The 115343-nt window shown below is 62.9% G+C and carries 96 protein-coding genes and 2 pseudogenes (1 of these 98 running past the window's edge); 45 read left to right on the forward strand and 53 right to left on the reverse strand.

Annotated features, from left to right (window positions below):
- Positions 1–358 precede the first annotated feature (358 nt).
- The 3 genes from KZ498_RS20380 to KZ498_RS20390 all read left to right on the forward strand — a co-directional run bounded on the left by KZ498_RS20380 (position 359) and on the right by KZ498_RS20390 (position 2874).
- Positions 359–1567, forward strand: a complete 1209-nt coding sequence (locus KZ498_RS20380; RefSeq protein ID WP_312621197.1) for a tyrosine-type recombinase/integrase — start codon at positions 359–361, stop codon at positions 1565–1567.
- Positions 1568–1654: 87 nt separating this feature from the next.
- Positions 1655–2500, forward strand: coding sequence for a ParA family protein (locus KZ498_RS20385; protein ID WP_312621198.1), 846 nt, complete (start codon positions 1655–1657; stop codon positions 2498–2500).
- Entirely contained in the window at positions 2497–2874 is a 378-nt protein-coding gene (locus KZ498_RS20390; RefSeq protein ID WP_312621199.1) for a hypothetical protein, read from the forward strand. Before KZ498_RS20385 ends, KZ498_RS20390 begins: the two co-directional genes overlap by 4 nt.
- 486 nt (positions 2875–3360) lie before the next feature.
- Here KZ498_RS20390 and KZ498_RS20395 read toward each other — a convergent pair whose 3' ends face one another.
- Both KZ498_RS20395 and KZ498_RS20400 read right to left on the reverse strand, forming a co-directional pair.
- Complete coding sequence (locus KZ498_RS20395) at positions 3361–4431, reverse strand: NAD(P)-binding protein (protein WP_312621201.1); 1071 nt, start codon at positions 4429–4431, stop codon at positions 3361–3363.
- A 104-nt stretch (positions 4432–4535) separates the two neighbouring features.
- The gene (locus tag KZ498_RS20400; RefSeq protein ID WP_312621203.1) at positions 4536–4940 is read right to left on the reverse strand and encodes a DUF4864 domain-containing protein; all 405 of its coding nucleotides are present in this window, start codon (positions 4938–4940) and stop codon (positions 4536–4538) included.
- A gap of 136 nt (positions 4941–5076) precedes the next feature.
- On the opposite strand from KZ498_RS20400, the gene KZ498_RS20405 reads away from it, so the two are divergent.
- Positions 5077–5637, forward strand: coding sequence for a PAS domain-containing protein (locus KZ498_RS20405; protein ID WP_312621205.1), 561 nt, complete (start codon positions 5077–5079; stop codon positions 5635–5637).
- Between the two features lie 298 nt (positions 5638–5935).
- Here the strand turns inward: KZ498_RS20405 and KZ498_RS20410 are convergent, their stop codons facing one another.
- Genes KZ498_RS20410 through KZ498_RS20420 form a run of 3 tightly spaced genes read right to left on the reverse strand, consistent with a single transcriptional unit; the run spans position 5936 to position 9681 of the window.
- Complete coding sequence (locus tag KZ498_RS20410; protein ID WP_312621207.1) at positions 5936–7561, reverse strand: hydantoinase B/oxoprolinase family protein; 1626 nt, start codon at positions 7559–7561, stop codon at positions 5936–5938.
- Positions 7558–9552, reverse strand: coding sequence for a hydantoinase/oxoprolinase family protein (locus tag KZ498_RS20415; RefSeq protein ID WP_312621209.1), 1995 nt, complete (start codon positions 9550–9552; stop codon positions 7558–7560). The genes KZ498_RS20410 and KZ498_RS20415 overlap by 4 nt, the downstream gene beginning before the upstream one ends.
- A complete protein-coding gene (locus KZ498_RS20420; protein ID WP_312621211.1) occupies positions 9553–9681 on the reverse strand; it encodes a hypothetical protein in 129 nt (42 codons plus the stop codon).
- Between the two features lie 87 nt (positions 9682–9768).
- Between KZ498_RS20420 and KZ498_RS20425 the strand changes: the two genes are divergently transcribed.
- Positions 9769–10878 (forward strand): guanosine monophosphate reductase, encoded by a 1110-nt coding sequence (locus KZ498_RS20425; protein ID WP_312621212.1) that lies wholly within the window; start codon positions 9769–9771, stop codon positions 10876–10878.
- A gap of 279 nt (positions 10879–11157) precedes the next feature.
- Here KZ498_RS20425 and KZ498_RS20430 read toward each other — a convergent pair whose 3' ends face one another.
- From KZ498_RS20430 to KZ498_RS20440, 3 genes are all read right to left on the reverse strand, one after another.
- The gene (locus KZ498_RS20430; protein WP_312621213.1) at positions 11158–11541 is read right to left on the reverse strand and encodes an SHOCT domain-containing protein; all 384 of its coding nucleotides are present in this window, start codon (positions 11539–11541) and stop codon (positions 11158–11160) included.
- A 189-nt stretch (positions 11542–11730) separates the two neighbouring features.
- On the reverse strand, positions 11731–13797 hold the full coding sequence (gene fdhF, locus KZ498_RS20435) for a formate dehydrogenase subunit alpha (protein ID WP_312621214.1): 2067 nt from the start codon (positions 13795–13797) through the stop codon (positions 11731–11733).
- A gap of 198 nt (positions 13798–13995) precedes the next feature.
- A complete protein-coding gene (locus tag KZ498_RS20440) occupies positions 13996–14391 on the reverse strand; it encodes a hypothetical protein (protein ID WP_312621215.1) in 396 nt (131 codons plus the stop codon).
- A 469-nt stretch (positions 14392–14860) separates the two neighbouring features.
- Between KZ498_RS20440 and KZ498_RS20445 the strand changes: the two genes are divergently transcribed.
- Both KZ498_RS20445 and KZ498_RS20450 read left to right on the forward strand, forming a co-directional pair.
- A complete protein-coding gene (locus KZ498_RS20445) occupies positions 14861–15070 on the forward strand; it encodes a hypothetical protein (protein WP_312621216.1) in 210 nt (69 codons plus the stop codon).
- A 365-nt stretch (positions 15071–15435) separates the two neighbouring features.
- Entirely contained in the window at positions 15436–15660 is a 225-nt protein-coding gene (locus KZ498_RS20450) for a DUF2892 domain-containing protein (protein WP_312621217.1), read from the forward strand.
- Positions 15661–16033: 373 nt separating this feature from the next.
- Here the strand turns inward: KZ498_RS20450 and xseB are convergent, their stop codons facing one another.
- Positions 16034–16210: an exodeoxyribonuclease VII small subunit gene (xseB, locus tag KZ498_RS20455; RefSeq protein ID WP_312621218.1), complete on the reverse strand. Its 177-nt coding sequence runs from the start codon at positions 16208–16210 to the stop codon at positions 16034–16036.
- The gene (xseA, locus tag KZ498_RS20460; RefSeq protein ID WP_312621220.1) at positions 16207–17418 is read right to left on the reverse strand and encodes an exodeoxyribonuclease VII large subunit; all 1212 of its coding nucleotides are present in this window, start codon (positions 17416–17418) and stop codon (positions 16207–16209) included. Before xseA ends, xseB begins: the two co-directional genes overlap by 4 nt.
- A gap of 276 nt (positions 17419–17694) precedes the next feature.
- Between xseA and KZ498_RS20465 the strand changes: the two genes are divergently transcribed.
- On the forward strand, positions 17695–18087 hold the full coding sequence (locus KZ498_RS20465; protein ID WP_312621221.1) for a MauE/DoxX family redox-associated membrane protein: 393 nt from the start codon (positions 17695–17697) through the stop codon (positions 18085–18087).
- Between the two features lie 51 nt (positions 18088–18138).
- Here KZ498_RS20465 and KZ498_RS20470 read toward each other — a convergent pair whose 3' ends face one another.
- On the reverse strand, positions 18139–18591 hold the full coding sequence (locus KZ498_RS20470; protein WP_312621222.1) for a hypothetical protein: 453 nt from the start codon (positions 18589–18591) through the stop codon (positions 18139–18141).
- A 61-nt stretch (positions 18592–18652) separates the two neighbouring features.
- Here KZ498_RS20470 and KZ498_RS20475 point away from each other — a divergent pair, with 61 nt between their 5' ends.
- Positions 18653–19552, forward strand: a complete 900-nt coding sequence (locus KZ498_RS20475; RefSeq protein WP_312621223.1) for an ROK family protein — start codon at positions 18653–18655, stop codon at positions 19550–19552.
- A gap of 228 nt (positions 19553–19780) precedes the next feature.
- On the opposite strand, the gene KZ498_RS20480 is transcribed toward KZ498_RS20475, so the two are convergent.
- The 3 genes from KZ498_RS20480 to KZ498_RS20490 all read right to left on the reverse strand — a co-directional run bounded on the left by KZ498_RS20480 (position 19781) and on the right by KZ498_RS20490 (position 21062).
- The gene (locus tag KZ498_RS20480; protein ID WP_312621224.1) at positions 19781–19978 is read right to left on the reverse strand and encodes a hypothetical protein; all 198 of its coding nucleotides are present in this window, start codon (positions 19976–19978) and stop codon (positions 19781–19783) included.
- 209 nt (positions 19979–20187) lie between these two features.
- Positions 20188–20808, reverse strand: coding sequence for a histidine phosphatase family protein (locus KZ498_RS20485; protein WP_312621225.1), 621 nt, complete (start codon positions 20806–20808; stop codon positions 20188–20190).
- Between the two features lie 116 nt (positions 20809–20924).
- Positions 20925–21062: a rubrerythrin-like domain-containing protein gene (locus KZ498_RS20490; RefSeq protein ID WP_312621226.1), complete on the reverse strand. Its 138-nt coding sequence runs from the start codon at positions 21060–21062 to the stop codon at positions 20925–20927.
- A 606-nt stretch (positions 21063–21668) separates the two neighbouring features.
- Here KZ498_RS20490 and KZ498_RS20495 point away from each other — a divergent pair.
- From KZ498_RS20495 to KZ498_RS20535, 9 genes are all read left to right on the forward strand, one after another.
- The gene (locus KZ498_RS20495) at positions 21669–22703 is read left to right on the forward strand and encodes an orc1/cdc6 family replication initiation protein (protein WP_312621227.1); all 1035 of its coding nucleotides are present in this window, start codon (positions 21669–21671) and stop codon (positions 22701–22703) included.
- 159 nt (positions 22704–22862) lie between these two features.
- Positions 22863–24032, forward strand: coding sequence for a thiolase C-terminal domain-containing protein (locus KZ498_RS20500; protein WP_312621228.1), 1170 nt, complete (start codon positions 22863–22865; stop codon positions 24030–24032).
- Positions 24029–24460 (forward strand): Zn-ribbon domain-containing OB-fold protein, encoded by a 432-nt coding sequence (locus tag KZ498_RS20505; RefSeq protein ID WP_312621230.1) that lies wholly within the window; start codon positions 24029–24031, stop codon positions 24458–24460. Before KZ498_RS20500 ends, KZ498_RS20505 begins: the two co-directional genes overlap by 4 nt.
- A gap of 928 nt (positions 24461–25388) precedes the next feature.
- A complete protein-coding gene (locus KZ498_RS20510) occupies positions 25389–26120 on the forward strand; it encodes a PAC2 family protein (protein ID WP_312621231.1) in 732 nt (243 codons plus the stop codon).
- Between the two features lie 690 nt (positions 26121–26810).
- Positions 26811–28757 carry an SLC13 family permease gene (locus KZ498_RS20515; RefSeq protein WP_312621233.1) on the forward strand — a complete coding sequence of 649 codons (1947 nt, stop codon included), beginning with the start codon at positions 26811–26813 and terminating at the stop codon, positions 28755–28757.
- A 180-nt stretch (positions 28758–28937) separates the two neighbouring features.
- Positions 28938–29207: a hypothetical protein gene (locus KZ498_RS20520; RefSeq protein ID WP_312621234.1), complete on the forward strand. Its 270-nt coding sequence runs from the start codon at positions 28938–28940 to the stop codon at positions 29205–29207.
- A gap of 285 nt (positions 29208–29492) precedes the next feature.
- The gene (locus KZ498_RS20525; RefSeq protein WP_312621236.1) at positions 29493–30674 is read left to right on the forward strand and encodes an MFS transporter; all 1182 of its coding nucleotides are present in this window, start codon (positions 29493–29495) and stop codon (positions 30672–30674) included.
- 1145 nt (positions 30675–31819) lie between these two features.
- A complete protein-coding gene (locus KZ498_RS20530) occupies positions 31820–32317 on the forward strand; it encodes a gamma carbonic anhydrase family protein (protein WP_312621237.1) in 498 nt (165 codons plus the stop codon).
- A gap of 61 nt (positions 32318–32378) precedes the next feature.
- Positions 32379–34376, forward strand: coding sequence for an AMP-binding protein (locus KZ498_RS20535; RefSeq protein WP_312621239.1), 1998 nt, complete (start codon positions 32379–32381; stop codon positions 34374–34376).
- A gap of 149 nt (positions 34377–34525) precedes the next feature.
- Here the strand turns inward: KZ498_RS20535 and KZ498_RS20540 are convergent, their stop codons facing one another.
- From KZ498_RS20540 to KZ498_RS20555, 4 genes are all read right to left on the reverse strand, one after another.
- Positions 34526–34951 carry a universal stress protein gene (locus KZ498_RS20540; protein ID WP_312621241.1) on the reverse strand — a complete coding sequence of 142 codons (426 nt, stop codon included), beginning with the start codon at positions 34949–34951 and terminating at the stop codon, positions 34526–34528.
- A 6-nt stretch (positions 34952–34957) separates the two neighbouring features.
- The gene (locus KZ498_RS20545; RefSeq protein ID WP_312621243.1) at positions 34958–35383 is read right to left on the reverse strand and encodes an iron-sulfur cluster assembly protein; all 426 of its coding nucleotides are present in this window, start codon (positions 35381–35383) and stop codon (positions 34958–34960) included.
- Positions 35380–36489 carry an amidohydrolase family protein gene (locus tag KZ498_RS20550; RefSeq protein WP_312621245.1) on the reverse strand — a complete coding sequence of 370 codons (1110 nt, stop codon included), beginning with the start codon at positions 36487–36489 and terminating at the stop codon, positions 35380–35382. The genes KZ498_RS20545 and KZ498_RS20550 overlap by 4 nt, the downstream gene beginning before the upstream one ends.
- 192 nt (positions 36490–36681) lie before the next feature.
- Complete coding sequence (locus KZ498_RS20555; RefSeq protein WP_312621247.1) at positions 36682–38136, reverse strand: aldehyde dehydrogenase family protein; 1455 nt, start codon at positions 38134–38136, stop codon at positions 36682–36684.
- Between the two features lie 146 nt (positions 38137–38282).
- On the opposite strand from KZ498_RS20555, the gene KZ498_RS20560 reads away from it, so the two are divergent.
- Positions 38283–39038, forward strand: a complete 756-nt coding sequence (locus tag KZ498_RS20560) for an SDR family oxidoreductase (protein ID WP_312621248.1) — start codon at positions 38283–38285, stop codon at positions 39036–39038.
- 145 nt (positions 39039–39183) lie between these two features.
- Here the strand turns inward: KZ498_RS20560 and KZ498_RS20565 are convergent, their stop codons facing one another.
- The 4 genes from KZ498_RS20565 to KZ498_RS20580 form a co-directional block, all read right to left on the reverse strand.
- Positions 39184–40086: an ABC transporter permease gene (locus KZ498_RS20565; RefSeq protein WP_396276153.1), complete on the reverse strand. Its 903-nt coding sequence runs from the start codon at positions 40084–40086 to the stop codon at positions 39184–39186.
- A gap of 92 nt (positions 40087–40178) precedes the next feature.
- Positions 40179–41750, reverse strand: coding sequence for a sugar ABC transporter ATP-binding protein (locus tag KZ498_RS20570; protein WP_312621251.1), 1572 nt, complete (start codon positions 41748–41750; stop codon positions 40179–40181).
- A gap of 13 nt (positions 41751–41763) precedes the next feature.
- Positions 41764–43038 (reverse strand): sugar ABC transporter substrate-binding protein, encoded by a 1275-nt coding sequence (locus tag KZ498_RS20575; protein ID WP_312621253.1) that lies wholly within the window; start codon positions 43036–43038, stop codon positions 41764–41766.
- A gap of 224 nt (positions 43039–43262) precedes the next feature.
- Positions 43263–44039 carry an SDR family oxidoreductase gene (locus KZ498_RS20580; protein ID WP_312621254.1) on the reverse strand — a complete coding sequence of 259 codons (777 nt, stop codon included), beginning with the start codon at positions 44037–44039 and terminating at the stop codon, positions 43263–43265.
- A 219-nt stretch (positions 44040–44258) separates the two neighbouring features.
- Here KZ498_RS20580 and KZ498_RS20585 point away from each other — a divergent pair, with 219 nt between their 5' ends.
- Positions 44259–45113 carry a 3-keto-5-aminohexanoate cleavage protein gene (locus tag KZ498_RS20585; RefSeq protein WP_312621256.1) on the forward strand — a complete coding sequence of 285 codons (855 nt, stop codon included), beginning with the start codon at positions 44259–44261 and terminating at the stop codon, positions 45111–45113.
- 427 nt (positions 45114–45540) lie between these two features.
- Complete coding sequence (locus tag KZ498_RS20590) at positions 45541–46308, forward strand: IclR family transcriptional regulator (RefSeq protein ID WP_312621257.1); 768 nt, start codon at positions 45541–45543, stop codon at positions 46306–46308.
- Between the two features lie 612 nt (positions 46309–46920).
- Here KZ498_RS20590 and KZ498_RS20595 read toward each other — a convergent pair.
- Positions 46921–47220, reverse strand: a complete 300-nt coding sequence (locus KZ498_RS20595; RefSeq protein ID WP_312621258.1) for a DUF4242 domain-containing protein — start codon at positions 47218–47220, stop codon at positions 46921–46923.
- 200 nt (positions 47221–47420) lie between these two features.
- A complete protein-coding gene (locus tag KZ498_RS20600) occupies positions 47421–48101 on the reverse strand; it encodes a helix-turn-helix domain-containing protein (protein ID WP_312621259.1) in 681 nt (226 codons plus the stop codon).
- Between the two features lie 244 nt (positions 48102–48345).
- Here KZ498_RS20600 and KZ498_RS20605 point away from each other — a divergent pair, with 244 nt between their 5' ends.
- The 5 genes from KZ498_RS20605 (at position 48346) to KZ498_RS20625 (ending at position 55779) form a co-directional block, all read left to right on the forward strand.
- Positions 48346–50409 (forward strand): hydantoinase/oxoprolinase family protein, encoded by a 2064-nt coding sequence (locus KZ498_RS20605; RefSeq protein ID WP_312621260.1) that lies wholly within the window; start codon positions 48346–48348, stop codon positions 50407–50409.
- Positions 50406–52259: a hydantoinase B/oxoprolinase family protein gene (locus tag KZ498_RS20610; protein ID WP_312621262.1), complete on the forward strand. Its 1854-nt coding sequence runs from the start codon at positions 50406–50408 to the stop codon at positions 52257–52259. Before KZ498_RS20605 ends, KZ498_RS20610 begins: the two co-directional genes overlap by 4 nt.
- Positions 52260–52303: 44 nt before the next feature.
- Positions 52304–52963, forward strand: a complete 660-nt coding sequence (locus KZ498_RS20615; RefSeq protein WP_312621263.1) for an isochorismatase family protein — start codon at positions 52304–52306, stop codon at positions 52961–52963.
- Positions 52964–53059: 96 nt separating this feature from the next.
- Positions 53060–54007, forward strand: coding sequence for an isocitrate lyase/PEP mutase family protein (locus KZ498_RS20620; RefSeq protein WP_312621264.1), 948 nt, complete (start codon positions 53060–53062; stop codon positions 54005–54007).
- Positions 54008–54135: 128 nt separating this feature from the next.
- Positions 54136–55779, forward strand: coding sequence for an ATP-binding protein (locus KZ498_RS20625; protein WP_312621265.1), 1644 nt, complete (start codon positions 54136–54138; stop codon positions 55777–55779).
- Between the two features lie 18 nt (positions 55780–55797).
- On the opposite strand, the gene KZ498_RS20630 is transcribed toward KZ498_RS20625, so the two are convergent.
- Positions 55798–57099, reverse strand: a complete 1302-nt coding sequence (locus tag KZ498_RS20630) for a PQQ-binding-like beta-propeller repeat protein (protein WP_312621266.1) — start codon at positions 57097–57099, stop codon at positions 55798–55800.
- A 385-nt stretch (positions 57100–57484) separates the two neighbouring features.
- On the opposite strand from KZ498_RS20630, the gene gghA reads away from it, so the two are divergent.
- Positions 57485–59875 carry a glucosylglycerol hydrolase gene (gene gghA / locus KZ498_RS20635; protein WP_312621268.1) on the forward strand — a complete coding sequence of 797 codons (2391 nt, stop codon included), beginning with the start codon at positions 57485–57487 and terminating at the stop codon, positions 59873–59875.
- 90 nt (positions 59876–59965) lie between these two features.
- On the opposite strand, the gene KZ498_RS20640 is transcribed toward gghA, so the two are convergent.
- The 5 genes and pseudogenes from KZ498_RS20640 to KZ498_RS20660 form a co-directional block, all read right to left on the reverse strand.
- Complete coding sequence (locus KZ498_RS20640; protein ID WP_312621270.1) at positions 59966–62146, reverse strand: heavy metal translocating P-type ATPase; 2181 nt, start codon at positions 62144–62146, stop codon at positions 59966–59968.
- Positions 62147–62271: 125 nt separating this feature from the next.
- Positions 62272–62700: a universal stress protein gene (locus tag KZ498_RS20645; protein WP_312621272.1), complete on the reverse strand. Its 429-nt coding sequence runs from the start codon at positions 62698–62700 to the stop codon at positions 62272–62274.
- Between the two features lie 367 nt (positions 62701–63067).
- The gene (locus tag KZ498_RS20650) at positions 63068–63805 is read right to left on the reverse strand and encodes a DUF4396 domain-containing protein (RefSeq protein WP_312621273.1); all 738 of its coding nucleotides are present in this window, start codon (positions 63803–63805) and stop codon (positions 63068–63070) included.
- 348 nt (positions 63806–64153) lie between these two features.
- Positions 64154–64393, reverse strand: a pseudogene (locus KZ498_RS20655) (IS5/IS1182 family transposase); the annotation flags it as partial.
- A 264-nt stretch (positions 64394–64657) separates the two neighbouring features.
- Positions 64658–68473, reverse strand: a complete 3816-nt coding sequence (locus KZ498_RS20660; RefSeq protein ID WP_312621275.1) for a PAS domain S-box protein — start codon at positions 68471–68473, stop codon at positions 64658–64660.
- Between the two features lie 242 nt (positions 68474–68715).
- On the opposite strand from KZ498_RS20660, the gene KZ498_RS20665 reads away from it, so the two are divergent.
- Complete coding sequence (locus tag KZ498_RS20665; protein ID WP_312621276.1) at positions 68716–69030, forward strand: hypothetical protein; 315 nt, start codon at positions 68716–68718, stop codon at positions 69028–69030.
- A 577-nt stretch (positions 69031–69607) separates the two neighbouring features.
- On the opposite strand, the gene KZ498_RS20670 is transcribed toward KZ498_RS20665, so the two are convergent.
- Positions 69608–70378: an SDR family oxidoreductase gene (locus KZ498_RS20670; protein WP_312621277.1), complete on the reverse strand. Its 771-nt coding sequence runs from the start codon at positions 70376–70378 to the stop codon at positions 69608–69610.
- Positions 70379–70856: 478 nt separating this feature from the next.
- On the opposite strand from KZ498_RS20670, the gene KZ498_RS20675 reads away from it, so the two are divergent.
- Positions 70857–75311: a PAS domain S-box protein gene (locus KZ498_RS20675; RefSeq protein ID WP_312621278.1), complete on the forward strand. Its 4455-nt coding sequence runs from the start codon at positions 70857–70859 to the stop codon at positions 75309–75311.
- Positions 75312–75421: 110 nt separating this feature from the next.
- Here KZ498_RS20675 and KZ498_RS20680 read toward each other — a convergent pair whose 3' ends face one another.
- A complete protein-coding gene (locus KZ498_RS20680) occupies positions 75422–75856 on the reverse strand; it encodes a winged helix-turn-helix domain-containing protein (RefSeq protein ID WP_312621279.1) in 435 nt (144 codons plus the stop codon).
- Between the two features lie 279 nt (positions 75857–76135).
- On the opposite strand from KZ498_RS20680, the gene KZ498_RS20685 reads away from it, so the two are divergent.
- On the forward strand, positions 76136–77329 hold the full coding sequence (locus KZ498_RS20685) for a hypothetical protein (protein WP_312621280.1): 1194 nt from the start codon (positions 76136–76138) through the stop codon (positions 77327–77329).
- 179 nt (positions 77330–77508) lie between these two features.
- Here KZ498_RS20685 and KZ498_RS20690 read toward each other — a convergent pair whose 3' ends face one another.
- On the reverse strand, positions 77509–78003 hold the full coding sequence (locus tag KZ498_RS20690; RefSeq protein ID WP_312621281.1) for a DUF3592 domain-containing protein: 495 nt from the start codon (positions 78001–78003) through the stop codon (positions 77509–77511).
- Between the two features lie 940 nt (positions 78004–78943).
- On the opposite strand from KZ498_RS20690, the gene KZ498_RS20695 reads away from it, so the two are divergent.
- Both KZ498_RS20695 and KZ498_RS20700 read left to right on the forward strand, forming a co-directional pair.
- The gene (locus KZ498_RS20695; protein ID WP_312621283.1) at positions 78944–79165 is read left to right on the forward strand and encodes a hypothetical protein; all 222 of its coding nucleotides are present in this window, start codon (positions 78944–78946) and stop codon (positions 79163–79165) included.
- 595 nt (positions 79166–79760) lie between these two features.
- Positions 79761–80627, forward strand: a complete 867-nt coding sequence (locus KZ498_RS20700) for a CPBP family intramembrane glutamic endopeptidase (protein ID WP_312621284.1) — start codon at positions 79761–79763, stop codon at positions 80625–80627.
- 183 nt (positions 80628–80810) lie between these two features.
- Here KZ498_RS20700 and KZ498_RS20705 read toward each other — a convergent pair whose 3' ends face one another.
- The gene (locus tag KZ498_RS20705) at positions 80811–81917 is read right to left on the reverse strand and encodes a polymer-forming cytoskeletal protein (RefSeq protein ID WP_312621285.1); all 1107 of its coding nucleotides are present in this window, start codon (positions 81915–81917) and stop codon (positions 80811–80813) included.
- Positions 81918–82082: 165 nt separating this feature from the next.
- Entirely contained in the window at positions 82083–84071 is a 1989-nt protein-coding gene (locus tag KZ498_RS20710; RefSeq protein ID WP_312621286.1) for a serine hydrolase, read from the reverse strand.
- A gap of 110 nt (positions 84072–84181) precedes the next feature.
- On the opposite strand from KZ498_RS20710, the gene KZ498_RS20715 reads away from it, so the two are divergent.
- Complete coding sequence (locus KZ498_RS20715; RefSeq protein WP_312621287.1) at positions 84182–85027, forward strand: DUF6920 family protein; 846 nt, start codon at positions 84182–84184, stop codon at positions 85025–85027.
- Positions 85028–85257: 230 nt separating this feature from the next.
- Here KZ498_RS20715 and KZ498_RS20720 read toward each other — a convergent pair whose 3' ends face one another.
- On the reverse strand, positions 85258–86670 hold the full coding sequence (locus KZ498_RS20720) for a sodium-dependent transporter (RefSeq protein WP_312621289.1): 1413 nt from the start codon (positions 86668–86670) through the stop codon (positions 85258–85260).
- A gap of 303 nt (positions 86671–86973) precedes the next feature.
- On the opposite strand from KZ498_RS20720, the gene KZ498_RS20725 reads away from it, so the two are divergent.
- From KZ498_RS20725 to KZ498_RS20750, 6 genes are all read left to right on the forward strand, one after another.
- Positions 86974–88431: a sodium-dependent transporter gene (locus KZ498_RS20725; protein WP_312621290.1), complete on the forward strand. Its 1458-nt coding sequence runs from the start codon at positions 86974–86976 to the stop codon at positions 88429–88431.
- Between the two features lies 1 nt (position 88432).
- Positions 88433–88756, forward strand: a complete 324-nt coding sequence (locus KZ498_RS20730; protein ID WP_312621292.1) for a hypothetical protein — start codon at positions 88433–88435, stop codon at positions 88754–88756.
- Positions 88753–89784, forward strand: a complete 1032-nt coding sequence (locus tag KZ498_RS20735) for a proline racemase family protein (RefSeq protein WP_312621294.1) — start codon at positions 88753–88755, stop codon at positions 89782–89784. Before KZ498_RS20730 ends, KZ498_RS20735 begins: the two co-directional genes overlap by 4 nt.
- A 243-nt stretch (positions 89785–90027) precedes the next feature.
- Positions 90028–91941: a NosD domain-containing protein gene (locus KZ498_RS20740; RefSeq protein WP_312621296.1), complete on the forward strand. Its 1914-nt coding sequence runs from the start codon at positions 90028–90030 to the stop codon at positions 91939–91941.
- Positions 91938–92663 (forward strand): ABC transporter ATP-binding protein, encoded by a 726-nt coding sequence (locus KZ498_RS20745; RefSeq protein ID WP_312621298.1) that lies wholly within the window; start codon positions 91938–91940, stop codon positions 92661–92663. Before KZ498_RS20740 ends, KZ498_RS20745 begins: the two co-directional genes overlap by 4 nt.
- Positions 92660–93472, forward strand: a complete 813-nt coding sequence (locus KZ498_RS20750; RefSeq protein ID WP_312621300.1) for an ABC transporter permease subunit — start codon at positions 92660–92662, stop codon at positions 93470–93472. Before KZ498_RS20745 ends, KZ498_RS20750 begins: the two co-directional genes overlap by 4 nt.
- 2 nt (positions 93473–93474) lie before the next feature.
- Here KZ498_RS20750 and KZ498_RS20755 read toward each other — a convergent pair whose 3' ends face one another.
- From KZ498_RS20755 to KZ498_RS20775, 5 genes are all read right to left on the reverse strand, one after another.
- Positions 93475–94002 (reverse strand): helix-turn-helix domain-containing protein, encoded by a 528-nt coding sequence (locus tag KZ498_RS20755; protein WP_312621301.1) that lies wholly within the window; start codon positions 94000–94002, stop codon positions 93475–93477.
- Between the two features lie 70 nt (positions 94003–94072).
- On the reverse strand, positions 94073–94633 hold the full coding sequence (locus tag KZ498_RS20760) for a nitrous oxide reductase accessory protein NosL (protein WP_312621303.1): 561 nt from the start codon (positions 94631–94633) through the stop codon (positions 94073–94075).
- A 58-nt stretch (positions 94634–94691) separates the two neighbouring features.
- Positions 94692–94967 carry a hypothetical protein gene (locus KZ498_RS20765; protein WP_312621343.1) on the reverse strand — a complete coding sequence of 92 codons (276 nt, stop codon included), beginning with the start codon at positions 94965–94967 and terminating at the stop codon, positions 94692–94694.
- 187 nt (positions 94968–95154) lie between these two features.
- Complete coding sequence (locus KZ498_RS20770) at positions 95155–95577, reverse strand: universal stress protein (protein WP_312621305.1); 423 nt, start codon at positions 95575–95577, stop codon at positions 95155–95157.
- A 177-nt stretch (positions 95578–95754) separates the two neighbouring features.
- Complete coding sequence (locus KZ498_RS20775) at positions 95755–96234, reverse strand: pyridoxamine 5'-phosphate oxidase family protein (RefSeq protein ID WP_312621306.1); 480 nt, start codon at positions 96232–96234, stop codon at positions 95755–95757.
- Positions 96235–96452: 218 nt separating this feature from the next.
- On the opposite strand from KZ498_RS20775, the gene KZ498_RS20780 reads away from it, so the two are divergent.
- From KZ498_RS20780 to KZ498_RS20790, 3 genes are all read left to right on the forward strand, one after another.
- Positions 96453–96902 (forward strand): DUF2267 domain-containing protein, encoded by a 450-nt coding sequence (locus KZ498_RS20780; protein ID WP_312621307.1) that lies wholly within the window; start codon positions 96453–96455, stop codon positions 96900–96902.
- Positions 96903–97148: 246 nt separating this feature from the next.
- Complete coding sequence (locus KZ498_RS20785) at positions 97149–98051, forward strand: universal stress protein (RefSeq protein ID WP_312621308.1); 903 nt, start codon at positions 97149–97151, stop codon at positions 98049–98051.
- Between the two features lie 125 nt (positions 98052–98176).
- Positions 98177–98611, forward strand: a complete 435-nt coding sequence (locus KZ498_RS20790) for a pyridoxamine 5'-phosphate oxidase family protein (RefSeq protein WP_312621309.1) — start codon at positions 98177–98179, stop codon at positions 98609–98611.
- A 539-nt stretch (positions 98612–99150) separates the two neighbouring features.
- Here KZ498_RS20790 and KZ498_RS20795 read toward each other — a convergent pair.
- Entirely contained in the window at positions 99151–101115 is a 1965-nt protein-coding gene (locus KZ498_RS20795) for a hypothetical protein (protein WP_312621311.1), read from the reverse strand.
- 222 nt (positions 101116–101337) lie between these two features.
- Positions 101338–102153: pseudogene (locus KZ498_RS24775) on the reverse strand (DUF4157 domain-containing protein); the annotation flags it as partial.
- A 575-nt stretch (positions 102154–102728) separates the two neighbouring features.
- Between KZ498_RS24775 and KZ498_RS20805 the strand changes: the two are divergent.
- On the forward strand, positions 102729–105314 hold the full coding sequence (locus KZ498_RS20805) for a calcium-translocating P-type ATPase, PMCA-type (RefSeq protein WP_312621315.1): 2586 nt from the start codon (positions 102729–102731) through the stop codon (positions 105312–105314).
- Positions 105315–105460: 146 nt separating this feature from the next.
- On the forward strand, positions 105461–105640 hold the full coding sequence (locus KZ498_RS20810; RefSeq protein WP_312621316.1) for a hypothetical protein: 180 nt from the start codon (positions 105461–105463) through the stop codon (positions 105638–105640).
- Positions 105641–105816: 176 nt separating this feature from the next.
- Here the strand turns inward: KZ498_RS20810 and KZ498_RS20815 are convergent, their stop codons facing one another.
- The 10 genes from KZ498_RS20815 to KZ498_RS20860 form a co-directional block, all read right to left on the reverse strand.
- Entirely contained in the window at positions 105817–107241 is a 1425-nt protein-coding gene (locus KZ498_RS20815) for an FAD-dependent oxidoreductase (protein WP_312621318.1), read from the reverse strand.
- A 97-nt stretch (positions 107242–107338) separates the two neighbouring features.
- On the reverse strand, positions 107339–108100 hold the full coding sequence (locus KZ498_RS20820) for an ABC transporter ATP-binding protein (protein WP_312621345.1): 762 nt from the start codon (positions 108098–108100) through the stop codon (positions 107339–107341).
- The gene (locus tag KZ498_RS20825; protein WP_312621319.1) at positions 108097–108900 is read right to left on the reverse strand and encodes an ABC transporter permease; all 804 of its coding nucleotides are present in this window, start codon (positions 108898–108900) and stop codon (positions 108097–108099) included. The genes KZ498_RS20820 and KZ498_RS20825 overlap by 4 nt, the downstream gene beginning before the upstream one ends.
- A gap of 24 nt (positions 108901–108924) precedes the next feature.
- Positions 108925–109935, reverse strand: coding sequence for an ABC transporter substrate-binding protein (locus KZ498_RS20830; protein WP_312621320.1), 1011 nt, complete (start codon positions 109933–109935; stop codon positions 108925–108927).
- A 170-nt stretch (positions 109936–110105) separates the two neighbouring features.
- Positions 110106–110891 (reverse strand): sulfite exporter TauE/SafE family protein, encoded by a 786-nt coding sequence (locus KZ498_RS20835; protein ID WP_312621321.1) that lies wholly within the window; start codon positions 110889–110891, stop codon positions 110106–110108.
- 146 nt (positions 110892–111037) lie between these two features.
- Complete coding sequence (locus tag KZ498_RS20840) at positions 111038–111394, reverse strand: DsrE family protein (RefSeq protein WP_312621322.1); 357 nt, start codon at positions 111392–111394, stop codon at positions 111038–111040.
- Between the two features lie 147 nt (positions 111395–111541).
- A complete protein-coding gene (locus tag KZ498_RS20845) occupies positions 111542–111847 on the reverse strand; it encodes a putative quinol monooxygenase (RefSeq protein ID WP_312621323.1) in 306 nt (101 codons plus the stop codon).
- An 86-nt stretch (positions 111848–111933) separates the two neighbouring features.
- Entirely contained in the window at positions 111934–113361 is a 1428-nt protein-coding gene (locus KZ498_RS20850) for a dihydrolipoyl dehydrogenase (protein WP_312621325.1), read from the reverse strand.
- Between the two features lie 100 nt (positions 113362–113461).
- On the reverse strand, positions 113462–113959 hold the full coding sequence (locus tag KZ498_RS20855) for a redoxin domain-containing protein (protein WP_312621327.1): 498 nt from the start codon (positions 113957–113959) through the stop codon (positions 113462–113464).
- A 41-nt stretch (positions 113960–114000) separates the two neighbouring features.
- The gene (locus KZ498_RS20860; RefSeq protein WP_312621328.1) at positions 114001–114747 is read right to left on the reverse strand and encodes a DUF547 domain-containing protein; all 747 of its coding nucleotides are present in this window, start codon (positions 114745–114747) and stop codon (positions 114001–114003) included.
- 159 nt (positions 114748–114906) lie between these two features.
- Here KZ498_RS20860 and KZ498_RS20865 point away from each other — a divergent pair, with 159 nt between their 5' ends.
- Positions 114907–115343: the start of a radical SAM protein gene (locus KZ498_RS20865; protein ID WP_312621330.1), read on the forward strand. Its footprint extends 1060 nt past the window's final position; only the first 437 of its 1497 coding nucleotides appear in the window; it begins with the start codon at positions 114907–114909; its stop codon lies off the right edge, out of view.

Consider the following 115343-nt stretch of genomic DNA (forward strand, 5'->3'; position numbering starts at 1 on the left):
GAGTGGGTGGAGAGTAGTCCGATTTCTTAGTACGCATCCAGATTGAACAGTTATTTGAGCCAAGATTCCCCCTGAATCTCATTTCGTATGCATTGAGACTGCCAGTCTCAGCTATTGGTCCTCGAGAGTTTGATATAGCGATATATGATTTATCCGCGCTGACGCCTGTTTCCCAGTAAGTTGTCTTGTTGTGGGTTTCCGAATGAGAAAACAACACAAGACAAGCTATTAGTAATGCGATGGAAATACGCTACACACGGAATTCCCGTGATTCAGATGCATCAACAAATACAGTCTGTCGGTTACTGCCGTCAATTCGAGCAAAATCAATACGATGACTGAAATCCGCTACTCAACAATGGACCTCACGGACTGCGAGGCGTTCTATCGTGAAACCATTGTACCGGAGATGGAGGATGATGACCTAAACCCAGCCTCCGAAACACCAACATACGCGTGGTTGAACGGCCAGTTCCCGGGGTTCGTCAAACACCTTCAGCGCCGTCTTGACCTATCTCCGGGGCAGTTCTACGACGAGATCGGGGTACCGGAAGCCGGGGGATCGGCGAGTCCCTTCGATTTCCTCGCTGACGACACACAGCGGGCAATCGAAGACTACCTCGCTGAGCTGGATACCCGTCGTGGGCGTGCTGACGCGACAATCGACACACGGCGGTCGATTCTGCGGCGCTACGCGAAAGTATATACCAATATCCACGATACGAAAGACCTGCTCGCAGCGCTGGGAAACCCCGATGAACGCGTAGCGGAGATGGATCGGGTCGCTGCGACGTTCGACGCATTGGATCAACTGAACGAGGCGCTGACGACGCTTGCGTCACGGAGAAAGTACGTCCAGGACACGCGGCAGTTCTACAAGCATCTGGTGATGTTCGGAGACGCTGCATACAACCCGCTGGCCGACCTTGAAATCAGGTTCGGGTGGGATGAGACGCCGTCCTGGGACAACAAAGCACTCGATAGAAGTGCCGTCAAGCGCCTCTATGCGGCGGCGACTGACCTGCGGGACCGTCTTATCGTGGTCGCCTGCTGTGGTTGGGGGCTTCGGCCGAGTGAAGTTGCATCGCTTCATATCCGGCAACTCCATCTCGAACCGGATGATGATTCACACCCGTACATAGAGTTCGGCGACGGCGAGCGGAAGAACGGTCCCGGGACCGTGGCCCTGCTAGCGGGCTTGGAGACGACAGAAGCCCGTCTCGAGGCGCTTTCTCACCATGACTGGAACGGCTATCTCTTCCCCTCTCAGGCCGCTGCTGGCCATCTGAGTGCCGAATCGGTTCGCCGTCGGTTCAAATCTGTGGCCGAAACCGCGGATGTCACCGTCGATGACGCCGTGCCAACGCCGAAGACAGGGCGCCGGTTCTGGTATACGACGTATGGCGCAGCTGTCAGGCGGGTCGCCGAACGATTCGAAGACGTTGCAGCAGAGCAGGGCTCGGCGTCTGCACAAGTCGTTCTCGACAACTATCTCTCAGAATCCGAAGCCCGCTCTCACCGCCGGGCGGAGATGCGCGAGACGCTCGTTGGACTGTTTGCCGAGTAACCCTGTCTCTCTCGAAAAATTGTGGCTATACTATATAGCTATACCGTCTGACTAATCTTTATATCTGTGAAGTGTATCCGGTACGGTATGCTGACCTATACCGTGTACAGCGAGGCCGGCGGTGTCGGCAAGACGACGATGGCGGCGAACCTCGCCGTTGCCGACGCCCGTGCTGGTCACGACGTACTGGCTATCGATATGGACCCACAGGAGGGAAGCCTATCGTTCTTGTTTGACGTCGCTGACCACCGAACGGACTCAGAGGCCGATAGCTTGGTTCGACACCTCGTCGAACGGCCACGCGGGCCCTTCGCCGACCTCATCGAGACGTCCGAAGGCGTCGATATCCTCCCTGCACACAACTCTCTGGAAGTGCTCTCGAAGCACCTGCGGCGCCGTGAGGAGGAAGCAGCGGACTTCGGTGAGAACTGGAACCCGAACGTACAGCTCCTTCGGGTGCTGAAAGAGGCGGGCGTTCCGACTGAGTACGACACTGTCATCATCGACCCGCCGGCGACCGCGGACGTGAAACTGTACAACGCATTGCACGCGACGCGGAACCTCGTCATCCCGTTCGAACCGAGCGGGAAGGGCCAACAGTCCGTCGAGGGACTGGCAGACCTCGTTACCGGCCTCGAGGAGACGCTGGATATCAATGTCGGCGTATTGGCTGCGGTACCGAACCGGTTCAAAGGGACAAACGATCAAGAAGAGATGCTCAAACGGCTTCAGGCGGAGTCGTACGACATTCCGGTAGTGTTCCGTGAGCGAACGTCGTTGCTTGAGGGGTGCTGGCGCAAACAGTGTTCCGCGTTCAAATACATCGAAGAGCACCGGAGTCGGGAACGTGACTACGAACTCGAAACGCTGGAGCAGTTCGAAGATTTGGCCACGAATCTCCGCCGGACTCGCGAACAGGAGGCTACAGCATGAAATCCGGCTCCGGCGACGATCCGTTTGCAGAGACCGACACAGAGCCAGACCCGAACGACCAGAAGGATGAGGCCATCGATGTCGAGACCGAACGCACTGCTGAAGAACGCACAACCCAACCTGACATTCCGTACAAATTCCGCCGTGACTCTGTCAAGCAGGACCGCAAGCAACGCCCGATTTTCATTCGGCCCGAGGTTGAGGAACGGGAATCAACGTTCCTTCGTAATCTAGAGGACGACGTCGGTGAGGACGTCTACAAGACCGACGCGCTGGAAGCCGCTCTCGTCGTTGCCATGGACAACCCAGACCTGGTCGCTGAGAAGCTTCGCGAGTGGGGATACGACTGGGAACAGTCTACAACTCCCCGCTAAGCCTCTTTACCGGTACACCCTGCTCACGTCTGGGTATCTCTCCGCGATCTGTTCGCGATTTCATCCTGTTGGCCGGGCTCTTGGGTCCGCTACGGGTCTCGAAGAACTGGGGTTAGTAGCTGTGCAAATCGACTACCTCTCTTGACTGGTTTGTCTGACTGCCTATGCGAACTATACGGTCTAACTAACCTGCTTAGCTATACTGAATAACTATACCGTATGCTTACTTTAGATGGGTATACCGAATAGTCGGTCCTGATAGCTTGGAAGCTCAGTTACTCAATCTCGATGGACAACCAGACGACTGCAGGCAATGTATCGGGCGCCTGTTGACTGTTCGTGTCTCTATCGAAGACAGTAGCGGACGAACCAGTGGCGACACGTTGGTCCCCACCATGGTGCTGTTCGGCAATCTCTCAAAACCGGAACTGGCGGTTCCCGTACTAGGTATGCCTCCGTCCAGAAAGACAAACTCGAATAGGGCCGCTAAATAAATTTCCGGACAGCGCTCACGATGTCTCCCGGCTGCTGCGGTTCGAAGCTCTCCTGATACTCGATGTCTGACTTTGCCAGACTCGCTATCCCCTCCAATCCAATGCTGGCATGGATAGGGGATGCCGCTCCGGTGACAACTTTCGTCCAGAAGTTCTGACAGACCAATCTGCGTTTATACGACTCCTGCTGAACGAACGCTCTCACAGCGGTCCGGCCGGACTGTGCTGCATGCACCATTCCAAAGCCCGTCAGTCGGTTCGCCAACCCGATGGCATCGCCCGCGATATGTACCGTACAGTCGTTTAATTCGTACGTACAGTGCGAGAGGCTTCGCAATCCGTTCGAGACGTCGGTTCCGCTGTAGAGTGTCTCACGTGCCGGAGGCTCAATATCCAGTTCCGTCAGCAACCTTCGCATATCCGCGTAGAGTTTCTCGGGTGATTTCTGCTCCCTGCAGCCGAGTCCGACAGTCGCCTCCGCCGGGGACTGGGGGACGATCCACAGGAAGTAGTTCTCGTAGGCCAGGGCCCTCGGTTCCGGGTACAGGTGAGAGAAGTCGGCCTCTATCCGCCCGCTCAGCGTCGGGCACGCCACGTCATACGATAGGTCGGTAAACCGGCGTGAAATCGGGAACTGCCCGGTGGCATCCACGAGGAGGTCCGACTCCTCAGCTAGTCTCCGGAACTCCCCCTGGTCGACCGTCGCGTCCTCGACGATTTCTGTCCGTTCGAGCGTCCCCACCCAGTGTTTCTCTAACTCCCCTCTGTTCAGTATCACGCCGTCGGGAACGTTTATCGCGGTCTTTCCATCGTGTCCGACAAAGATACCAGTAGTCGCTTCCCGAACGTATCCAGGAACGTCTCGTTCCAGGGGCAACTGGGAGTAGTCCCAGACCATCTCCCCCCAGGCACCTCTCCGCTCGCCGCTGTATGAGCCCTTATCGAAGAGTCGAACGTCGGCAGTGACCTCTTCGGCCAGTTGCGCTGCTGCTAACCCGGCGAACCCCCCTCCAACGATAGCAATCCTCATATGGACTCCTCTGGCGGTAACTATTTCAAACATACTTTGTTGTCCCCAACCACCATCGCGTAGTCCCCGAGGACGTCAGTCGCCTATCGAGGGCGGCTCATACCGTGTGGAGTGCTGACTCCGAGCCGTTGGATCGTTCAGACCAGGAGAACACGGTCGGTTTGCCAGCACCCCCGGAACTCGCCAACGGACTGGACCGACAGACCGAACTCGTACGTGGCCGTCCGCCCGTCCGGTCCTGTGACCGTCACCCGTTGTTCAGCGTAGTTCTCGTCTCGCTCGACAGGGCCTCGCACAGCCTCCTCGAAGTCAACCAACGGGCGGTATTGGGGCGACTGAACCATGGCTACGAACCGGTCGAGGGGGCCGGTTGAGCGACGATTCGCCGGGGAGGCGAAATTGTACGCCGTCATGATGCCCGCGTTCTCGTAGGGGTCGTCGTTCGCTTGCAGTGCAGTGAGCTGACGGGTAATAGCCTCGTTCGGGCCGTCCGTCTCGCTTGGCGTCGGGAGGTCGGCCACCGGGTACTCGCGTTCGGACATTTGTATTGAGACCTCACCACCGCGCACGCGTAATAGGGCGTTCTCTGAGTATGAATATCCCGGCTGAACACCGCCCGCAAGACCGGACACCGACGGGAGTTTGTGTTGCCGGCGACTACGACTGCCGACTGCGAGCATGGCCACGCTCAGGGACGCTCTCATCGAACTCATGCTGCTTGACGAAGAGGGGTTTCGCCGACGGCTCCCGGACCTCGCCAGAACACATCAGCTCCGGAGTGTCGACCCGCAACCAGCCGAGGAGTCGCCTGCGGACGTTCTTCGGGATATCGATGGGGTCGAGCCCGCCTCTCTGACTCAGTTTGAGCGGGGATATGTAGCCAGGATGGCGCGGCTCGGGACGATGCCCCTGGGCCTGACGCTCACCGGCCCGGCGTACCAGGACAACCCGCTCCGATATGCGACGCGGACGTTCCGAGAGATGACGGGGTACTCGCTGTCGGCGCTTCGTGGCGAGAACCTCAGGCTCCTGCAAGGACCGGCAACCGATTCCGATGCGATCGCGACGCTACGGGAAGGTATCGATATCTGGGAGCAGCGGACCGTCGAACTGTGGAACTACCGAGCGGACGGCACACGCTTCAGAAACAGAGTGACGATAGTGCCACTCACCGGCGCGGACGGCTCCAGCACGAACTGGCTCGGTGTGCAGAGCGCTATCACCACGGCAGATGACTGAACGGCGGTGACTCCTGTCGGGGCGGAACCGCAAACAGGACTGCCCGACAGATGTCTCATATCCTCCGATATACGGGAGCCGACTGGTTCCGGGGAATCTGGCTGCGTGTCCTGTGGCGATCCCTCGAACTCCACTCCTGTCTGTGCTGGCAGTGGTACCCGTGACGTTTCGGCCTAAACTAGTACCGGTGCGGTCCCAGCAAAACCGGAGCCACAATCCGAGCCACGGCGGCCCTATCGCCCGAACAGTCGGGGGATTCTCCGTGTGATTGCCGAGAAACAGACCGCACAGGGACAGGTCACTGGTCGTCTACCTTCCCCTCGCGCCGGTCACGCTCCCTCGCTGCCGGGTCCCGCTGTGCCGGGTCGCCGTGGCCGCCGCCGCCGGGCGTTCGGATGCAGACGGTCGTCCCGGCTTCGACGTCGACGGACGTCTTCGCAGGGACCGGCTCACCGTCGACCAGGTTCTCCCCCGTCGCGCCGTCAGCACCGCCAGCGATTCCGGCGGGGGCCGTCCGCCGCCGCTCCGTTAGCAGGGATACGGTCGCGTCAGTCTCGACGGTGACGGTTCGCTCTATGCCGAGCCCGCCGCGGTAGCGGCCATCGCCGCCGCTCGACGGGCGTAGCGCGTACCGCTCGACACGGAGCGGGTACGCCGTCTCCATCGCCTCGACTGGCGTGTTGAGCGTGTTCGTCATGCCGACCTGCACGCCGTCCATCCCGTCTTTCCCGGGCCGGGCGCCGAAGCCGCCGCCGATTGTCTCGTAGTAAGTGAACTCGCCGGTCCGGTCCCCGATGATGAGGTTGTTCATCGTTCCCTGTCCGCCGGCCGGAACCACGTCGGGGACTGCTGTGGCGAGTGCCGCCAGCGTGACGTCCATGACGCGCTGGCTCGTCTCGACGTTGCCGCCGACGACCGCGGCCGGCGGTCTCGGATTGAGCACCGACCCTTCGGGTGCGGAGACGGACACCGGTTCGTAACAGCCGTGGTTCGGCGGGATATCCGGGTCGGTGATCGCTCGGACGACGAAGTAGACCGCGCTCTTCGCGACCGAGAGCGGCGCGTTCAGGTTGCCCGCAACCTGGTCGGCGGTCCCGGCGAAGTCGACAGCAATAGCGGTCCCGTCGACGGTGACGGCCACCTGGATCGGGATGTCGGCATCGGTCACGCCGTCGCCTTCGAGGATATCCCGTGCCCGGTAGGTCCCGTCCGGAAGGGAATCGAGTTCGGCCTCGACCCGCTCGCGGGAGTAGTCAATGACGGCATCGAACGCTTCGAGCAGGGTCGAACCGTGTTCTTCGAGGAGTTCACCGATCCGCTCCTCGGCCCGCGCGTTCGCGGCGCGCTGGGCCCGGAGGTCCGCCTCGCGCTCGTCCGGCGTGCGGACGTTTGCACGGATGAGGTCCTGGACCGCCTCGTTTGGGGCGCCGCCGTCGACGAGACGAACTGCCGGGAGTCTGAGTCCCTCCTCGTAGATCTCCCGTGCGCCCGGCGGCATGCTCCCCGGCGACCGCCCGCCCACGTCGGCGTGATGGGCCCGCGAGACTGCGTAGCCGAGCACCTCGTCGTCGGGGGCGATCGTCGAGACGAGCGTGATATCGGGGAGGTGTGTCCCCCCTTCGAAGGGGTCGTTGAGAATGAAGACGTCGCCCGGTTTCGGGTCCGCCCGGAGGACACTGTCCACCGCGTCGGGCATCGCGCCGAGGTGCACCGGGATGTGTTCCGCCTGTGCGACCATCCGACCCGACGCGTCGAAAAGCGCCGTCGAACAGTCCCGCCGCTCCTTTATGTTCGGGGAGTACGCCCCGCGGATAAGCACGTGCCCCATCTCGGTTGCGACGCTCTCCAGTTGGTTTCTGAGGATTTCCAGCGTGACAGGGTCGATATCCTGTCCCTCGCTCGGCGTCGTAGCTCCGTCGCTCATCTGTCGCTCACCTCTGTTGCCAGCGTCCCGTCATCCCGTACCAGTACGTTCCATGCCGGTGGGACGACAATCGTGCTCTCGGCACCCTCGACGATTACTGGCCCCTCGATTCCGTCCCCCGGTGGCAGCTGCGCTCGCTCGTAGACCGGAGTGTCGCGGACGTCGTCGCCGAAGGCCGCCTCGCGGCTTCCCCTATCTGGGTCACCACTGGTATGGTACTCGACCGACGGCGCGTTCCGTTCGACTGTCGTCGTCACGCGGCAGTTCACCAGTTCGACCGACTCCTCGGCCCGATAGCCGTAGGCTGACTCGTGGGCGGTCGCGAACCGCTCGCGGGCGTCCGCGGTGTCGAACGGCCGGTCGACGGTCACGGTGAGTTCGAAGCTCTGGCCGGCGTACCGGAGGTCTGCGAGGTAACGGACGGTCGCCGCCTCGCGGTCGCTGACCTCGGCCAGCAGGTCTTCGGCCAGCCCCTCGTATATTGCGTCGACGTCGGCGGGTTCGACGGCGGCGAGCGAGCGCTGATACGTCCGCACCGCGTCGCGCTTCTCGTCGGCCGCGAGCAGGCCGTACGCCGACAGCACGCCCGAGGCCCGCGGAATCACCACCCGGTCGATGTCGAGGCCGTCCGCGACCTGTATCGCGTGCATCGGCCCGGCACCCCCGAACGCGGCGAGCCCGAACGTCCGCGGGTCGTAGCCCCGCTCGACAGTCACAGAGCGGATTGCCCTGGTCATGTTCGCGTTCGCAACGCGGTAGACGCCGCGAGCCGCGTCCAGCGGGCCGTCTAACCCTGCTTCCTCGGCCAGGTCCGCGAGCGCGTCGTACGCCGCGTCCTCGTCGAGTGACAGTTCGCCACCCAGGCTGGTACTCGCGCCGATGTACCCCAACACGAGGTTCGCGTCGGTGACGGTCGGCTCGGTCCCGCCCTGCCCGTAGCAGGCGGGGCCGGGGGTGGCTCCGGCCGAGCGCGGTCCGATTCGGAGTGCGCCCCCGGCGTCGACCCAGGCGATGGACCCGCCGCCTGCGCCGACTGTCTCGACGTCGACCATCGGCGTCTTGATCGGCCGCTCGTTGATGACGCCCTCTGTCGTCCGTTCGACTGTCCCGTCTCGGACGAGGCTCACGTCACTGGACGTCCCGCCCATATCGAACGTGACCAGTCCGTCCCGTTCGTCGCCCGCCATCGCGCTTGCCCCCACGACGCCGGCGGCAGGACCCGAGAGGACGGTCGTCACGGCGTTGCGCCTGACGGTATCGGCGTCGGTAATCCCCCCGTTGGCCTGCATGATCCGGGGCTGGGGGACCCCCAGTTCCCGTGCCCGCTCGGTGAGGCGACTGATGTAGTACTCGATCACCGGTCGGACATACGCGTCGACGACGGTGGTCGACGTCCGCTCGTACTCGCGGAACTCGGCGAGTACTTCGTGGGACGCCGACACGGGAACGTCGAGTTCAGCCCGCAGTATGTCCGCGACGCGCGATTCGTTCTCGGGGTGTGCGTAGGCGTGCAACAGCGAGACGGCCACTGCCTCGGCGTCCGTCTCGCGTAGCTGCTCGGCGACCGACCGCACCTCGTCCCCGTCGACGGGGCGTTCGATACCGTCGGTGGTGGTCCGTTCGGACACTTCGAAGCGTCGGCGTCTGGGAACCAGCGGGGTCGGCTTTTCGGCGCCCAGGTCGTACAGCGACGGGCGGTCCTGGCGGCCGATCTCCAGGACGTCTCGGAACCCCTCGGTCGTGACGAGTGCGGTCTCTGCACCGTCCGCTTCGAGGAGCGCGTTGACCGAGACGGTCATGGCGTGCGAGAACTCGCTTACCGTCTCCGGATCGAATTCGGCCTCCGCACACGCCTTCCTGATTCCGGCGATCACGCCCTCGCTCTGGTCCTCTGTAGTCGGGACTTTCGCGGTCACGAGTTCGCCATCGAGTGACAGCGCCACGTCGGTGAAGGTCCCGCCGACGTCGACGCCGATCCGTCGGTCGTCCATCTACGGCACCTCCGACCTGCCGGGAAACCCTGACCGACCGAGCCACTCGAAGGCGAGCGTCACGGTGGCGCCGACTGCGTTCGCTGTCGACCCGGTCCCGTCATCGCCGGGGTAGTCCCGTTGGTTCATCGCGTGTACCGGGAGTATCGCGACGGCGGGCAATAAACTCTGTAATTCGAGGTACTTTTGTGGCAGGGGCAACTCCGTTAGTGGGGTATGAACGAGTTACGCACTGGTCTGAGTTACGGGGACGTTCTCCTCGTCCCGAACCGGTCACCGGTCGACAGTCGCAGCGACATCGACCTCTCGACGCCCCTCACGCCGACCGTGGAACTGGACACGCCGCTCGTCTCGGCCGCGATGGACACCGTCACCGAGGCGGAACTGGCACTCGAACTCGCGCGCTCGGGCGGGTTCGGCGTGCTCCACCGGTTCCTTACCCACGAAGAACAGGCCCAGCAGGTCAAGCAGGTGAAAGCGGCGGACGAACAGGTCGGCGCAGCGGTCGGTATCAACGAGGATTACGTCGCCCGGAGCGCTGCCGTGGTTGCGGCCGGCGTCGATGTACTCGTCGTCGACGTAGCCCACGGCCACCTCGACCGGGCGCTAGAGGCCGTCGAAACCCTCGCAGAGGAGTTCCCCGACACCGACCTCGTCGCCGGTAACGTCGCGACGCCTGCGGGCGTCGAAGACCTCGCGGCTGCCGGGGCCGACTGCGTCAAGGTCGGCATCGGGCCCGGTTCTCACTGTACCACACGGAAGGTCGCGGGTGCCGGCGTCCCCCAGTTGACCGCCGTCGATGACTGTGCCACGGCCGCCGAGGACCTGGACGTCACTATCTGTGCCGACGGCGGGATTCGCACGTCCGGCGATGCGGTGAAGGCCCTCATGGCCGGGGCGGACACCGTGATGCTCGGGAGCCTCTTTGCCGGCACGGAGGAGGCCCCCGGTGCGGTCGTCGAAGTCGACGGGACGCGGTACAAGCGGTCACGAGGGATGGCGACCACCGCCGCGGCCGAGGACCGCGATGACAAACAGAACAACGTCAGCGCCGACGAAGGCGTCGAGGCGCTGACCCCGTACAAAGGCCCGGTCGCTGCCGTGGCCGAAGAGTTCTGCGCCGGCGTTCGCTCCGGGCTCTCCTACTGCGGCGGGCACACCATCCCCGCGGCCCGCGAGAAGGCGGAGTTCATCCGTGTCGCCCGGAGTGCAAAAGAACGCGAGGGGTTCCACGCCGACCACGACTGGGAGGGCGTCAACGTCGAGAGCGAAGTCACACAGGTCGGCGACGGCGGCAGCGGGGCGACGGTCGACGGCGACGACTGAACGGAGTATCAGCCTCTCGAGTGCGTGTCCAAATACCAGTAACTCACCGGCCAGCGGTCGGTGCGGGACTGTTCGACTCGGAACCGAACTGACACCGGACCCGTCGCCCGCGGGAAAGGGCGGTCGGATACCGGATTCGTGGGGAACCCGACCAGACAGCGTCCCGTTCCAACGAGTTCGTCGTAGCGCCCACCGTCGGGTATCGGTCGAGCCAGGTCGGAAGCGACGATTGGGCCCGTATGACTATACTCCGATGGCCGAGACACGCCACAGGTCGTGCTACTGTGACTCCGTGTCGCGTTCGAGTGTCGCTCGCCGCTTTTCGTATTCGTCGTCTGTCAGCTCTCCGCGGGCGTAGGCGAGCTGGAGTTCCTCGAGCGCCTTGTCCGAGCCGCTCTCAGTGTCAACTACGGCCCTGTAGACGAGATACCCCCCACCGACGAGGGCTGCAAGGAACAGGAGCTGCATCACGAGTCCGGCGAAGACCATCCAGCCCGACATCGTCCCGCCGCCCCACATTCCATTGCCCCACATTCCGCCGCCCATCATCGACCCGAATCCCATCACTCCAAAGCCCATGAAGACCATCGGCAAGATGACGAATGCACCGATAATTACGAGGAGAATCGTGACCAGTCGTGTGTCGTCCGAATTTTGAACCATGTGTGTTCACTCCGTGGGTCCGCCTCTGGTATCCTCTACGTGATGATAGTTCAATGCGATTTCGCCTTCGAATCCTATGGGAGCACCCCCTCATATTTCACATTCACAGCTGAAGGCGGCTCCAAAGCGTGGTATGTTAAGAACCATCGTATCTCGCGGTGTGCTGTTGAAACCCCCAATGAGGCGGTGTTACTCCTGGTCGGGGGCGGTCGGCTTCCGCACCTGCACTGCCGAGTGCTTGTACTCGGGAATCTCGGCGACCGGGTCGAGGGCATCGCCGGTGAGGGCGTTTGCGAGCGGGTCCAGATAGTGGAACGTACAGAACACGACCCCGGGGCGAATCGACGCCGTCACGGCCGCCGACACCGTCACGCGTCCGCGGTCGTTCTCGACAACGACGGTGTCGCCGTCCTCGATACCGCGAGCGGCGGCATCGTCCGGATGTATCTCGAGGACGTCCTCGCCGCGCATCCGCATGAGCCTCTCCGACCGGCGAGTGAGTGCCCCGCTGTTGAAGTGCTCGATTGTGCGTCCCGTCGTGAGAACGAGTTGCTCCCCGGAGACGGCATCGGCCGGGGGCGTCGGCGAGACCGGGAGCAGCGGGGCTGTCTGGTCCCCGGAAGCGAACGTCTCCGTGTGGAGAACGTCGGTGCCGGAGTCGGCGTCCGCCGGGAACGGCCACCGCTGGTATCCATCGTCGATACCGTCGTAACTCATGCCGGCGTACAGTGGGTTGACCCGCGTCAGCTCCTCGAACACCGCTTCCGGTCCGTCGTAGTCGAACGCGTCCGACTGGTCGACTAGCCGCTGACCGAGGGCCGTGAGGATATCGAGGTCCCGGCGGGCGTTCCCGGGCAGGTCGGCGTTCGGTCGCATCCGCATCACCCGCCGGTCCGTGTTGGTCACCGTCCCCGCCTTCTCCGCCCAGCTGCTGCCCGGAAGCACCACGTTGGCGTGGGCGGTGGTCGCCGTCTCGAAGAGGTCGATGACGACACAGAAGTCCAGCTTGTCGAAGCCGGCCCTGACGGAGTTGACGTTGGGCTCGGTGACAGCGGGGTTCTCACCGAACACGACAGCCGCCCGGACCTCGTCACCAAACTGGTGTGTTGCGGTCGTCTCCGTCAGCCCGGGCTCGCTCGGCGGCTCGACGCCCCACTCGTCTGCGATACGCTGTCGGGCATCCGGGTCCGCCACGGGTTGATACCCCGGAAGTACGTTGGGAAGCGCGCCGACGTCGCCGGCACCCTGAACGTTGTTCTGACCGCGAAGCGGGTTCACGCCGGTGCCCGGGCGACCGACGTTACCGGTCAGCAGCGCGAGGTTCAACAGCGCGTGGACGTTGTCGGTTCCGGACGTGTGCTGGCTCATCCCCATCCCCGTGACGATCGCCGCCCTGTCGGCCTCGGCGTACGCTCTGGACGCCTCCCGGACGGTGTCCGGGTCGACACCGGCCGCTTCGGCACCCGAGGCGACGTCGGCGTCGTCGAGATGCGCCGTCAACTCCGCAGCACCGGTCGTTCGCTCCTCGAGGAACGACTCGTCGACGAGTCCCTCTTCGAGGACGACCTTCGCCATCGAATTGAGGAGCTGGATATCGTATCCGGGCCGGACGTCGAGATGGATGTCTGCTGCGTCGGTCGTGTCAGTCTCGCGGGGGTCGATATGGATGAGCGTGGCTCCGTTGCGGACCGCCGGCAGGAAGTACGAGCGGAAAATGACGGGGTGCTGTTCGGCCGGATTCGCCCCGGTGACGAGCAGACAGTCGGTCTCGGTGAGGTCCTCAAGCGTGTTCGTCATCGCCCCGGCGCCGAAGCGCTCGCTCATCGCGGCCACCGTCGACGAGTGACAGAGGCGAGCGCAGTTGTCGACGTTGTTGGTGCCCAGCATCCGGGCGAGCTTCTGGAAGACGTAGTTCTCCTCGTTCGTACAGTTCGAAGAGGCGAAGAACTCGACGGCGTCTGGACCGTGCTTGTCGATGATTCCCGTGAGCTCATCAGCCACGCGAGACAGGGCGCTCTCCCAGGACGCAGTGGCGAAGCGACCGCTCTCACGGACGAGCGGCTCCGTCAGTCGGTCCTCGTGTGCTACTACGTCGAACGCGGCCACGCCCTTCGGACAGACCTCCCCCTTCGTGTTCACCGGGCCCGCCGTGCCGGTCGCTTTGTCGTTGCCCGCGTACTCTATCGTACAGCCGACCCCACAGTACGGGCAGACTGTCGGCTCGGCCCGGGGGTTCCGGTCCTGGTTGTCGCTCATATTCCGCTTGAGTGAACGGAACGCAGATACAAGTAGCCAAGCGGTAAAACGTAGGCGGCTTTATGAGTGGTCCGCTGGAAGATGACCACGAACTGGAGGCGACAGCGTCGATAGCAGGACTCCCGGAGCAGCGTACGCGCTCTCTGATTCACAATCCGTTTCGTTCGGTCACTCTGACGTTGCCCGAATCGACCGTTTTCAGTCACAGTGGCCCAGGTTCTCGAAGTAATCGGACACGAGGCTGCGCTGAGGACTGCTTTCCGGTATGTCAGTGTACTGCCGTGCATTGCAGGGGCGGTCACTGATGCGCAGTTGGTTGTACGACCGACCGGTGCGTAACGCCGTCGCCTGTTCAACGACCGACGCGGGACCTGTTATCCGGTCCAGACGCCAGCGCTCGGCGTTGCCCATCGAACAGAGGCACGCCGTCGAACGGGCTTGATGTGTCTCGATGAAACGGTCGATCAGTTCGTCGATGTCGGTTTCATACCGGATCTCGGAGACGAAATCCCGAATATACGCTACGTCGTGTATCGATGGGACAGTCCGTTTCGGTTCCCGACTGGCCCGTTCGGACTGGCATTCAGCTATCACATTACAGTACCGACTGAAACGACGGACACACCGGCCGAACTGAGTCATGCAATCGGGTGTGCAGTGATCTGCGATGGTTACTGTAGTTGCGACCACAGATGTGGCTGGCCTGGTTGTCAGAGGACAAGACAAAGTACAGGCTGCCACGGCACGAACGTCCGTGTATGAGTAATCCCTCCGCCGATGACTCACTCCCGTGGTTTGTCAAAGTCGTCATCGCCATCACACTGCTGATACTGTTGTTCATACTCGTGATTGATCTACTGACGTTCGCTGCGGCTTGGTAGCCACATAACCAGTACCAGGCCTGTCGAGGTGGGAGTACGATGGCCTCGGTCGTGGTTCTGTCGGCTTGCAAGCGGTGGACTGTGTCGCTACAGAGTCACCAATATATATTCTAGTACCACAGCCGGAGATACCGGAATCAGCATGAGTTTACAGTCGAACCAGAGCCAGCACGTAAGGAGAGATGTCCCGGTCACGCCCGAGTGGCTTCCGTCACGATACGGGAACTCGCCGAGCAGGACTCGTGCTCGTCGTGGTGACTGCCGTCGTGAACGTCCGTGGCGTCGTCGCCGTCCAGAACGGCAGGTTCGGAACCGTCGCCCGACAGCTGGGGGCCATCGTCTTCGCTTTCGGCGTCACGCTGGTCCGATACTGGGACCATGCCGGTCGGTAGCCCGAGTTACCCGCAAGTGGCCCCAGGCTGGTCGCTCCGGACGTGGCGTCGTGGCACGCGACGGTCCTGGAGGCTCAGCTGCACCGACAGAATTGCCCACACGGGTTTCTCTCTCCCGCTCCAGCGCAGTTCGGCCCGGAAAGCACCCGGGGGGTCCGCCGACACCCGGACTCATAGAGACGGCACTGTGTCCTCGCTTCCGATGCCGACTGCTATCCACGTAAGCGGCGGCACCGGGAGCGGCCAGTAGGGGTGTGGCAAGCATCCCGGCATCGGTCGCTCGTCGGCACCACAAGTCGAGAGCGGGTGTCTTGTTTGTATTGCACAATAGAAAGAATATTATCCCTGTAGCACCAACTACCGGTATGGAACAAAACGTCGGTGCTACGGACAAGCGCGTCAGAATCGGGCTCGGTGCCATCGCTGGACTCGTCTCGATTGGAGTGCTTGCGGGCGCACTCCCGCTCCCGCTACTGGCCGCTCCCGTTCTGGGACTCGGGGCAGTGATACTACTCGTGACGGGCCTGACGGGGTTCTGTGGCCTGTACTCGGTGCTCGGTATGGATACCTGTCCGGTCGACACTCGGTGACGCTCCGCCGATACCTTCGCCGCCGTAGACGACAGGCGGGCTCACCCGCCACGGAGCAGATTTCTGAGAACGTGAAACAGCTGTCTGGTGCAGACTGTCGCGATGCCGCGTGGCTTCTGGACCGCCCGCGTAGTGACACCGATGCGTGCGCCCCTGTTCGCTGCTTTCAGAAGGACGACGAGTCCCCGTTCCAGTGCGGTAGCGGCGCCGTCGGTTCATCGGCCAAACGAGACTGTGTCTCTATCACGTTCAGGGAGAACGCGTGACGGCATCACGTAGTTGCAGTTGTCACAGGACAATCCGCAGCCAGACGGACGGGTTTTGTTTACGAAACTGATCGGTGACTGTCCTCTAGAAGCCACGAGAGCGCAGACTACCGGTCGATAACCTCGCCATCCCCGACAGCCAGTTCGGATTCGAGTTCGGCGATCAGTTCCGTCCCCTCGGCGAGGAGTTCGTTCGCACGTTCAAGCGAGACGTCACCGTTTTCGAGTCGTTCGATGATCTGTTCGAGTCGGTCGGTCTTGTCGGCGATTGTCTCGTCTCTCATAGTGGTAGCAGGATGTACAGGAGAAGCGCCACAACAAGCAGGCCCAGGGCGGCCAGGACGATTAACAGCCGTCGGCGCTGGCGGCGATGGGCTGTGGCCGCCTGTCGTCGTTTCCGCTGCTGGTCGTACTGGGTCCGTGCTTGCTCTAGCCGGTTCTCAACGTCGGTCAGCTCGTCGCGAACGTGCGTGTCGTATGCGCGGTCCAGCGCGGCTTCGAACGCGGACAGGTCCGACTCGACTGCCCGTCTGTAGGTCCGGGTAAGTCGGTCGTCCATCGTGGCCAGCGTCGTCTCGACGGTGTCCGTGTAGGCAGTGCCCAGACGCCCCTCGAGCGTCTCCAGTTCCGCCTCCAGCGTTGCCTTCTCCGGGACGATCTGTCCCACCTCCGTCGGGGTCATTACCCGTCTGTCGGCCACTTCGTCGGCCAGCGTCCGGTCGTTCTCGTGGCCGACGCCGACCACGACTGGGGTCTCGGTTCTGTGGATGACACGACAGAGCGGCGTCTCGTTGAACACGCGGAGATGCTTGTCGGACCCACCACCGCGAGTGAGGACGATGACGTCGACCAGCGGGTCGGCATCGAGTTCGCTGAGCGCGCCCATTATCGACATCATCGCATCGTCGCCCTGAACGTTCGTGTTCTGGACGACGATGTCGACGTCGGGGTACCGCTCGTGAATGCTGGTGACCGCATCCATCCGGGCATCGCTTGTCGCACTGGTGGCGATTCCGATTCGTTCGGGAAAGTCCGAAGGCGCCTGTTTGTGCTCCGGGTCGAGCAATCCGTCCGCGGCCAGCAGCTGTCGGTTCTGCTCGTATATCTGCTGGTAGGTACCCTCGCCGACCTCGACAATATCTTCGACGATGACGGAGACGTTGCCACCCTCTTCGTAGTACGACAGCGAGCCGTTGACAGCTATCTGCATGCCGTCCTCGATTGTGGTGTCGATGCTCGACCGTTTGTATCCAAAGAGCACGCAGTGAATCGTCGAACCGCCGTGGACCAGGTCGAGGTGGACGTGGCCGTTCGAGGACACACTACAGTCGGAGACGTCACCCACGACGTAGTCGAACTCGAGCCGGTCTGCGCTCTCGACGACTGTGCCGATATCCTCGTTCAGTGTCTCGACGTAGGTGACTCGCTCTGTTTTGAGTGCTTCCTGGAGTGTCTCAAGCGACGCCTGCGTCGGCCCCGGCTCCGAACCCATTCGACTCTCCTGTAGTGCGGTTGTGTACTTAAGCCATGGTGGTGCGATGGGGTTTCTCGAGGCCGAATCTCACTGATGTCCTCACCCGCTCGGACGGTGAGACAACTGCAGGAGAACGTCGCGGTCGAGTCAAACGAGAGCGTCGCTGGCGTGTTCCATGCGCGAGGTTGGACCGACTGGAGAAAGCGCCTGTGCCGACGACCGTGACGAGTCTGTCCCCCACACCGGGGTACATATCCAAACTTGCTTTCCGCTGGTCGCCGTACCCGGTGACAGATGCGTGTTGGTTTGACGCGGTTCAAACGGCCGTTGCGCTACCTGATGGCGCTCCTCTATGTCGTCGCGGGGAGCTTTCACTTCGTCGTGCCGGATCTGTACGTCCAGATTGTACCGCCGGTCCTGCCGGCGCCGCTTGCGCTGGTGTATCTGTCCGGCGTCGCGGAAATCGCTGTCGGGCTCGGCCTGCTGGTGCCACGGACGCGCTCGTACGCCGCGTGGGCGACAATCGCGTTGCTCGTCGCGATCTTTCCCGCGAACGTCTACATGGCCGTCTCCATGGTCACCATCGAGGGTGCGCCCGGTGGCGGCGACCCCTCTGTGCTGGCCCGCTGGGCCCGGTTGCCCCTCCAGGGCGTGTTGATTCTCTGGGCGTACTGGTACACCGATTGATACTGTCGGCCGTACCTGATGCAGGACAGTCCCAACCCCGGGTAGGCCACACTACGACAGGATGTCGAACTCCGCTGTCAACTGTTGCTGCGTGTCCAGCCCTCTGTGAAAACGGTTGATTATCTCGGACTGGTGCCTGGGACATGCGAGCACAGCGACGGCCCCATCCTGGACCTGAATCACCGGCTGCCGTGGGTTGTGCAGTGCGAGGTGACAACTGGGGCAGCCAACGCCGCCAGCAGGCCTGTGGTTCAGGATTTCGGCGGTCGCTGTGGTCGTGTACCCACAGACGGACCTGAACTGTGTCAGATGAGCAGTACAGCCGACAACAGGCACTGTTAGCTGATCGAGAAGCAGGAACGACGGCATCCCATCGGGAGACCGCAGCGCAGACCGACACGCGTCACATCGAATCGGCGGATATCCCTCGTGTTCGTCTGTCGGTTGCTGCGGGGATTCTCCGGGGTTCATAGTAAGCAGGGTACCTGTGAACTGGTCTCCCACACGGGTAAGTGATGTGTCTACGATAATATATTTTTATTAAAGACCCAGGTTTAGGTGACCTATGGGGTCTGTACTCGCTATCGATATCGGGGGGACATCAATCAGAGGTGTCAAAGCCGATGCATCCGGTCTCCAGGGTGAGCCGTGGGCATTCTCCACTGAGACAGTCGAATCTGCGCAAGCCCTTGTCGACCGAATCGGCGACAGGTACACCGATATTGACGCGATCGGTGTCGCCGCTGCTGCTGTGATCGACCGCGAGACCAACGAACTGCTGAACGTTGCGAACTGGGCCGGGTGGGACCTGAGCCCGCTTGCCGACGCGTTTTCGGCGCCGCTTGCCGTCGAAAACGACGCGGATGCGAGTGCGCTCGGACTGCAAACGTATGGCGATGTGGCTCCGGACGCTGACCTCGCATACCTGACGCTCAGTACCGGTATCGGCGCCGGGATCCTCCGCAATGGCGAACTCATCCCAGGCGCCGAGGCCGGCTTCGTCAATGTGAACTGGGACGGCAAGATCCAGCACTCGGGCGTCAACGACCCCTGGGAGGGGTACGCGTCCGGGTCACTGTTCCCCGACCGTGTCAGGGAGTGGCTCGCGGAGGACGACAGAGACACGCAACTCACCGGGCACGAAGATGCCAGGGAGTTTTTCGACGCCGTCCACGAGGGTGATCTCGTCGCCCGCGACTACTACACCCGGCTCAAACGAATCAACGCCGCCGGAATCGGGACGATCACCGACCTCTTCTCGACCGACCGCGTGAAGATCGGCGGCGGCGTTGCTCTCAACAATCCGGAGCTGATCGACTACCAGAACGACCCGTACGCTCTCGAAGCGGTCGACCTCGACGCGTACTGTATGACAGCGACGCCAGAGATCGAACTGACCTCGTTCGGTGTCAATCTCGAACTGTATGGCGCTGCCGCCGCTGCGATCAACCGCTTCCAACTGTAGCTCCCGTACACAGACAGGGCTGTGAATAGTTATGCGACCGGCAATCGAGTGGTTGCCCCCTTCAGCGATCAGAACCGAGACGGTGGCGATCCCGTGCGCAAATCACTCCGAGGCGGGGCGAAACTGGACGTCTATCTGATCGGCAGGCCTCCTTCTGGGACCTCGTTCCGATAGAGTAGTGCCGTGAGACGGGCCTCATAACTGTGACTCGCTGGCCTATCGCATCCACTACTCCCAACTACTGGGGGCGATACCGAGTCGCACTACGATGGGCCGATACGCGAAGACGACGACAACGATAAGCACTAGTTCGAGCCAGAAAGCGACCTCTCCTACGACTGCCTGTGCGACTTCGAGGACGAAAAACACCAGCAGCAACATCGCGATATAATGCGGAGCGAGTTCCAGCAGTTGATCTTTGTCCATGCACCCTATACGACGAGCACCCTCTCAAACCCTTCCCTCTACGCTGTCAGGGGTAGCCACGCTCGAACCCGTCCGGAACGCCGGAGAACCGACCACCGAGTCAGGCGGCCCCTCGCTACGATTAGTGCTCTCAGCAGTCGGTCGTGGCGCACGAGACTATCTCACAGCGAAGGTGGCCGTCCGGCGTGACCCGGCCCGGCGCGGACGAGTCACTGCTCGAGGTGTGTGGTCTCTCCGGAGAACTCGAGGCGCCACCCTTCGCCGTCGCGTTCGAGACGTGTGAGCCCACAGAGCGGTGCATCAGCCCGGGCAGTCGAGCCAGCGAGTCCGCGAACGACCCCACCGATCGTGAGTCCGTGGCCGACGAACAACACCGTCCCATCCGTCCGCTCCGTGAGGTGTCGGGTGGTCTCGCCGACGCGTGCCATCGCTTCGTCGTGACTCTCCGGATATTCGGGGACGAGATACGGGGCGTGGTCGAGGCGAAGGGGTCCAAACTGCTCCGCTAACTGTTCGGACGGGAGCGTATCGGGCTCGCTGTCGAACCATTCGGGATTCCGATGTTCGCCAATCCCGGGTTCCAGCACGAATTCGGTACCGGTCTCTCGACAGATCTCGTCGGCAGTCTCGACGGCTCGGAGAAACGGTGAGGCGTACACGCCATCGATCGTAGTTCCGGACTCCGCGAACCGCCGCCCGACTCGCCACGCTGCCCACCGCCCGAGGTCAGTAAGCGGCGGATCGTGGACACGCTGGGCATTGGACTCCCAGTTCGGGTCAACGCTATCCTGCCTTTGGCCGTGCCGGACAGCCAGTACGACGTCTGCCATGGTATCAACAAGTGGTTCTGAATATATTGAGTATCTGAGCAGCGGTTCGCGGATGTGCTGTACACCATTGCGTAGGACCAGAGGCGGCACCCAGACCACGGGCGAACGACCAGTGACTACGGGATAACGACGTCTTTCATCCGCCCTCCACAGCGGCGACACGTGAGCTCCCGGCTCGGTGCCGTCGTCCGATAGCCACAGTCGGTACATTTGAACTCCTTCTGTTCTTTCGCCAGCGGATCTCGCCCGGGCATGTGGTATATTCAATATGTCTGCAGTAATAATACTTTTCAGCTATCACATTCTCGACCGGTTTACACGGTGAACACATCGTATTAGCGCGAGCAGAAAGATATACCGAGAATAAACAGGCCAAAACCAAATGTACATGCAAAACCGGCCCGACGGTCGGGCTCGGAACCCCTCTGTGAGACCATCGTCGACGCGAGTCAGGTATCGGCTGTCATCGAGCGTGCCCGGTTCGATGACAGCCCCGTCACCACACAGGTATAGCCTTTCGCGACTGTCTTCTTCGAACGGGACGGGACAGAGGTCGGTCCTGCGGTGGTCGACGCGAGCGAACGCCCCCGGCGATTCGAGACACACCGATGCGATTCCGCCGGTGACGCTTACAGACTGAGAACGCACCGGGACAGACGACAACCACGTCGGACGGTACGTGCGACATCCGTGAACCGTGATATTTCAGGGAATTTCCGGGACCAGGTCCAGCTATTACGTCCCTACTGGGTCACATAACGACTGTAGACGCGATATCGGCCACACGGTGACCACGCCTTTCCGGAAACGACCCGGCCACGTTTTTATTACGTGGCTCGGAACTACCTGTACAGTAAGGTATGATACGTGATGCTCGCGTGCTACGTGCCGGGTTCGTCCCGCGGGAAGTCGAGCATCGCGACGCGGAGGTCAACCACCTCTCCAGCGTCCTCGAACCGATCACGAACGGCGAGCCCGCCGACACCGCCATCGTCACGGGGCCCAGCGGCGCGGGGAAGACGTGCATCTCGCAGTTCGTCACGGAGCGCCTGCGCGAAGAGGTCATCGACGTCAAAACGACCTACGTCAACTGCTGGCGTAACTACACCCGATTCCGCACACTCTACCAGATTCTCGACGACCTCGGAAAGACAATCGACATTCACCGCCAGTCGACGCCCCACGACGAACTGATCGACCGCCTGCAGCAGTACGGCGGGCCCCGGACCGTCGTGATACTCGACGAGGTCGACCAGCTCGAAGATCCGAGCGTCATCTACGACCTGCATAGCCTGCCGCAGTTCGCGATTATCTGCATCGCGAACAAAGAGGAAGAGCTGTTCAGCCGCGTCGACGACCGCCTCGTGAGCCGGTTGCGCTCCAGCGAGCACGTCCGGATGGACAGGTACCACGACGAGCAACTCTACGACATCCTCTCCGCCCGCGTGAAATGGGGCCTCGACGAAGACGCCATCACCGACGAGCAGCTCTATCGGATCGCCGACGCGGCCGCCGGTGACGCCCGTCTGGCGATCGGCATCCTCCGGACGGCGGCGAGCAAGGCCGGCCGCGAGGACCGGAAACGGATCACCGACGACATGCTCCTGGACGCCGCTGACGACGCCCGGGCCCAGATTAAGCAGAAGAGCCTCGACTCACTCACGCCACACCAGCTTGTTGTGTACGGTATCGTGCGCGACCACGGGCCGCTCGGGCCGAGCGAGATCCACGAGCGCTATGTGGCGGAGGTCGACGAGCCACGGACGAAACGGACGGTCAGAACCTATCTCTCGAAGATGGCGCAGTACAACCTCCTCGAGGCGGCGGGCACGAGCCGGGACCGGGAGTACTCGCTCGTCGATCCGACGGCTGCGTCGCCGACGTGGCAGGGGTGACCCCGAGTACCGGTCTGGAACTTCGACAGCGCTTGCGATGCTGTACTTCGTGGGTCTCTGACTCGACATCGCAGCTTTGCGTGGGTCTCTGACTCGACATCTCAGCTATCGTGAGAATGAGAATAACTAACTAGGTCCGTTGCGACCGGGTAGGTACGGATGCCAGAGCCAGTCATCGCGTCGGTCGGCGCCTCGCCGCTCGGTCGCACGGACCTCCCGGGCCGCGACCTGTTCTCGGTCGCCCTCGCGGAGGCGTTCGACGAACTGCCCGACCCCGCCGACCTCGTCGAGGCGGTGTACGTCGGCAACCAGTCGGAGAGCTACGAACACCAGATCATGCACGGGACGCTTCTGGCCGAGTGGGCCGGGCTCCGTCACGTCCCCGCCGAGCGGGTCGAAGGGTGTGCCGCCGCGGGCGCGCTCGCCCTGCGGCACGCCGTCAAGGACGTCCGCAACGGCGAACACGACGCCGTGCTCGCCTGTGGCGTCGAGAAGATGACGGCCGGGGGCACCAGCGGCGCGACGGACGCGCTGTCGGCGGCGTTCGACCGTGCCATCGAGCAACGCTCCGGCGTCACCGCACCCAGCCAGTACGCGCTGCTCGGCCAGCGCTACCTCCACGAGACGGAGGCTACGGAGCGCGACCTTGCCGAAATCGCAGTGAAGAACCACGCCAACGCCGCTCACAACCCTCGAGCGCAGTTTCCCAAGGAGATCGACGTCGAAACAGTCCTGGAATCTGACCCCGTCGCCCCACCGCTGAAGCTCTTCGACTGTGCGCCGGTCGGAGACGGCGCCGCGGCCGTCCTCGTGACGACCGCCGAGCTGGCGGCCGACCTCGACCGGCCGCAGGTCCGTGTCGCGGGCAGCGGGGCCTCCGCGAACAACATCGCAGTCGCCGAGCGGGACATGACCGACATCGCGGGCGCTCGCGTCGCCGCCGAGACGGCCTACGAGGAAGCGGGTATCGACGCCGCGGCCGTCGACCTCGCGGAGGTCCACGACGCCTTCACCGTCTGTGAGGCGTTGCTCGCGGAGGCCGTCGGCTTCGCCCCCAAGGGAACGGGCTATCAGAGCTACCAGGCGCCGGCGGAGCGGGCTGACGGCTGGACGGACGTACAGTTGAGCCCGAGCGGCGGTCTGAAGGCCCGCGGTCACCCCATCGGCGCGACCGGGCTCTTGCAGGCGCTCGAAGCCTACGAACAGCTCACGGGGGCCGCAGGGGACCGCGCGGTCGAGGGGGCCGAGACGGCCCTGTTGCTCAACGAAGGGGGCGTCGGGGACGCCGTCACCGTCAGCCACGTGCTCACGACGGCGGAGGCACAATGACTGACAGTCCACTCGATACGACCGACCCGCGGACGCTGCCGGGCTTTTTCGACGCCCTCGCTGACGGCGACCTCCTGGGCGGGGTCTGTGCGGACTGTGGACAGGTCCTGTTGCCGCCGCGGCCGGCCTGCTACGCCTGTGGCAGCCGCGACGTCGACGTCGAACCGCAGTCCCCCGAGGGCCGGATCTTCTCGTACACGGCGGTCCACACACCGCCGCCGGCGTTCGCGGCGGACGCGCCCTACACGGTCGCCGTCGTGGAACTCGCGGACGGTGGCCGCCTGCTCGGGCGCGTGGCCGCCGACTACGCCGACGTGGCCATCGGTGACCCGGTCGAACTCACGGTGCGGGAGCCGACTGCCCCAGAGCAGGAGGTCGCGCTCGATTACGAGACCGACTGGCCGGTCCACGTCTTCGAGCCGCGGTGAGCCCACGCCGTCGCCGGTGGCTGATGGGGGCCTAATTGCCGGAACGGTACTGGAACCGGTTCCCCGCGTCGCGGAGGCGCCGTCGATGCACGGGCCGGGGCCGCAGGGTAGCCGAGCGACGTCACTGATTGACGGTGACTGCGCGTATCACACCGACTGATTCTGCAGGCTCGTTTGCGACCGGTCGCGGTGAGTGATTCGCGCGGTGTGCTCGGCGCGACACCTGAAATATGTCATCCAGCGCGGGTTTCAATTGGATTGTTCCCGGAAACAGGCGAGCGACCGCGGACACCCGAGTCTACGTCCGTTCTCTCACCAGCCTCATCTGCTCTCTGAAACACGGACCCACAACGCCGCGGCTTATCATGACCGTGGGCACCTGGTCAAGTGTGCCCGAGCACTCTACACCGACAGCGGACCGACCTCCTTCGTCCCCGCACAGCGCATATCAGCGCGGATTTCCGGCGAAAGTCGGTCCCGACACACACCACCGTTTCCGGAGCTACACACCACTGTTTCCACTGTAATCTAACTAGCCCTCTTCACCCGTTGCAGTCCACGCTCGACGTGATTACTACGGAAACGGTGGTGTGCACAGCCGGATGGTTCTCCGCTCCGAGCGTCAGTGATCTGAACGAGAGACGCACAGAGTGCCCTGTATTGGGTGAAACCAAAAGCTGCGGAAACAGTGGTGTGTTGCCTTTGGCATGGTCTGCATCGGATACCCGGTGTGGACCTGTCCGGATCGGTTAACAGATACTATCGGCAGGGGTGAGCTCGTGGAGAGCGGATAGAAACGGGGGTGCGCCCCCGAATCATCCACCGTGTCCAGAGAGGGCTCGATTACAGGGTATCCGAACGGTCGAACTGATCTGGGATAGCGGCTGCCGGGACCGAAGCTTTTCTTGCTGGATACTGTCTGTTCTGTATGCCAGACGAAATCAGCCTGACCATCGAGGCCGACGAGCCACCGTCAGAGACCGTTATCGCCGCCTTCTCTTATCCCGGAATGGGTGGAATGATCGCCTGTAACTACCTTATCGAAGAGTTGGATCTCGAGCAGACGGGGCACATCCAGACAGACGGGCTACCAGCCCTCGCGCCGTTCAGGAACGGGCGTCCGTACCACCCTACCCGACTCCATTCACGACCCGACCTCGACGTGACAGTCCTGACCAGTGAACTCCCCGTTCCGCTCCATGCGACTGAGGTCTTCGGGCGTGAACTGCTCGACTGGATTCTGGACCGGGATATCGACGAGATAGCGATACTGCTCGGTGTTTCCGGCCTCCGAAACGTGGAGCGAAGCGACGGGATATATTACGTCGCGTCACCCGACTACATCGAGCGGCGGTTACAGACAGCGGAGTTTGCGCCACTTGCAGGTGGGTTCTTTGACGGTATTACGGCGAGTCTCGTTTCGCGGGCTATCGATACACCGCTTCGAGCAGGCGTGTTAGTCACGCCGACGCGGACACAACGGATTGATCCTGAGGCATCACTGCGACTGGTAGACGCCGTGAACCAGCTGTACGGATTAGGCACGGAGACGGAGCGACTTCGACGGTTCGCGACCGAAATCCGCGACCACTACGAACAGTTGATGCAACGAGTGCACCAGCAGGACCAGGCCCGCGAGTGGGATCAGGGCTATATGTGAAAGCGGGAGAACTATGGCGAGATGAGTTCGGCCCTCTCTCGTCTCGTTTCCACGATTCTATGCTTGCTTCGGGACTCGTCTCTACAGCAGTCGTCGACATCCACAGCGACTCGGAATCCTGAGCAGGGGGTGGGTCAGTACCGCCAGTGGCACGTTCGGGCGGACTACGGACCGCCGTGGAAGCGACTATCGACGCACTGTGAGTGAAAATCACAAATATTTTCATTACCAGCTGTACACCGTTTAGTTGGGTTCTGGTCCCCGCTGCACCTCCCTCTCGAGCCCATCAGGTTCATCGATTGGCCCGGGTCCAGAACCCGTCGTCGTGGATGACGACTTCGAACGGTGCATGGCACGCCGGTTCTCTCACCCCATCATTCGGCTGCCCACCGTTCTTTTCCTGCCCTAAACGGGGGAGTTGTGTTTTCCGGCGCCGGTCGCAGGCACCCAGTTCTGCATCGCGGTTCCCAGTGAGAGCGGAGGCCATCGAGGCGTGCGTGCACCGGCTTGTCAACATGTGGAACACTCCCACAAGGGGCGAACCCACACCTGCCAGGTTTGGGTATGCGTGTTGCTTTTAGCGGAAATTCTATCTGATTAGTTGAATAACCCTCAGAGAAGGGTGAAACGATGAGTTCTCTGTTCGTTCAATTTTATTGGAGCAATGGTTTCCCTCTACAGCAACTCCCCGTGCAGCTTCCGGTCTCGTTCGACGTGGTCGTCGTACTGGCTATCATCTCCATCGTATTCGTCCTCTTCGTTACCCAGCCGGTTCCGATCGACGCCACCGCGGTCGGCCTCGTCGTCGCACTCGTCCTCCTCGGTGAGTGGACCGGCGTGTCACCAGAGCAGGGCGTCTCGGGGTTCTCGAACCCTGCGACGCTCACCGTCCTCGCGATGTTCGTCCTGAGCGAAGGCGTCCGGCGAACCGGCGTCATCCAGATTCTCACGCGGAAACTGATTGCCTTCGCCGGGGACAACGAGTTCAAACAGTTGCTCGCCACGGTCACGCTTTCCGGGCCGCCGGGCGGGGTCGTCAGCAACGTCTCCGTCGTCGCCGTATTGATACCGGCGATAATGAACCTCGCTCGGCAAACGAAGACGTCGCCCTCGAAGCTCCTGATACCACTGTCGTTCGCCTCGATGCTCGGCGGCATGCTCACTGTCGTCGGGACGATAACGAACCTCCTGGCGAGTGAGGTGTGGGTTCAGGTGGGCGGTCCCGACGCACAACCGTTCGCGCTGCTCGAGTTCACGCAATTGGGCGCCATCGTCTTGCTCGTGGGGATCGTGTACCTGCTCACCATCGGCCGCTACCTCACTCCGGCACGAATCGATCCGACGGGGTCGCCAACCGAGGCGTTCGGCATGACGGACTACCTCACCGACGTCGTCGTCATGGAGGACTCGCCGCTCGTTGGGTCCCGTGTCCAGGAACTGGGTGAGGAGGACCTTGACCTCGACGTATTCCAGATCGTCCGTGGCAACCGTACGCTCGCCCGTGGACTCGGATCGGAACGGATCCAGGCGGGCGACGTCCTTTCGGTCAGGGCCGACCAGGAAACCCTCCAGGAGGTCATCGAGCAGGATCACCTGCAGCTGTTACCGGAGGTCATGGAGGCGGCCACGGAGGACGATGCGTCCCTCCCGCCCGGCTTCTCGCCACGGCGTCACGACTGGGAGTCGTTCACCGCGGAGCGTAGCGACTCTTTCGCCGAGGACGAGGCGTCGAGTGAAGACACGGCGGATGATGGCGACAAGACGGCCGAGGAGACCTCCGATGAGGAGGACGAACTCACCGAAGTCGTGTTGTTGCCCGGTCCCTGGTCGAGTCGGCGCAGCGGTGTCACAGACTTCGAGCGCGACTACGACGTGACAGTGCTGGCAATCCGGCGTGGCGACGAGGTGATCCGCCAGCGTCTCAGAGAGGTCCGGTTGCAGGCCGGCGATGTCATCCTCGTACAGGTGCCTGATCAAGTGCTCGATCGCATTGCGAGGGACACAAATGTCGCCGTCGCGGGCGAGGACAGATGGGAGGATTTCGACCGGTCGAAGATCCCCATCGCGCTGGGAATCCTCGCTGGCGCCCTCGGACTCGCAGCACTCGACGTCCTCGGGCTTATGACAAGTGCGCTGACGGGCGTTGCCGCGATGTTCTTCACGGGTATACTCACGCCCGAGGAAGCATACGAAGCCATCGACTGGGAAGTGATCTTCATGGTGGCGGGTGTCATCCCGCTAGGCATCGCAGTCGAGGCCTCGGGCACTGCGGACCTCATCGCTGATCTCGTCGTTTCCGTAAGTGACCTCCTTCCCGTGATCGTGGTCCTGGGGCTGTTCTACCTTGGGACCGCGGTTATCACGGAGATGGTCAGCAACTCCGCCAGCGTCGTATTGCTACTGCCAATCGGGGTCGAGGTTGCTGGCCAACTCGGCGCTAACCCATTCGCGTTCGTACTGGCTGTGACCTTCGCGGCCAGCACACCACTCCTGACCCCCGTCGGCTACCAGACGAACCTGATGGTCTACGGACCAGGAGGGTACAAATTCACGGATTTCGCACGCGTCGGTGCGCCATTACAGTTGATCCTGACTATCATCACGACAGTCGGCATCGTATTCTTTTGGGGAATATAATCCGGTGAGAGTGGAGAACTAACTGCGATACCGCGGCGCTCAAAGCCCCACCAGCTAGGTGGTTACCGACCGACGAAACTCTATGGTCGGACTGCTACCGGTTACAAACCGTTGTAATGAATGAGCTATATCGATGCGAATCTACGATTGACCGGCGAGTGAGTCGCAGGCGAACAATTGATGTCGCTTCCCCAAGTTGAGTCCGGTGAGGACTCAAAACGAGCGATGGATCCACCAACCGTCGTCTACAGGCATCCCTATGCTACTATGGTCACAGCTGTGTTTCTCTTCTCTCTCCTGATAACAGTATTATACTTCTTCGGCTTGTATCCTGGCATACCGAAAAACCGGCCGCAGTTGGATTCATTCCTTACGATTACAGTCGTTCTCTTCGTCGCAACAGCTGTAAGCTGGATTACAGCAATTATCCTGAAATCGGATACTCTCTGATCAACTCTGGAGTCGGATTGATACCACCCCGGCCAACGGAGCGGGGGCAGCATCGGACCGGACCGATCAGGCACTGCTGAACAGAGTGAACCCATTCTCTGCCGGTACCGCTGGTGAGGGGACTCACGCCGCTGTGGCCCAGTTTTTTCAGTATATTCGTCGCTTCGCTGCCGGAAGTAGTGTCACGAACGACAGGATTATTTTCGGACTCCCCAACCAGGATGTGCATTGGACAAAATCCTGACCGATATTCGTGGCTCTGACGACGGTTCCGCGTGGCGGCTTGTGACAATCGCAACCGGGTGGTTGTTGCTGCTATTTGTCGGTGCGTACCTGATTACCCCCGCCAGCGTCCTTCCACTGGTGATGGCCGACCTGAACATCACCGAGGCGACGGCCGCTGCACTCGTCTCGATGCCACAGGTCGCCGCAACGGTGATTGGCATCCCCGTCGGCATCTATCTCGACCGTGTCGAGGCTCGTGCGGCTGTCCCGGCCGCGGCGGGCGTTCTCCTCGCCGGTAGTGTCGGCGACTGGTTCGCGGGGAGCGCGGGGTCCGTCTCGCTGCTGGTCGCGTCGCGACTCCTCGCGGGCATCGGGATGTTCGTGCTGTGGGTCGTCAGCATCAATCTGGCATCGAGCACGTTCCCAGCCCACCGGCGGGCAACAGCTACATCAGTGATCATCTCGGGCTACCCCGCCGGGTACGCGCTCGGACAGCTCGGTGCGCCACGCCTCGTCGGGGTCGTCGACTGGCCAGGGGTGTTCCCTGTCTTCGGAACCGCGGCGCTGGTGATGTCGCTCGCGCTCTACGTCGCCGTCGGACGGGTCTCGCGGTTCCAGACCTCGTCGGACCCGATTTCGGTAACCGGCTTCAAGCGAGTGCTGCGAAACCAGAACGTATGGATGGTCGTCGTCGTCACGGTCCTCGGCTACTCGCTGTACATGGTATTCAACTCGTGGATGCCGACGTACATCTCCCGCCGATTCAGTGTCTCCCTGGCAGAGAGCGGGGCGTTCGTTGCCCTGTTCCCCGCAGTCGGGATTCTCGCTCGGCCCACGGGCGGATGGCTCTCGGACAGGGTGTTGGCCCAGCGCCGACGGCCTGTCTTCGCGGCCTCATTCGTCGGGGCAACCGTGCTGGCGGTCACCATGTTCTATAGTACGACCATCACGGTGCTGGTCACGATGCTCGTTCTCGCCGGGGTGTTCATCCAACTCCAGATCGGACTCATGTACCAGTCAATTCAGGAGTTCGTGGCGCCGACCGCTGCGGGGACGGCCGTTTCGCTGGCCAGCGTGGCTGGGTGGCTGGGGTCGTTTGTCGCGCCCGTCGCTGCTGGAGAACTGGTCGCCACCGCTGGGACCTACACTGTCCTGTTCGCGCTCGCCGTTGGCCTCGGTGTGACGGGAGTGTTCACCGTCTGGCAGATGGCCGAGTCCGGTGGGTATCGGGCGACAGCCTGATTGTCTCTGTTGTCTTTCCCACGTCATTCTTGATACGTGTCGGGCAATTCAACGTCCGCTCGCCCGTTGTATCGCCTGTGCTGAGCAGTACATCGTTCGTGTCGGACCGCTGCATATGGAAAGGGATGGCTGCCACGGCCGATAGGTACTGCGAGGTTTCAAATTCTGTGCCGGTCTTCGCGTGCTTAATAGGCGAATTTAATCCAAAATTCTCAAATATATTGATAAAACACACAGTTCAACATCCAATATCATTGACTGAAAACTAAAACAGGCCCTTAGATAGCCCGATTACACTCAAATTCTCATTTATAGCTCCATCAACGGCGTCTAGCCAGATAACCTCGTGTCAGAACACCGCGAACGCACAGTCATTGGCGTTCCCGACCACAGGAGAAAAGAACATCGCTCCAGTTTCAACCGGGCTTCCGGGTTTTGTCCATGAATCCCGCGGAGCTATCCCGTCCGCTTTCGGCGGTACCGGCGCCCACCGGTCGTCCGTTCTCGCCACGCCGTCCTGCTCGCATGTCTTCCCAACAGCGCCGTCGAGGACCGTCGGTCACTGACTCACTGGAGAGGAGTCACTGAAAATCAACCCACCCGATGGTCCCACTGCTGTACGGCCGGCGTGAAACCGATCTCAACCGATTGGTTCGCTCGGTGGCCTCTTCACTCGACGGATGACACCGCTGGGCCGGGTGTACCAGATGAGTATATATAATTCACGCCTCACGAACCACCGCTGAATCCGCCATAACACATGTACATGTGTTAGGTTTTGCGAGCCGGTGCCCCGCGTGCTGGCGACTCCGCTATCGTGGACGCAGCGGGAGACGGGACCGTAGCGGGTGACAGTGTGCCGTGGCAGTCGCTTTTAGCCGTCTGGAACGCCGCCGGAAACACAGAGAGTGGAGTAGCAAGGGGGCGTACTAAAGCGAGCGTCATATAAAGTTCGCCAGACGAGGATAATCTCGATGGGACGAAGTCTTGCGCGGTCGCCAGGGTGGTACGCAGTCTTCTCGTCATGGCCGAGAAGCACCGAGGGACGCGCTTCGCCCTCGAACCGGGCCCTCCTACGGCTATAGAAGCTATCGAACGGATTCGAAGGAGATACGTTCAAGTGGATTCGCCGCGTCGGCCCAGCCATGCAACGCGAGGTCCTGGGTGCGAGCCCGACGGTTGCCGGATCGGCGTTCGTCTCGGAGATGGCCTACCTTGTCGGCGACGTTCAGGTCGGCGAGCGGGCGAGCATCTGGCCGTTCGTCTGTCTCCGTGGCGAGCGCGAAGCGGTCGTCGTGGGCGAGGAGACGAACGTTCAGGAGTTCTCGATGCTCCACGGGGCGACTATCGGCGACGGCGCCACTGTCGGGCACAACGTCGTCATCGACTACGCGACCGTCGAAGACCGGGCGCTGGTCGGGATGTCGAGCACGCTTCAGCAGGGCGCAGTGGTGGAGTCCGGCAGCATCGTCGCGCCCGGATGCGTGGTCACCGAGGACCAGACGGTCCCCGAGGGTCACGTGGCCTACGGCGTGCCGGCGACGACGACACCCATCGAGGATGCCCAACAGGCGGAGATCGACCGTGTACACGAGCTATACGTCGACCACGCCGCGACCTACAAGGAGGCGGGCCTCGAGTAGGCCCCACAGCGGGAGGAGAAGAATTAAGCGCCTCTCCGTCGACAGGTCAGAGTACAGGTCCATGGCCAGTGACACACTCGCAGATACTGAGGAGATTGTCCACAAACCGACCCAGGCGGCCGTCGAATCGACGAACGTCTGGTCGTTCATGCAGGCGTATGGCATCGAGGACTACGACGACCTCATCGAACGGACAACCACTGACATCGAGGGCGTACCAGCGTCCGGCGTCGACTGGTTCTGGGACGAACTGGTCGACTACCTCGACATCGAGTTCTACGAAGACTACGACGCCGTCCGCGACGACGCTGACGGCCCGCAGTTCACCGACTGGTACCCCGGCGGCAGCATCAACATCGCACATAACGTCCTCGACCGTCACGCCGCCCGTGACACCGAGCGACGGAACAGCGTCGCCTGTCTCTGGGAGGGCGAGGACGGTGCGACGCGAAACGTCACCTACCACGAGCTCCACCGCCAGTCGAACCAGGTGGCCAACGCGCTCCGGGAACGGGGTATCGAACAGGGCGACACCGTCGGTCTCTACATGCCGATGGTTCCCGAGGTCATCTCGATCCTCTATGGCTGTTTCAAAGTTGGCGCCATCGCGGTCCCGATTTTCTCGGGGTTCGGCGTCGACGCGACGGCGACCCGTATCGAGGACTCCGGGAGCAGCGTCGTCTTCACCGCCGACGGGTTCTACCGCCGTGGCAGCGAGCTCACGCTGAAGGACACGCTCGACGAGGCCATCGAAACCGTCGAGACCGACGTGTCCTCGGTCGTCGTCTACGAGCGCACCGGCTCAGACGTCCCCTGGGTTGACGGTCGCGACGAGCCCTGGACAGCGGCCGTCGAGACACAGGCCGACACCTTCGAGACGGTCCAGCTAGACTCGACCGACCCGTCGATGCTGCTGTACTCCTCGGGGACGACCGGAAAGCCGAAAGGCATCGTCCACACCCACGCCGGCGTCCAGATGCAGTGTGCGAAAGAGCTGCACTTCGGATTCGACCTCAAGGCTGGCGACCGGTTCTTCTGGGTCAGCGACATCGGCTGGATGATGGGGCCGTGGACGCTCATCGGCAACCACACTTTCGGCGGTACGGTCTTCATGTACGAGGGCGCGCCGGACTACCCCGAGCCGGACCGGTTCTGGCAGATGATCGACCGCCACGACCTCACCCACTTCGGCATCTCCCCGACGGCCATCCGAGCGCTCCGGAAGCAAGGCGACGACTGGGTCACGGACCACGACCTCTCCAGCCTCCGTATCCTGGGCTCGACGGGCGAGCCCTGGGACCCCGAGAGCTGGCAGTGGTTCTACGAGAAAGTGGGCAACGAGGACTGCCCTATCATCAACATCTCCGGGGGCACGGAGATCTGTGGCTGCTTTCTCATGCCGATGCCGACCCAGCCGCTGAAGCCCTGTTCGCTCGGCGGCCCGGGGCTGGGGATGGACATCGACATCGTCGACTCGGACGGCAACTCCATCGTCGACACAAACGAGCGCGGCTATCTGGTCGCCAGGGACTCCTGTCCCTCGATGACCCGGTCGCTCTGGTCGGGCGACGAGCGGTACCTCGAGGAGTACTGGTCGACCTGGGACGACGTCTGGGACCACGGCGACTGGGCCCAGAAGGACGCAGACGGGTTCTGGTTCCTGCACGGCCGCGCCGACGATGCGCTGAACATCGCGGGCCGGAAGGTCGGCCCGGCGGAGGTCGAGGGCGCCGCGATGGACCACGAAGCCGTCAATCAGGCCGCCGCGGTCGGCGTGCCCGACGACACGACCGGGACTGCTGTCGCGCTCTTCGTCGTCACGGACGACGGGGAGACGGAGTCCGACGACCTCCGGAACGAGGTGCGGGAGCTGGTCGGCGACGAACTCGGCAAGCCGTTCCGGCCCCGCGAGGTGCGCTTCGTCGACGAGTTCCCCGTCACGCAGTCGGGGAAGATCGTCCGTCGCGCCATCCAGGCCCGCCACACCGGTGAGGACATCGGTGACCTCTCGAGTGTCGAAAACCCCGACGCCCTCGACGCAATCGACCGAGCGCGGTAGGACCCCCGCCGCTGTCGAGGGCGACGTTGGCGGCGGAGTTTTGCGAAACTGTCGATGAAAACCGGCTGGTGTGTGGCTGGTGGTGACAGAGAATCAGGAGACGAGCGCAGGACGGAACTGACAGCGGTAGCAGTGGCGAACGGGTGGCGTCAATGAACGACGGTGACTGGCACCGGCGAGCGACGGGCGACACTCTCCGAGACGCTGCCGATGAGGATACGGGTCGCGCCCGTGCGCCCGTGACTCCCGATGACGACCTGATCGATGTCGTGCTCGGCGAGGTAGTCGACGATCGCCGACGCGGGCGACCCGTCGGTGATCGCGGTCGTGATTTCGCCCTCGTGCTCAACCCCCTCGGTAAGCCGCTCGAACAGGTCCTCGGCGTCGTCGCGGGCCTTCGCGTACCAGCCCTCGGCGTGTTTGCGCCCTCCGCGGTCGGGGTCGGTGATGGACTCGCTGTACTCGACGACGTGCAGCAAGACGAGGTCGTCGGCCGGGTGGACCGTACTCGCGTGGCGGACGGCCTCTCTCGCCTGTGGCGAACTATCGACCGGAATCAGGATTCGTCGTCCCATCGCGACTCACTCCGAGCGTTCGGCGTAAGGCGTAATCCCGGCCTCTTCGACGCGCTGCTCGAAGCGCTCCCGGCGGGCCTGGCGTTCCGTCTCGGCCATCCGATCGGCCGTCCATATCTCCCCGCTCGTGACCTGATGGACCTCGACCTGTTCGACGGCCGATAGCTCCCCGACGCGCTCGCAGATCTCGTCGTCGATGTCGAGGAAGTAGGTGCACCGCTGGGAGGTCAACAGGAGGTGGACGGTGACCGTTTTCGAGGTCCCGTCCCACTCGATGCCGTCGACGAGACCGAGGTCGACGATATTGACGGGGTGCTCGCTCATACAGCTACAGGGGTCGAGCACCTCCTCGAGCCGAGCTTTCACATCGGTTTTCACATCGCTTTCGAACTCCGTGGTCGGAAGGACGTGGTCGGTGACGTCGGTGCTCATACGTACTTGACACGCTCCTTCGAGGCCTCGTCTGTCGGCTCCTCGTAGGTCGACCACGGCGGCGCGGGGTACTCGCCTTTCTCTTTTAGCTCCTGGATCTTCTGGTCCCACTTGTCGCCCTTGATGTCTTTCTTGACCTGTTCGGGGTCCTTGCCCATGAGCCGAAGTTTGTTCTTGCCCAGTATCTTCTCCTTGTCCTCCTGTGTGACCTCGGGGTAGTCCTCGCCGGCCCGGAGGTCCTCGGGCATCTCGAAGTCCCAGATGGCGTCGATTGGCGGCTGGGGGTGCAGCGCCGTCGCGCCACTGGAGAAGACGATGCGGTCGGGCCCGGCCCAGTACAGCATCTCGCCGAGGCTGCGGGCGAACTTCTTCGGGCGACTGCAGGCCATGTGGGCCGTGTTCTCGATGTTCGCGTAGACATTGTCGTGACTGGCCATCGCGAAGACGGTCTCCTCGAGGAAGGAGAAGCCAGCGTGGATGACCTCGAAGTTGAGTTCGGGGAAGGCAAGCGCCGCCTCCTCGACGTCGTCGATACGGAAGTACTTCACCGGCGCCGTCGCGAAGGGGATGAACTTGTGGATGCCGACGGTCCCGACGTCGAGCTCGGCGGCCTTCTCCAGTACCGGGCGAACGGTGTCCTGGTTCAACTGCAACGAGAGGTCACGGCCGTTCTGATAGCGCGCCGGGTACAGTTTGATGCCGTCGACGTCTTTCTTTTTCGCGTAGTACTCGACCTGCTCGACGGCGTCGTCTTCGAGCGGATTGATGTCCACGATCATCCCCATCCGGTTGGGGTTGCGGTCGCGAAGCTCGAATCCCTTCTCCCGGGAGACGTAGCCGTCCTTGAAGTAGTCATCGAGCGGGAGCGAGTGATACACCGAGTAGTCGATCTGACTCTCCAGGAAGAGCAGCCGTTCGAGCTCCTCGGGCTGGTGGTTCCGGTAGAAGATCTCCTCCGGGAACACGTACTCATCGGGCATCAACTGCTCGCCGAGCTCGTACGTCTCATCGTCCCACCGCTGGGAGTGTGGATGGAGGTGATTATCGTCTGCGTGGTTGAAGCAGTGTGACACTGCGTCCACCACTAGCTCGCCGTTATCTAACATACAGGTAACCTTTCAAGACTATAGCTATTAAACGTTGGGAATAGCTTTACCTGACGTATCAAGAGACCGCCGACAGGTGGTGCTTCGATACCGAACCAGTTCGGTGTGCCGACCGCCGATATAACCAACGGTGAGCCCCTGGCCCGCGCCCCCGAGCAGGCAAGCGGCAGTCGATGGCGCCCCCGAGCAGGCTCACTCCGAGATGTTGAGACAGACGTTCTTGAGCTGGGTGTAGTTGTGGATGGCTTGCGTTCCGTTCTCCCGACCGATGCCGCTGTCTTTGAAGCCGCCGAAGGGAGTCTCGTTGCCGCCAGCGAACCACTCGTTGACGTAGATCTGGCCGGCGTCGACGTCGCGGGCGTAGCGGTGCGCTCTGCCCATGTCGGTGGTGATGACGCCGGCGACGAGCCCGTAGTCCACGTCGTTGGACCGCTGGATGGCCTCGGCTTCGTCGGCGAAAGTGCTCACGGTCAGCACCGGCCCGAAGATCTCCTCCTGGAGGAGCCGCGCGTCCTGCGGGACGTCCGCGAACACCGTCGGTTCGACGTAGTACCCGTCGCGGTCGAGCACGGCCCCGCCGGTGAGCGGCTCGCCCAGTTCCGCACGACCGACCTCGAGGTACTCCGCCACCGTCTCGAGGTGGGTCGCCGAGACGAGCGGGCCGACGTCGTGGTCGTCGATGCCCGGACCGATGGAGAGGGCCTCGACGGCGCTGACGAGTTTATCGAGGTAGGCGTCACGTATCTCGTCTTGAACGATGACGCGGGAGGACGCCGAGCAGACCTGGCCGGAGTTCGTCGCGAAGATGCCCTTGATTGTCTCCTCGACCGCGACGTCGAGGTCGGCGTCGTCGTAGACGACAAGCGGGCTCTTGCCCCCGAGTTCCAGGTGGGGTTCGGTGAGATTCTCGATAGCGGCCTTCCCGACCTCGCGGCCCGTCGCGCTCGACCCGGTGAACGTCACGCTCCCGATGTCTGGGTGCCCCGAGAGCGCCGACCCCGCGGGGACGCCCTCACCGGGGACGACGTTGACCGCGGCCGGCGGAACGCCGTTCTCGTGGAGGAGTTTCGTGAGTTCGAGCGCGCCGATCGGCGTCTCCTCGGCCGGCTTGACGACCGCCGCGTTCCCGGCCGCGAGCGCCGGAGCGACGCTCCGTGCGAAAAGGTAGGCCGGGACGTTCCACGGGACGATGTGACCGGTGACACCGAGGGGCTCACGAACCGTGTAGTCGACGTGCCCGTCGTCGAGCGGGATGCTCTCGCCTTCGATCTTGTCGGCCAGGCCACCGTAGTACTCGAAGTGGCGCGCACAGCGCTCTACCTGGCCGACCGCCTCGGAGAGCGGCTTTCCGTTCTCGAGGGTCTCGATGCGGGCGAGTCGCTCCGTCTCGTCTCGGATTGCCCGGGCGACGTCGTTCAGTATCTCACACCGCCGGGCGGGAGTGTACCCGTGCCAGGTCTCGAAGCCATCCTGGGCGACGTCGACGGCCTCGTTCACGTCGGTCGCGGTTCCCGCGGCGACGGTCGTCAACGGGTCACCTGTCGCGGGGTCGTCGACAGTAAGCGTCTCGCCGGACGACGCCCCACGCTCGGTGCCGTCGATCAACACCCCGTACTCATCAGCAATTGCTGGTCGATCTGTTTGCATCGTGAGTTAACCACGCACGCGGACTCTCATAATAGTTGTTGTCAATAGCTCGCTGCGGGGGGTGATATCTGCGTGTGAGACGAACGGGATATGTCAGGATTAATCATAAATGCTTATTCGGAACGCAGCGAAACCGGAAGACGAATATGTCAAATCGATTCGACGGAACGTCAGTACTCGTCACCGGAGCCGCCTCGGGGAACGGGCGTGCCATCGCACTGAAATTCGCCGAAGAGGGCGCTGCAGTCACTGTCAGCGACCTTCAGGAGGAACCGCGGATGGGTGGGGACCCCACCCACGACCTGATAGAAGAGATGGGACGTGACGTCCAGTTCGTCGAGTGTGACGTCAGCAAGCCCGAAGACCTGCACGACGCGGTCGCCGAACACGTCGAAGCGTTCGGCTCGCTGGACGTCATGGTCAACAACGCAGGTATCGACCGGCAGATACCGATACGGGAGGTCGAGCCGGACGATTACGACCTGCTGATGGACATCAACCTCCGGGGCGTCTACTTCGGCTGTCAGGCGGCCATCGACGTCATGGCTGACCAGGACGACGGCGGTGCTATCGTCAATATGTCTTCGATTGGGGGAATCAGAGGCCTCGAGAACTCCTCGCTGTACTGCACCTCGAAAGGCGGCGTCACCAATCTAACCAGACAGCTAGCCCTCGAACACGGCGAGAACAACATCCGGGTCAACGCGATCAACCCAGGGGTCATCGAGACTGCGATGACCCTCGAAGACGGCGACACCATCGATGGCCTGCTCGAGGAGACGCCCCTCGGGCGGGCCGGCCAGCCCGAAGAAGTCGCGGACGGCGTGCTGTTTCTCGCAAGCGACGACGCCTCGTTCGTCACCGGCCACAACCTGGTGATGGACGGCGGCTTCACGGCGTAGCTCTCAGAGTCTTCGATTTTTCGGGGACCGCACAGATTCCCGAGGCCAGCCGACCCCCACGAGGAGAATCCGAATGCGCTCGGGGCTACGTGCTGTGCGCTCGGGCGGTGAGAAACACACAAAATCGGCCGACGGCGAAATCAGTTCACTTCACGACATCGATCTTGTCGCGGTCGATGGACAGCGCGACGGCCGCGACGACCACCAGTCCGAGGATAATTTCCTGGACGAAGGAGTCGATACCGAGCAGGTTCATGCCGTTGTTCAGGACTGCGATGACGAGCACGCCGAGGATGGTCCGGTGCGGGCCGCCCACACCACCGGTCAGCGCCGTCCCGCCCATGACAATCGCGGCAATGCTCGGGAGCAGGAGTCCGCTCCCGATGTTGGGCGACGCCGACGAGATCCGCAGGGTCAGCAGGACGCCCGCGATACCACAGAGCAGCCCCGACAGGACGAAGGGGTAGATCTTGTACCGGTCGACCTTCGCGCCGGCGAGTTCGACGACGCGCTCGTTCTCGCCGAGGGCGAAGCAGTACCGGCCGAACTTGGTCCGGAAGGCAAGCAGTATCGTGCCGACGTAGATCAGCAGGCCCCAGAGCACGAGGTTGGGGATGCCGAGGACAGTCCCCGTCGAGATAGACCGGATCGCGTCGTTCCGGAAGGTGATAGTGGACCCGCCGGTGATGATTTTCCCGACACCGGCCATCACGGAGAGAGTCCCGAGCGTGACCAGGAACGATGGTACCTTGAGCTTCGTGAAGACGATACCGTTGAACAGCCCGGCGAGCATCCCGACGCCGATCGCCAGCGGGATGGCCAGCAGGCCGAGCCCGAACTCCGCGATCAGGACGACCGTGACGACGCCGGTCAGCAGAACGACCGATTCGACCGAGAGGTCGATGCTCTGTTGCAGGATCGGGAAGGTCCCGGCCAGCGCGACCAGTAGCAACGTGACGGCGTTTTTGGCGACGTTGTCGAGCAGATTGCCCTCTGTCAAGAACCGCTCCGTCGAGAGGGTGAATATGAGTATCAGCCCGAACAACATGACGAAAGGACCCAGGTCCTGGATCCAGTCATGCAGGGTCCGCTGATCTCGCTGGTTCGTGAGCCACTCGCTGATTGTATTCGTACTCATTGTTAAATCATCTCCTGAATAAGGTCTTCTTCGGTCGGTTTGTTGCCAATGGAGGCGTCGAACGGCTCGCCGACGAACTCACCCTTGGCCATCACGGCGATACGGTTCGACATGCCGATGACCTCGGGAAGCTCGTCGCCGATGAAGACGATCGAGACGCCCTTGTCGGTCAGTTCCCGACAGAGGCGGTAGACCTCTTCTTTGGCCCCGACGTCGATACCACGGGTCACGTTGTCCATGACGAGTATCGGCGTCTCCTGAGCCAGCCATCGGGCGATGACGACCTTCTGCTGGTTGCCCCCGCTGAGACCGTGGACCAGGGCGTTCGGTCCGGGGGTTTTTATATTGAGTTCTTCGATTGCGTCATCGGTCGCCTTCTTCTCGGCGCCGAGGTCGAGCAACGGCATGCTGCCGTTCATGTCCCTCACCATCGCTAGGGAGGTGTTCACCAGGACAGACTGGTAGAGCAACAGTCCTTCGGACTTCCGGTCTTTGGGGATGTACCCGACGCCCGCATCGACCATATCCGAGACCGACGGGTTCCGGATCTCGGTCCCGTCAACCGTGATCGAACCCTGGCTCGCCGTGAGGTCGCCCGCGAGGAGTCGACCGAACCGTTGTTTGCCCGATCCCTCCACGCCGACGATGCCGAAGATCTCGCCTTCGCGGATCGAGAAGGAGACGGGTCCAACCGAGTCCTCGTGGGCGACCCCATCAACTTCCATCGCCGTCTCTCCGAGGTTGGCGTCGCGCACTTGATCTGGAACGCGGTAGTACTCGTCGGCCGTCTCCCGCCCGACCATCGCCTGTTGCAGGGAGTCCGTGGTCGCGTCCGCCGCAGTGGTGTCGCCGACCTGTTCTCCGTCTTTCAGTACGTAAATGCGGTCTGATATATCGAGAACCTCGTCGAGCTCGTGGGAGACGAAGACGAAGGTCGCCCGGTCCCGGAGGTCGTTGACAAGGTCGAAGAGGATCTCGCGGCCGCTCTCCTCGAGTCCGGCTGTCGGCTCGTCGAGCAGGATCACGGGGTTCTCAGACTTCTGAGAGACGTGAAACGCCTTTGCGATCTCGAGCATCTGGCGTTCGTTGAACGTGTAGTTCCGGACCTGCTCGTCCACGTCGATGTTGATGCCCAGGTCGTCGACGAACTCCTGGGCGCGTTTGCGCATCTGTTTTTTCTCCAGTACGCCAAAGCGCTCTATCTCCCGGCCGAGATAGAGGTTCTCGTACCCCCGCATGGTCGTGATAACGTCCTGCTCCTGGTGCACGAGCGAGACACCGTAGTCCTCGGCTTCGCGCGGGTTGGTGAAGGTGACCGGTTCACCGTCGACGTACAGTTGCCCCTCGTCGGCCGAAAGCACGCCGGTCAGGATGTTCAGCAGCGTGCTCTTCCCGGCACCGTTCTCACCGACCAGGCCGACGACTTCGCCGTGATTGACCGCGAGGGAGACGTCCTTGAGCGCCTGAACGTGCCGGAACGACTTCGAGATGCCTTCGACCCGGAAACTGAACTCGTCAGTGGCCGGGTCGGCCCGGTCCGCCTCCGTCGCGCGTGTGTGTGTCTCTGAGGACATTGGGTACTCTGAGTTATTTGAGCGGATTCGTCTGGAACCGATCCTTGTACAGCTGGGTGATCTCCTCCTGGGTTGCGCTGTCGGTGTACGCGTCCGGGAGGCTGTACCCGCTCGGCTTGTCCTCGTCCTTCCAGTCGAGCACCTCTTTCATGTCGTCGCTGTTCATCGGCTGCAGGTCGATCTGGGGGTCCCAGGCGTCTTCGCCGGCCTCGACGACGGACATCTTCTTCCAGTCGTACGGCGTCTCGCCCTCGAAGATAGCCGAGTTGTACTCTGCGGCGTCGACGACCGGTAATCGGTCGATGACGTCCGTCCACTGGCTCGGGTCTTTCACGCAGACCGGCGCGTTGAACGACATCATCTTCTCCGCCGGCGTCAGCGTGTGGCCGTTCAGGTAGTCGTGGCACTTCGCGACGGACCAGCCGGCCTGCCACGGCCCCATCCCGGAGACGGTCCCGGTCATACGGTCTTCCGCAATCGCCGCGAGGCCGGGCTCGCTGGCGTCGATACCGACGACGGGCACGTCGATGTCGTTCTCCTCGAGGACGGTGATTCCGCCCAGCGCGACGGCGTCGTTCTGACCGAAGTAGCCCTCGATGTCGTCGCCGAACTGCGAGACCTTGTCGTTCATGACGCTCCGTGCGTCCGACCGGATGAAGTTACCCGGCTGTCGGCTGCCGGCCATCTCGATGTCGGGGTACTCCTCCATCGCGAGGTCGACACCCTTGTTCCGACCGATGTTCGGTGCGGTCCCCCGGTTCCCCTCGATGTGGACGAACATCCCGCTGCCGTCCATCGACTCGAACAGCATTTTCGCAGCGGTGTAGGCGTGGTTCACGAAATGCGGCGTGAAAAACTGCACGTACTCGCCACCGGCATCCTGCGGGACGTACCAATCGGCGATGGTGACGGCCAGCAAGCCGGGTGTCCCCGCCTCGACGAGTGTTTCGGCGAGCGAAATCGCGGCAGCGTTCGTGTACGTCTGGCCGACGATGAAGTCGGCGTTGTTAGAGACTGCCGTGTCGAACTGCTGTTTCTGCGTGGTCACCTCACCGTTGTTGGTCTGGACGTTCGTCTCGTAACCAAAGGCCTTCGCGGCCTCGAGGTAGCCCTTCTCCCAGCTGAGCCAGTAGGAGTTCTGCCGGTTGGCGATCGACGCCATCGACGATTTCGAGCCGCTGCCGCCGTCAGAGCCGCCGGAGCTGCTCGTCCCGCCGTCCCCGCCGTCTCCGCCGTCCCCGCCGGACCCGCCGCCCGAACTACCGCCACAACCTGCGAGCGAGCCCATGAGGCCGACTCCGGTTGCACCAGCGATGCGATTCATAAAGGACCGTCTGGAGCCTGATGTCTGACTGTCTGACATACACTTTCACATTCCAACACGGGTGTATTTATAGCTTATGTTTATCATTGTTCATGGAGGTCGAAAACCAGGTTGCTCACGGCTCATCACCGGAACTTTTCGGGGTTTACCCGTCCCGCAATCGTTACAATCGGCCGTTTACTCGCAGGTCAGTACATTATTTTCCCCGCCGAGACGTTGATATCCTGTCCTGTGATTCGGTCCGACGCGTCGGAACAGAGATATCCGACCAAGTCAGCAACGTCCTCCCGGTCGACGAGTTCCCCGCGAGCACTCTGGGCTTCCACGTCCGACCGGACCTCCTCGTAGGTCTGCCCGGTCTCGGCGGCCTGGCGTTCGAAGACCGTCGTGATACGCGGGCCCTCGACGGAGCCGGGACAGACCGCGTTGACGTTGATGTTCGACTCGCCGAGCTCCGCTGCAAGCGTTCTGGTGAACCCGATGATACCCATCTTGCTGGTCGCATACGGTGTCCGGTTCGGCAGGGGTCGTTTCCCTGTCACCGAGGCGATGTTGACGATGCGTCCGAACGACTCGGCGCGCATGTGTGGAATCACCTCACGGCACATCTGGAAGGGTCCCTTGAGGTTGACCGCGAGCGTCTGCTCCCACTCGTCGGAACTAACTTCCTCGCACGGTGCTGTCGGCCCGGCGATTCCGGCATTGTTCACCAGGTACTCGATAGACCCGAACACTTCACGGGCCTCGTCGACGGTACTCGTAACGCTCTCGCTCGAGGCGACGTCGGTTTCGACGGCGAGCCCAGTCTGGCCAGTGTCTTCGACCAGACTGACTGTCTCGGCCATCTCACCGTCATCGAGGTCTGCGACCACGACGTTCGCTCCCCTCCGGGCAAGCTCTACGCAGATTGACTGTCCGATTCCGCGGGCGCCACCAGTGACGATCGCGGTACTCTCGGGACGCATGTCTGCATTGAGTATAACATACTATATAAAAATTTGGAGTTTGACAACTGGTACCAGGTTTCACTTGTGGCATGTATCGGTCCCGAACAGTCTCTCTGGGCTTCAAAACGCCTACGTTGTCGATCAGTGGCCGACCTATTCACCCACGGGGGCGTCGAGTGTCGGGCCTCGCGGAGACCATCACAAATTTTAAATAGGTATTTCGAGTCGGTATTCAGTATGCCCTACAGCGGATACGCCGACTACTTCGAGAAGAAACTGATAATCAGCGTCGCGACGACCGGGGGACACCACGGCAAAGACGCGAACCCGAACCTTCCGGAGCAACCAGTCGAAGTCGCTCAGGACCTGGCGGCCTGTGAGGAGGCCGGCGCGTCAATCGTCCACCTCCACGCGAGGGACGAGGCCGGGGAGAAGACGAAGTCCGTCGAACGCTATCAGGAACTGCTCGACACCATCGACGAGTACTGCGACGACATCATCGTGAACTTCACCACCGGCGGTGGCGGTATCTTCTCCCGTGAAGAGCGCATCGCGCCAGTCCTCGAAACTGACCCGAGGCCGGAGATGGCGACGATGGACCTCGGCCCGATGAACTTCGGCCAGACACGGACGGCTATCAACACCCGCGAGCAAAACGAGGAGTACGCTGAACGAATGCGGGCCGCGGGCGTGAAACCCGAGCTCGAAGTGTTCAACCCGGGCCACTACCCCGAGATGGAGCATCTCATCGAGGAGGACCTCCTCGAGACACCGTACTGGTGTACGCTCATCCTCGGAATGCAGACGGGTACGCCCGCCCGTCCTCGAAACCTCCTGAATCTGGTGGACAACCTCCCCGAACCCGCCGAGTGGCAGGCGCTGGCTGTCGGTCGACATCAGCTGCCACTGACGACGATGGCCATCAGCATGGGCGGCCACGTCCGGGTCGGCATGGAGGACAACATCTACTACCGGAAGGACGAACTCGCAGAGAGCAACGCGCAGTTCGTCGAACGCACAGCCCGGATCGCCGACGAACTGAACCGACCTGTGGCATCTACCGAGGAGACCCGCGAGATTCTGGGGCTCTAAGGGAAGCAGCAGACGGATTCTGACGTCCCGACACACCTGGAGAGTGATATCTCGGGTGCACTCTATGCCCCTAATCCTTCATGATTGATTATCGCTCCATCCTCGTCTCGCGAATTGGCGCTCCAAACCCACAGATTGGTTGTTTTATACTTTTATCATCCTATGGAATTATAATTGTAACTGCATATATATGGTATTGTTCAAGGAAAGCCGTGTCGTGTGCAATATTTGCGCTGGCATCCATGCCAGCCGAACTTTATATACGTTCATCGAAGATGGTCTACACGGGTCTTCCGTAGTTGATTTGAGACAGTCAGCGGACCCGTAGCGACCCATCCAGCGGATTCAGAGGAGTATGCCAGACACCAACACTCACGAGGTATCCCCCAGCAGTGGATTTTATAAGTCGTGCCGCTAGTAGTGAACTATGGCAAACGACACACAGACACGGACCCTGCAAACGTCGAAGACGACTCTGGATATCATCAGAGCGTTAGAGGACAAGGGGGAGGCAAGGGTGACCGAACTGGCCGACGCACTCGACATGGCCTCGAGTACGGTCCACAGTCACCTCGCGACGCTGGCCGAAGAGCAGTTCGTCGCGAAAGACGGGGATTTCTACCGCCTGAGTCTCACGTTCCTCCGGCTCGGAACCCACGTGCGCAATCTTCGTGACGAGTATCAGGTCGCACAGTCCTACACGACTCAGTTGGCCGAAGAGACGGGCTGCCGGGCGGTATTCGTCGTGGAGGAACACGGCCGCGGCGTCTACCTCTACACGTACTCCGGGAAGCACGCCGTGTGGAGCTACTCGACGGTTGGCAAGCAGGCGCCCCTGCACGTGACTGCCAGCGGGAAGTCCATTCTCTCCGGCCTCCCACAGCAGCGCGTCGAGGAAATCATCGACCAACACGGCCTCGAACCGGAGACCGACAGGTCAACCACGGACCGGGAGGAACTGTTCGCCGAACTCGAGGAAATCCGGGAGCGTGGCTTCGCGTTCAACCACGAGGAACAACTGGAAGGCATCAAGGCGGTCGGCGTCCCGGTCACGGGGCCTGACAATCGGGTCATCGGCTCGTTCAGCGCCGCCAGCCCCGCGAAACGCATGGACGACGAGTGGTTCGAGACGGAACTCCCGAACCAGGTTCTCGGAATCGCCAACGAGTTCGAACTGGAGATCTCACTGCCCTGAACAGGAGGATACGGCTCCGGATATCGGCCGCACCGGTCCGTGAGTTCGCGTGTACTGAGAGTTACGGGTGAGACGACCTGCTTTGTTATCCTCGCCTTCGTCCCCGCCTCTTTACTATCCTCGCCTTCGTCCCCGTCTGGATAACAGCCGTACGTGTGTTATATGGCTGCTTTCTGACGGATTAACAGCGGCGATTGTGTCAGCTATCCCCACCTACCGGCGAATCGGATGAGTGACAACCCTCTCGGGGACGCTGGAGCCCTGGGACGGCTACTACTCTGTCGACAATCTACAAATTCTATGGCAAGCAGCTTTCTGGGTGGCGGTAGTTCATCGCTGGACGCCGGCCGCGCTACTTCGTATGTGTGCCTGATTAACATCGGTAGAGCACTGTTCAGTAGCGGGATACCATATTCATAGCCGAGGTAGCTCATATGTATTTATTTTACCTCAATTTGTCGACTTAATTGGGACACACGAGATGATTATGCTCTAATAAATAATTTAATAACCAAATCTAGAACAGAATCGAGAAAATATAAACAGAAGAGCCAAATATGCAGTACTATCAGGCCCAAAACGCCTAATTCGTATGTGTCCATTCCCGATGTACTACTCGCCTTCAAGCCTATGGCCACGACGGTCGATACGTGTGGCAGGGAGGCCAGCGCGGTCGGCATGCTCACGAACGGCCTCTTCGTCCTCAGCCCGGTAGTGACAGAACGTCCCAGTGACCTGTGCCTCTTCGTTCATCAGGACTTCAGATTCTACCCACCGAATCCCGACGCCCTCCTCTCGGAGCTCCGTAAGGACTTCACCGGAACGTTCGCCCGCCTGTTCGAGCTCCTGTTCACTGATGGGTTCATCCAGCTCTCGGAGGATCAGGAACTCCTCCAACTCCTGGTCCGACATCGCTTCCGGGATTAGAGTGTAATAAAGTTAACAGTACGTACCGTCCTGAAAGTAGTCTGACGACCGGTCCGGGCCCAAATCTCGTATTAGGGTAGCGGCAGCATCGAAGACTGACCGGACAGCCGCTATTGACCAGACAGAGCCGGCGGTTGCCTCCCCGGCAAAACCGCGTACGAAGTGCGGAGAGGGGGAGCCGCTGGTCATCTGCCGTGGTCGCCGTCTATCAGGTCGGACCCTGCCGAGTCGGGTTGCATGTTGTCCGGCGATTTCGATTCGTCAGCGAGGCCCATCGACACCAGCTTCCGTTCGGCCTTTCGGAGGTGCTCGTGGAGCGTCGCGCGGCTGATGTTCAACTCCTCGGCGAGGGCTTCGTTGTTGATCTGGCGTGGCCACTCGTAGTAGCCCCGGTCGAGTGCTTCGGTGACGACGTCCCGCTGGCGGTCGGTTAGCGGCGATTCGGTCCGCTCGGTGAACTCCTCGAGCTTTCCGAGCGTGACGGTTCCGAACTGCTCGAGGTCGTCGATAATGGCTTTGAGGTCTTCGCGGCGGAACACGAGGACGTTGTACTCGCGGTGGCGACCGCGCACCGTGTTCGAGCGGCGGAGCGTCCCGTGGTTCTGGTAAATCGCCGAGTAGGCACCACACGACGGTTTGGTCACGAGAAGGTTTACGTCGTCGAGCCGGTCGACGTACTCGACGTGGGGAGCGGCCTCCAGGGTCGCCTGGAACGTATCGGCGTGGACGCCGGCACGGAGGACGAACGTCACGGACCCGTTTCGGACCTCCTCGATCTCGATCGGCACCGGCCTGTCGATATCGGCCGTGAGCTCCCGGAGGATACACTCCCGGTGCTGGTTGAAGTGGATAGTAGCGGTGAACATCCTCGCGTCTCCTTAATGTGGGTGAGACCGGCTCAAAAAGGTATGTGAGAGCGTACCGGGCACCGGGCGTGCGACGGGGGACTCCGATTCCGCGGCGAACACCAGGCTGGACGGTCAGACACCATCATAAACGTTCCCGGGGACAGCGGGCGGTCCGGTCGACATGTCGTTATAAGAACTACCAACAGGTGTTGGGAAAACCCTTAGGCCTCGATGCGGAGTCTACCCACCCACGCGGTAACATATGACATATAACCTGGGTGTGGATGTCGGCGGGACCTTCACCGACGTGATCGTGTTCGACGAGGAGACGAACGAACTCACGATCGACAAGGTCCTCTCGACGCCGGCGAATCCATCAGAGGGCGTCCTGCGGGGTATCGAAGAGGCGACGGCGAAAGCCGACACATCGGTTGAGGAACTCGACCTGCTGTTTCACGGAACGACGGTCGTGACGAACATGTTGCTCGAAGAGACCGGCTCTCGTGTCGGGCTCATCACCAGTGCGGGTCACGAGGACATCCTTCACCTGGCGCGGGCCTGGACGCCGGGACCGCTGTACGGGTGGATCGGGATGGAGAAGCCAGACCCCCTCGCGGACCTCGTCGACACGCGCGGCGTGGCGGGCAAAATAAACTCCCCGGCTGGCGAGGAGACCCAACCGCTCGACGAAGCGGCGGTCCGCACGGCCGTTCAGGAACTGCAGGCGGCCGGCGTGGAGGCGGTGACTGTCGCCTTGCTCAACTCGTATCTCAACCCGGCACACGAGGAGCGGGTCCGCGAAATCATCGAGGCTGAAGCCCCGGGACTGCCGGTGTCCATCTCGTCGGATATCGTCCCGGAGTACGGCGAGTACGAGCGGACCCTGACGACGGTCATCAACGACTACGCCCGGCCGCAGGTCATCCAGTACCTCGACGACCTCGACGCGTCGCTCGAGGACGCCGGCTCGACCGCGAAGATGAACGTGGTCCGGTCGGACGGCGGACTGATGAGCTCGACGGCGGCCAAGCGCCGGCCGGTCGAACTCGCGCTCTCCGGGCCGAGCGGGGGCGTCGTCGGGGCGGCGACCATCGCGTCGAAGAAGGGCGTTCCGGACGTTCTGACGCTCGACATGGGCGGAACGTCGACGGACGTCTCGCTGGTCGAAGACGGGACGCCCGGGACGACTCGCCAGACCAAGGTGGGCTATCGGGAGTTCAAATCCCGGTCGGTGGACGTGAACACTGTCGGGGCAGGCGGCGGGTCTATCGCCCGTGTCCAGCTCAGCGGCGCGTTGCAGGTCGGCCCGGAGAGTGCCGGGGCCGACCCTGGCCCGGCCTGCTACGGCCAGGGGGGCGAGGAGCCGACCGTGACCGACGCCAACGTCGTTCTCGGCCGGATTCCGCCGATGGTCCAGCTCGGCGGGAAGATGGACCTCGACCATGAGGCCGCCCGCGAGGCGATTTCCGGAATCGCCCAGCAGCGCGACAGCACGGTCGAGGAGGCGGCACAGGCCATCCTCGACATCGTCAACGAGAACATGTACGGTGCGCTCCGCGTCGTCTCGGTCGAGCGCGGGTACGACCCACGTGACTTCGGCCTCGTCGCGTTCGGCGGCGCCGGCCCGATGCACGCGAACGCGCTCGTGGACGTGATGGGTGCGGACCCGCTCATCATCCCGCCGGGCCCGGGCGTCATGTCCGCGTTCGGCTTTCTCACCTCCGATGTCCAGAACGAGTTCTCCGAGACCTACTTGGAGACTGACCAGGACGTCGACGGTGCGGACGTCCACGCGGAGTTTCAGGCCCTGCAGTCCCGCGCGGTCGACTGGCTCGAATCCGAGGGCGTGACGGCAGAGGACCACGGCTTCGAGTACTACGCCGACTGTCGCTACTTCCGGCAGGACATACAGATGTCCATCCCGGTCGATATCGACAACCTCCGGAGCGACGCCGGCCTCGCCGAGATCAAGGACGATTTCGAGGCCAGACACGACAGACAGTTCGGGTTCTCGCTCGACGCCCCGCTGGAGATTGCAAACCTCCGCGTCATCGGCAAGGGCAGCATCGAGGGGGTCTCTATCGAGGCGACAGAGCCCGGCGACAGCGATCCGAGCGACGCGCAGGTGGACACGAACGAGGTGTACTTCGATGGCGACTACTACGACACACCGATCTACGACCGAACCGAACTGGCTCCGGGCAACGAGATTGCCGGGCCGGCGATCGTCGTCGAGGACGACTCGACGATCATCGTTCAGCCGGCCTACACGGCGAGAGTCGACCGGTATGCGAACCTCGATATCTCCCGAGGTGACGGCCGATGACCGGTGAGACGCCCGACTTCGTCGGCGAGCACGACGTCGATACGACGACGCTCGACATCATCGAGAACACGCTGGCGAACACCCGTGACGAGATGGACCGGGTCGTCGAGACGACGGCTATCAGTCCGGTCATCCGCGAGCAGTCCGACCAGTTCCCGCTCATCGCCGATGCGAAGGGGCGGATGGTCATGGGCCAGTTCGGCTCCGCGATAGACACCATCATCGAGAACTCCCCGTTCGACCGCGACGACCTCGCCCCCGGTGACGTCATCGCGACGAACGACCCGTACATGTGTGCCGGCGCGGTCTCACACACGCCGGATATGCTCCTGTTGCGCCCCATCTTCTACGACGAGGACCTCGTCGGGTTCTCCAGTCAGTGGGGGAACCTGATGGACGTCGGGGGGAAGACCCCCGGGAGCATGCCCGTGCAGGCGACGACTATCTTCGAAGAGGGGATGCGCCTGCCGCCGGTGAAGCTGTACAAGGAGGGGACCTTCGACAGTGAACTCCTCCAGACGTTCGCACACAACACGCGACTGCCAGACCACGCGGAAGCGGACATAAAGGCACTCGCCGCGGGTACCAAGGCGGCCGAGGAGCGCGTCCAGGAACTCTGTGACCGCTTCGGCAAGGAGACGTACGTGGCGGCGTGTGACGCCATCCTCGACCGGACTCGCGACGGGATGATCGACCTCATCCACGAGTTCGTCCCGGAGGGCGAACGCTACACGTTCGAGGATTACGTCGACGACGACGGAATGGGTAACGGCCCCATCAAGCTCCATCTGGAGATCTACCGCGAGGGCGAGACGGTGTATCTCGACTGGACGGGGACCGACGCCCAGGTGCCTGGGACGGTGAACTTCCTGCTGAACGAGAAGATGTTCAAGATGTTCACCGGCGTCTTCCTCATCATGGCGTTTGACCCCCTGTTGACGTTCAACGACGGCTACTACGACCTCTTCGAGGTCACGCTGCCCGAGGGGTCGGTCGTACAGCCGGAGTTCCCGGCCGCGCTGGGCAACCGCCTGCCGATGATGGCCCGGCAGTTCGACGTGCTGCAGGCGACGTTCTCCAAGCTCATCGACGGCTTCTCCGTCGCCGGCAGCTACGGCACCTCGCCCAACCTGGTGTACGCGGGCACCGACTCGGAGGGCAACGACTTCCAGATGCTCGAAATCCTCTACGGCGGGATTCCGGCTCGGCCCGGCGGCGACGGCCTGGACGGCCACTCGTGGTGGCCGCTGTTCCGGACGGTCCCGGCCGAGTACCAGGAGGCGTACTACCCGTTGAGCATCGACGAGTACAGCACGCGCACCGACACGGGCGGGGCCGGCACGTTCCGTGGCGGGCACGGCATCACGAAGGTGTACACCTTCGAGGAAGACGGCGCGATCACGTTCCAGGACGACCGCGCACACACCTATCCGTGGGGCGTCGACGGCGGGACACACGCCCAGACGAGCGAGAAGACGCTCGTCCGGACCGACGGCACCGAAGAGGAGCTGCCGTCGAAAGTCGAGAACGTCCCCGTCGAAGCGGGTGACAAGCTCGTGTTCAGCACCGCCGGCGGGGGCGGGCTCGGCGACCCGCTGGAACGGGACCCGGAGCAGGTCGCCACGGAAGTGCGACGGGGACTCGTCTCGGAGGAGGCCGCCGCCGAGGAGTACGGTGTCGTCATCACAGACGGTGCCGTCGACGAAGCGGCGACAGAGCAACGACGCGCGGACATCCGCGAGACCCGGGACGACCTCGACGAGTTCGACTACGGCCCGCTCCCGGACGACGACGACCTCGAAGCACAGATCGCCGCCGAACGGCGTGAGTTCAACAGCCGGGGGAACTGACCCCCGGCGTTCGTGCGCGTGGCCGACTGCGCGACTACCAACACATGCCCTGGACAGACGACCTCGACGACCACTACGGCGACAAGGAGTTCGGCGAGAGCGTCGGCTTCGGCGCACAGCCAGCGCTGCTCGTCATCGATCTGATAAACGCCTTCACTGACCCCGAGAGCGACCTGGGGGCGGACGTAAGCGATGTCCTCGAACAGACCGAGCGGCTCCTCGAGACGTTCCGCGAGCATGACCTCCCGCGGTACTTCACTACCGTCGCGTTCGAGGAGTCCTACGGCGACGCCGGTCGGTTCATCGAGAAGGTGCCGGCGCTGCGGGAACTCCGGCTCGGCAGCGACCGCGTCGCGGTCGACGACCGCATCGCGCCCGTCGGCGACGAGCGGGTCATCCTCAAGAAGTACGCGAGCGCGTTCTTCGGCACCGACCTCGAGACGGAGCTGACGACCCATCGGGTCGACACGCTCGTCATCGCGGGCGTCACGACCAGCGGGTGCGTGCGGGCGACGGCGGTCGACAGCCTCCAGCACGGCTACCGGACCATCGTCCCGGCGGACGCCGTCGGCGACCGGGCCGAAGCCCCCCATCGGGCCAACCTCTTCGACATCGACGCGAAGTACGGCGACGTCGTCCAGACCGATGACGTCGTCGCCCACATCACCGACACCGACACGGACGTACCCGACGCTGACACCTGACCCGATTATGAGACAACACCAGTACCAGACGGACTGTTTGCACCACCGACCCACGACAATCGACGGCTCTTTAGCGACAAAGTGGCTGGTGGGACCATGACCACCTCCGGGTCGGCACTCCGCGAGCGCCTCGACCGCGACGACCTCCTCGTCTGCCCCGGCGTCCACGACCCGCTCACCGCAGCCGTGGCCGACACCGTCGGGTTCGACGCAATCTACATGACGGGATACGGTACGTCCCTCTCGAAGGTCGGCTATCCCGACGCCGGGTTCATCACGATGCCGGAGATGATAGAGAACGCGAGCAACATCCAGGAGCGGATCAGCGTTCCGCTCATCGCGGACGCGGACAACGGCTACGGCAACGCCACGAACGTCGTCCGCACCGTCCGCGAGTACATCAAGGCCGGCGTCGGTGCGATCCATATCGAGGACCAGACGTTCCCGAAGCGGTGTGGCCACACGAAGGGGCGACAGGTCATCCCGAAAGACGAGGCTGTCGGGAAAATCGCGGCCGCCGCCGACGTCCGCGACGACCGGGACGAGTCGTTCGTGATTATCGCCCGGAGCGACGCCCGTGGAACGGGTGGCGGCTCACTCGACGAGGCGCTCGACCGGGTCAACGCCTATCTCGACGCCGGCGCGGACATCGGTTTCGTCGAAGGGCCGACCGACGCCGAGGAGCTACAGCGCGTCGGGCGGGCCATCGACGGCCCGTTGCTGTACAACTTCGTCGGCGACCTCGGGACCTCGCCGTACGTCGACATGGAAAGCCTCGACGAGTGGGGGTTCGACGTCGTGTTGTTCCCTATCCTCTCGACGCTGTCGACGATTGCGAACGTCCACGCCGACATGCAGGCCTTCGCCGAGGACCCGGCCGCGGCAATGCGCGGCGTCGACGATGCCTTCGACGCCCAGTCGCTCGGAAGCCTCCACGAGTTCTCTGGCTTCCCGGAAGTCGTCGAGTGGGAAGACCAGTACCTCCCGGAAGCAGACCAGGAGAAGTACGAGGGCTCGCTCGGCGACGACCTCGCCGACGAGTGACATCCTTCCCGCGGTAAACGGCGGGATTCTCCCCTCGAATCGTGACCCATCTACAGGCGGGCAGGCCGAGGCAGTTCACCGCGAGCAACAGATTTAATTTCGCATAGCATTTTGCGGCTATTAGTATAGTGTCGACTCTTTCGCCTCCTCTCAACCCAGTTTTTGTAGCGTACGTTCTTCTGTTCGGGGTTTCGGCACTCGCCTGTTTCGCAAGTCTCCCCCGTGCTCGTGCAATCACCAACGACGGCACCCGACTGGGCCTGGTCGCCCTGCTGGTCACAAGTGGTGGGTGGTCGGTAGCCCACCTCGGATTCCTTCTCGCTCCGTCCATCGAACTCAAACTCGCGTTCTACCACGCCGGCCTGCTCGTCGGACTCAGCACCGTCGGACCGTGGTTGTACTTCTGCTCGGCGTACACCGGGCGCAATCTGCACAAATCCACCCCGATTCGGTGGGCCGCGGTCGCTGTGTTCGTCCTCATCTCGCTCGTGAAACTCACGAACCCGCTCCACCAGCGGTACTTTCAGTCGGAGGTGTTGGCCACTCCGTTCCCGCATCTCTCGATTCTCTCACAGGAGCTGCACTGGCTCGCCATGGGTATCGCCTACGCGCTGGCCGTCGTCGGCTATTTCATGCTCTTCGAGTTGTTTCGGCAGGTGGGACACGACACCAAACCCCTGTTCGGACTCATCGGGCTCACGGGACTCCCGATTGTCCTCGATGCGCTCGCAGTCGTCAGTCCGACGATAATCAATATCACGTACGAGCCCCTGGGGGTGGCCGCTTTCGCTGTCGGCGTGCTCTTCGTTTTCATCGACGATTTCCAGACCGTCCAGCTGACCGGTCAGCAGGACGACCCGGTGCTTGTCCTGGACGACGAGTCCCGGGTCCGCGATTTCAACAGGAAGGCCAAGGAGCTGTTTCCCGACCTCGAGGTGGGCGAGGACATCGACTCAGTGCTCCCAGAAATCGCCGAGTACATCAACGGCGGCCAGGACGACGCCGTCTTCGAACTCGAACTGACGGGCGGGTTCAAGTATTACCACCTCGGCGTCCGACCGTTCACGACCGACCGGAGTCGCCTGGGGACATCGGTGGCGTTCACCGACGTGACCGAACGCGAGGAGTACCGCCGTGAACTGGAGCGCCAGAACGAGCGACTGGAGCAGTTTGCGAGCATGGTCTCACACGACCTTCGAAACCCGCTGAACGTCGCACAGGGTCGTGTCGAGTACCTTCGGGGGGAAGACGACAGCGAACACCTGGCCGCGACAGGCCGCGCCCTCGACCGCATGGAGGGACTTATCGAGGACGTGCTCGCGCTTGCCCGACAGGGCCAACCGATAGCCGAGCGCGACCGCGTCACCCTCTCTGTGGTTGCCAAGGAGGCCTGGGCCGTCGTTGAATCGGACACCGCGACTCTCACCGTCGACAGCGACTGGACGTTTATCGCCGATTCCACGCGGCTCCAGCAACTCTTCGAGAACCTCTTCCGGAACGCTATCGAGCACGGCGGAGCCGACGTGGTGATCAGGGTTGGGGCCCTCGACAACGGGGCCGGGTTCTATATCGCGGACGACGGGGTCGGAATCCCGGTCCAGGACCGCGAGCGGGTTCTCGAATCGGGGTACTCGACAGCAAGCGACGGGACGGGACTGGGGCTGTCCATCGTGAGCGAGATCGCTGCAGCCCACGACTGGCAGATAGACGTGACCGGCAGCGACGAGGGCGGCGCTCGCTTCGAATTCTCCGGGGTCCACGACGAGGAGTGAGTCGTCGGTCCGCGAGCGTCACCGCAACGCGAGGAGTGTCCCCCCGTCGATGCCGTACAACGTCCCGTCGACCAGGGCTAGCCTATCTATGGCAGCGTCCGTCCGCCAGCGCTCAGTGCCATCCGTCTTGTCCAGGGCCCTGATGCTCTCGTCGAATCGAACGAAGACGGTATCGGCCGTGACGACGGGCGGCTCGTAGCTCGCGACTGTCCGCCCGACGGTCCAGCGGACCTCGCCGGTCTCCGCGTCCACCGCTCGGAGTTCCCGTGTCCCGTCACCGAGGTCAGCCCCGACATATATCCTCCTCCCGTCGGTCGCCATCTGTCCGTGGTCGCCGCCGAGTTCCCAGCGGAGGCTGCCCCCGTCGTCGACCGCCTTCACCACCCCTTCGACCACCGTGACGGCGCTACAGTCGGTCGCGATCAGATCAGTGACGAACGGTCGCCGCTCCTCCGGGTCCTGGAACCGGGACGTCCAGACAGTGGTCCCGTCGCTGCGATCAAGCGCGTGGAGTCTGCCCTCGCGCGTTGCGATGTACACGACATCGGCCCCGACGACCGGCCCCTCAGTCACGTGGTGGCCGAACGCAGCCGCACGACTCCAGGCGGTCGACCCGTCGTCGGTCAGCGCGCGGATAGTTCCCCGGTCGGAGCTCTCTTCCAGCGCGAGGTAGAGGCGGTCATCGCCGGCGATGAACCCGCTTGACTGGGCAGTGAACTCGCGCGTCCATCGACGGGTCCCGTCCGTCCGGTCGAACGTGACCACCAGTGCGTTGCGGTCCTCGGTCTCGGCGAAGACGACCGCCAGATTCCCCCAGACGACCGGATGTGACGGGGACCGGAACTGCCTGGATGCCCACCGCCGGTCACTGCTCTCGGCGTCCAGGGCGTGGACGTGTCCGTACATGGGGCGTTCGGGACCCTTGTCCAGTTGGTTCGTGAGGTAGATGTCGTCGCTGTCACCGACCGGCTGGCCGTATAACGGCGTTGCATAGCTGTCGTCTGGCACGGTCGGCTCGGCCTCCCAGGCGACCGCCGGCGCGTCATCGAACCCCTCCGGGTCGGCGACGTAGCTGTCGCGGGCGGGGCTCCGCCGTGGCACCGGCCAGGCTGTCCCGGGCCGCGATGCGGTGTCGCAATCTACTTCGCTCGACTTCTCAGTTCCTGGCCCCGTTTCGCTCGCCGTCGCTGCCGACGATGCGGTCGACGTCGACCGCTCGGACGGCGTCCCGGTCTGGGACCCAATCTGGCAGCCGCCCAGCAGCGCAGCGGCGCCGGCCCCCAGCAGCCCGAGGAGGGAACGTCGCGACCGGTTTGGCATAGCTGACAGTTCTCCACATCCAGTAAAATGCTTTCTGCCGCCCCCGGTGGCGGTGGTCTGCTGGTCCCCCACCGCCGAAGCTACCCGTTCAGTCCGAGTTGATGGCCGGTGACGACAATGCACCGACCGCTCTCGTAGGAACTGACAAACGAGTTGCTACGAAACGGTTACTGCACTGCCCGTGAACACTCCCGCTGTTCGATACTAGCACTACTCACAGTACCAATCGGCTCTTCACCGAGCAGGCGTCTCGCAGGCCCACGTCCGGGGGAATCGGTTCGCAACGGTACCATAGAACAGTACAACGGGCGGGGAAACGCTCATACCGCTCGTGAGAGAAACTGCCTGCTATGCGAGCACTAGACAGGCCACGGGATGAGTGCTGATGGACCGGGTCACTTTCCTGGCAGACGCGACCGAAGCGCTGTGTCGCTGGCAACGCGAGCGACTCGACGAACACGACAGCCGGTTCGAAGCGGCAAAGCATATCACATCTCGGCTCGGTGCACACTGGCGGGACGGTCACGCCGAGTTCGGGTTCTGGACGCCGGAGCTTGTCGGTGAGGTGCCGGCCGATGCCGTCGATCTCGAACTGCTGACGGCGACCGAGCCGGTAGACCTCACCGCATCCGAGCAGACCGTCGCCTTCGACAGACAGCTCGTGGAGACGCGTCGGGACGGCGAGTTCACGTGGGTCGCCGTCGACGGCCCACGGCCGGGGACGCGGGACCGGCTCGGGACGCTCTACCGTCTCAGCTACGAGCAGGACGGCGGGCGGGAGACCATCACCGACCCCTTCGCCGAGTCACTGCCCTTCGGCGCGTACGGGCCCCCCGAGCTGTATGACATGGACCGACTCGATGAACAGCGAGAGGACCGTTCGTACTTCCAGGCGCTCGCGGAAGACGGCGTCGCCCCCCAGGCTCACGAGGACGACGGGTCGCCTCGCTTCGAGCCGGCGACCAGCATGCTCGAGGTCCATCCGGGAACCGCGACGGAGTCGGGCACGCTTGCGGGACTCACCAGTCGATTCGAGCAGATCGGACAGAAACAGCGCGACGGCGAGGCGCTGACGCCGGCCGAGCGCAACTTCACCGGGTACGACGCCGTCCAGCTGATGCCGCTCGCCCCGATTACACAGAACGAGGACGAACTGGGCTACTGGCTTCCCGAGGCCGAGAGCGAGTCGCAACTCACAGCGACGGTCAGACGGCCCGATATGATTAACTGGGGGTACGATATCGTCATCTCGGGGTTCGGAACGGTCAACCCGGCCATCCTGGAGAGCCGTCGGCCGGACGAACTCGTCGACCTCATCGCGACCCTGCACACGATGCCGGACCCGGTCAAGGTCGTTTTCGACATCGCCCTGGGCCACGCCGACAACGGCGCGCTCCCCTTGCTCAACGACGAGTGGTTCGCTGGACCGGGGATGTACGGGCAGGAGCTCGATTACACCCAGCCGGTCGTCCGTGCGGGCCTGCTCGAACTCCAGCGCCGCAAGATGGACTTCGGGGCGGACGGTATCCGCGTCGACGGCGCACAGGATTTCACGAACTGGGACTCCGAAGCCGAAGAGGAGTGGCACGACGACGAGTACCTGGCCGAGATGGACCGGGTGACACAGGAGGTGGCCGGCGTCGAGTACCGCCCGTGGATGATCTACGAGGACGGCCGCCCCTGGCCGCGGTCGGACTGGGAACTGGCCTCGACGTACCGGACGCTCATCGAGGAGCACCCCCACGCCTACCAGTGGGGGCCGGTCACCTTCGCTCACAACACGCCGGCACTCCAGACGTTCTGGGCGACGAAGTGGTGGCGCGTCCGCGAAGTCGCGGATATGGGCGAAAACTGGATCTCCGGGGTCGCGAACCACGACACGATCCGTCGCGGGACACAGCTCGAACCGGACCCACCGTTCAGCCAGCCACAGATAAACCGATATCTCGGTGATAGCCGCCAGGAACAGCTCGACCGGGCCTACAACAACCCCGCCACGACGATCCTGTTCCACGGCTTCATGCCCGGGTGTCCGATGGATTTCACGCACGCCAACATGCGGGCCCCGTGGGGCTTCGTCCGCGATACGGACGCCGTCTGGAACCTGAAAGTGCTCGCCGAGGAGAAGAACTTCCCCGAGTGGCAGGTCCGTGACCGTGACTTCGCGGACGACCGCTTTTTCACTCGCCTCAAAGAGTGGGGCTTCGAGAGCCGCGAGGACCTGAGCGCGTTCCTGGCACGTCTCAGCGACGCCGTCAGCATGACAGACTACGACAAGACCGAGATGGCGACGCTTCTCTCCGTGGCCGGCACACCCATCGGCGACGACCTCTCCGTCGAGGACCTGGAACAGCTGGGTCGCGACTGGATGCGCGACGTGGCGCACTTCTCCACGCTATCACACTGGACGGACGCGCAGGACGACGAACGAACCGCGTTCGACCTCGCCGTCAGGCAGTTCCGCCACGAGCACGACTGGGTGGCGACGGATTTCACGGGCGAGGACGACCTCGACTACGTCTACCCGACTGACGGGACCGTGCTGTACTACGGCCACCGCACCGATCCGGAAACTGGAGAGGAGCTCCTGTTCGTCGGGACGATGGAGGGCGTTGCCGAAACTGTGACCCCGACTGCTCTCGCGGGCATCGACGAGAACGGCTGGGATGTCGCGCTCTCCTCACCGGGACTGGATATCTCTGCTCCGAGCGACACGGTGACTCTCGCTGACAGTCAGGCGGCGCTGTTCGTCCGACCTGGTGAGAGGGGCCCATAGAGCGCTCCACCGAATCCTGGGCGGCCGGGCGCTCGGGTGAGGGCGACCCCTGTGCGAGACAGGCTGTGGGCGGTCCCATTCACAGACAGTTCACCCACGAAAGCCAAGCAACCGAAGGCCGTTCAGCGAGACGAGTACCGTCGAACCCTCGTGCCCAATCACTGCAAGCGGCAGCGGAATCCCTCGGAGGAGGATGGTGCCGACCATGAGTGCAATCGCACCGAACGCGATGGCGAGATTGACGGTGAGCGTTCGGCGGGTCTTGCGTCCGAGACTGAGGACGTAGGGAATCTTGCTGAGGTCGTCACCCATTAGTACCACGTCAGCAGTGTCGAGGGCGACGTCGGTCCCTGCGCCACCCATGGCTATGCCGAGGGTTGCCGTGGCAAGCGCCGGCGCGTCGTTGACGCCGTCGCCGACCATCGCCACGTTCTCGTGTCGCTCGACCAGTGCTTCGATGGTCGCCACTTTCTCCTCCGGCAGCAGTTCAGCCTGCACTTCGTCGATGCCGACCTCGTCGGCGATCCGCTGTGCGACGCGCTCGTTGTCGCCTGTTAGCATGACGATGTGCTCCACACCGAGCGAGCGGAGGTCGTCGATCATCTCGGCAGCGTCAGGGCGAACGGTGTCGGTGAATGCGAGCCACCCCAGGACGCTGACTTCGCCGTGGCTCTCTCGGGCGACGAGGACGCTCGTTTTCCCCTCCGTCTCTAAGGTTTGGAGGCGATCAAGGCCTCCTTCGAGGCCATCGATTGCCGCGTCTCCGAGAACGGTCTCGAAGTAACTGCGATTCCCAATATGGGTCGTCGTGCCTTCGACGTCCGCTTTGACCCCTTTCCCGGCGGCTGACTGGAACCGCTCCGCGTCAGCGACAGTGAGTGACCGGGCTTTTGCTGCTCTCACGGTCGCACGGGCGAGGTGGTGTTCCGAGCGGGCCTGCACCGCGGCCGCGATGGAGAGCAGTCCGTCCTCGGTCAGTGTCTGGTCCGTCGTCCCGTCACGGACGAACACGTCGGTCAACTCCGTGTCGCCCTGTGTGAGTGTCCCGGTCTTGTCGAAGGCGACCGCATCGATGCGTGCCGCGCTCTCGACGTGCTCGCCACCTTTGAACAGGACGCCCTGCCGCCCGCCGGAGGCGATTGCTGAGAGGACTGCCGCGGGCGTCGAGATGATGACCGCACACGGGGAGGCGGCGACCATGAGCGTCATCGCGCGGTAGAACGTCCCCGTGAACTCGCTCCCGAGCGCGAGCGGAATCGCAATCGCCGCAATCGTGAGGGCGAACACGCCGAGGACGTATGGCTGTTCGAGACGGTCGATGAGCCGCTGTGTCGGTGCCTTCTCGCTCTGGGCACGTTCGACCATGTGGATGAGGCGGCTGATCGCCGATTCGTGGGCCTGCCGCGTGACCTCGATTTCGAGGCTCCCGCTCTCGTTTATAGTCCCGCCGAACACCTCGTCGCCGGGCTCTTTCGGCACGGGGACGGATTCGCCGGTGAGCGAGGCTTGGTCGACCGTTCCCTCGCCGGACGTAACGACGCCGTCGAGTGGAATTCGGTCACCAGGTCGGAGGACGAACACGTCACCGACTGCGACGTCGTCGATGGGAACCGTCACCTCCTCACCGTCACGCAGGACCTGCGCTTCGTCCGGCCGCATCTCGACGAGGGACTTGATCGCCCGACGGGAACGGCCGATAGCGTAGTGCTGGAGCGTGTTCGATAGCGAGAACAGGAAGAGAAGCATCGCACCTTCGAACGGGGCTCCTATCGAGAGGGCACCGAGCGCCGCGACGATCATCAACAGGTCGATATCGACCGCGCGATGCCGGAGCGTCTCGATGGCCCCCTTGAGCCCGTACCACCCGCCGAAGACATACGCGACGCCGTAGCCAGCCCACCCGAGGAGTGACGGTCCACTGAGCCACCCTGTCGCCAGGCCGGTCACCATGCCGGCCAGCGTCAGACCGACGAACACTGCCTCCCGTCTGAGTTCCGAGCGGGTGGTCACCTCGTCGGTTGCCGTGTCAGGATCGTCTTGAATCGTGACGTCACGGTTGCGGACCGCTTCACGAAGTTGCTCCTCCGAGGTGACGCTCTCGTCGTAGGTGAGCCGGGCGCTCCCCGTTCGGAACGAGACGTCGACGTCGTGGACGCCGGGCGTGTCCCGGAGGTGTCGTTCGAGCGCTCGCGCTCCCGCCTCGCCGCGACCGCCTCGTCGTTCTATCTGGACCGTACACGTCGATAGCGGGGGTGATTCAGTAACGGTCACGCGCTCTCCTCATACACTGTGAGTTGACTTTGCATTGTGGGTATGTCACTGTGTCTTCGTCTAACCGCATACGAGGGCGGGTCCTCGATATTCTGGAGTCCTCCTCTCTTTCTGGTTCGTACAATTCAGCTGATGACCGTCACCGGAATCCGTGCTCGGCGGGTGACTCTCTCGGCGACGCTCCCGAGGAGCAAACGGTCGATTCCTGAACGGCCGTGGCTGCCCATAACAATCTGATCGATGTCGTTGTCGGCAGCGTATTCGAGGATCGCTCGTGCCGGTTTGCCGACTTCCGTGACAGTATCGAGTTCGCTATCCCGTTCTGCCGCGAGGTCCGTGGCCGTCGTGTGGATTCTGGTTGCCTCTTCTTTCGCATTCTCGTACCAGTCTTCGGCGACTGGTAAGCCGCCAGCCTCCACGTCGATAACCGAGTCCGCGGGATTAATCACGTAGACCGACGTGATGTGTGCGTCCGGGAACGTCTCGATAGCGTATGTGAGCGCACGCTCTGAAAGCGGCGAGCCGTCGAAGGCCACGAGAACGGTGGCAGGCATGAGACAGATATTTCTTGGGAACTGAAATGAACGTACTGCTCCGTGGATAGCGCGACGATGATTCGTAAGGGTGGGCCTTCAGAAAAGTCGGGTTCGGGACCATCGCTCGTCCGGATTCGACGGTTGAACGCCGACCGTTTCCACAACCACCCCCTCGGTATGGTTGTATCGACCGCCGAGTACCGACAACGGCCCGGACTCAGGGATCTGTTGGGGAACAAACGTAGGTCAGTGCATCCGGAGCCTTCGAGCTGGTTTGACGGTGAAGGTATCTCGGTTGTCGACCGGTTCTGTCGTGACTGTGCAGGGACACGCGGCAAGTTCGCCATCGATGTTGATGACGGCTGAATCAGTATCGTGAGATGCCCTAGTCGGCGGCTTGTGCCTGTCGACCGCGCTGTCCTATCTCGGCCGGATTCTTCATACCTTCCTTGACACCGAAGTAGACCAGAACGGCGTTGACCGGGAACGCGAAAACGAACCCGACGGATAGCGAGAACGCGAGCGCGCCCCAGAACAGCAGATCGGAGATGTGGGCCTGGCTGGCGATCAACAGGTCCGTCCCGATAGCAGCGATCTCCATGATGGTGATGCTCGGTGTCTCGCTGTAGAGGGCGTCGAGCATCGCCTCCCCGAAGCCGACACCCTCCTGCATCAGCGGGCCGACCGTCAGGGCGTACCCGAACAGATACGCGAGCGCGAACGTCCCTGCTGTGACGACGAGCGTACTCTGGAGTGCGAGCAGGCCCGCAAGGAGCGCGAACCCGAGGACCTCACCGGCGCCACACCCAGAGTAGCAGTGCGCAGTCGAGCGGCACCCCCGGCGCCACAGCGAGTCGTTGCTGATCTGGGTCCGACCGGAGTACCAGTAGACTGCGAGGCCGAACGGACCGGAGTAGAGGACGACGAGCGTCCAGACGCCTTTCATCAACGACGGAAGCGCCTGATTCCGCTCACGGATGTCCCACCAGAGGGTGCCGACGGACGCGACGACCAACAGCGCCCAGACACCCATCACCAGCGGGTCCGAGAGTATCGGTTTCATGACGTGGCGAACCGGGGCGAGTGCGTGTTCGATCTGTGTGAGAAGTCCTTGGAGTTGCATAGTTACGGAATAGCTGAAACAATTCGAAGCTGTGCGCTACCGTCTACCGCCTGATGAATTGTTACAGGACATAGTAGGGGAGGGAAACTTTCTGCAGTTGTGGTTAACATTCCAAAGTGAGTCCTGTCACTATTTCTGTCTTTCAACTCTTCCATCATGAACGGGGCGGGCGAACCGTACCCTCGGCGAATTCGGCGGCTACACGTTTCTATCCCTGAAAACGATTAGAACGCCCCATACACGGCTTATAACGGTCTACTGCTTGGATTCACACACATTGTGATAACTCCCGAACGGTCATACGAGTAACCGAGGAGAAATACAATGCCCACCTTCAAATTCGGACTGGCTGCTCGGGGCCGGCACAGTCGCGACTGCAGGATTCACCCGACCAGGCGCTGCCAGGAGACGCCCGTCGTCGAGAAGTGGTCGATACGTTGTGTCTTTCCGACCGTTGAGACACAGGGTGCTGATGGAGCGTGTGGCGTTGTTTCGAGAACTTCGAGGGGTATCGAGCCCGGCACGTTGCGCTAACTCAAATGCGTCCTCGACAACCCGGAGCAACCGTGACTTTGGGCGAGTCTGCATCTACTCGAACTACCGACTGAATCTGTGACTCACTACGGATTTCAACAGCGCCACGTGGACTCATTTTCGGGCTGGTCCTGTGGTCCGAGTTCGCCGTTGTCGTCTGGAGAAACGTGAGGAGGGACGGGAATCTTTCTCCATAGAGGTCGCACTCAGTCTCGCAATGCAGCGGAGATACTGCTCACCCGAAGAATCCGTAGTGCAAACCCCCTGAGATGGGATAGACGTGTGGTGTTCGTTCAGCGGTTCCTGGAGTGGTGCCAGCTACGACGGTGTCTCGGCCGATAGTAACGAGTCGAAGACCTTCGCCTGTGCCTTCCTGAGGTGTTGATGGAACGTCGGTGGCGCCACCCCCAGCGAATCCGCCATCTCCTCACCGGAAGCGTCCCGCGGCCAGTCGAAGAAGCCCGCATGGTAGGCGGCCTCAAGCGTGGCCCGCTGTTTCTCGGTCAGGTCCGACAGGAGTTCGCGCTGTATTCGTTGTGGGTCGGCGGCGGCGCGCATTATCTGGCGGCGCCGGCGCATCTCGGCAGTCTGATACGCCGCCTCAACGGCGTCGATGACCCGGCGCACGTCGACGCTGGGTGCGAGGTGAATCCGGAGATTGAAGTCACCATCCACGAGGACGGCCTCTTCGACGTAGCCGCCGAGGGAAGCGACCGTCGACAGCACCGGTGGATTGCTCACCTGGAGTTCGAAGCGCCGCAGATCACCACCATCGCGGAACTCGACTGACTCCCAGTACTCGAGCACGTCGACGATATCCTTGACGGTCTCGACGGCACCGGGCGTCGCAGTCCCGTAGACGATGAACCTGTCGCCGCCACGTGGGACCGCCCGTTCGAGCGTAATCCGTTCGTTGGCCGGCATCGACACGCCCAGTTCGTCGATAATTCCATCCATGTGGAAGTCGAGTTCGACGAGTTCGTCACTCATCAGCGCCTGCTTGCGCTCGGCGGCGGCGATGGCGTGGCCGACAATCTCGCCAAGCTGGTCGATGACTTTCTTTTCCTGGCCCTCGAACGCCGTTGGTCGGTCCGCGTAGACGCCGAGCAGTCCGTAGAGCGTTCCTTCGTAGGTGATAGGAATCGCGGCCGATGACCGGTAGCCGTACGTCTTTGCGTGCTCGCGCCAGGGCTCGAAATCGGGATCGGTCATCGCGTTTGGGGTGGTCTGTATCTCCAGTGTCCGAATTGCCTTGCCACTTGGCCCCTGCCCCGACGGCTCGTCCGGGTCAACCGAGATGGAAACCTCATCGAGGTAGCCGTCTATGCCGGCTTCGACGTGGGGATCGAGCGCCATAGTATGGCTGTCCACCTCGGCGATCCAGGCGAACTTGTAGGACTCTGACTCGGCGAGGTGCTCGCAGACGGTCGCCTCGATCTCCTCGCGCGTGGACTGTTCGATGACGGCCTCAGTGATCTCGCGTACGACCTCGTTCAAACTGTTATGGGCGGCGAGTTCCTCATTGTTGCGGACGAGCCGGCTCTCATACTGGCGGCGTTCGATAGCCGTCGCGAGGATGGTCGCGACCGTCTGGATGAACTCGACGTCGTGGTCAGAGAACTCATTCACCGTGGTGTCATGGGTCCCAAGTATGCCCCACGGGTCGTCGTTCGAGCCGATGACGACGCTGATTCCGCTTTTCACGTCGTGGTTCGTCAACAGAGCAGGCCCGGAAAACCGCGCCTCCGTCGTCAGGTCCTCGACGATCACCGGGTCGCAACTCTCCAACGTGTAGGCTGCCTGGGACTCGGCCTCGACGGCGGAGACCGTTGCCGACCCGACGATGCCGTCGTCCCAGCCGACACCCTGCCGGAGGAGGAGTTCGTCGGTGTCACAGTCGAGGTCAAGCACCTTACAGTAATCGTGGTCGAGTGCCTCTGCGATCATCTCTGTCGCCTCTGTGAACAACTCGTCGAGGTTCTCGGTGTCGAGGGCATCCTGCCCGAGGTTTGCGACCACACGTTGCTGGCAGACACGGCGTTCGAGTTCGCGCTCGCGCTCTTTGCGCTCGCTGACGTCGCGGGTTACCCCACAGCGACCGACGCGTTCGTCCCCGTACTCGAACGGACCGAGTAGGGTTTCCACGGGCACGGTGTGGCCATCCGCAGACTCGAGCTCAAACTCGAGGACGCCGACGTCGCTGTCGCCGCCGAGTACCTCCGCTTCCAGTTCGTTGGCAGCCTCGTTGATTTGCTTGCTGTTGATGAGCGTTGCTTTTGCTCCGAGGATTTCCTCGCGGTCGTAGCCGACGAGGTCGCAGAACGCCTCGTTTACGATGACGAAGCGATCATCCTCGTCGAGTGCGTACACGCCGTCCCAGATGGTCTCAACGAGCTGCTCGTACTGTTCGAGTCGCCGCTCGCGTTCCCTTCGCTCGGTAACATCCCGCACGACGCCGATGCGCTCGTGATTGCCGTTGGTCGCCGTCACCGTGAAGGTCGCCTCACCTATCCACGGTTCCCCGTCCGGCCGCTGCAGTTCGGCTTCGAGCGTCGCCGAGTCTCTCTCCCCGTCGATCAACTCCGACTCAAGGACGGAAGCCTGTTCCAGCGTCGGCTTGTCGTCGACCACTGTTGAGACGTGGGCACCCTGGAGGTCATCTTTCGACCGGCCCACCATCGACGCGTACTGGTCGTTGACGAGGGAGATGTGGCCGTCGTCCCCGACGATGTACACCCCCTCGCTCATCGTCTCCACGACGCTGCGATAGCGTTCGAGTTCCTGTCGACGGTGCTTGCGCTCAGTGACGTCCCGGAAGTACACCGACAGGCCTGTCTCGGAGGGGTAGACGTGGGTCTCGAACCACGTCTCCATCGGTTCGTAATATTCCTCGAATGTCACCGATTCGTCCGTCTCCAGAGCCTCCTCGAAGGCGGCCTCGGCCTTCTGACCGGGTTCGAGGACGTCCCAGACGTGCTCGCCGATGAACTCGCCTGCGGCACGGCCGAACGCGTCGGCCACCTGGTCGTTGTGATGGACGAAGCAGAGCTTCTCGTCCAGCGCGAAGAAGCCGTCGTCGATTCGCTCGAAAATCGCCTCCAGTTCGCTTTCCAGGTCGTCGCGCTGTCGGCCGAGCTGCCGGGCTTGCTCCTTGAGTTGGGTGACGTCCTCGCCGGCCACGACAACACGCTCGACCTCGCCGTCCTCGCCCTCCAGCGGGGCGGCATTCACCGTCAGCCAGCGGCGCCCGCCGCTGGGGTCTTCGATCTGACACCGCCAATCGCGCACAGCCTCGCCAGTCTCGAACACCCGTTCGGAGGGCCGCTCTTCTGGGGGAACCAGGACGCCATTTGCGTCGTAAAGCCGGCGGTCTTTGATCCCTGAGCCCTCCTCGACGTCGTGTCCACCGAAGATCGCCTTGGCCCGCGCGTTCGTCTGGACGAGCTCCCCTTCGGCGGAAACGATGCCAAGACCGACGGGGATCGTCTCGAGGATGCGCTCGACCAGGTCCCGCTCGCGACGGAGTTGCCGTTCTCTTTCGCGGCGGTCGGTCATGTCGCGGGTGACCTTCGCGAACCCCTCCAGGTCGCCCTCGTCGTCGTACATCGCCGTGATTGTGGCGTTCGCCCAGAATTTCGTCCCATCGGCGCGCATACGCCAACCCTCGACCTCGATGGAGCCGGCGCGGGCGGCCTGCGCGAGGTTCCGAACAGGGACGTCGGCCTTGCGATGCTCCTCCGGGTAAAACGTCGAGAAGTGTTTGCCGACGATTTCCTCTTCGGTGTAGCCTTTGATTTCTTCGGCCCCGGGATTCCATGTCTTGACGTACCCTTGGGGATCGAGCAGGAAGATAGCGTACTCCTCCACAGCGTCCACGAGGGACTCTAACTGGGGCTGTTTGTCTCCATCTCTACCGTCGTCATCAGTCGGTGGTCGCCACCAGACGCGGGCGTTTGCGCCCACCTTCTTCGTTCGCAAGCGGCCCTGGTCGACCAGGCGCTCGAGGCGATCGTAGGTGCTCCGACGGCCCAAGTCGAGTTCACCGGCGATTTCCGAGGTCGTCCGCGGCGCCACCTTGCTGTCGAAGAGCGCGAGAGTCTCGCGGAGCGCGCCCGTCAGTGGCTTGGTGTTCATTACGCTCTGTGAGCATCCGAAGAAGTATGAAGGCTCCGTCGTTGGAGGGTGATTGAAAGATGCCACCTGATCCCACCTGTAGATGAGTTGTAAACTTCCGACCCAGAACCGGATGGACGTGGGTCGCAATCGACCCCAGTTCCCGTCTCGAACACCTCACATTGTAGGCGACGATACTACCCGCAATGAGGAACTTGAGAGAGTAAGCCGGTCGAGGCCGGTTCACTGAAGAGAGAATCACTATGAGCCAGACACAACAACGAAATTCAGAGACGTACGTAGGGGTAGAGTCGTTAAGTGAAGACGACTATCATCGATTGATGGCGGTGAGGCGACGCCGGACGACGCTGGCTGCCCTGGCGGAGTTGCGCTTCCCGATTGACCTTGACGATATCGCGGCGGCCGTCGTCAAACGGGAGAAGGACATGCCAGATATTGAGGAGACCAGCATCGACCAAGTCGCAATGAAACTGCATCACATCCATTTGCCGAAGATGGATAGTCTCTGCGTGATTGATTACGATCCAGACACCAACCGTGTCGTGGCTTGGTCCTGAGAGCGGGTTGGTTTCTGTTCCTCATTCAGGATCTGGTCCGATGAATCTGTAGTTAGTGAGGCGGCACCGACGACTCGTTTTAGGAAACGAACTGGCCCCGCTCTGGGTGCGTATCGATGGTTCCCGGACCATCACGTTCCCTCTTCAAGCCGGATAATCTACGGTCTGTGGATACAGGCTCCGAGCATTGCACGGGCTGAATCCTCGTCTCCGAAAGTTGCCAGTGCGTGTCGTGATGAATAGAGGGCGCGTATCGGCTACCCGCGAAGATGGGAGCCGAAGGTAGCTACGTTTGAACAGCTCGGACTGACTGATTGAATTGAACAAGACGCCTGTGACTGCAATACTTTGATCTAGCGGGACTGTTTCGTTCGCCCATATATTCTGAATCCTCAGTGTGGATGCGTTCATACCGGGACCCCAGACCGACAGGGCAGGGTGCGAGAACTGTTGAATGATACCCGGCCTGCGGATGCAGAACAATCGGTCCCGTCCCATCCACGTACTGCATGCTGATGCTGAATGTCGAGGTGCTCGCCGAACTCGCCGACTGGGCGACGTAGTGGCTCTCCTCCGCTCAGGTATTGGTCATCCCGCCGTCGACGACCAGCGACTCGCCGTTGACGTAGTCGCTCATGTCGCTGGCCAGGTAGACGGCGGCGTCCCCGATGTCTTCGGGCTGTCCAAACCGTCGAGCGGGTACCTGCTGGAGGAACGCTTCCTCGCTCTCTGACCCGATGATGGGCACGTCCTCGCTCACCATCTTCGTCTCGATGATACCCGGGTGGATGGCGTTCGTATTGATGCCCTCAGGTCCGTACTTGTCGGCAAGCGAGTACGTCATCAGGCGCACGGCGCCTTTCGACGTGCAGTACGTGACGAAGTTGTCGGACCCGGAGAGACCGGCCACGCTGGAGAGATTGATGATGTTACCCTCGGTTCCAGCGTCGAGCATCCGTTCGATAGCGACCTGTGCGCCGAAGAAGGTGCCCTTGACATTGATATCCATCAGCCAGTCGTACTCGTCCTCGGTGACCTCGGTGAACTCCTCAGCCCGGAAGACACCCGCGTTGTTCACCCAGATGTCGAGCGTCCCGAGGTCCGACGCCGCGTCGGCCGCTGCCTCGTGGTCGCTCTTCTCGGTCACGTCACACTCGACGTAGGTCGCTGAAACGTCGTACTCGGATTCGAGCAGTTCGTGGGTTGGGGTGCCACCCTCGCGTGGCTCTTCACGCACGTCGGCCACGACGACGTTCGCACCCTCGGCGGCGAAGTGTTCACAGATACTGCGGCCCAGTCCGCTGGACCCTCCGGTGACGACGGCCGTAGATGTGTTAAGGAGTGTCATGATCTCCGTATCACGGCTCTCTCCCCGTAGGAGTATAGTTGTTTGTGTTCTGGTGAATAGATGCTGAATTATAGTTGGAGTACGTCGGGCATTTCTATACACGGGTGAAACAATAAGAGGGGAGTATGGGGAGTGGAGCGCGTGAGGACGGCATGTCAGAGGGCACTCGGTGGGCTCCAGCCCCAAGCGGGGAACGGGTGATGGTGGGGTTTGTCGGATACTTTTCGGGGACCGCCTCCGACCGGCGGCTACCTCCACCTACTGGCCGATGTGTACTAAAACCCCACAGGGTGTTTCTGACTCGGAAACTCTGTTCGAGGGACTACCAGCGTGTTACTGGCCGATGTGATCTATTACGCACAACACCAGTACACCTATAACCGCCGTCGTGCCCGCTTCGTTCTCCTCGATACGTCGATTGTGCGTGAATTTATCATTGTTCGTGTTAATGTGACAGTGACAGCAAAATGCTTCACCGATGACACCCACCAGCGAACCACTGCGAGTGGTCGCGCTGGGGGGCCGTGATATCGCCACGGAACTCGACGAAGAGACGACCGCCGCCGGGCGACCACTCACGACCACGACTCTCCCGCCGGACGACTTGAACGGCAGCGTTGAACCCGACTGTCTTCTGGTCGACCAGCGCGAGTTGGATAGGTGGGCCCCCGTCCTAAACAGAGCCACCGAAACCTGTCCATCGGTTCCGGTCGTCGTTCTCGTCCCGACCGCCGCAGAAGACGCGGTAGCGACAGCCATCGAGCGCGGTGCGACGAGTACGCTTCCGCGGTCAGTGTGTACCACTGAGCCAGCTGCCGCCGCAACCCACGTCGGGCGCCTCGTGAACGGCGACGGAGACAGCAGAGCACAGGAAACAGGGCCCGGCATCGCGACGGACGACCGACTGCAGCTCGTCGCCGACAACGTCGATGAGATCATCTACGTCGCGAACTGGGACTTCTCCGAGGTCGAGTACGTCAATCCCGCCTACGAGGAGATCTGGGGACGAACGGTCGAACAGCTCTACGATGACGCGACGGCGTTCATAGAAGGGATTGACCCTCGGGACCGCGAGGAATTCGAGGCTGACTTCGAGGCGATGCGAGCGGACATCCGGAACGGAACGCCAGAGGAGAGCTACGAGTTCGAGTTCCGAGTCCGCCAGCCGGACGGAGCGATCAGGTGGGTGACGGCGACGGGCTATCCCGTGACGACGGAGACGGGCAAGAAGCGATACGTTGGGATTGTCGAGGATGTCACTGACCGCCGTGAACTAGAACGGACGTATCGCGAGCTTTTCGAGAGCGTCTCCGACGGCATCGTCGTCCACGACCCCGAGACGGGCGAGATCGTCGACGTCAACGAGCAGTTCTGTGTGATGAACGGCTACGACCGCGAGGAATTACTCGGTGAGACCGTCGAACTAATCACGCCGGACGACGGCGCGTACTCCTATGACAGCGCGAGAGAGAATGTCAAACTGGCAGCCGAGGAAGGGCCACAGCTGTTCGAGTGGCGCAATGAGCGGCAGTCCGGCGAGACGTTCCCCGTCGAGGTGAGCCTCCGACTCGCTACGCTGCAGGGCGAACAGCGGGTGCTCGCTAGCGTCCGTGACATCACCGAGCGTCGGGAGCGCCAGTCCCAACTCGAGACCGAACGGGACCGCTGGTCGGTCCTGTTCGAGAACACGCCGGACCCAATCATGGGCGTCAGGTTCGTCGACGGCGACCCGTATATCACCGAGGTCAACGAGGCGTTCGAGACGGCATTCGGGGCCGACGCCGCGGACATCACCGACCGCTCTATTGCGGACGCGATCGTCCCGGACGACGAACGCGAGGGGTACGAGGAGATCCGCCGACAGGCACTAGCCGGCGACCCTGTCGAGACGGAGGTCCGCCGGGAGGCCGCCGACGGTATCAGAGACTTCATGCTCAGGGTGCTTCCGTTCGAGAGCGGGGGTGACCGCCATGCCTACGTCTGGTTCACCGACGTCACCGAGCGCCGCGAGCGCGAGCGGGCTATCGAGGAGGAACGACAGAAGTACTCGACGCTGGTCGAACAGAGTACGGACGGAGTCGTCGTGGTCCGGAACGGCGAGTACGTCTTCGTCAACGAGCGGTTCACGGAAATCACCGAGTACGACGAGGGCGAGCTGCTGGGGATGCCCGTCGAACAGGTGTTCGCCCCGGAGTCTCGCGAGCTGATCCGGGACCGATACGAACGCCGGGTGGCGGGCGAGTCGCCGCCGAACCAGTACGACGTCGAGGTGGAGACGGCGACGGGTGAGCGCCGGACGCTTGAGTTGGCCGTCTCGCGCATCCAGCACGAGGGCGACCCCGCCACGATGGCGACCTTCCGCGACGTGACCGACCGGAGAGAGCGCGAACGGACCGTCAGGCAACTCCAGGTCGCCACCGAGCGCCTGCAGGGCGTCGACACGGCCGAGGCGGTTTTCGACATCGCCGTCGAGACGGCGCGGGATGTCCTCGGGCTGCCGATGACCGCGTGCTGGCGGTACGACGACGAGCACGACCGGTTAAGCTACACCGCCGGGACCGAGCCGGTGGAAGCGATGGAGACCGGGCCGGTCTCGTTCACGCCGGAGGACCGGGAGTACGAGGTCTTCCACGGAAGCGAGCCGACGGCGTACGACCCGAGCGAGCATCACCCACACAACCCACTCGAACAGTCACTCATCGTCCCGATCGGTGACGAAGGACTTCTCGCGGCCGGCGAACGCGGCCGACAGGAGTACGAACAGTACCTCATCGACGTGCTGGGCGTCCTCGCGGGCCACGCGGCGAGTGCGATCGAGCGTGTCCAGCGGGCCGAACAGCTCCGGGAGAGCGAGCGCAGACTCGGTGCCATTATCGACCGGATCGACGAGGCAATTTTCCTGGCGCCGGCCGCCGAGTTGACTAACACCAACCCTGCCGCGGAGTTCGTCAGTTCGGGATACGAAGACATCTGGGGCCAGTCCCTCGAACGCATTCAGGAGACGCACGACGAGGGCTTCTTCTCGACGCTGCATCCCAAGGACCGGGACGACTACCGGGCGCTCATCGAGGACATCGTCGCCGACGTGGAGCGAGGGGAGCCACGAGACAGGTACACACACGAGTACCGCATCGAGCGGCCGGACGGCGGCTGCCGGTGGGTCCGGTCGGAGTTCTACCCGACAGCGTGGCCCGACGGTCACCCGCGAATCATCGTTGCGAGCCGGGACGTGACCGACCGCAAGGAGCGCGAGCAGACGCTGGAGTCCTTCCACGACGCGACCGACGAACTGACGACCGCCGAGACGACGGCCGAAGCCAGCACCACGGCGGTCGAGGCGGCGGCGACCGTCTTCGACCTGCCGGCGACTGCCGTCTATCGATACGACGACGAGACCGGCCGTCTCGACCCGGCTGCGAGCGGTCCGGAACTGCCACCGGCAGCGGACCTCGGCTCGCTGGGAACGGAGCACGAGGCCGCGTGGGACGCGTTCCTCGACGAGCAACTGCGACGCGTCGACGACGCGGCTGACGCACTCACCGACGACGTTCCGGACGGCGCCGCACTGCTCTTCCCGCTGGGCGGGAACGGCCTCCTCGCAGTGTGGCGGTCCGACGAAACCTTCGACACGGACGCCGCGAACATTCTGGCCGCGACGCTGGAGGCCGCCCTCAACAGACTCCGTGGCGAACGACGACTCGAGTCTCGGCGGGCCGAACTCGAAGCCCAGACCGAGCGGGCACGCCGACTGGAGTCCATCACGGAGCTCACACAGCGCGTCGAAGCGGCCATCACGACGCGGTCCTCCCGCGAGGGGATTCAGGAGTCCGTCTGTGCTGAACTGACTGACGTCGACCCGTTCGAGGCTGCCTGCGTGGTCGAAGCCGACGTCGGGTCGGACCGCCTCCAGCCGCGTGCGTTCGCCGGGATACCCCGCGACGACGTCGAGGAACTCCTGCTAGACGCGGCCGCAGACGCGAACCCGGCAGCACGCGCCTGGGAGACGGAGGAACCCGTGGTCAGAAACGACCTCGTCGGCAGTCGACGACAGGGGGGCTGGCGCAAGCGACTGCTCCGTGACGGTATCGGGTCTTTCTGTGCCGTTCCGCTGTCCTACGAGGACGTTACTCACGGCGTGCTTACGATCTTCGCGGACGAACCTGACGCCTTCGAGGAGCGCGCGGTCGACATCCTCTCTCAGTTGGGCACCTCCATCGGGTACGCCATCACGGCGGCAGAGCGGCGGCGTGCGCTCGAATCCGACGACACGCTCGAACTCGAGTTCCGGGGCGAGAACACCGACCTCCCGATTGCGCGGCTGGCACGGACGTTTGAGTGCCGAGTCAGCCACCAGCAGACGGTTCGCAGACAGGATAGCTCGGTCAGCGTCTACTACCTGCTCGCCGGTGACGTTCCGGCTGAGGTGGCCAAGACGGCGGAGACCGTCCTTCCCGGTGACCTGCGAGTCGTCTCCCGGGGGGCCGACGAAGCGGTCATCGAACGGCGTGGCTCTTCCTGGTTCGGGTCGTACGTCTCGGAGCACGGCGGGATCGTCCGACGCGCACGGGGGACCCCAGAGGGGGTCACGCTGGTCATCGAAATCCCGACCGAGACGGACACGCGGACGATGGTCGAACGCGTCCAGGACGAATTCTCGGATCTGGAACTGTACGCACAGCGCCAGCACCGCGAGACGAGCCAGACCTCCAGAGAGATACAGGACCGATTGAAACGGGAGTTGAGCGACCGGCAGTACGAGGCCCTGGAGACGGCACAGGCGATGGGATACTTCGAGTGGCCCCGCGAGAACAGCGGCGAAGACGTCGCCGACGCGCTGGGGATTACCCAACCGACATTGAACAAACACGTCCGACTCGGCGAGCGGACGGTGTTCGATATCCTGTTCGGGTCCGACGACGGGATAGGGTCGTAATTCGCAATCGGGCCACATCAGAAAACCATCGCAGGCAAACAGGGAGCCGAGTTCGAGCGGTGGAGGGCCGAAACGTCAGCGGGGACACGTAATGAGGGGCTATCGGAGCCTCAGTCACTCACAGACTCACAGACGCGAACGCGGCCGTCGAAGCCGTCTTCACGGAACTGTACGGCGACCCCTTCGACGACGAGCCGGAACTGTTGTCTGTGGTGTCCGTCCGACTCCGGGCGCAGACGTGACGCGACGACGCCGGCCTCGGTCAGCTTCTCGAGCCGGCGGTACACCGTTGGACGGGACATATCGCACTCGTCGGCGATAGCCCGTGCCGGCATCTCGTCACTCGACAGCGCCTGCAGGATATCGGCGACGTACTCGTCGCCGAGCAACCCCAGAAGCTCGTCGAACGCGATAGCCGGCGAGTTGTCGCTGGCCGTCGATTGCTCGCCGACACTGTGTGTGATTTCGTTCCGGTCGCACGAGACATCCGACGTTCGGGCGGTGGGCGGCGTGCCGTCGCGGGACTGGGTCTGATTCCCCCTCATCAAGTAGACCCACGGACCGACACTCCCCGAATGTGGTGGAATTATTGACTGCCTCTGGCCAAAATCAGGGACTATGTATAATGACCGGGGGTGAAAAACCAGGCGTTCAACCACGCTGCCGGCAGAATCCGTGCCCAATCTCAGAGTCAGAAACACGCGGTGTCGGTTTAGAACAGACGCCGTCGTAGGTCTGCCCATGTTCCCATCTTCCCCATCGGCCTGTCCCCGGCGATGTGTGCGTCGCTGGAGCGAGTCGGCGGCTTCGGGAGGGCAGCCTGGATGACGGGCGGACCACGGGACGACGGGCTGGTTACCGACCGACAGACACAGCGTGAACGCCGGGACCGACCCGAGACTGCGGGTCGCGCACACGAGCGCCAGGTGCTGGTCGTCGGCGACGACCCGGTTGCGATCGCAACTGCGGGCTTTCTCGGTCAGGTAGGGCTCGACCCGGTACTGGCACGACCACCGAACGAGCGGGCGGGGCCGGATACACTGACACTGTGGCGCCCTGGGCTGGTGTTGCTGGAGCGACTGGGACTCAGACGGCCGGTCGAGGCCATCGGCACCAGACTGGACCGCCTGGCACGTCCACACGTCGATTCGTCGTGGGCGAGCGAGTCGAATCGACCGGCGCTACTGAGCGTTCGCCGAGCGGAGGTGTTGAGCCTCCTCGACCGGCGAGTCCGCGACCGCATCCGGACACCGGAGCGACCGATTGCGGATATCGACCGGACGCACAGTCGGGTCGACGTGACCTTCGAGGGTGGCATCGAGGAGTCCTTTGATACCGTGGTCACGACAGACTCGACGCTGGCGCCGACCGTCGAACCACGGCACGTCGCGGCCACTACCCACACGTGGACGTTCGACTGGCCGACCGACCGGCCGGCCCCGGACGGTCCCACCGAACGATGGCACGACGACCGGGCCGCGCTCTCCGTTCCAGTCGCAGATAGCACGCGCGTACGCCTCGTCTCGGTGACTGATCCGACTCACGCCGCGACCGACATCGACACACTCGAACGTCGATTCGGGACACTGCTGGGCTGGTCAGCGAACGCTTTCGGGACACTCTCACAGCACGCGATCCAGTATCACCAGGGCCGACGGGCCGTCCCTGTGTCGGTCCACGCGGACGGGGTCGTCCTCATCGAGTCAGCGGCACGTGCCTCGCTCCCGGGGGATTGTCTTCGAACGACGCTCGGAATCGAGGACGCGTGGGTACTCGCCGACGCACTCGCGTACGGTCCACGGGACCGTGACGACGCCCTCAACGAGTACGAGCGACGACGTCGCCGAAGGGAGCGGGACCTCGACCGGTGTTCGACAACCGCCACACCGGCAGCGCACCCCCCCAAAGACCTCTCGCCGTTGTTGTCCCGGTTGTGCGCGAGACGGGCCCTGGCCTTCCGGCACGTCACCACCGGGCACCTTCCCGACGTCGCGGAGTCGATACCGGCGTCGCTGTGAACGTCAATCCACAGCCCTCGTCAAGACGGACCGAACAGAAACATACGTTCACTCCGAAGCGGGCGGTTTGGAATAATTGGCTCCGTTGACCCCCGCTTCTCCAGAAAGGATTCTCGTGTGAAACAGCCGGTCAGTCGACGTGCGTGTTGACAGGGTCAGTGGTCATACGAGCGACCGATTCAGATTTTCTTTGCGGCGGAGAGCGTTCCGAGAAGAGTGGACAGTCCGCCAAGTCCAACAGCTATGAGCGGGGCGTTTGATGTTTTGTTCTTCAAAAATGCATCTCCCGGCTCGCTTGGAGACACATATGCGGTCGTCTGTGTCCCCTGTTCGTAGCTTTCGATAGCTGATTCGGCTGCTGACCTCGTCTCGTAGCTCTGCTCAATATTTGCGGGATACAGTTTCGTTCCGGTGTACTCGGTTCCATTATAGGTATACTCGAACTCAACAGTCGGTTCGTACTCTACGCCCGGGTTCGACGAAGTCCCGCTATCGGTCTCGATGCTGAGTCCTGTGATGGTCGCGTCTACTTCAACCGAGTTCCGAACTGCCTCAGTCTGCTGGACGTAATCGTAGCCTCCGTAACTGGCAATAGCAAGCCCGACAGCGATGTACAGTACTGCCTGTGCCAGGGTGTCAGGGCCGTTGACGCTGAAGCCTGAATCGCTGGCCATACTATCGTGCCTCCAACCGCTTGATTGTCGAGGACAGCCAGTGGATTCTGAGGAACGCAATCAACTGAGAACTGACCCCTTTAGACAACTGAACGCGCTGAGCCAAGCGGAGCGAAACGGGGGACTGGACGGCGTGTCGGTGGAGTGATTGGTGGCACTCCTGGAGGGCGCAATACACAGACACCGTTGCACTTGCTGGCCACTAAAATCTGTATGCAGCTACTGTCACAGCAACGGAACTCGTTTCAGTCACATGTCTGACCTGTCCGTGGTAGTAATTCGATAATCTGTAACGAATTGTGCGATATGTCGTTACTGGCGAGTCTTGCTTTGGTTTCAGGGGCACCCAGGCGAATACGCCGTTCAGCCTGGATGCACAGCGACCGCTGAGATATCTATCAGTCTCAGACATTGTTCGGAGCGCTGTGCAAGACCCAGGGCGCTTATCCATCAACACGAACGGATACGATTCCAACCGAGAGGCGATCAGCGGGTTTCCGTCCTGATATACAGAAGGGGTACGGCGATCAGATACAGCCCCATCCCTCCGACGACGCCCCACGTCAGCACGTTCGACGGGTCGAAGGTAGCCCAGACAGGGGCGACACCTATCAGGACCAACGTGAAGCCACGTATCTGACTTCGGGCCAGTATTCTATACCACGACCGACTCGCAGCCTTCGACGAATCGTCGTACTTCGAACTCGGCTGGGCGTACTCCGTGACGGCGGTCGAAGGAGCCCACGGAGACGAGCGGCCGCTCTATGATTCCGAACTATCTCTCCCAAATACACTGTGCCTTTGATGGGAGTTCATCGGCAGACCCGACCCAAGACTGGTTGCGCTCGGGAAGCGCATCGTCTGGAGCGTGAGCGATCCCTGACCCGGCGGAATATTTATGTGACACGTGCCGGTGGCTACCGCACACACAGGTGGATCGATGGTACTCACCGAGGCAACGGGCGTCCTCCTGCTTCTGGTCGGTGGCTACGCCCTCGCTCGACCGATGGCGATTCGGAACTTCCCCACGGCCGAGCGGTGGGAAACAGACCTCGAGGGGGCCAGAAAGGAGCAACGGGCGTTCGCCACACTCCTCGCGTTCGGCTCGATACTCGGCGGCCTCGTCCTGATTGCTCTCGGACTGCTCGGTCTGGGTCCGTAGATGCCCGCACGGGAGACGGAGTGCTGGCGTGGGCTGTCCCCCCATTCGGTCGGACTGTTTCAGCACTTCGCAAGGCCGGCACCGAGAGACTGACTCGTTCTCCTGTTCATCACCGGGTTCACAGGGCAGATTTCGAGCCCGAAAACGGGCGATTACCGGATTTCGCTGCCGTCGAGGGAACCGTGAGCTAACCCAACGACGACCAGTAGTAGCTGTCCGTCCCTGTCGATTCGTAAACAAACGAACTGCTCTCCGCGAATCTCAGACCGACCCCGACGAAGGTTCTCGTTCATTCGATACTTGCAGAGCTCGGCGAGTAACACGACGGTGACCAGGCTGTCTCTCTATCTGACCGCTTGCACTGGGTAGAAGATGCCTGTCGCCGACACGGGTTCGATTTCAGATACGCGAACGGACGGCTGTCGAACGCGTTTTCAGGGACTAAACCGGCGAACTATCTGGTTTCAGCTACGTCGAACTGAAGATGGCTGAAAATCGACTGCAGGGTTTCGCTCGCTGGCACAGTGTTCCAAACTAAACACGACGGGAGTGAAAACGCGAACGTTTTTATTTCATGTGATTGTCATGAGTGCGTATGGCCGTCATCGAGCCACAGTCCCCGACCAAACGCGATTCACCGGTCGCGCTCGGCGTGTTTGTCGCCGTGACGTTACTCCTGAGCTGGACACTCTCGTTCGTGCTTATCACCGACACAGTCCCGGTGTACACTACCCTGTTGTTGATGCTTACTCCAGCGACTGTTGCACTTGGTATCCGTCGGGTTCAGGGCCACTCGGTGCTGCGAACAATCGGTTCTTCACTTCGTGGTTCGACTGTTCGCTCACTCCTGTTTGCCGTGGTCTATCCGCTCGGGTTCATCGGGGTGGCGGCGCTGCTGGCGCTCACTACTGGTCTCGGGACGTATCAGGCCGGACCGGAGAACATCATCGTCACCGCGGTCCGGCAGGGCGGCGTGCTCCTGTTGGTTCTCTTCTTATTTCAGTCGTTGATCCGGATGTACGGTGAGGAATTCGGATGGCGTGGCTATTTGCTCCCGGAACTTACGGCGCGGTGGGGCCGTGTCGGGGCGACGGCTGCTGTCGGTGTCGTCTGGGCCCTGTTTCACTCTGCGTTCCTCTACAGGGCGGGGGTCGCGATCGGCGTCGAAAACCCGCTCCTGATCACTGTGGTTCAGGCCGGTGCCGTATTTACCATCTCATTTCCGTTCTCGTATGCGTACTATCTCGCTGATGAGAGTGTGTTTCCAGTGATGCTTTTGCACCTGATCTGGAACGTCCTCAACCCGTGGGTCCTCGGGGACATATACGGGAACGTTGACGGATTGGTAGCCGGGCAGATATTTGTCGTCAACGGGGAGGGGCTCGTCGGGGTCGTCCTGGGGCTTGTTGGAGTCGGTGTGTTCATTATCCTTTTTCGACGGGGGACCCTCAGCAGCGGTTGACTGGGGTCCGCGAGGGGGTACCCGTAGTTTGAGCGGCCACACACATCAGCGTAGCTCCGGTGGTCCGAGGAATCAGATACTGCCTGGCACCCCCACAGGTCCCCCCAGTAGCTGGAGAACGTCGGCACCGACACCCGACATCCCAACGCGTTCGTTGACTATCCGTCGCCCGTTCGGTGAAGATCAGGCGCCTGACTCACCGAAGGACTCCTCGAAGGTTGACTGTCGGTCGCTGGGGCCCGAGCGTCGCCGGCTGCGAAACGAGTCACGGAGCTCCAGTACGAGTGCACCCAGTCCTAGCAGTAATGCGCCGAACACGAGGAACCCACCCAGAACCGGAATCGCGCCAAGAACACTGAACCCCACGATACCGGCCACGAGTGCCAGCCATCGGTCGTCCCGTCCCGCCCGCCGCACGGCCCACGCACCGACGGCGTACTCGCCGTAGATGAGTCCAACCCAGACTGCCAGTCCGTACGCGAAGGCTCCGATGACAGCGAGTGGAATGCCGATAATCGTGACTGCGATTACTGCGAGGAGAATCGGCCCTCCAACGAGCGTCAGCAATCCGACCCCGCCGGTCTTGCCCGGGCGGTCAGACGCACGCCCCGCGAGCCTCGCTGAGAAGGCCGGAAAGAGGGCAAGCAGAATCGCTCCGAGGAGTAGATTTGCGAGGAGGCTGAAGCCCCACGATAGCCAGTTCGGTACCGTGAGGGTACCGACATCGCCCCGGAGGTCCGGGTCCTCCACGACGCCGCCCCCGACTGTTGCCGCCGAGTCCTGGGTGAACTCGTCGGCGTCGTAGCGGAGTTCGCCACCGATCTCTGCGTTCGGCCCTATCACGACGGTTTCGGCGCCGACACGCACGTCGCCGTCGATTCGGCCGTCGATACGGACGGATCCCGCGCCGAGTTCGACGTCGCCGCCGATCCTGGCGGTCTCGGTCACCCGCACGTTTCCACTGCCGGCGGTGACATCGCCGCCGACCGCACCGTCGATGCGGATATCCCCAGCGGCCCCGGAAATCGACCCCTCGACACGCCCGGTCTCGGCAACGTGAATCCTTCCGGCGGCGCCCGAGACATCACCGGTGACGGTTCCCCTGACCACGATGCTCCCTGCGACGGCGTCGACGCTTGAGACTGTCTGGCCTTCTTCAACGACAATTGTTCCCGAAGCCCCCCGGACAGACTGCGCTGCCGCGACGCCTGTCACCGTCGAGAGCAGGACCACCACGACGAGACCGACCACGACGCCCCGGCGCTTTGCCGTTCCGAAGGATACGCGCATACCGCCCTTATCGAATCAATTTGTTAAAAAATTGATGGGCTTGCGAGGTACAAGACGGGCCAGCCGAAACACCAGATTCGGTCCCTGTACGCGGGTTCCGGACGCCCGAACGAGAACAGGCAACGAGCACAGCGGACGGAGCCGTCCGCTGACACCAGTCCCGGCTCACATCTGGTACCACAGGAGGTTCCAGTACGCGAGCACGAGCGCGAAGGCGACACCGGCGACGCCGACCACAGTGTACTGGACGCGCGTCAGGCGATGCCAGACGCCCCGGCGCCAGGCCAACCCTGTAAGGACGAGGGTCGTGACGCTCGCAAGCGCCCCGACGGGCGGGAACAGCAGGGCGACCTGCAACGGCAGCGGGTCTCCGAGGAGGGCCGCCTGTGGGTCGCTTACTACGACGGCGGCAAGTCCGAATACGAACACCAGATAGCTCGCCGCCGCGGAGCCCGCGATTAGCCGAGTGTACCGGAGTGGTGCTGTCGGTTCTTCCCACGCCCTGCCACGGTACCATCGCCAGAGGCCGGTCGCCGTCCAGCCGAAGACGGCAGCCAAAAATATCAGGATGCTCAGGCCGGCGATGGCTGCGTGTGGGGCCGTCTGTTCGGTAACGGTCAGTCGTTCGTAGGCCGACGGCGGTCTGCTGTCGAAGAACAGGTGGGTTATCTCGCCGTCCGTCTCGCCGAAGACGAGCGCATCCGACCCATCGACCGCTTCGAAATACAGGTCTTCCACCTCGACCCACTGCGTCGACCCGCCGGGGCCGGTCGTGACAAGTCGACCCTGGTCATCGACCGAGACCGTGACGTGTGACTGCACACTCAACAGCTTTTCCGACGTGGTGTAGGGTGACCTGAGTGACCGATACGTGCCGGGCACGTCGTTCGCCCGGGTCGGCTCGCCGTCGGGCGGAGGTGTGGGCGCCTCGCTCGAGAAGTACTCTGCGATCAGTGCATCGAGCAGTTCGTCTCTGGCCTCGATGCCGCCCGGGCTATTGTACGAGACAAAGAGGCCGACACCGTGTGCCGGAAGCAGAACCAGCAGGCTGTGAAACTGCTCGGTATCGCCGGCGTGTCCCACGGCACGCACGCCGTTCCGGCTCAGTTCGTAGAACCCAAAACACATCCCGTTCAGCCGCTGGTCGTTGCCGAATCGCCGCCGGTGCATCTCCGCTGTCGTGTCGGCCTGGAGGATGCGTTCCCCGTCCAGTGACCCGTTCTGAACGTGTGCGCGGACGAACCGCGCCATATCGGTCGCCGTTGTGGTCATCGACCCGGCTGGCGGTATCCCGACGTACTCGAAGTCACCTTCGCGGTACCGGCCGTTCGGAGTCGTGTACCCCTTCGAAAGAGTCCCGTCGATAGCATCAGGAACGGGCTGCTCGAACGTGCTCCGAGTCATCCCCAGCGGCTCGAAGATCTCCGCGGCAACGTAATCGTTGAACGACGCTCCGGCGGTCCTGGCGGCGACGTGACCGGCAAGCGCCGCCCCGTAGTTCGAGTAGGCAGTGAACTCACCCGGTGGTCGGACTCTCGCGGGTCGTTCGTTCCCGAGCACTGTCGGAAGCGGTTGCAGGTCCGCTTCCCTCAAGACAAACGTCCCACGGGCGCGCTCCTCGAATCCCGCAGTGTGTGTCGCAAGGTGGCCGAGCGTGATGGGCTGGTCGTACGTTGCAGGTATGGTGACACTGTCGAGGTACTGGTTCACGTCGGTTTCGAGGTCGAGTCGGCCAGCCTCGACGCCCTGCATGACGGCCGTCCACGCGAAGAGCTTCGACGCCGACCCGATTCGAAAGAGCGTCTCGTCGGCTTCCACCGGTGCATCGGTCCGGATGTCTCGGACGCCGTATCCCTTCGTGAACGTCGAATCACCGTCTACGACTGCGACCGTCGCACCGGGGATGTCGTGGGCCTCGAGCTGGGCGTTCAGTACACCGTCGAGGAACGCCTCGAAGGACTCAACATCCGAGAGCGGTCGGTCAGGCTGTCCCTGCTGGGTGGGTTCTGTCGCCGTCACGCCGCTGGGCATCCCTCGGAGCGTGACCGCTGCAGCCCCGGTCGTAGTAACGCCGCGAAGCACCGTCCGCCGTGAGCGTGGCGTGGGCTGATTGTCCCCAGCGACAGTCTCGGTCGTGGTCTGTGATCGGGCCATCGGCGGTCTGGTCTCAGTGGGCTCGAGGAGTCAGAGCTATCTCTGCCAAGAGATAACACGTCATCAGCATAAACATTCAGGATGAACAGTACCGAAGAGGGAACGTAGAGATGAAAGGCCGGACCACCCTCCGCTGGGGCCTCGTTCTGTTCGGAGGCGGTATTGCTGCTGTCGCGCTCAGAAGGCGCCAACTCGAACGCGAGACGGCGGGCCGTATCGAGGCGTTGCGGTCAGCCGCCACGGCTCGCCGAAGCGATTACCAGGTCGGCGATGTCGCTGCCCTTCCCGCTCCCGTTCGTCGCTACTTCGAGGCCGTGCTCGAGGAGGGCCAACCACCCGTACACACCGTCAAGCTCGACCAGCGCGGCGAGTTCAGACTCGGCGGTCGGGACGGAGCCTGGAAACCGATGACCGCGACACAACAGTTCACGACCGAACCGCCGGGGTTCGTCTGGGACGCTGACATTGCGGTGTTTCCACGGGTTCCGGTACGGGTCGTTGATGCGTACGAGTTCGGCCGTGGGTCGTTGCGTGCGATGCTGCTTTCGACGCTTTCTGTCGCCGAAGCAGGCCCCAGTCCGGCGATGAACGAGAGCGAGTTACAGCGGTACCTCGGTGAAGCTGTCTGGTTCCCGACTGCGCTCCTTCCGGGAGGAGATGTCGCGTGGGACGCTATCGACGACCAGTCCGCCAGAGCGACTATCGAAGACCGTGGGAACGAGGCATCGCTCGTGTTTCACTTCGACGACGACGGTCTTGTCAACCGGGTGACCACACGGGAGCGCTACCGTCAGGAATCAGATAGTGTCGCTCCATGGACCGGCTATTTCGAGGACTACGAGTGCCACAGCGGGATGCGGATACCGACGAGAGCTGCCGTCGAATGGAACCTACCCGACGGCGATTTCCCTTACTGGCGGGCCCGCGTTACGTCTGTCAAGCATCACTATGCCTGACTCAGTCACATACGTCGACAGCAGTGAACCCCTCCTGGAAGTCGAGTGCGGCCTGTAGCTGCGTCGGGTGCCGGCGCGCCCTGCGGGCAATCATGTACTGATACACTGACGAAACGAACATCTCTCCGAGCGCAACGCCGGCACGAGTCCAGAGCCGTTCGTTGTCACGAACGACCGCTGGGAGCTCGTGCCCTCGACCGAAGAGAACCGTGTAAGCAGACGACCGGCGACTAGCGTCGTCGGCCCCGAGCGGGGAGGCGCTTCCGAAGCTCCCAGCCGAAGACCGCAAACGCGAGCAAGAGAGCGGCAGCGATGAGCGCGCCGAGTGGTCCGTTTCGAGTGTGATCGACGATGAGTCGCCACGCCGGACGGGCGACGCCGACAGTCCGGGCGGCGGTGACGACGAGAAGCACGACTGGAATCAGGTAGCGAACGAGCGGGTAGAGCCGTCCGAGTTCCTCACGGACGGTATCGGCATCGGAGACCCAGACGAAGACGAACACGATACAGAGCGCCGATACGGGCAAGGCGAACGTCCCGACGGACTCGTCGACCAGGTCCAGAACCGGCCGCCCTGCGACTGCGAGGGTGACCGGACTGTAACTCAACGCTGAGGGGACGCCAGCCACGAACACCCCGCCGGTCAACAGTAGCGTCGCACGGTGACGGGAGAGTCGGGTCGTGTTCTCTGCGGACGCGACGCCGACCTCGAGGAGCGCCACGGACGAGGACAGCGCGGCGAAAAAAAGCAGCCCGAAGAACGCCACGGCGATCACTCGCCCGAACGGCATCGCCGCGAAGGCGGTCGGTAGCGTCGTGAACGCGAGCTCCGTCCCGAGGGTCGGCTGCAGGCCGAAACTGAACACGATCGGGAAGATGACCAGCCCGGCGATGACGGCCGCCCCGATATCGGCGACCGTGACCACGAGCGCCGACCTGAACAGGTCCGTCTCTTCCGCGACGTAACTCCCGTAGGTGAGCATGATTCCCTGCCCGACGGACATCGAGAAGAAGACCTGTCCGAAGGCCGCACTCCATATGCCGAGGTCCGTGAGCACCGAGAACCTCGGGGTGAACAGGAACGCAGCGGCCTGGTCCCACGCCGACAGTGTGATTGCATACAGCGCAAGCGCGATGAGAAGGACGAACACGGTGGGCATCACGACCGTCGCCATCCGCTCGATACCGCCGCGAACGCCCATGGAGACGATGCCTCCAGTCACCGCCGTCGCGACGACGAAGTACACGACAGGCAGCCAACTCGCGTTGAACGGCGCGAAGGTCGTCTGCGAGCCGGCGAGCCACGAGAGGAAGAAGCCGAGTACCCACCCGGTGAGGACGAGGTAGTAGCTCAGGATGAGCAGGACGCCGCCGAGAATGAGCCAGCCGAGTGCTGTGTACTCGGTCTCGACTGATCTGAACGCGGAGACGACGTCCGTCCGGAGGCGGCGTCCGACGGCGAGTTCCAGGACGAGCATCGGTACTGCACAGACAAACGCCGCGAGCAGGTAGGGGACGAGATAGGCCCCGCCGCCGTTCTGGCCGACGACTGCGGAGAACCGCCAGATGTTTCCCAGGCCGACGGCCGCCCCTACCGTCGCGAGGATGAACCCGGCTCCCGAGGACCACCGCGTCGTCGTCATGGTCCGGCATGCGTCCAGCCAGTCCTTAAACACAGGCCATCTGACACGCTGCCCGGGTTCGCTACGTGCCTCTGTAGCATCCTCTCAATTCGCCTGCTCCCGTGTGGTCTCACTCGCGAGTCCCCTGCTCGACTGTGCCGGGCAGCGACTACAGACCACGCGAGAGACCAGTGAAACAGGCCCTCACGCCGACGTTACTGTGTACTGCGGCGCCCGCCGGGGCGCCCCAATCGAAACGAGCGTCCCAAACATAGTAGGGGACCAGTATAACAACTATGTCCTCTATGATTGAGTAGAATTCGCATGGAAGAGTCACAAGCGAGAACAGCGAGAGAAGAGTGGGGGAGCCGTTTCGGCTTCCTCATGGCGATGCTTGGGGCGATGGTCGGCGCAGGAAACATCTGGCGGATGCCGTTTACGACCGGGCAACACGGCGGCGGCGCCTTCCTCGTAGCATACACCCTCCTGTTGTATCTCATCGCTATCCCCGGGCTCATGGCCGAGACGATGATCGGCCGGTACACGAACAGCGGGGTGATCGGAACGTTCAGGCAGGTCCTCGGTGACGGTAGGGGTCGCGGGCTCGGACTCGTCGTGCTCGTCGTCAACGTCGCACTGATGTCGTACTACGCTCCGATAATCGGGTGGGCGCTTTACTACGCCGGCCACTCGCTTCTCACGACGTTCACACAGGCCGGGTTCCAGCCACAGGCGTTCTGGGACGGGTTTATCTCCAATCCGGCGCTCGTCATCGGGATGCACACGGTGACGATGGCCGGACTCGCCGGCGTCCTCGTCTTCGGTATCCGCCGTGGTATCGAGCGCGTGGTGAAGTGGATGATACCGCTTCTCGTCGTTGCACTCGCCGCCGTCGCGGTGCGGGGCATCACCCTCCCCGGCGGGATGGACGGTCTGGCCTTCGTCTTCACCCCCGACTGGACGTACCTCACTCGGGGGAGCACCTGGGTCGCAGCACTCGGTCAGGCGCTGTTCTCGACGGGGTTAGGCTGGGGAATCGCACTCACGTATGGCAGCTATCTCGGTCGATACGACGACGTCCCGCTCGGGGGCGGTCTGTTCACCGCCGTGGGGAACACGAGCATCGGGCTGTTGGCGGTGTTCGCGACGTTCCCCGTCGTCTTCGCGTTCGGTCTGGAACCGAGCGCCGGCTCCAATCTGTTGTTCATCTCGCTGGCCGAGGTTTTCCCGCAGTTACCCGGTGGCTGGATGTGGGCCATCGTGTTTTTCGTCTCCTTTTTCTTCGCCACGTTCACCTCCGGGCTGGGCATCACCGAGGTCGGCGTGACGACTGTCTCCGAGGAGACGCGCCTCTCACGGACGGGCTCAGTGCTGGCGGTCTGTGGAGCGATCTGGGTGTTCGGACTCCCGAGTGCCTACTCGTCGTCGTTCCTCGGTCAGATGGACTTCATGTTCGGCACCTTCGGCCTCCCGCTGGCGACGCTCTCGATTATCGCGCTCGTCGCGTGGAAGCTCGGACCTGAGCGCGCCCGCGTCATCGAACTCAACCGGTGTACCGGAATCCACGTCGGTCAGTGGTGGAGTCCGGTCGTGAAGTACGTCATTCCCGCTGTCGTGGCGTTCATCCTCGGCTACGGTGTCGTCACGAGCATCGGCACCGAGAACCAGACGCTGATGATACTCGGCGTCGCGCTCATGGCGGCGCTCGTCGTCGGCAGCACGGCCGTGATGACCGTCGTCGACGGGGCGCCCGTGACTCCCACGTCGGAGGGGGGTGAGTGAGATGGCGCTTTCGGCCGTCGGCTGGGCGACGATGCTGCTCGCGATACTCGTGTTACCCGGTATTGGGACCCTCGTTCTCGTTCGGTCGCTCCGGACAGAGGAGCGAAAGCTCACACTGATCAAAGAACAGGGGAGCATCGAGAGCTACTCGCCCCGAGCACTGGGCGAACTCCGGGAGTGGATCGACGCGAATCCGAATGACTCATACGTCTCCGACGCCCGGGAGCGATACAACGAGTGCGTCCGGACGCTGCGTGAACTCGACGAACCGTACTACGACTGGTCCGACGAGCAGATTGAAGCACTGGAGACAATCGAAGAATGAAATCCGACGGCGATTTGAGTGACCTTCCGACAGACATCACGTTTACCACGGTGGATACACATACGGAAGGCGAACCGACGCGTATCCTTCTGGACTGGCTGGAGGAGTCGCCACTGGCGGGCGAGAGCATCCGGTCGAAACGCGAGTCCTTCGCCGAGGAGTACGACTGGGTCCGCGAACTGCTGATGCGGGAGCCACGGGGGCACGACGATATGTTCGGCGCCGTCGCGTTCGAACCGCACCGAGAGGATGCCGACCTCAGTGTGTTCTTCATGGACAGCGAGGGGTATCTGGACATGTGCGGGCACGGGACAATCGGCGTCGTGTCCGCGTTCCTGGACCTGGGATACCTCTCTCGGGACCCCCTCATCCGCGTGGAGACCCCGGCAGGCATCGTCGAAGCGAGACCGGAGTACTCCGAGGAGCGCGTCGAACGGGTCACGATAGAGAACGTCGAGTCGTTCGTCTACGGCGCGACGACTGTCCCTGTCTCGTTTCTGGACGCGCCGCTTCGCGTGGACATCGTCTACGCCGGGAACTTCTTCGCACTGGTCGATAGCGAACAACTCGGTGTCGGAGTCGATACCACTCGGACGGACGAGTTCATCGACTGGGGGCTCGAGATTCGGGACGTTATCAACGACGAGCTCGACATCACCCATCCGTTCACCGGCGAACCCGGTGCGGTTTCCATCACGGAAATCTACGAATCCGACGACGATGCCGACCGCAGCATCGTCGTCTTCGGTGACGGACAGGTAGACCGCTCGCCGTGTGGGACCGGGACGTGTGCGAAGATGGCCCTCCTACACGACGCCGGAACGCTCTCGGTCGATGAACCGTACATCCACGAGAGTATCGTCGGGACCCAGTTCGAGGGGCGTATCATCGAGACGACACAGCGGGACGATATTACAGTCGTCGTCCCGACAATAACTGGCACCGCCCGAATCACGGGCAAGCACACGTTCGTGAAAGACGCCTGCGACCCGATAACGGGCCTGCGTGTCGCCTCGAAGGGGCGCTAGTCACCGACCGTACTGGGTGAGGAGTTTCGCTTCCGCCGTGCGGAGGTGTTCGAGGAATGCGGAGGTGTTCGAGGAGGGTCGGTTTGGAGATGTCAATATCTCTGGTAGGCGTCCGTCTATTCAGTTCCCGTCCCCGCTGAGGGGACAGCAGCGTCTCCCGATGGGTACAGCCAACGGTACGGGCCGGCAGTTTCGAGAGGCACACCAAACACTGTAATGCGATGTCGCTCGTAGCCTCGGTAGATGCGACCAGCCCTGACGACCGTGCAAGTCTTCGCTCTACTCGCGGTAGTTCTCACCACACTGGTCTTCGCTGCGTCGTTTGCCGTCGATACCAGCAGCGCCCGCCCCGAACCAGTGCCGTTCGACACCACCGTTCAACGTGGGATTACGATGGCGGACGAACAGATCGCCCGGAACCAGAGCATCAGCGTCCCGAAGGTAGAGGTCTTCTACTCACAGTATCGCTACGTCGTCGGTTACGTGGGCCTCGACCAGGCTGTGACAGCGCTCGCCGAACCTGGACACGAGCAGCAGTTTGGCTACCCGCTGACGGTGTACGTCTCAGACTACAGCGACAGGCCGGTCAGATGCGGCGACGACGGATACCTCCGGACCGCCGCACCGCCGGACTGGGTCGAGGCCAATGGGGCCCACTACGTCGTCGATGGGTCGGCGCGGGTTCCGTCCGGTCCGGCGGTCGTGCCGTTCGCCGACCGGGACGACGCCGCGGCGTTTGCCGAGACCTGTGGCGGACGAATCATCGACTGGGAGACGCTCAAGACCCGGTCGTTCGACCTCCAGGGACCGGCGGCGGTCCGGAACCAGGTCGGCCCGCGGCGAGACGATGCGGACGCCACCGTGCAGGCGGCACGACAGCGTCGGACCCGACCCGTGTCGGTCGAAGTCGGGACCGGCGCGCCGACGGTTCAGGCGGCCGTCGACGCGGCACCGCCGAACACGACAGTGTACGTCCCGGCCGGTACCTACGACGAGCAGGTGACGATAGACAAGCCACTCACCCTCAGCGGGCCCACAGCGACGCTCGATGGTGGTGGGAACGGAACTGTCGTGACAGTGACCGCCGACCGGGTCGGTGTCACCGGGTTCGATATCGTCGGCGTCGGAAACATGACGGTCGGCGACCCGACGAACGAAAGCACCAGCGCCTGGGACGCAACCGTGACGACCGCCTACGGCAACAGCGACGCCGCCGTAACCGGTCGGAACGCGTCTGGTCTCTACGTCGCGGACCTCACCGTGGAGACGCCTGCCAGCGGCGTCGTTCTGCGTCGGACGCCCGGTGCGGTCGTCGAGAACGTCACGGTCAACGGGACGGCAGACTGGCAGACGGGGTTCATGGGCGTTATCGGGATGCACGGGCCGATAGTCGTACAGGACTCCGTCTTCAACGGCGGGCGTGACGGCGTGTACCTCCACCGGGCCGACGGGACCGCTGTCCGGAACAACACCTTCAGGGACAACCGCTTCGGCGTCCACCTGATGTACACCTCACGGTCGCTCGTCGCCGACAACGTCGCTCGGGAACAGGAGTACGCCGGCGTCGTCGTCATGACGAACCCCGTGGCCAACGCCATCGTCGGCAACGACGTGCGCCACTCCGGCAGTGGCGTCATGTTGGCCGGGTCCCGGAGCTATATCGCCCACAACGTGGTGTTCGACACCACCCAGGCGATGTCGACCAACGCCGACCGGTCGCTGTACGAGCACAACGTACTCTACGGGAACGAGCTCGGCGTGCGAGCGTCGACAGTCGTCCCGTCGAACATCGTCACCGAGAACGATTTCATCGCGAACGACCGCCACGCCGTCTCCGGGCCGGGACCGCTGCGCGTGTACACCCACGGAGGCAGGGGGAACTACTGGAGCGGCGCGTACGACCTGACCGGCGGGGCTGGCCCGGTGCTGGCCCAGCCCTACTCGCCCACCGACTCCGTCGACCGTCGCCTCCATCAGACCGACGCCGCGGTCGTCCTCAGGTCGGCACCGAGTGTTCGGGGACTCCGGGCGCTCCGCGGAACCACTCCGGGCTTTCGCCGGGGGAGTATCGTCGACAGGGCACCGCTTTCAGACCCTGCCAACCCCGAGACCGTCAGGCGACTTCGCAACGAGACCTCGATGGAGGGGGCATCATGACCGGCGAGACGTACCTCAGGGCGGACGCGGTCACGAAGAGGTACGGCGATGTGACAGCCGTCTCGGAGGTGTCACTCGACGTTCCGTCCGACGCCGTGACCGGGTTCATCGGTCCGAACGGGTCCGGGAAAACGACGCTCCTGCGCGTGCTTCTGGGCGTCGAGCGACCGACAGGCGGCACCGTCTCGTACAGCGGGCCGGAGGCCGAACGGCAGTTGGGGTACCTGCCACAGCGGCCGACCTTCCGGCCGGGGTTCAGCGTCCGGGAGACCGCCGCGTTCTACGCGGACCTCGTCGACGACGACCCGGACCGACTCCTGGAACGTGTCGGCCTCGAAGAAGTGGCCGGCCGTCCCGTGTCAGGGCTCTCCGGGGGGATGACGCGCCTCCTCGGAATCGCACAGGCACTCGCCGGTGACCCGCCGATCGTGATGCTCGACGAACCGGCAAGCGGCCTCGACCCAGCGATGAGCCGGTTGATATTCGACATCATCGAATCAATCGCCGACGCCGGTCGAGCCGTGGTTCTCTGCTCGCACGAACTGCCGTTAGTCGAGGCGACGGCCGACCGACTGGCAGTGCTCGAGTCCGGCCGGCTCGTGCGGACCGGGTCGGTCGAATCCCTGCGGGAACAGACCGGTGGACCGCTCCACGAGACGTTCACGGCGCTTCTGGAACAGGACAGAGCCACTATCGCCGCTCCCGAGGAGGAGCAGGCATGACGGACGGCAACCGGTTCTGGACGGTCTTCGTGCGGGAGGTCAGGAGTGCGGTCAGGACACGCACCTATCTCGCGCTCGCGCTGGTCACCGGGATTGTCCTCTTCGGCCTCGCCCAGGCAGGGGGCGGCCCCGCCGGCGGCTACGTTCCCACCGTCGTCGATACGCTCGTCGCCGTCGAAGTACTCGTGCCGACGCTGGCCTTCGCAGTCGGCTATCGCGCGATTGCCGACCCCGTTGTCCGGGGTGAACTCGACGTACTTGACACCTACCCCATATCGACGTGGTCGTACGTCGGCGGGGTGTACGCGGGCCGCGCCCTGCTGTTGCTCACCGTCGTCGGTATCCCCCTGCTGGCCCTGGGTGTCGCCGTGGCGACGACCGCGGGACCGGAGACAACCGTGTTTGCGAGCCATCGCGGTGTCGACTCGCCGTTCCTTTTCATCCGGTTTATCGCGCTGACGGTCCTGTACGCCCTCACGTCGCTGACTATCGCGTTTCTGCTGTCGGCCCTTGCCGGAAGCCGGGGACGAGCGCTCGTACTCGCACTCGCTGGGCTGCTTGTCCTCACCGTCGGAAGCGATCTCGCGGTGTTTGCGGCGCTTGACAGCGGCGTCACGACGGGCACTCTCGGCGGCGCGCTCGCTATGACCCCGGCCGGGGCGTATCGCGGGCTCGTGTTCGACCAGGTGTTGTACGTCGCCGTTCCGGGGCGGTCCGCGTTCGTCCCGACGTGGGTCGCCGGTCTCTCGCTGCTGTTCTGGTGGGTCGTGACGTTCGTGGGGTCGATGCTTGCGACCGATGCGGCCTGAGTTCAGCCGTCGTCGGCCGCGGCCGCGAGCCCCTCGTCGACCAGCCGCGTGAACCGGTCGACGAGGCGGTCGGTAAGCGACGGACGGACCGCCGCGAGCAGCCGTCGGGTCGCGTCCGGGTCGGTCAGGGCCACGATGACGCGCCCCCGCTCGCCGTAGGACTTCTCGAGTATCCCCGCGTCAGCAAGCGACGAAACGTGCCAGGAGACGGTACTGCGTGCGACTCCCAGTCGGTCGGACAGTTGCTCTGCCGACAGGGAACCCGCCTCCAGCAGGTGGAGCAGGACCGTCCGAGCGGTCTCGCGCCGGGCGAAGCCGAGCACACGCCGCTCCCAGGGGTCGTACTCCCGGCTGTAATAATGGGTCTTGCCCTGAATCTCCTCGGCGACGACGTCGCCGGCACGGCGCAGTTTCCGGAGGTGATACTGTGCCTGCCCCGTCGCGATACCGAGATCAGTCGCAAGCGCGTTGAAATGGACCCCCGGCTTGGACTCGACGTGGGAACGCACCTGCTCAGTAACCGTGGACATAGTCTTCGCTACAGGCTCCGGCCCACCGAGACAACAGGGTATCGGACGTTCTCACTGCGCGGGAACTCGACTACATCCCGGCGACCAGCTCTCGCGTTATATCCTCCGCGGGGAGGGTCTGGCCGCCGTACTCCTCGGCAAACGAGTCAGCGTCCGCGCTGTCGCTGAACGGGACGATAGCGGTCCCCATCGCTCCCTCCACAGCCGAGTTCGCGACGACGGTGAGCTCTCGCGTGGGCGCGAACGCCTCCCTCTCAAGGTGCCGAGAGATGATTGTCTTGCCCCCGTCGGTCCGGATATCGTAGTCGGTGACGCTGTAGTCGGTGAGGAACGTCTCCGCAGGGCTCCACCCCGATTGTTCCTTGGCGAATCGGTGCCGGTACGTACAGACCGTACTGCAGAACCGTGCCGGCGGGTCGTGCCCCTCGGGCGAGTTGTCCTGGTAGTACGTCTGCCCGACCGGACCCGGGTGCTGGTCGATGACCATCCCGCACTGGTCACAGCTCTGTCCCCGTTCGATGCTGACCGGTTCTAGCTCCTCACCGGTCCCGAGACACCCCGAGAGTGACAGCACTGTCGCAGTTCCGGCCAGGAAGTACCGCCGCGTGAGGCCCGTTGCGTGTTCAGCCATACTAGATAGTACACTGAACATCATCAAATGGTTCATGGTGCGACCGTCGAAACGCCGGTCAGTCGGGGACACTCGGCGGCGCGACTGAATAGATCGCGCTCAGTACCAGCAACGCGATGAGGAAGTCGAACCCGTGTTCGGTGAGGTGGTGGACCACCATCGGGACGGCACCGAGTACGGTCCCGATGCCGACCACGGACCGAAGGACCAGCAGCCCGATTGCGGCCGTCAGTAAAACGTACGGCCGAGACCGGCGTCGGTATGTGCTGACCGTTGCGACGGCAAACAACGCCAGCGTTCCGAGCGCGGAGAGGCCCAGTACGACGATCAACATCACCGTTTGACCGGGGCCGATCCAATCTGCCGTGGGTTGGAACATCTCTCGGGTCACCGTTCGGGCGGTTGCACTGGAATCGGTTTCGGTAGCAGTCGCTGTCGCGACCGAATCCCGGGCCATAGTGAGAGCCCGAGTACCGTTCTGTCTGTTACCCGCCGTCCGAACGGGTATCGGTGTACCTCTCTTAGCTGGCCACCAGCACCGGTCGTCCCGCGTTCTGGACGACCCGGTCAGAGACACTTCCCATCTGTTCGGTTTTCGTGTGGGAGTGTCCGTGGTACCCGAGCACGATCAGATCGGCGTCGACCTCGTCGGCATAGCTGATGATCTCCACGTACGGTTTCCCGTGACAGCATCGCGTGGTAACCTCGACGTCGAGCGCGGCACCCCGCTCGGCGACTTCCGAGAGCTCGTCGTTCCCCCACTCTTCGACCTCGATCGTCTCAAGTTCCATACTGCTCAGGGCCGGCTCGGAGTGTCGGTCCGTATCGACAACGAAGACGGCGTGTAGCTCTGCACCGTGTTGCTCGGCCTGTTCGAGCGCGTGTGTCACCGCACGGTTCGCGTCGGCGCTGCCGTCGGTCGCGACCACAATCGTGTCGTACATACTAGAGAAAGGGTCGGACACTATTTCAATCTGCTGACGATTCTCGGACAACAGTACCGTACTGACAGAGCAGGGCCACCCGAGCGTCTGCGTATCCCCCAGCCAGATATCGCTGGGATACCCTCGAACGGTCGCATCAAGGGCCTAACCGCCTGTTCTCCCATCAACTGGTGGCAGTCAGGGCTCGATGTTCTCCCGGAACCCGGGTGCCAGTCCGGTCTGTCGAATCCCCGCCAGTTCGGTTATCTCGAACTCGTAGAGTGCGACCCCACCGGAGGTGGTGGCCGTCTGGAGCGTGTTGGGTCGCCAGGCGTTCTGCGTCATCGCCGTGATATCCGACCACTCCTCTTCGGGCACACTGCTGATATCGCCGGCGAGCATCACGCTCTGCCACTCAAACGCGGTGTCGATGTCGTAGACGAGAAACCGGCCCCGGCCTGCCTGCTCGGTCAGGTCCGCTTTCTGACTTGATTCGCCGAGGAGATAGGTGAAATAGAGGGAGGCACCATCGTCGAAGCCGTATGATAACGGCAGCAGATACGGGACATCCGTCGTTGCCAGCCCCAGCACGCCGGTTGAGTGTTCGGAGAGGAATTCCCGAATCTCCTCGTCGTCCATCTGTTCGAGCCCGTATTCTTCTAATTGGTCGATTGTCATAGGTTGTGTCTAATCATCCAGTTACGTCTCACGAATACAACCGCAAGCTAAAAAAGGTAGAGCGAGGTCCCCGGGGGGCTGTCGGGAGTGCGATGCAGATACTGTCTCACCTGCAAAGCAGTCCATACACGCCGTCCGGTAGTAGTGTAGGCCCGCGTATTTCCAGCCACTGAGAACTCTCATGGTACTATTTAGTGTTGGACCGCCAACATGAGCGCATGGACTTCGACGAGTTCACCGGCGAGATACAGCACAGGCTTGAACTACCAGGCACAGGCGAGGCCGTTCGTGCGATTCGAGCGACACTGCTCCCGCTTGGTCAGCGCATCCCGGAGGAGAACGCCGAGGACTTCGCAGCGTCTCTCCCTATGGAGATCAAGTGGTACATGACCGGGGCGGTCCACGAACACGGCCAGCGGTTCGACTGGGCGGAGTTCGTCGACCGCGTCGCCGAAATATCGGGGGCCGAGCCGTCGGACGCAGCGTACCACGCACGCGTCGTTGTTGACCTGATACAGACGGTGGTTCCCGACGCCGACTTCCGGGACCTCCGGGGCCAACTCCCGGAAAGCGAGGACGACGAAAACTGGCGTGAACTGTTCGGAATCGTTGATGCCGGTGGCTGGGGCGATGCGGAAGAGGCGCAAACGGGCGGTGGCCCACAGTAGGGCCCTGCGGGCGTTCAGGGGTACATCCTTAGCGATTCTCACGGCGTGTTCAACTGGATATCTTTCCGAGACGTTCTGGTAATAACTGTACGATTGTTACGCTCTTCCCCTCATACTCGGGGTGAAATACCGATGAGAGCTGTCGGCGACACAATCGAGATATCTGACGGCGCCGTCGGCGTTGCAGTATCGCGAGAATCGCAACTACAGTTTATTTACTGACAGCAACGATGTGCAAACACAGCAATGTTCGATTCAATCCTGATTCCGACCGACGGCAGCGAACACGCGACTCGGGCCGCTGAGCACGGGGCGGCCCTGGCCCGTGCATTCGGCGCGAGCCTGCACGTCCTGGCTGTCATCGATACGCGTACAGCAGGCGGGCCATTCAGCGGCGGCGAGCTCGAAGACGAGACCCTCGACCGCATGACGGCCGATGCCGAAGAAACAATCACCGCCATCACGGACGCTGTCGACGTCCCCGAAGCGATACAGACGAGTATCCGCGAGGGAAACCCCGCCGACGAGATACACACATACCGCGACGACCACGATGTGGACCTGATTGCAATGGGGACCCACGGCCGCACGGGTGTCGACCGGTATGTCGCCGGGAGCGTGACAGAGAACGTCGTTCGGCAGGCCGATGTCCCTGTCCTCACCGTCCGTGCAACCGACCGGAGTCGCGACACCGCCCCCTACGACGACATCCTCGTCCCGACGGACGGAAGCGCGCCCGCAGCGGCCGCAGTCGAGCCCGCATGCGAGATTGCGGCGCAGTTCGACGCCCGCGTTCACGCGCTGAACGTCGTCAATCTCGGCGATATCGCAACCGGCTCCGAATACACGCTGCCGAAAGACCTGATCGACACCCTGGAATCGCAAGGTGAGAAAGAGACCGAGCGGATCGCAACGCGAGCACGCGAGTCCGGAGTAGAAACCGTCACACAGGTCGTCAGTGGGTTCCCGGCCCCAGAGATCCTTGATTACGCCGTGGAGAACGATATCGATCTGATTGCGATGGGGACGACCGGTCGAACTGGACTCAATCGGTTCCTCATGGGAAGCACGACAGAACGGCTTATCAGACACGCCGAGATGCCTGTCCTGGCGGTCAACGCCCGAGACCAGCACGTAGACGAGTCCTGAAAGGACGCACACGATTTCCTGCCTGTCACCGGCCGAGTGTGTCCCAGTTCGTTGGGTTCACCGTCAGCCGCAGTCAGATTCGCCGCGACCATGGACTTATTGCTGTTCCTGTCGTGACAGTAACTATGTCTGCGGACAACCCTGTCACGATGACGGACGAGGAACGGGACGCGTTTCTGGACAACGGTGGGACGGGCGTCATCTCGCTCGCCGCCGGCGATGCGCCGCCACACTCAGTCCCTGTCTCGTACGGATACGACGCGCAGACGGGCGCCTTCTACTTCCGATTGGCTGCTGGCGCGGAGGGGTCGAAGGGGGAACTCGGCGACCGCCCGGCGACGTTCGTGACCTACCACGAGACGGATGCCGGATGGCAGAGCGTGGTCGCCAGTGGCCGGCTCGAGGACGTCGAACGTGAGGGAATCGAGACGGAGACGCTAGAGGGGCTCGAACACGTCGACATCCCCCTGATCGACATCTTCGAACGCCCTCTCCGCGAAGTGACCTTCGAATTCTACCGTCTGATGCCGGATGAGCTGACGGGACGGGTCGAATCGTAGCGGGCACCGGTTCCTCGTGATATTTTGTTGTCGATAGGTCCTCGTATGGACGTTTTGTTGGTCTGGAGGGCACAACGGACAGGTCGGAAACGGACCCTCGTGGGGAGATGGTGTCGACGAGCCCATCGATGGGACTGGTTTGGACAGACACATTACTAGCGTACGGTAAAGTGGACACTGACCACCGAGCAGTGGTCGACAGGGACACGTGCGTTTTGCCCCGACGGCATCGATATTTACTAGGATGAGTGCCTGTTTTCGCTTTTTAAACATCGGTTGCGGAAGTTCCGTGGTCTATCCAAACAGGGGGTGGAAGAGACCGAACAGATCTTCGGCATCGTTCGGCCACTCAACCCAACTGGTGGACCTGTTGAGACAACGATGGTCTGCTTCGTTGTCGACTTCCTCGGTAAGTCTACATCAAAGTGTTTTGTTTAGACGTTCTCCGAGGTAGCGCGACTAAATGCTAATCCGAGAGCACAAGCCGCGTTTAATCACCCCTGATAGCTAAAATTCGCAGCGGAGTCCTATCGAGCGACTCACGGTTGCCGGACGAACGTTGCGCCGTCCCGGTGATAGACGAGTGTGATACGTCCAGCACCGGTGCCGCTAGGGGTCGTGATTGTGACGCTGTGAACGTGCGGTCCGAGCCCTGGGGTGAGCTCAGCCATAGCAGCGTCGGCTACTGCTGGAGATACGGTCTTGTGATGGGAAACGATAGCTATGCTGCCTCCGACAGGGACGCCTTCCATGGGCGCGTCCAGTTGGCTGAATCGACTAGAGGTGGTTTTGGCTTTATTTTTGATGTTCCCCTTGAGCTCAGATTTGGTGATAGGGCGTGAACGCAACTTCGTGGCCGCCCTAAGCGAAACGGTGGGTTCTTGCCCTGTTTTGACCTTGGCCGCAGCCGTGAACGTCCTGATTTCGACACGCGTCGTCGTTCCATCTCCGAACTCCAGTACCAAATCGGGTGTCCGCTGAACATTTGTCTCCGGCACCACACGCAAACGCGTTACCCGTTCGTCTCTGAGAATGTCGACAATCGTTTTTAATTCGCCCGCCGCCGCGCGACGCGCGATGTCTTGGCTCCGTTCAGTGAGGAGGCGGATTTTGGTAAATATACCCGCTAAACCGGAATCGTCGACCAGTCGACCATCGAAGCGGGCGGCGAAGTCACTGGCCGCCTGCGCGGGAGTCCGCGCGCGGCCAGCACGGGTCGGAGTGCCAGAACTACCTCCGCCAGTTCGTCCTCCCGTTGGGGCCGAGCTGCGAGCGGGCGTACTGGGGTGGTCAGGGACGAGGGGTGTCGGCAAAGTGGGGCTCGACGGAGTGACCTCCGGCAGCGGCGTCGTCGACAAGCGAACCTCGCTCTGCATCCCGATTGCAGTCTCCCGCGCCTTCGAGAGCTTGGACACCCACCGCCTCCCGAGAGCCTTCGACAGATTCAATGCGTTCGTCGCCGTACGAGGCCCCCTCCTGATTGCTCTTCCAACTGCGACCATGTTCACCCCCTCACCCCCGACCGCCTCCCAGTCCTCGTCTTCGATGGCTTGCACGAGGCGCTCCGGTGTCTCGAGAGGTCCCGTCACCATACCTCCGAGGATATCAGATGTTCCAGCACCCTGATTCACGGCCTCGGACGTCCCACTAATCAAGGTAGGTTCATATGCCCACATGCCGTGCGTGAGATCCTTCGTCGCGAAATGCAGTGCTATCTGAGCCAGATCGACAGCTTGTTTCCCTGTCTCGACTAGGGGATCGACCACCGCTCTGACGCCCCCTTTGGCGACTAATCCCATTTTCTCTAAGGTCGACCGCTCCGGTGGTCCCGCTGCCCGAGCCCGCAGAAAACTTCTGACGAGGCTCCGTTGCAGACTCGAAAACACCCCCTTTCCGCCGGATTCCTCGTTGGCGAATCTGTCGAGGTGTGCTATTTCTTCCAGTACGAGGTTCTCCCAGCCAGGGACGTGCATGTCCGCGTCGTTACCGCTCTTTCGCAGGTCTACCACCACGTCCAGCATCTCTTCCAATTTCTTTACGCGGATACGCGCTCCGCGAATGCGACCGTCCCTAATATGGCTGCCACTGTCCAGCATCCACCTCAGCTCGTTGTAATCTTCGTCCGTGAGGAAGGCCAGCACGTCGTCATCCAGCCGAGCCGTTACCTTTTCGTATTCCTTGTCGAGAATGTGCATCGCCTCTTCGGCGTCGATGGACTGGAGTGCCACGGAACTCAACGTCTGGCGTTCATTGAAATAACGCTCTTTCACCGATGCCCATTCCTCGTGGAACATATCTACGTTTCGGAAAATACTGTTTACAACGTCCGTTAGGGCGTTTCTGCGCCCTTCTACCTCTCTATCGCTTTTCGCTTCGCTGATACTCGTCTGTATTCTCATTAGAGTATTCAGCCAACCGGTTCTGAGCCGGCTCTGCTTCACCATTTGGGCACGGAGGAGCCACATGATATACTGCCACGTCTCGGAAGAAATCTCTTCAGCCAACTCTCGCCCCGAAGCACTCAAATCTTCCCTGTGTTCCTCTGTCTCCGTGTTGACGTCCCGCTGCAACACTTCTGGCGGCCGGTTTCGAATACTTTCTGTGACGGAGTGCTCAGTCTGAGTCGATGTCGAGTTTCCTGATATACGTGGTGTCTGGCGTGAGGAGGAGTTTTGTTGCACCACGTGAGTCAGTTCGTGCGCGAGCAATCGCCGTCCGTCGTGCGCCGCCGGTGCGAAGCGACCGGCACCGAACACGATGTCCTGACCCACGGTGTAAGCATGGGCGTTCACGTCCCGCGTCGACTTCGCCGCTGCTGGGCCGTCATGGACGCGGACATCGGAAAAGTCGTGGCCGAAGCGCTGCTCCATGTCCCGTCTGAGTGTCGGTTCCAGTGGCCTGCCGGCACTGGCAAGAGTCCGGTCTACACTGGCTGGCGCCGTATCCGCCTGCTCGTCCGAATGCCCGGCCGAGCGCTGGAGACCGGGCGGCGTGCCGCTGTTGGTGCGGTCGGCCGGCGCTGCCATCACCTGGTCAGCGACCCGCTCCGCCTCCTGTTCGTAGATGTCCCCTTGCTTGTTCACCTTCAGCCGCGTTTGCAGACCCGACCGATTCCCCTCGTTGCACTGCTCGCGCTCACCACCAGCCGTCGTGTGATTGCTGCAGGCACGCCCCACGGCAGGCTCAGACACCCGCGTCACCTGCTCGGCCGCGCGGCCGGCCTCCTGCTCGTGGCGGTCCCCGGAACTGTTGCCCCCTCGCTTCGCGTGGTTCGTGCTGGAGCGGAGCTGGCGCTGGACAGCCTGATTCCCGTGACTCCGCTGTAGTTGCAATACCGGATGGTCCCTCGGAGTGGGTTCGTGACCTTGCTGTCCTCGTTCGTGCGAACTCGCTGTACGTTCCAGCCTCTTCCCCGAGGAACGGTCTGTCTTGCCTGTACTCGATCTCCTCCCCTCCTCCTTCGCTCGCGTCCCCCTCATCGCTGGACCACAGCAGTGACGTGCATCTCTATCAGGGGCCGACTCACCTCGAGGTTCGGCCATCTCGATATTCGGTTCCAGTCGATGCACCCATCGCGTTCCTGTTTCCGACGGTGGAGGTACTTCCTTTCGGGGGGTCGTTCGGGTTCCCCGTCACCTGATTCGTCCGCACCGGTAACAGCCGGGTCACCGCCTCGCGGACTGTGATTCGGCAACGCGCGAAGCAGTCTCCGGCGGTGACTGTGTGCCGTGGCCTCACGCAGTCCGTCGACGGACCGCTCCGCTGGCCCAGTCTCCATACTATGTGAACTCTCCCCAAACACATCAATTACGATATCTTTCACTAAAATATAATTTTAGGAGGAAACGAGTGACAGCTGAAAGCCTTTGCCGAACACGGGGACGTGAACCTGAGGCAAATGATTAGGGGGTTCTCCGTATCCATCACTGCGTTTCTATCAAACTCCATGTTCCTCAACGGAGTCGTTAAAACGAGTATCGAGGCCAGCAGTGATTTGCTCCGTGCTGAAATATCACTAGAATCATAGAAACTCGCTCCACCGTCGCGACTGGTTTTCGAGGCAGGCTCCATACTGACGAGGAGAACGCATATCACGCCAGCACCAGACCACTATTCCATGTCCGAAGCCGCCCACACTCAACCCAGCGGTGACGTTATTTCGGGGCTAGACAGCGAGTCTGATGGGCTGTCACCAGCAGAGGTCCGAACTCGGCGCGACAGACACGGCGAGAACGAGATCGCTCAGGGGAACAAACGGACGCCCCTCGACATCGCCGTCGCCCAGTTCGACAGCGCCCTCATCTGGGTCCTCGTCGCGGCGGCAGTCCTCTCCGTGTGGGCGGGACATACTGTCGACGCGGTACTGATAGCCGTTATCGTGGTCGGTAACGGGCTGTTCGGCTTCGTCCAGGACTACCGCGCAGAGGGGACACTCGAGTCCCTGCGGGAGCTGACTGCACCAACAGCGACTGTCCGACGCGACGGACAGTCCGTCGAGGTCGACGCGACCGAACTCGTCCCGGGTGACGTTATCGAACTGGAAAGCGGCGACGTCGTTCCAGCCGACGGTCGACTGATCGAGCAACGGTCTCTGGAGGTCGACGAGGCAGCGCTCACTGGCGAAAGCACGCCGGTCTCGAAGGGGACCGACCCGGTCACCGCCGACGCGCCGCTCGCGGAACGCGAATCGATGGTGTACAAGGGAACGAACGTCACGCGCGGGTCGGGTGCTGCCGTCCTTACGGCAACGGGGATGGAAACGGAAGTCGGGGCCATCGCTCGCCAACTCGCGGGCACGGAGGAGACCGACACGCCACTGCAGGCGGAACTCGACACGCTGGGCCGGACCCTCGGTGTGGGCGTGGTGGTGCTCGCCGCACTCGTGGTTCCACTTCTGTTTCTCCGGGGAACTGAACTAGTTCAGGCGGCACTCACCGCGATCTCGCTGGCTGTGGCCGCGGTTCCCGAGGGACTTCCAGCGGTGGTGACGCTGACGCTGGCGCTCGGTGTCCGGAAGATGGCCGACGAGAACGCGCTCGTGCGGCGCCTGCCCGCCGTCGAGGCGCTGGGCTCCGTCGATGTCATCTGTACGGACAAGACCGGAACGCTGACCGAGGGACGGATGTCAGTCAGCCGGATCTGGGTCAACGATTCCGTCGTCGACCGAGACGAGATGGACGGGGGCCCCCTGCCGGACCGCGTCGCCGCGGTGTTGCGTGCGGGCACGCTGTGCAGCGATGCGACCCTCGAGGAGGGCGACCCGACGGAGCAGGCCATCGTCATGGCGGCTGACGAGTACGGAATCGACGTCGAACGCCTCCGCGCAGACAATCCGAGAACGGACGAGATCCCGTTCTCGTCGGAGCGCAAGTGGATGGGAACTGTCCACGGTGACACCGTCTACCTGAAAGGTGCGCCCGAAGTGATCCTCTCGAAGTGTTCTCACGTCCTCACAGATTCCGGACAGACGGAACTTACACCCGCCAGGGCCGAGCAGATCAGAGAGCAGGTCGGCGCGTTCGCTGACGACGCGCTCAGGGTGCTTGCAGTGGCGTACACGGAGGATACAGCCGTGATAGAACGTGACGATGCAACCGGCGATGCCGACGATGTCAGTGACGACCTGCTGTTCGCTGGTCTGGTCGGCATGATAGACCCGGCCCGCGAGGAAGTCGCCGACGCCATCGCGGCGACCGAGCGTGCAGGCGTCGCGGTGAAGATGGTAACTGGTGACAACGTCCGGACCGCCACCGCGATTGCCGGAGAGCTCGGCCTGGGGCAGCGCGTGATGGAAGGCCACGAGGTCGAGCAGAGCTCTAAAGAGGCCCTCGGCGAACGCGTCGAGTCGGTCGACGTGTTCGCACGCACCTCGCCGGACCACAAAGTCCGGATTCTGCAGGCCCTGCAGGCGAACGGTCACACCGTCGCAATGACGGGGGACGGGGTCAACGACGCGCCGGCGCTGAAAAACGCCGACATCGGCGTCGCGATGGGCGTGCGCGGGACCGACGTGGCCAAACAGGCCAGCGACGTCATCCTGTTGGACGATAACTACGCGACGATCGAGCGGGCAATCGAGCGCGGGCGGGCTATCTTCGACAACGTCTGGAAGTTCGTCGGCTACCTGCTGAGTGCCAACGTGGCCGAAGTCGCAATCGTGTTTATCGCCTCGCTCTTTGGCTACCTCGTCCTGCCAGCAGTCCAGTTGCTGTGGATCAACCTACTGACCGACGGCCTGCCGGCCCTGGCACTCGGGGCCGACCCCAAGAGCAGTGACGTGATGCAGCGACCGCCCAGGGATCCGGACCGCGGTATCGTTGACCGCGACATGCTCGGGCTCATTGGTGGAACCGGTGTTATCTCGACAACTGTGATGCTCGGACTACTACTGGTCACGCTTGCCGGTGCCCCCGCAGTCACTCCCTACGCGATGACGATGGTGTTCACGGGGTTCGTGTTCCTCGAATTCGAAAAGCTGTACGTCATCCGCTGGCTCCGGGAGACGCCGACCCTCTCCAATCGGTGGCTGGCGTTCGCAGTGGGCGGCTCGATACTCCTGCAGCTCGCGGTCCTGTACAGTCCCCTCAACGTCTACTTCGGGACCGTTCCGCTCGAACTCACCGACTGGGGGGTGATCGGCGGCGTCCTCTTGCTCGCCTTACCACTGTACCTCGCCGTCGCCAGCGGTGTGAAGCGCCTGTGACTGTGGGCCGTGTCATACGCCCATCCAGCCCACACTCCTCGCTTCCCCGCCCCCGGTTAGGTCACCAGATGCGAGTCTGAAGAACCGGAAGCGGGTGAGTGTGGGGTTAGTAGCCATTTATCACGTTTGAACCGTTACCAATAGGCATGCCACACTGTGAGAACTGTGACAGGTTCTTCGAAACCGTTGAAGAGGTCGAGCACGAGGAAGTCCCCGAGATGGGAGTCGAAGAGACCGACGATGGCCCGCCACAGATCCGGATCGGAACGGGCCTGCGCGACGTCTGGCGGTGCAAGGGCTGCGGGGCGGTCCTCGGCGTTCGCTGACGACCATCGCGAACAGAACAGCCCAAATCGAGAGAGACTACACAGCGGCAGACAGCTACGACGGGACGTCCCGGAAGGCGTACTCGATAACCTTGTTCGGTGTCGGATGGGCGTGCACCGTGTCGGTACCGATGGCACGACTGCTTACGACCGGGATACAGTCACACCAGTCCGTATCAGTCCAACTGTCCGTTGAGCACTTTCGCGGCGACCAGCACCGGGTCCCAGACGGGGCTGAACGGCGGTGCGTACGCCAGGTCAAGCCGTTCGAGTTCGTCGACGGTCATGTCCGCCTCGATGGCCGTCGCGAGCGTGTCGATACGTATCGCCGCCCGGTCCTGCCCGACGATTGCGCCCCCCAGCAGGCGACCGCTCTCCCGGTCTGCGACGAGCGTCACGTCGGTGTCGTCGCCACCGGGGTAGTACCCCGACCGGGAGCCGGCCGTGACCGTCTCCGACACCGGGTCGAAGCCGGCGGCGCTGGCCTCGGCCTGGTCGACGAGACCGACGCGACCGCACTCCAGGTCGAACGCCTTCACGACTGCCGTACCGGCAATGTCGCCGACGGGCGAGGGGTCGCCGGCGACGGTCTGCCCGATGGCGCGACCGGCCCGGTTCGCGGTCAGTCCGAGCGGCACCCAGTCCGGCTCGCCGGTCACGGCGTGGCTGGCTTCGGCGCAGTCCCCGGCGGCGTAGACGCCGTCGACGCTCGTCGCTCCGTACTCGTCGACCGCTATGGCACCGGTGTCCCCGATGTCGACCGGCGTGTCTTCGACGAGGGCCGTGTTCGGCCCGATTCCGATACCCACCAGCGCGAGGCCCACGTCGGTCGCCCCGCCGTCGTGGGCAACCGACGCGACGCGCCCGTCCCCGTCGCCGACGAGTTCCTCGACGGCGGTGTTCAGGTGGAGTCGGACGCCCTGGTCCCGGAGGTGGTCGGCGACCCGCTCTGCGACCGCGTCGCCGAACGGCGGCAGGAGCTGGCCCGACCGCTGGAAGAGGTGCGTTTCGACCTCGTGGGCTCCGAACGCCTCTGCCATCTCCACGCCGACGTAGCCACCGCCGACGACGGCGACCCGCTCCGGTGGCTGCCAGTCCGTGTACTTCTCGACGAACGCCGTATCGACGTATTCGATTGTCGTGTCGACAGCGGATTCACCCCGCTCGGACAGCGCGGCGCGGACCGCAGCAGCCGAGTCCAGCCCGTGCATCGTGAACGCCCCGTCGAGTTCCGCGCCCGGTATCGGCCCGGTCCGCGCGTGGGCGCCCGTCGCGACGAGCAGGTCACCGTAGGGCTGGCTGAACGTCCCGTCGCCGTGAGCGACGGAGACTGTCTCGGCGTCAGTGTCGACGGCGACGACCTCGTGGTTCCGGCGGAGGTCGATACCTCGCTCGGACGCCCTTTCGGGCGACAGCGAGAGGAGGTCCGTCAGCCGGTCGACAGTCCCCTTCACGTAGTAGGGCGTCCCGCAGTGGGCGTAGGACACCCACTCGCCTTTCTCGAAGACTATCACGTCACGGTCCGGTGCCTCGCGGGCGAACTTGCTTGCGGCGCTCAGCCCGGCTGCGTCGCCACCGATGACTACGAACGGGTCAGTCATACAGGCCCTCGAACTGCCGATGTACTAATGATTCCGTGAGGTGTGGGTAACTGCGTGGGTACTGGCTATCGGTCAGCCGGCGTTCCTAGTACTGCGTTCACGACTGAATGAGGTCGAGGATACGCTCGTAGTAGTCCCCGAAGGCGGCGTCGGACCGCGCCCGCGGCCGGTCCATGTCGACGTCCACTATTTCCCGGACGCGGCCCGGCTCCGACGCCATGACGATGACCCGGTCTGCGAGCTTGACCGCTTCCTCCACGTCGTGGGTGACAAAGAGGACCGTCTTCTCCGTCTCAGACCAGATCTCGAGCAGTTCGTCCTGGAGCATCCGCTTGGTCTGGGCGTCCACAGCCCCGAACGGCTCGTCCATCAGGAGGAGGTCGGGGTCCATAGCCAGCGCGCGGGCCAGTGCGACCCGCTGTTTCATCCCGCCCGAGAGGTCGCGGGGGTAGCTGTCCGCGAACCCGTCGAGGCCGACCAGTTCGAGCAGTTCACCGACCCGCTGCTTTCGTCGCTCGCTGTCGACGCCCTGCTTCTCCAGCCCGAACCCGACGTTACCGGAGACGGTGCGCCACGGGAACAGGTGGTACTCCTGGAACACGAGTCCGAGTTCCGGCCCGGGACCTTCCACCGGGTCGCCGGCGAGATACACCGTCCCCGCCGTCGCGGGTTCGAGCCCCGCGATGATGCGAAACAGCGTCGTCTTCCCGCTGCCTGACGGGCCGACGATGCAGACGAACTCGCCGGCAGAGACGTCGAACGTGACGTCCTGTAGTGCCTGGACGCCACCCTGTGGCGTGTCGTACCGCCGGCCGATACCGTCGACGCGGACCCGCGGCCGGGTCGCCTCGTCGGTCAACGCCACGCGAGCACCCTCCGTTGGACAGCCCGGAAGGCGGTGTCGACGAGCAGGAACATCACACTCAACACGAGGATGTAGGTGATGACGACGTCGACCCGGAGGTTGTTCGAGGCCCGCAGGATTTCCCGTCCGATGCCCGGGACGCCGAATATCTCGGAGGCGACGACGAGCATCCAGCAGCGACCGATGCCGGTCCGGATGCCGGTCATGATCTCGGGAAGCGACGCCGGAATGACCACCGACCGGATAAGTTCCAGGTCCCCCTGGACGCCGAGGCTCCGGGCGACGTCCAGCAGGTCGTCCGAGACGCCTTCGACACCGCCGTAGGCACCGTAGAAGTTGATCCAGAACGCGCCGATGGCGATGATGAACGCGGCCCCGGCGTGGTTGATGCCCAGCCAGGCTATCGCGAAGCCGATGAGCGCGAGCGGCGGCACCGGTCTGAGAAGCCGTACGACGGGGGCGGAGATGTCGTCGAGATACGGGCTCCAGCCAAGCGCGATTCCCGCGGCGACACCGAGTCCGGTCCCGATGACCGCACCGGGAAGCCAGTGGACGATACTGCTTCCGAGTGCGACCGCCATGTCGCCGGAGGCGGCCTCGGCTGCGAACGTCTCCGCGACGGCCGCCGGCGTCGGGAGGATGTAGCTCGGCTGAGTCAGGGCCACGAGCCACCAGAGCGCGAGGAACCCGAGGATGCCTGCGCCGCCGCGGAGCGCCCGCTGCGTGTCGATGTCGAACCCCGGTGAGTCAACCGCATCGGCGTACTCGCTGTCGTCGCCGAAGTCAACTGCCATGGTCTCGCCCCCCGTCTCGCCCGGTCATAGGTTGTCGTAGACGCTGTAGTCGAAGATCTGCTCGAGCGAGAGCCGTTCGTCGATCTGGCCGTTCTCGTTGGCGAACTCGGAGAACACTTCGGTCCCGTTCTCGATTTCGCGCGGGTCGGTGACGAAATTCGAGAGGGGGCCCTCCAGCGCCGACTGCGCTTGGTCGGCGGCCATCCCGATGCCGGACTCGACGATTTCGGCCGTCGCTTCGGTGTCGTTCCGGATGAACTCGGTCGCCCGGACGTGCTGTTCGAGGAACTGCGGTGCAATGTCCGAATCGCGGACTTCGTCGCTCATCAGCGTCACTGCGGCCGGTTGGCCGGGCATCACGTCGGCGGCGGTCCTGAACGTCCCGACGGGAACGTCTTCCTGTGCGGCACGTGTCGGGACCGGTTCCATGATAGAGGTGCCGTCGACCTCGCCGTTGGCGATGGCCTGCCACACGGCGTTTGCGCCGCTGATCTCGATAATCTCGACAGTCGATTCGTCGATGCCTTCCTGCTGGAGCCAGTACCGGAGCAGCACATCCGGAACGGACCCCTGGGGGAAGGTCCCGAAGCGGAACTTCTGGCCCTTTTGCTCTTCCCAGACCGCAAACGCGTCGCTGCCGTGCTCGTCCCAGAGCGACCGGAGGTCGTCGTGGACCATGATCGCCATCGGCTCCTTGATGTTCGCCGCTGTCACCTTCGCGGGGAGCCCCCTGTCGATGACAATCATCGACGGGACGATGCCGAACATCGCCACGTCCAGTTCGCCGCTGCCGTAGGCCTGGACGATGGCCGGTCCGTCGGTGAACTCCCGGCCGTCTATCGCCGCATCGATCTCCTCAAGATACCCCCGCTCCTCCATCACGAACCACTGGAGGTCCGGGAATATCGGCATATACGCGACCGTTAATTCGTCACTGCCGCCGACGCCGAGACAGCCACCGAGACCCAGTGTCGCGACCGTGCCCGCTCCCGCCAAGTACTGCCGTCGAGAAACCGTCGAAGACCTGTTTTTCATTGCCCCGGTTAGGGCCCATAGCCTAATATAAGATGCAACTCTGGCAAAGCCACTGCGTTTCGATGAGGCGTTCGTTTCGAGGAAGGAGCGGACAGACGGCCGCTCTCTCTGGAATACCGAATTTCACGCGGTCGGTACCTGTCAGAGATGGGGGCAACATTTTCTGGCTCCTAGACGATTCCAAGCCCGTCAGCGACCAACCGGACCCCGATAATCAGCAGTAACGTCAGAACCGTGAACCGACGAACGCGATCACTGACAGCGGTCCTGAGGCGTTTCCCGACAGCGACGCCGGCGACGGCTGGCACTGTGGCGAGGACGGAGGTCCCGGCGACAGCCGCGCTGGGGTAGAGCCCGAACACGCCCGCAAAGACGACCCGCGTGACGCTGAGACCCAGAAACACCAGGGCCACGACACCGACGAACAGCCCGTGTGAGAGGTCGAAACTGCGGAGGTATGCGACCAGCTGGACACCGACGTTCGTGCCGCCGAACAGCGCCCCCGAAACGCCGCCGATACCGACCATCGCGAGCGGTGTCTTCCCGAGGTCGCTGTCGCCGACCGACACCCGTCCGGGAAGCGCCACCCGTTGCTGTGCGGTCGCGACAAATCCAAGGGTCAGCAGTCCGAGTCCGACACGGAGCGGTGCTTCGGGGAGGCTGTCGAGTACGGCCATCCCGACAACAGTCCCGACCAGCGCCGCACCGATCAGGGGTCCGAACCGCTGGCTACAGGTGCGTAGCTCACGCCGTGAGAGGTCCCGGACCAGCGAGACGTTGACCGCGAGAATCGGGAGGATCATGAACACGACGGCGGTCGCCGGGTCGACAAGCGTCGCAAGCGCCATCGTACCGACAACAGCGAAGCCGAAGCCGGCGAGTCCGTTCGTGGCCCCGGCGACGAGGACGATACCCGTCACTATCACGACCACCGTCCATGAGGCTGGGTTCATCATATGGTATCAGGGTCCCTCGTGCAGGACCGCAGCGGCCCGGACACGGACTGCGCAGTGGCTCTTGTGAAGCTCCTACATGGCCCTCGATAAAAGCTGCGTCGGGTCTCGCCAAAGTGGGTCGAACGTGACCGTCCTGCTGTCGCCAGCTAGAACGTGATGACTTCGTAGTCGTCGGCGACCAGCGAGCGGATGCTCGGGTGACCGTCGTGGTCGTCCAGCGTGACGAGCCCGGAATCGGCGACGGCGTCTTCGACGCCGAACGCACCGGAACAGTAGTCACAGACGGCCGTGTCGTCCCTGACGGTCTGGTACAGCTCGTGATAGTCGCTGTCCTCGTCTTCGAGTTTCGGAATCCACTGCGTTCCGGCTCCGTCGAAGATGAGCCGGAGGTCGTCCTCTTCGTTCTCCGCGAACTCCGCTGCGGCTTCGAGGCCGTTCGCGAGTCGGCCGAGATTCTCGTGTCCCTCTGTCCCTGCGAGGATGATGATGGCTGCCTTCGTCATTACGGACCGTAATAGCGCCCCCGTCGTTATATTATAACCGGGGTCGTGTAGCGGCGCTGGATTCGCACCAAGTGTTTATAACTGGTGACCGCCGGCAGTGCGGGCCGGCCCGGCGCTATCGTGGCAGGGTTCTGTCGACGCTATCGATTACAGTTCCACCTCAGCCGCCGCATCGACGTCGAACCGTGTGACCTCGGGCTCGCCGGCGAGCAGGTCAGGCAGGGCTGCCTCGAACGTGCCGAAGTGGTCGGTTTCGGCGTGGGCACCGAACGCCGCCTCGTCCTCGTACCGTTCGGTGAACCGAAACAGGTTCGGGTCGTCAATGTCCGTTGCGACCTGATAGTCGATGACGCCGTCTTCCGCCCGTGAGTGTTCGGCTAGCTCTCGAATCAGGTCGAGTGCTTCCTCGCGTTTCTCCGGGTCGATGGGGAACTCCGCGTGAACGACGAGCATTACACCGCTTCCCACGCACGTACTACATAAATAGACACTGTGGACGTGTACCGAGCGCGGGAAGCGGCACTTCGGTACGAACCGAATCAGTGGGAGTGACCGCCGTCGCCGCGGCTGAACTGGCCGGAGAACCCCCGCTGGACGACCTCGGAAAGTGCGGGGTGGATGTGGACGGCCTCGCGGATGTCCTGTACCGTGCCCGACCCGGCAGTCATCGCCACGACGACTTCCTGAATGAGGTCAGACGCTTCCGGGCCCATGATGTGACAGCCCAGTATTTGACCGTCGAGGTCGATGATGGCTTTCAGGAAGCCGTCGGCTTTCATCGCGCTCCCGCGAGCGGTCTCGTCGAACTGGTACGTTCGAGTCGCGTACTCGCGCCCGGCGGCGCTGAGCTCCTCTTCGCGCGCGCCGACCCCTGCGACTTCGGGAGAGGCGAAGACGGCGAACGGCATCGCCGTGTAATCTACGGGTTCGAGGTCGTCGCCGAAGAGGTTGCGGGCGACGGCCCGTGCCTCGTGATTCGCGCTGTGTTTCAGCAGGTACTCCCCGACGATGTCGCCAAGCGCCCAGACCCCGTCGGCGGTCGTCCGCAGGTACTCGTCGGTGTCGACGAACCCGCGGTCGTCCGTCTCGACGCCCGCCGCGTCGAGATTCAGGGTATCCGTGTTCGGCCTGCGTCCGGCGGCGACGAGCAGTTCGTCCCCGGTTACGCTCACACCACCCTCATCCAGGACCCCGCCGTCGTCGCCGTACTCGTAGGGCTTCGTTTCGACGGTGACAGTGCCGTCGCGCTCCGAGACGGCGGTAGCCGCGTGGCCGGTGTGGACGGTGAAGCGGTCGGCGTACCGTTCGGTGAACGCCTGTGCTATCTCCGCGTCGGCCTCGGGCAGCAGATTCGGTCGTCGCCCGACAATCGTCACGTCGCTCCCGAACGTCCCGAAGAAGTGGCCGAGTTCGGCCGCGATGTACCCGCCGCCGACGACGACGAGGTGGTCCGGCGGCGTCTCGAGGCGGAGCGCTTCGGTGCTTGTCAGGAACTCCACGTCGTCGATGCCGTCGATGTCCGGAATCGACGGGCGCGTCCCGGCGGCGATGAGCACTTTCTCGGCCCGAACCTTTGCGCCCTCGTCCGCGCCGCTGACGACTTCGACGGTCCGGTCGTCGACGAACCGGCCCTCGCCTTCGTAGAGGTCGTGGCGCGACGAGGCACGCAGGCCGTCCCGAATCGATTCCGCGTCCGATTCCACGTCCTCGTTGACCTTCCGGACGATGTCGGCGAACTCGACGCCGTTGACCTCCGCGTCGATGTCGAACTCGCCGGCGCGCTCGATTGTTTCCAGCACGTCGGCGTGATACAACAGCCGCTTCGACGGGATGCAGCCGCGGTTGAGGCAGGTCCCGCCCAGCGGGCCTTTCTCCACGACCGCGACGGACTGCCCCCGGTTCGCGGCGGCGTTTGCCACGTCTAGCCCGGAGCCGGAGCCGATGACCAGGAAATCAACCTCCTTCATGGGGTCCCTGTCACCGCCCAGCAATATGAATGGTCCGCGGAACTGTACTCATCGGCCCAATCGCGACGGACCGGTCACTCGTGGAACCGACACGTAGCGGTCAGGCGTCCGCTCGGAGCGCATCGAGTTCGCCGAGTATCTCGTCGATGTCGGGTCTGTCGAACGTCGAGGAGCCCTTGTGGACGTACGCGATCTCCGGCTCGTCCCCGCGCCTGTCGACGATGACGATTTCCGGCATCCGACCGAAGAAATCGGAGAACCGACCGAGGACGCCAAAGCGGACCGGCTGGTCGTATGCCTCGCCCGCTTCGGCGGCTGGGTCGGCGAGCAACGGATACGGGAGGTCGTACGACTCCTGCCAGGACTTCACGCGTTCCACGGCTTCCGGAACGATGGAGACGGCCTCGGCGCCCCGGTCGCGGAATTCGCCGATGTGGTCAGCGACCTGCTGGACCTGTTTCCGGCAGTTCGTGCAGTAGTGGTCGCGCTGGAAGAACAGGACGGCGAAGTCGACGTCGTCCGGCAGCGAAGCGAGCGAGAACGGGTCTGGACCGACGGCGACGTTCGGGAGCGAGAAATCCGGGACTTGTTCTGGCATACCTGTAGATAGCGGCGCGACCGTCAAAACGGCATGGACCGCTATTCCACGAACTTCCCGGTCGCTTTCGTCCAGTCCCAGGAAAGATATCGGATCTTCGGCGTCGAATCGGCGGGAATCGCGTCGTACTCACGCAGGAACGCACGGATCCCCGACGCCCCGCCGAAGTCGCCGCGGAACCACAGGCACACGCGGGGCACGCGGACGAGGTTCTCGTCGGCGTCATAGGCCACGGTCGCCTCTAGATAGCTCCGGGTCGCCAGGTCCAGTTGCCGGTCGATCTGCTCGGGCTCGTAGGCCCGGATGGCGGGACAGCTCTCGGCCCCGCAGTTCAGCGCGAAGTGGACTCGGGGGTCACAGCCGGACAGTCGATAGCGCTGTTCGAAGGTCGAAACGAGCAGCTTCGGCAGATATCCCAGCCCGTACTTCGACCGGCCGCCCCGGAGCAGGCCGTTCTCGATCCGGTCGAGACTCAACGACGTGCCAGCGACCGTGATTGCAGGGGCCCAGAAGAACCGAACGAAGCCCAGGGGGCTATCGTAGAGTTCGGGACGCTCTCCGAGCAGGAGTTGGGTCCCGGCGTTGTAGCAGTTGAGCCAGAACGCGAGGGCCGTCCGGCGGTCTTCGCGGAGCGGGCGGAGGGCGCTGTCATCAAGCGCGGCCAGAGTGGCCCGAAGGCTGGCCGTCGAGTCGCCGCGTTTGCACGCGACCAGCAGGTCCCGAGCGAGGGCGGTCGGCGAGGTGTCGCTGCCGCCCGCAGAAGGGGTCGCCGTTGCCTGGCCTGCCATACCGTAGTTCGGGAGTCTCTTCGAAAAAGGATTGCGCGGGCTGGCGAGGTCGGCGCCCATCTGGAAACGCACCGACGTCCGGCCAAGTGCAAGTCGCCATTCCGTTCGTTCACTGCACAACCCCGGTACGCTTATTGAGATTCACTCCTCCCCCTGAGTGTGAATGACAGTGACGCTCTCGGGGCGACGACCAGTCTCTGCCCGGACTGTCTCGAACAGGTCCCCGGTCAGTACGAAACTCGCGACGGCGGCGTGTACCTGACGCGGGAGTGTGCCGACCACGGAACGGCGAGCCGGAAGGTCTGGGGGTCCTACGACCACTGGGACTGGGCTGCCGACTTCGGCCCGGACCCGGAGTACGACGGCGGCGACCTGGCCGTCGACCACGACCACGCCTGTCTCGCCGTGGTGGAGGTCACCGACGACTGTAACCTCTCGTGTTCGTACTGCTTTGCGAGTTCGGGCCCCGGCGGCGCGCACCGCTCGACTGCGGAGATCGATGCCTTGCTCGACACGGTCGTGGACGCTGGCGGGCGGCCAATACAGTTCTCCGGCGGCGAGCCTACCGTCCGCGATGACCTCCCGGAACTCGTCGA

It is taken from the genome of Haloarcula sp. 1CSR25-25 (assembly GCF_032027985.1).
Lineage (GTDB): Archaea > Halobacteriota > Halobacteria > Halobacteriales > Haloarculaceae > Haloarcula.

What these genes read in the sequence shown, in the direction of transcription:
- KZ498_RS20380 (WP_312621197.1), top strand. Translation starts at nt 359, where the DNA reads ATGGACCTCACGGACTGCGAGGCGTTCTATCGTGAAACCATTGTACCG.
- KZ498_RS20385 (WP_312621198.1), top strand. Translation starts at nt 1,655, where the DNA reads ATGCTGACCTATACCGTGTACAGCGAGGCCGGCGGTGTCGGCAAGACG.
- KZ498_RS20390 (WP_312621199.1), top strand. Translation starts at nt 2,497, where the DNA reads ATGAAATCCGGCTCCGGCGACGATCCGTTTGCAGAGACCGACACAGAG.
- KZ498_RS20395 (WP_312621201.1), bottom strand. Translation starts at nt 4,431, where the DNA reads ATGTTTGAAATAGTTACCGCCAGAGGAGTCCATATGAGGATTGCTATC.
- KZ498_RS20400 (WP_312621203.1), bottom strand. Translation starts at nt 4,940, where the DNA reads ATGTCCGAACGCGAGTACCCGGTGGCCGACCTCCCGACGCCAAGCGAG.
- KZ498_RS20405 (WP_312621205.1), top strand. Translation starts at nt 5,077, where the DNA reads ATGGCCACGCTCAGGGACGCTCTCATCGAACTCATGCTGCTTGACGAA.
- KZ498_RS20410 (WP_312621207.1), bottom strand. Translation starts at nt 7,561, where the DNA reads ATGAGCGACGGAGCTACGACGCCGAGCGAGGGACAGGATATCGACCCT.
- KZ498_RS20415 (WP_312621209.1), bottom strand. Translation starts at nt 9,552, where the DNA reads ATGGACGACCGACGGATCGGCGTCGACGTCGGCGGGACCTTCACCGAC.
- KZ498_RS20420 (WP_312621211.1), bottom strand. Translation starts at nt 9,681, where the DNA reads ATGAACCAACGGGACTACCCCGGCGATGACGGGACCGGGTCGACAGCG.
- KZ498_RS20425 (WP_312621212.1), top strand. Translation starts at nt 9,769, where the DNA reads ATGAACGAGTTACGCACTGGTCTGAGTTACGGGGACGTTCTCCTCGTC.
- KZ498_RS20430 (WP_312621213.1), bottom strand. Translation starts at nt 11,541, where the DNA reads ATGGTTCAAAATTCGGACGACACACGACTGGTCACGATTCTCCTCGTA.
- fdhF (WP_312621214.1), bottom strand. Translation starts at nt 13,797, where the DNA reads ATGAGCGACAACCAGGACCGGAACCCCCGGGCCGAGCCGACAGTCTGC.
- KZ498_RS20445 (WP_312621216.1), top strand. Translation starts at nt 14,861, where the DNA reads ATGTCCCGGTCACGCCCGAGTGGCTTCCGTCACGATACGGGAACTCGC.
- KZ498_RS20450 (WP_312621217.1), top strand. Translation starts at nt 15,436, where the DNA reads ATGGAACAAAACGTCGGTGCTACGGACAAGCGCGTCAGAATCGGGCTC.
- xseB (WP_312621218.1), bottom strand. Translation starts at nt 16,210, where the DNA reads ATGAGAGACGAGACAATCGCCGACAAGACCGACCGACTCGAACAGATC.
- xseA (WP_312621220.1), bottom strand. Translation starts at nt 17,418, where the DNA reads ATGGGTTCGGAGCCGGGGCCGACGCAGGCGTCGCTTGAGACACTCCAG.
- KZ498_RS20465 (WP_312621221.1), top strand. Translation starts at nt 17,695, where the DNA reads ATGCGTGTTGGTTTGACGCGGTTCAAACGGCCGTTGCGCTACCTGATG.
- KZ498_RS20475 (WP_312621223.1), top strand. Translation starts at nt 18,653, where the DNA reads ATGGGGTCTGTACTCGCTATCGATATCGGGGGGACATCAATCAGAGGT.
- KZ498_RS20480 (WP_312621224.1), bottom strand. Translation starts at nt 19,978, where the DNA reads ATGGACAAAGATCAACTGCTGGAACTCGCTCCGCATTATATCGCGATG.
- KZ498_RS20485 (WP_312621225.1), bottom strand. Translation starts at nt 20,808, where the DNA reads ATGGCAGACGTCGTACTGGCTGTCCGGCACGGCCAAAGGCAGGATAGC.
- KZ498_RS20490 (WP_312621226.1), bottom strand. Translation starts at nt 21,062, where the DNA reads ATGCCCGGGCGAGATCCGCTGGCGAAAGAACAGAAGGAGTTCAAATGT.
- KZ498_RS20495 (WP_312621227.1), top strand. Translation starts at nt 21,669, where the DNA reads ATGATACGTGATGCTCGCGTGCTACGTGCCGGGTTCGTCCCGCGGGAA.
- KZ498_RS20500 (WP_312621228.1), top strand. Translation starts at nt 22,863, where the DNA reads ATGCCAGAGCCAGTCATCGCGTCGGTCGGCGCCTCGCCGCTCGGTCGC.
- KZ498_RS20505 (WP_312621230.1), top strand. Translation starts at nt 24,029, where the DNA reads ATGACTGACAGTCCACTCGATACGACCGACCCGCGGACGCTGCCGGGC.
- KZ498_RS20510 (WP_312621231.1), top strand. Translation starts at nt 25,389, where the DNA reads ATGCCAGACGAAATCAGCCTGACCATCGAGGCCGACGAGCCACCGTCA.
- KZ498_RS20520 (WP_312621234.1), top strand. Translation starts at nt 28,938, where the DNA reads ATGTCGCTTCCCCAAGTTGAGTCCGGTGAGGACTCAAAACGAGCGATG.
- KZ498_RS20530 (WP_312621237.1), top strand. Translation starts at nt 31,820, where the DNA reads ATGCAACGCGAGGTCCTGGGTGCGAGCCCGACGGTTGCCGGATCGGCG.
- KZ498_RS20535 (WP_312621239.1), top strand. Translation starts at nt 32,379, where the DNA reads ATGGCCAGTGACACACTCGCAGATACTGAGGAGATTGTCCACAAACCG.
- KZ498_RS20540 (WP_312621241.1), bottom strand. Translation starts at nt 34,951, where the DNA reads ATGGGACGACGAATCCTGATTCCGGTCGATAGTTCGCCACAGGCGAGA.
- KZ498_RS20545 (WP_312621243.1), bottom strand. Translation starts at nt 35,383, where the DNA reads ATGAGCACCGACGTCACCGACCACGTCCTTCCGACCACGGAGTTCGAA.
- KZ498_RS20550 (WP_312621245.1), bottom strand. Translation starts at nt 36,489, where the DNA reads ATGTTAGATAACGGCGAGCTAGTGGTGGACGCAGTGTCACACTGCTTC.
- KZ498_RS20555 (WP_312621247.1), bottom strand. Translation starts at nt 38,136, where the DNA reads ATGCAAACAGATCGACCAGCAATTGCTGATGAGTACGGGGTGTTGATC.
- KZ498_RS20560 (WP_312621248.1), top strand. Translation starts at nt 38,283, where the DNA reads ATGTCAAATCGATTCGACGGAACGTCAGTACTCGTCACCGGAGCCGCC.
- KZ498_RS20565 (WP_396276153.1), bottom strand. Translation starts at nt 40,086, where the DNA reads ATGTTGTTCGGGCTGATACTCATATTCACCCTCTCGACGGAGCGGTTC.
- KZ498_RS20570 (WP_312621251.1), bottom strand. Translation starts at nt 41,750, where the DNA reads ATGTCCTCAGAGACACACACACGCGCGACGGAGGCGGACCGGGCCGAC.
- KZ498_RS20575 (WP_312621253.1), bottom strand. Translation starts at nt 43,038, where the DNA reads ATGGGCTCGCTCGCAGGTTGTGGCGGTAGTTCGGGCGGCGGGTCCGGC.
- KZ498_RS20580 (WP_312621254.1), bottom strand. Translation starts at nt 44,039, where the DNA reads ATGCGTCCCGAGAGTACCGCGATCGTCACTGGTGGCGCCCGCGGAATC.
- KZ498_RS20585 (WP_312621256.1), top strand. Translation starts at nt 44,259, where the DNA reads ATGCCCTACAGCGGATACGCCGACTACTTCGAGAAGAAACTGATAATC.
- KZ498_RS20590 (WP_312621257.1), top strand. Translation starts at nt 45,541, where the DNA reads ATGGCAAACGACACACAGACACGGACCCTGCAAACGTCGAAGACGACT.
- KZ498_RS20595 (WP_312621258.1), bottom strand. Translation starts at nt 47,220, where the DNA reads ATGTCGGACCAGGAGTTGGAGGAGTTCCTGATCCTCCGAGAGCTGGAT.
- KZ498_RS20600 (WP_312621259.1), bottom strand. Translation starts at nt 48,101, where the DNA reads ATGTTCACCGCTACTATCCACTTCAACCAGCACCGGGAGTGTATCCTC.
- KZ498_RS20605 (WP_312621260.1), top strand. Translation starts at nt 48,346, where the DNA reads ATGACATATAACCTGGGTGTGGATGTCGGCGGGACCTTCACCGACGTG.
- KZ498_RS20610 (WP_312621262.1), top strand. Translation starts at nt 50,406, where the DNA reads ATGACCGGTGAGACGCCCGACTTCGTCGGCGAGCACGACGTCGATACG.
- KZ498_RS20615 (WP_312621263.1), top strand. Translation starts at nt 52,304, where the DNA reads ATGCCCTGGACAGACGACCTCGACGACCACTACGGCGACAAGGAGTTC.
- KZ498_RS20620 (WP_312621264.1), top strand. Translation starts at nt 53,060, where the DNA reads ATGACCACCTCCGGGTCGGCACTCCGCGAGCGCCTCGACCGCGACGAC.
- KZ498_RS20630 (WP_312621266.1), bottom strand. Translation starts at nt 57,099, where the DNA reads ATGCCAAACCGGTCGCGACGTTCCCTCCTCGGGCTGCTGGGGGCCGGC.
- gghA (WP_312621268.1), top strand. Translation starts at nt 57,485, where the DNA reads ATGGACCGGGTCACTTTCCTGGCAGACGCGACCGAAGCGCTGTGTCGC.
- KZ498_RS20645 (WP_312621272.1), bottom strand. Translation starts at nt 62,700, where the DNA reads ATGCCTGCCACCGTTCTCGTGGCCTTCGACGGCTCGCCGCTTTCAGAG.
- KZ498_RS20650 (WP_312621273.1), bottom strand. Translation starts at nt 63,805, where the DNA reads ATGCAACTCCAAGGACTTCTCACACAGATCGAACACGCACTCGCCCCG.
- KZ498_RS20660 (WP_312621275.1), bottom strand. Translation starts at nt 68,473, where the DNA reads ATGAACACCAAGCCACTGACGGGCGCGCTCCGCGAGACTCTCGCGCTC.
- KZ498_RS20665 (WP_312621276.1), top strand. Translation starts at nt 68,716, where the DNA reads ATGAGCCAGACACAACAACGAAATTCAGAGACGTACGTAGGGGTAGAG.
- KZ498_RS20670 (WP_312621277.1), bottom strand. Translation starts at nt 70,378, where the DNA reads ATGACACTCCTTAACACATCTACGGCCGTCGTCACCGGAGGGTCCAGC.
- KZ498_RS20675 (WP_312621278.1), top strand. Translation starts at nt 70,857, where the DNA reads ATGACACCCACCAGCGAACCACTGCGAGTGGTCGCGCTGGGGGGCCGT.
- KZ498_RS20680 (WP_312621279.1), bottom strand. Translation starts at nt 75,856, where the DNA reads ATGAGGGGGAATCAGACCCAGTCCCGCGACGGCACGCCGCCCACCGCC.
- KZ498_RS20685 (WP_312621280.1), top strand. Translation starts at nt 76,136, where the DNA reads ATGACGGGCGGACCACGGGACGACGGGCTGGTTACCGACCGACAGACA.
- KZ498_RS20690 (WP_312621281.1), bottom strand. Translation starts at nt 78,003, where the DNA reads ATGGCCAGCGATTCAGGCTTCAGCGTCAACGGCCCTGACACCCTGGCA.
- KZ498_RS20695 (WP_312621283.1), top strand. Translation starts at nt 78,944, where the DNA reads ATGGTACTCACCGAGGCAACGGGCGTCCTCCTGCTTCTGGTCGGTGGC.
- KZ498_RS20700 (WP_312621284.1), top strand. Translation starts at nt 79,761, where the DNA reads ATGGCCGTCATCGAGCCACAGTCCCCGACCAAACGCGATTCACCGGTC.
- KZ498_RS20705 (WP_312621285.1), bottom strand. Translation starts at nt 81,917, where the DNA reads ATGCGCGTATCCTTCGGAACGGCAAAGCGCCGGGGCGTCGTGGTCGGT.
- KZ498_RS20710 (WP_312621286.1), bottom strand. Translation starts at nt 84,071, where the DNA reads ATGGCCCGATCACAGACCACGACCGAGACTGTCGCTGGGGACAATCAG.
- KZ498_RS20715 (WP_312621287.1), top strand. Translation starts at nt 84,182, where the DNA reads ATGAAAGGCCGGACCACCCTCCGCTGGGGCCTCGTTCTGTTCGGAGGC.
- KZ498_RS20720 (WP_312621289.1), bottom strand. Translation starts at nt 86,670, where the DNA reads ATGACGACGACGCGGTGGTCCTCGGGAGCCGGGTTCATCCTCGCGACG.
- KZ498_RS20725 (WP_312621290.1), top strand. Translation starts at nt 86,974, where the DNA reads ATGGAAGAGTCACAAGCGAGAACAGCGAGAGAAGAGTGGGGGAGCCGT.
- KZ498_RS20730 (WP_312621292.1), top strand. Translation starts at nt 88,433, where the DNA reads ATGGCGCTTTCGGCCGTCGGCTGGGCGACGATGCTGCTCGCGATACTC.
- KZ498_RS20735 (WP_312621294.1), top strand. Translation starts at nt 88,753, where the DNA reads ATGAAATCCGACGGCGATTTGAGTGACCTTCCGACAGACATCACGTTT.
- KZ498_RS20740 (WP_312621296.1), top strand. Translation starts at nt 90,028, where the DNA reads ATGCGACCAGCCCTGACGACCGTGCAAGTCTTCGCTCTACTCGCGGTA.
- KZ498_RS20745 (WP_312621298.1), top strand. Translation starts at nt 91,938, where the DNA reads ATGACCGGCGAGACGTACCTCAGGGCGGACGCGGTCACGAAGAGGTAC.
- KZ498_RS20750 (WP_312621300.1), top strand. Translation starts at nt 92,660, where the DNA reads ATGACGGACGGCAACCGGTTCTGGACGGTCTTCGTGCGGGAGGTCAGG.
- KZ498_RS20755 (WP_312621301.1), bottom strand. Translation starts at nt 94,002, where the DNA reads ATGTCCACGGTTACTGAGCAGGTGCGTTCCCACGTCGAGTCCAAGCCG.
- KZ498_RS20760 (WP_312621303.1), bottom strand. Translation starts at nt 94,633, where the DNA reads ATGGCTGAACACGCAACGGGCCTCACGCGGCGGTACTTCCTGGCCGGA.
- KZ498_RS20765 (WP_312621343.1), bottom strand. Translation starts at nt 94,967, where the DNA reads ATGTTGATCGTCGTACTGGGCCTCTCCGCGCTCGGAACGCTGGCGTTG.
- KZ498_RS20770 (WP_312621305.1), bottom strand. Translation starts at nt 95,577, where the DNA reads ATGTACGACACGATTGTGGTCGCGACCGACGGCAGCGCCGACGCGAAC.
- KZ498_RS20775 (WP_312621306.1), bottom strand. Translation starts at nt 96,234, where the DNA reads ATGACAATCGACCAATTAGAAGAATACGGGCTCGAACAGATGGACGAC.
- KZ498_RS20780 (WP_312621307.1), top strand. Translation starts at nt 96,453, where the DNA reads ATGGACTTCGACGAGTTCACCGGCGAGATACAGCACAGGCTTGAACTA.
- KZ498_RS20785 (WP_312621308.1), top strand. Translation starts at nt 97,149, where the DNA reads ATGTTCGATTCAATCCTGATTCCGACCGACGGCAGCGAACACGCGACT.
- KZ498_RS20790 (WP_312621309.1), top strand. Translation starts at nt 98,177, where the DNA reads ATGTCTGCGGACAACCCTGTCACGATGACGGACGAGGAACGGGACGCG.
- KZ498_RS20805 (WP_312621315.1), top strand. Translation starts at nt 102,729, where the DNA reads ATGTCCGAAGCCGCCCACACTCAACCCAGCGGTGACGTTATTTCGGGG.
- KZ498_RS20810 (WP_312621316.1), top strand. Translation starts at nt 105,461, where the DNA reads ATGCCACACTGTGAGAACTGTGACAGGTTCTTCGAAACCGTTGAAGAG.
- KZ498_RS20815 (WP_312621318.1), bottom strand. Translation starts at nt 107,241, where the DNA reads ATGACTGACCCGTTCGTAGTCATCGGTGGCGACGCAGCCGGGCTGAGC.
- KZ498_RS20825 (WP_312621319.1), bottom strand. Translation starts at nt 108,900, where the DNA reads ATGGCAGTTGACTTCGGCGACGACAGCGAGTACGCCGATGCGGTTGAC.
- KZ498_RS20830 (WP_312621320.1), bottom strand. Translation starts at nt 109,935, where the DNA reads ATGAAAAACAGGTCTTCGACGGTTTCTCGACGGCAGTACTTGGCGGGA.
- KZ498_RS20835 (WP_312621321.1), bottom strand. Translation starts at nt 110,891, where the DNA reads ATGATGAACCCAGCCTCATGGACGGTGGTCGTGATAGTGACGGGTATC.
- KZ498_RS20840 (WP_312621322.1), bottom strand. Translation starts at nt 111,394, where the DNA reads ATGACGAAGGCAGCCATCATCATCCTCGCAGGGACAGAGGGACACGAG.
- KZ498_RS20845 (WP_312621323.1), bottom strand. Translation starts at nt 111,847, where the DNA reads ATGCTCGTCGTTCACGCGGAGTTCCCCATCGACCCGGAGAAACGCGAG.
- KZ498_RS20850 (WP_312621325.1), bottom strand. Translation starts at nt 113,361, where the DNA reads ATGAAGGAGGTTGATTTCCTGGTCATCGGCTCCGGCTCCGGGCTAGAC.
- KZ498_RS20855 (WP_312621327.1), bottom strand. Translation starts at nt 113,959, where the DNA reads ATGCCAGAACAAGTCCCGGATTTCTCGCTCCCGAACGTCGCCGTCGGT.
- KZ498_RS20860 (WP_312621328.1), bottom strand. Translation starts at nt 114,747, where the DNA reads ATGGCAGGCCAGGCAACGGCGACCCCTTCTGCGGGCGGCAGCGACACC.